Source organism: Hymenobacter sp., assembly GCF_031398885.1.
Taxonomy (GTDB): domain Bacteria; phylum Bacteroidota; class Bacteroidia; order Cytophagales; family Hymenobacteraceae; genus Hymenobacter.
In genome coordinates, this window is record NZ_JANNOD010000005.1 from 1 (window position 1) to 97,825 (window position 97,825).

At 61.1% G+C, this 97,825-nt stretch carries 81 protein-coding genes and 1 tRNA gene; 21 read left to right on the forward strand and 61 right to left on the reverse strand.

What is annotated here, in order from left to right:
- Positions 1-140 precede the first annotated feature (140 nt).
- Both tilS and mdh read left to right on the forward strand, forming a co-directional pair.
- Positions 141-1,472: a tRNA lysidine(34) synthetase TilS gene (tilS, locus tag RMO51_RS00395; protein WP_310391005.1), complete on the forward strand. Its 1,332-nt coding sequence runs from the start codon at positions 141-143 to the stop codon at positions 1,470-1,472.
- 175 nt (positions 1,473-1,647) lie between these two features.
- Positions 1,648-2,586 (forward strand): malate dehydrogenase, encoded by a 939-nt coding sequence (gene mdh, locus RMO51_RS00400; protein ID WP_310391006.1) that lies wholly within the window; start codon positions 1,648-1,650, stop codon positions 2,584-2,586.
- 86 nt (positions 2,587-2,672) lie between these two features.
- Here mdh and RMO51_RS00405 read toward each other — a convergent pair whose 3' ends face one another.
- The 4 genes from RMO51_RS00405 to mutL all read right to left on the reverse strand — a co-directional run bounded on the left by RMO51_RS00405 (position 2,673) and on the right by mutL (position 7,549).
- Positions 2,673-3,593 carry a hypothetical protein gene (locus RMO51_RS00405; RefSeq protein WP_310391007.1) on the reverse strand — a complete coding sequence of 307 codons (921 nt, stop codon included), beginning with the start codon at positions 3,591-3,593 and terminating at the stop codon, positions 2,673-2,675.
- Positions 3,594-3,662: 69 nt separating this feature from the next.
- Complete coding sequence (locus tag RMO51_RS00410; RefSeq protein ID WP_310391010.1) at positions 3,663-4,571, reverse strand: rhomboid family intramembrane serine protease; 909 nt, start codon at positions 4,569-4,571, stop codon at positions 3,663-3,665.
- Between the two features lie 83 nt (positions 4,572-4,654).
- Complete coding sequence (locus RMO51_RS00415; protein ID WP_310391011.1) at positions 4,655-5,449, reverse strand: rhomboid family intramembrane serine protease; 795 nt, start codon at positions 5,447-5,449, stop codon at positions 4,655-4,657.
- 45 nt (positions 5,450-5,494) lie between these two features.
- Positions 5,495-7,549, reverse strand: a complete 2,055-nt coding sequence (gene mutL / locus RMO51_RS00420) for a DNA mismatch repair endonuclease MutL (RefSeq protein WP_310391012.1) — start codon at positions 7,547-7,549, stop codon at positions 5,495-5,497.
- 320 nt (positions 7,550-7,869) lie between these two features.
- Between mutL and RMO51_RS00425 the strand changes: the two genes are divergently transcribed.
- The 3 genes from RMO51_RS00425 (at position 7,870) to bshA (ending at position 13,067) form a co-directional block, all read left to right on the forward strand.
- Positions 7,870-10,839, forward strand: a complete 2,970-nt coding sequence (locus tag RMO51_RS00425; protein ID WP_310391014.1) for a glycoside hydrolase family 3 N-terminal domain-containing protein — start codon at positions 7,870-7,872, stop codon at positions 10,837-10,839.
- A gap of 66 nt (positions 10,840-10,905) precedes the next feature.
- Positions 10,906-11,640 carry a hypothetical protein gene (locus RMO51_RS00430; protein ID WP_310391015.1) on the forward strand — a complete coding sequence of 245 codons (735 nt, stop codon included), beginning with the start codon at positions 10,906-10,908 and terminating at the stop codon, positions 11,638-11,640.
- 290 nt (positions 11,641-11,930) lie between these two features.
- The gene (gene bshA, locus RMO51_RS00435) at positions 11,931-13,067 is read left to right on the forward strand and encodes an N-acetyl-alpha-D-glucosaminyl L-malate synthase BshA (RefSeq protein WP_310391017.1); all 1,137 of its coding nucleotides are present in this window, start codon (positions 11,931-11,933) and stop codon (positions 13,065-13,067) included.
- Between the two features lie 94 nt (positions 13,068-13,161).
- Here the strand turns inward: bshA and RMO51_RS00440 are convergent, their stop codons facing one another.
- Positions 13,162-13,698, reverse strand: a complete 537-nt coding sequence (locus RMO51_RS00440; RefSeq protein WP_310391019.1) for a hypothetical protein — start codon at positions 13,696-13,698, stop codon at positions 13,162-13,164.
- 268 nt (positions 13,699-13,966) lie between these two features.
- Between RMO51_RS00440 and RMO51_RS00445 the strand changes: the two genes are divergently transcribed.
- The 3 genes from RMO51_RS00445 (at position 13,967) to RMO51_RS00455 (ending at position 16,995) form a co-directional block, all read left to right on the forward strand.
- Complete coding sequence (locus tag RMO51_RS00445) at positions 13,967-14,314, forward strand: iron-sulfur cluster assembly accessory protein (protein ID WP_310391021.1); 348 nt, start codon at positions 13,967-13,969, stop codon at positions 14,312-14,314.
- Positions 14,315-14,534: 220 nt separating this feature from the next.
- A complete protein-coding gene (locus tag RMO51_RS00450) occupies positions 14,535-16,730 on the forward strand; it encodes a penicillin acylase family protein (protein ID WP_310391023.1) in 2,196 nt (731 codons plus the stop codon).
- 61 nt (positions 16,731-16,791) lie between these two features.
- Positions 16,792-16,995: a hypothetical protein gene (locus tag RMO51_RS00455; RefSeq protein ID WP_310391025.1), complete on the forward strand. Its 204-nt coding sequence runs from the start codon at positions 16,792-16,794 to the stop codon at positions 16,993-16,995.
- A gap of 100 nt (positions 16,996-17,095) precedes the next feature.
- Here RMO51_RS00455 and RMO51_RS00460 read toward each other — a convergent pair whose 3' ends face one another.
- From RMO51_RS00460 to RMO51_RS00495, 8 genes are all read right to left on the reverse strand, one after another.
- Entirely contained in the window at positions 17,096-17,602 is a 507-nt protein-coding gene (locus tag RMO51_RS00460; protein ID WP_310391027.1) for a phosphoheptose isomerase, read from the reverse strand.
- Between the two features lie 100 nt (positions 17,603-17,702).
- Positions 17,703-18,065, reverse strand: coding sequence for a GIY-YIG nuclease family protein (locus RMO51_RS00465; RefSeq protein ID WP_409025022.1), 363 nt, complete (start codon positions 18,063-18,065; stop codon positions 17,703-17,705).
- Between the two features lie 128 nt (positions 18,066-18,193).
- On the reverse strand, positions 18,194-20,332 hold the full coding sequence (locus RMO51_RS00470; RefSeq protein ID WP_310391031.1) for a glycoside hydrolase family 97 protein: 2,139 nt from the start codon (positions 20,330-20,332) through the stop codon (positions 18,194-18,196).
- Positions 20,333-20,437: 105 nt separating this feature from the next.
- Complete coding sequence (locus tag RMO51_RS00475) at positions 20,438-21,325, reverse strand: ChaN family lipoprotein (protein ID WP_310391032.1); 888 nt, start codon at positions 21,323-21,325, stop codon at positions 20,438-20,440.
- A 153-nt stretch (positions 21,326-21,478) separates the two neighbouring features.
- Entirely contained in the window at positions 21,479-22,876 is a 1,398-nt protein-coding gene (locus RMO51_RS00480) for an ABC transporter permease (protein WP_310391035.1), read from the reverse strand.
- A gap of 166 nt (positions 22,877-23,042) precedes the next feature.
- On the reverse strand, positions 23,043-23,981 hold the full coding sequence (locus tag RMO51_RS00485) for an ATP-binding cassette domain-containing protein (protein WP_310391036.1): 939 nt from the start codon (positions 23,979-23,981) through the stop codon (positions 23,043-23,045).
- A gap of 151 nt (positions 23,982-24,132) precedes the next feature.
- The gene (locus tag RMO51_RS00490) at positions 24,133-24,771 is read right to left on the reverse strand and encodes a hypothetical protein (RefSeq protein ID WP_310391038.1); all 639 of its coding nucleotides are present in this window, start codon (positions 24,769-24,771) and stop codon (positions 24,133-24,135) included.
- Positions 24,771-25,268, reverse strand: a complete 498-nt coding sequence (locus tag RMO51_RS00495) for a sigma-70 family RNA polymerase sigma factor (protein ID WP_310391039.1) — start codon at positions 25,266-25,268, stop codon at positions 24,771-24,773. Before RMO51_RS00495 ends, RMO51_RS00490 begins: the two co-directional genes overlap by 1 nt.
- Positions 25,269-25,442: 174 nt before the next feature.
- Here RMO51_RS00495 and RMO51_RS00500 point away from each other — a divergent pair, with 174 nt between their 5' ends.
- Positions 25,443-25,739 carry a hypothetical protein gene (locus RMO51_RS00500; protein WP_310391041.1) on the forward strand — a complete coding sequence of 99 codons (297 nt, stop codon included), beginning with the start codon at positions 25,443-25,445 and terminating at the stop codon, positions 25,737-25,739.
- 43 nt (positions 25,740-25,782) lie between these two features.
- Positions 25,783-26,679 carry a TraB/GumN family protein gene (locus RMO51_RS00505; protein ID WP_310391043.1) on the forward strand — a complete coding sequence of 299 codons (897 nt, stop codon included), beginning with the start codon at positions 25,783-25,785 and terminating at the stop codon, positions 26,677-26,679.
- Between the two features lie 281 nt (positions 26,680-26,960).
- On the opposite strand, the gene dnaJ is transcribed toward RMO51_RS00505, so the two are convergent.
- Positions 26,961-28,100: a molecular chaperone DnaJ gene (gene dnaJ, locus RMO51_RS00510; protein ID WP_310391045.1), complete on the reverse strand. Its 1,140-nt coding sequence runs from the start codon at positions 28,098-28,100 to the stop codon at positions 26,961-26,963.
- 136 nt (positions 28,101-28,236) lie between these two features.
- Positions 28,237-28,848, reverse strand: a complete 612-nt coding sequence (locus RMO51_RS00515; protein WP_310391047.1) for a nucleotide exchange factor GrpE — start codon at positions 28,846-28,848, stop codon at positions 28,237-28,239.
- 132 nt (positions 28,849-28,980) lie between these two features.
- Here RMO51_RS00515 and RMO51_RS00520 point away from each other — a divergent pair, with 132 nt between their 5' ends.
- The gene (locus RMO51_RS00520) at positions 28,981-29,340 is read left to right on the forward strand and encodes a hypothetical protein (RefSeq protein ID WP_310391049.1); all 360 of its coding nucleotides are present in this window, start codon (positions 28,981-28,983) and stop codon (positions 29,338-29,340) included.
- A 14-nt stretch (positions 29,341-29,354) separates the two neighbouring features.
- Here RMO51_RS00520 and obgE read toward each other — a convergent pair whose 3' ends face one another.
- The 6 genes from obgE to RMO51_RS00550 form a co-directional block, all read right to left on the reverse strand.
- Entirely contained in the window at positions 29,355-30,344 is a 990-nt protein-coding gene (gene obgE / locus RMO51_RS00525; RefSeq protein WP_310391051.1) for a GTPase ObgE, read from the reverse strand.
- 135 nt (positions 30,345-30,479) lie between these two features.
- On the reverse strand, positions 30,480-31,103 hold the full coding sequence (locus RMO51_RS00530; RefSeq protein WP_310391053.1) for an adenylate kinase: 624 nt from the start codon (positions 31,101-31,103) through the stop codon (positions 30,480-30,482).
- Positions 31,104-31,189: 86 nt separating this feature from the next.
- Positions 31,190-31,729: a phosphoribosyltransferase family protein gene (locus RMO51_RS00535; protein ID WP_310391055.1), complete on the reverse strand. Its 540-nt coding sequence runs from the start codon at positions 31,727-31,729 to the stop codon at positions 31,190-31,192.
- A gap of 255 nt (positions 31,730-31,984) precedes the next feature.
- Positions 31,985-34,225 carry a sodium-translocating pyrophosphatase gene (locus RMO51_RS00540; protein WP_310391056.1) on the reverse strand — a complete coding sequence of 747 codons (2,241 nt, stop codon included), beginning with the start codon at positions 34,223-34,225 and terminating at the stop codon, positions 31,985-31,987.
- 87 nt (positions 34,226-34,312) lie between these two features.
- Positions 34,313-35,512, reverse strand: a complete 1,200-nt coding sequence (locus RMO51_RS00545) for an acyltransferase (RefSeq protein WP_310391058.1) — start codon at positions 35,510-35,512, stop codon at positions 34,313-34,315.
- A 25-nt stretch (positions 35,513-35,537) separates the two neighbouring features.
- Positions 35,538-36,452, reverse strand: a complete 915-nt coding sequence (locus RMO51_RS00550; protein WP_310391059.1) for a M20/M25/M40 family metallo-hydrolase — start codon at positions 36,450-36,452, stop codon at positions 35,538-35,540.
- 210 nt (positions 36,453-36,662) lie between these two features.
- Between RMO51_RS00550 and RMO51_RS00555 the strand changes: the two genes are divergently transcribed.
- Both RMO51_RS00555 and RMO51_RS00560 read left to right on the forward strand, forming a co-directional pair.
- On the forward strand, positions 36,663-37,814 hold the full coding sequence (locus RMO51_RS00555; RefSeq protein WP_310391061.1) for a tol-pal system protein YbgF: 1,152 nt from the start codon (positions 36,663-36,665) through the stop codon (positions 37,812-37,814).
- Positions 37,815-37,825: 11 nt separating this feature from the next.
- The gene (locus RMO51_RS00560) at positions 37,826-39,190 is read left to right on the forward strand and encodes a hypothetical protein (RefSeq protein WP_310391063.1); all 1,365 of its coding nucleotides are present in this window, start codon (positions 37,826-37,828) and stop codon (positions 39,188-39,190) included.
- Here the strand turns inward: RMO51_RS00560 and RMO51_RS00565 are convergent.
- From RMO51_RS00565 to asnB, 32 genes are all read right to left on the reverse strand, one after another.
- Positions 39,187-40,257, reverse strand: coding sequence for a glycosyltransferase family 4 protein (locus RMO51_RS00565; protein ID WP_310391065.1), 1,071 nt, complete (start codon positions 40,255-40,257; stop codon positions 39,187-39,189). The two genes, RMO51_RS00560 and RMO51_RS00565, sit on opposite strands and share 4 nt — an antisense overlap.
- 9 nt (positions 40,258-40,266) lie before the next feature.
- Positions 40,267-41,403 (reverse strand): dTDP-4-amino-4,6-dideoxygalactose transaminase, encoded by a 1,137-nt coding sequence (gene rffA / locus RMO51_RS00570; protein ID WP_310391067.1) that lies wholly within the window; start codon positions 41,401-41,403, stop codon positions 40,267-40,269.
- Positions 41,404-41,525: 122 nt separating this feature from the next.
- Positions 41,526-42,467 (reverse strand): glycosyltransferase family 2 protein, encoded by a 942-nt coding sequence (locus RMO51_RS00575; RefSeq protein WP_310391069.1) that lies wholly within the window; start codon positions 42,465-42,467, stop codon positions 41,526-41,528.
- A gap of 68 nt (positions 42,468-42,535) precedes the next feature.
- Positions 42,536-43,687 (reverse strand): glycosyltransferase family 4 protein, encoded by a 1,152-nt coding sequence (locus RMO51_RS00580; protein ID WP_310391070.1) that lies wholly within the window; start codon positions 43,685-43,687, stop codon positions 42,536-42,538.
- Between the two features lie 71 nt (positions 43,688-43,758).
- Positions 43,759-44,685, reverse strand: a complete 927-nt coding sequence (locus RMO51_RS00585) for a glycosyltransferase (protein WP_310391071.1) — start codon at positions 44,683-44,685, stop codon at positions 43,759-43,761.
- 100 nt (positions 44,686-44,785) lie between these two features.
- The gene (locus tag RMO51_RS00590; protein WP_310391072.1) at positions 44,786-46,042 is read right to left on the reverse strand and encodes a glycosyltransferase; all 1,257 of its coding nucleotides are present in this window, start codon (positions 46,040-46,042) and stop codon (positions 44,786-44,788) included.
- The gene (locus tag RMO51_RS00595) at positions 46,039-47,277 is read right to left on the reverse strand and encodes a glycosyltransferase (protein ID WP_310391073.1); all 1,239 of its coding nucleotides are present in this window, start codon (positions 47,275-47,277) and stop codon (positions 46,039-46,041) included. Before RMO51_RS00595 ends, RMO51_RS00590 begins: the two co-directional genes overlap by 4 nt.
- A 4-nt stretch (positions 47,278-47,281) precedes the next feature.
- The gene (locus tag RMO51_RS00600) at positions 47,282-48,451 is read right to left on the reverse strand and encodes a glycosyltransferase family 61 protein (RefSeq protein ID WP_310391075.1); all 1,170 of its coding nucleotides are present in this window, start codon (positions 48,449-48,451) and stop codon (positions 47,282-47,284) included.
- 35 nt (positions 48,452-48,486) lie between these two features.
- Positions 48,487-50,034, reverse strand: coding sequence for an oligosaccharide flippase family protein (locus tag RMO51_RS00605; RefSeq protein ID WP_310391077.1), 1,548 nt, complete (start codon positions 50,032-50,034; stop codon positions 48,487-48,489).
- Between the two features lie 39 nt (positions 50,035-50,073).
- Positions 50,074-51,000 carry a glycosyltransferase gene (locus RMO51_RS00610; protein WP_310391079.1) on the reverse strand — a complete coding sequence of 309 codons (927 nt, stop codon included), beginning with the start codon at positions 50,998-51,000 and terminating at the stop codon, positions 50,074-50,076.
- Positions 50,997-51,587, reverse strand: a complete 591-nt coding sequence (locus RMO51_RS00615; protein ID WP_310391081.1) for a DapH/DapD/GlmU-related protein — start codon at positions 51,585-51,587, stop codon at positions 50,997-50,999. Before RMO51_RS00615 ends, RMO51_RS00610 begins: the two co-directional genes overlap by 4 nt.
- A gap of 23 nt (positions 51,588-51,610) precedes the next feature.
- Positions 51,611-52,018 carry an FdtA/QdtA family cupin domain-containing protein gene (locus tag RMO51_RS00620; RefSeq protein WP_310391082.1) on the reverse strand — a complete coding sequence of 136 codons (408 nt, stop codon included), beginning with the start codon at positions 52,016-52,018 and terminating at the stop codon, positions 51,611-51,613.
- A 3-nt stretch (positions 52,019-52,021) separates the two neighbouring features.
- A complete protein-coding gene (locus RMO51_RS00625; protein ID WP_310391084.1) occupies positions 52,022-53,125 on the reverse strand; it encodes a DegT/DnrJ/EryC1/StrS family aminotransferase in 1,104 nt (367 codons plus the stop codon).
- 64 nt (positions 53,126-53,189) lie between these two features.
- Positions 53,190-54,251, reverse strand: a complete 1,062-nt coding sequence (locus tag RMO51_RS00630; protein ID WP_310391086.1) for a glycosyltransferase family 4 protein — start codon at positions 54,249-54,251, stop codon at positions 53,190-53,192.
- 143 nt (positions 54,252-54,394) lie between these two features.
- Positions 54,395-55,384, reverse strand: coding sequence for an NAD-dependent epimerase/dehydratase family protein (locus RMO51_RS00635; RefSeq protein WP_310391087.1), 990 nt, complete (start codon positions 55,382-55,384; stop codon positions 54,395-54,397).
- A 92-nt stretch (positions 55,385-55,476) separates the two neighbouring features.
- The gene (locus RMO51_RS00640) at positions 55,477-56,466 is read right to left on the reverse strand and encodes a glycosyltransferase (RefSeq protein WP_310391089.1); all 990 of its coding nucleotides are present in this window, start codon (positions 56,464-56,466) and stop codon (positions 55,477-55,479) included.
- A 38-nt stretch (positions 56,467-56,504) separates the two neighbouring features.
- Positions 56,505-57,323, reverse strand: a complete 819-nt coding sequence (locus RMO51_RS00645; protein WP_310391090.1) for a glycosyltransferase — start codon at positions 57,321-57,323, stop codon at positions 56,505-56,507.
- A gap of 83 nt (positions 57,324-57,406) precedes the next feature.
- Positions 57,407-58,453 carry a glycosyltransferase gene (locus RMO51_RS00650; protein WP_310391092.1) on the reverse strand — a complete coding sequence of 349 codons (1,047 nt, stop codon included), beginning with the start codon at positions 58,451-58,453 and terminating at the stop codon, positions 57,407-57,409.
- 22 nt (positions 58,454-58,475) lie between these two features.
- On the reverse strand, positions 58,476-59,471 hold the full coding sequence (locus RMO51_RS00655) for a glycosyl transferase (protein ID WP_310391094.1): 996 nt from the start codon (positions 59,469-59,471) through the stop codon (positions 58,476-58,478).
- Positions 59,472-59,512: 41 nt separating this feature from the next.
- Positions 59,513-60,601, reverse strand: coding sequence for a glycoside hydrolase family 99-like domain-containing protein (locus RMO51_RS00660; RefSeq protein WP_310391096.1), 1,089 nt, complete (start codon positions 60,599-60,601; stop codon positions 59,513-59,515).
- A gap of 117 nt (positions 60,602-60,718) precedes the next feature.
- Positions 60,719-61,564: an FkbM family methyltransferase gene (locus RMO51_RS00665; RefSeq protein WP_310391097.1), complete on the reverse strand. Its 846-nt coding sequence runs from the start codon at positions 61,562-61,564 to the stop codon at positions 60,719-60,721.
- 15 nt (positions 61,565-61,579) lie between these two features.
- Positions 61,580-62,200, reverse strand: coding sequence for a DapH/DapD/GlmU-related protein (locus RMO51_RS00670; protein WP_310391098.1), 621 nt, complete (start codon positions 62,198-62,200; stop codon positions 61,580-61,582).
- A complete protein-coding gene (locus tag RMO51_RS00675) occupies positions 62,193-63,458 on the reverse strand; it encodes an ABC transporter ATP-binding protein (RefSeq protein WP_310391140.1) in 1,266 nt (421 codons plus the stop codon). The genes RMO51_RS00670 and RMO51_RS00675 overlap by 8 nt, the downstream gene beginning before the upstream one ends.
- Positions 63,459-63,515: 57 nt before the next feature.
- Positions 63,516-64,412: an ABC transporter permease gene (locus RMO51_RS00680; RefSeq protein WP_310391099.1), complete on the reverse strand. Its 897-nt coding sequence runs from the start codon at positions 64,410-64,412 to the stop codon at positions 63,516-63,518.
- A 612-nt stretch (positions 64,413-65,024) separates the two neighbouring features.
- On the reverse strand, positions 65,025-65,951 hold the full coding sequence (locus RMO51_RS00685; protein ID WP_310391101.1) for a GDP-L-fucose synthase: 927 nt from the start codon (positions 65,949-65,951) through the stop codon (positions 65,025-65,027).
- 38 nt (positions 65,952-65,989) lie between these two features.
- Positions 65,990-67,102, reverse strand: a complete 1,113-nt coding sequence (gmd, locus tag RMO51_RS00690) for a GDP-mannose 4,6-dehydratase (RefSeq protein WP_310391102.1) — start codon at positions 67,100-67,102, stop codon at positions 65,990-65,992.
- Between the two features lie 415 nt (positions 67,103-67,517).
- Positions 67,518-68,450 (reverse strand): glycosyltransferase family 2 protein, encoded by a 933-nt coding sequence (locus tag RMO51_RS00695; protein ID WP_310391104.1) that lies wholly within the window; start codon positions 68,448-68,450, stop codon positions 67,518-67,520.
- Positions 68,451-68,884: 434 nt separating this feature from the next.
- Positions 68,885-69,307 carry an FdtA/QdtA family cupin domain-containing protein gene (locus tag RMO51_RS00700; RefSeq protein ID WP_310391105.1) on the reverse strand — a complete coding sequence of 141 codons (423 nt, stop codon included), beginning with the start codon at positions 69,305-69,307 and terminating at the stop codon, positions 68,885-68,887.
- A gap of 59 nt (positions 69,308-69,366) precedes the next feature.
- Entirely contained in the window at positions 69,367-70,314 is a 948-nt protein-coding gene (locus tag RMO51_RS00705; RefSeq protein WP_310391108.1) for an SDR family oxidoreductase, read from the reverse strand.
- 124 nt (positions 70,315-70,438) lie between these two features.
- Positions 70,439-71,785 (reverse strand): UDP-glucose/GDP-mannose dehydrogenase family protein, encoded by a 1,347-nt coding sequence (locus RMO51_RS00710; RefSeq protein ID WP_310391109.1) that lies wholly within the window; start codon positions 71,783-71,785, stop codon positions 70,439-70,441.
- A 158-nt stretch (positions 71,786-71,943) separates the two neighbouring features.
- Positions 71,944-73,578: a glycosyltransferase family 39 protein gene (locus RMO51_RS00715; RefSeq protein ID WP_310391111.1), complete on the reverse strand. Its 1,635-nt coding sequence runs from the start codon at positions 73,576-73,578 to the stop codon at positions 71,944-71,946.
- Positions 73,579-73,580: 2 nt separating this feature from the next.
- A complete protein-coding gene (gene asnB, locus RMO51_RS00720; protein WP_310391114.1) occupies positions 73,581-75,485 on the reverse strand; it encodes an asparagine synthase (glutamine-hydrolyzing) in 1,905 nt (634 codons plus the stop codon).
- 202 nt (positions 75,486-75,687) lie between these two features.
- Between asnB and RMO51_RS00725 the strand changes: the two genes are divergently transcribed.
- Positions 75,688-76,128: an acyl-CoA-binding protein gene (locus tag RMO51_RS00725; protein WP_310391115.1), complete on the forward strand. Its 441-nt coding sequence runs from the start codon at positions 75,688-75,690 to the stop codon at positions 76,126-76,128.
- 203 nt (positions 76,129-76,331) lie between these two features.
- Positions 76,332-77,978: an amidase gene (locus RMO51_RS00730; protein ID WP_310391117.1), complete on the forward strand. Its 1,647-nt coding sequence runs from the start codon at positions 76,332-76,334 to the stop codon at positions 77,976-77,978.
- 105 nt (positions 77,979-78,083) lie between these two features.
- Here the strand turns inward: RMO51_RS00730 and RMO51_RS00735 are convergent, their stop codons facing one another.
- Positions 78,084-79,502, reverse strand: coding sequence for an FAD-linked oxidase C-terminal domain-containing protein (locus RMO51_RS00735; protein WP_310391119.1), 1,419 nt, complete (start codon positions 79,500-79,502; stop codon positions 78,084-78,086).
- Positions 79,503-79,546: 44 nt separating this feature from the next.
- Here RMO51_RS00735 and RMO51_RS00740 point away from each other — a divergent pair, with 44 nt between their 5' ends.
- Both RMO51_RS00740 and RMO51_RS00745 read left to right on the forward strand, forming a co-directional pair.
- Positions 79,547-80,176, forward strand: coding sequence for a C40 family peptidase (locus RMO51_RS00740; RefSeq protein WP_310391121.1), 630 nt, complete (start codon positions 79,547-79,549; stop codon positions 80,174-80,176).
- Between the two features lie 130 nt (positions 80,177-80,306).
- Positions 80,307-83,747 (forward strand): TonB-dependent receptor, encoded by a 3,441-nt coding sequence (locus tag RMO51_RS00745; protein ID WP_310391122.1) that lies wholly within the window; start codon positions 80,307-80,309, stop codon positions 83,745-83,747.
- Positions 83,748-84,149: 402 nt separating this feature from the next.
- Here RMO51_RS00745 and RMO51_RS00750 read toward each other — a convergent pair whose 3' ends face one another.
- Complete coding sequence (locus tag RMO51_RS00750) at positions 84,150-84,680, reverse strand: hypothetical protein (RefSeq protein WP_310391124.1); 531 nt, start codon at positions 84,678-84,680, stop codon at positions 84,150-84,152.
- Between the two features lie 236 nt (positions 84,681-84,916).
- Between RMO51_RS00750 and RMO51_RS00755 the strand changes: the two genes are divergently transcribed.
- A tRNA-Ala gene (locus tag RMO51_RS00755) sits at positions 84,917-84,990 on the forward strand.
- A 75-nt stretch (positions 84,991-85,065) separates the two neighbouring features.
- Here the strand turns inward: RMO51_RS00755 and cysK are convergent.
- Positions 85,066-85,989, reverse strand: coding sequence for a cysteine synthase A (cysK, locus tag RMO51_RS00760; protein ID WP_310391125.1), 924 nt, complete (start codon positions 85,987-85,989; stop codon positions 85,066-85,068).
- A 193-nt stretch (positions 85,990-86,182) separates the two neighbouring features.
- Positions 86,183-87,016 (reverse strand): serine O-acetyltransferase, encoded by an 834-nt coding sequence (locus tag RMO51_RS00765; RefSeq protein ID WP_310391127.1) that lies wholly within the window; start codon positions 87,014-87,016, stop codon positions 86,183-86,185.
- Positions 87,017-87,201: 185 nt separating this feature from the next.
- Here RMO51_RS00765 and RMO51_RS00770 point away from each other — a divergent pair, with 185 nt between their 5' ends.
- Positions 87,202-87,543 (forward strand): cupin domain-containing protein, encoded by a 342-nt coding sequence (locus tag RMO51_RS00770; protein WP_310391129.1) that lies wholly within the window; start codon positions 87,202-87,204, stop codon positions 87,541-87,543.
- Positions 87,544-87,757: 214 nt separating this feature from the next.
- Complete coding sequence (locus RMO51_RS00775; protein WP_310391131.1) at positions 87,758-88,738, forward strand: aldo/keto reductase; 981 nt, start codon at positions 87,758-87,760, stop codon at positions 88,736-88,738.
- 41 nt (positions 88,739-88,779) lie between these two features.
- Here RMO51_RS00775 and RMO51_RS00780 read toward each other — a convergent pair whose 3' ends face one another.
- The 4 genes from RMO51_RS00780 to RMO51_RS00795 form a co-directional block, all read right to left on the reverse strand.
- Positions 88,780-92,049: a PAS domain S-box protein gene (locus tag RMO51_RS00780; protein WP_310391132.1), complete on the reverse strand. Its 3,270-nt coding sequence runs from the start codon at positions 92,047-92,049 to the stop codon at positions 88,780-88,782.
- A 261-nt stretch (positions 92,050-92,310) separates the two neighbouring features.
- Complete coding sequence (locus RMO51_RS00785) at positions 92,311-94,347, reverse strand: peptidylprolyl isomerase (protein ID WP_310391134.1); 2,037 nt, start codon at positions 94,345-94,347, stop codon at positions 92,311-92,313.
- 160 nt (positions 94,348-94,507) lie between these two features.
- Entirely contained in the window at positions 94,508-96,076 is a 1,569-nt protein-coding gene (locus RMO51_RS00790) for a T9SS type A sorting domain-containing protein (RefSeq protein ID WP_310391136.1), read from the reverse strand.
- Between the two features lie 116 nt (positions 96,077-96,192).
- On the reverse strand, positions 96,193-96,699 hold the full coding sequence (locus RMO51_RS00795) for a redoxin domain-containing protein (protein WP_310391138.1): 507 nt from the start codon (positions 96,697-96,699) through the stop codon (positions 96,193-96,195).
- A 123-nt stretch (positions 96,700-96,822) separates the two neighbouring features.
- On the opposite strand from RMO51_RS00795, the gene RMO51_RS00800 reads away from it, so the two are divergent.
- A complete protein-coding gene (locus RMO51_RS00800; protein ID WP_310391139.1) occupies positions 96,823-97,752 on the forward strand; it encodes a hypothetical protein in 930 nt (309 codons plus the stop codon).
- The last annotated feature ends 73 nt before the right edge of the window (positions 97,753-97,825 follow it).

Here is a 97,825-nt window from a genome sequence, read left to right on the forward strand (position 1 = left end):
TTTGCGCCGGCTACAGCTCGTCTTGCGGCGCGCAGCCACGCATCTCGCTTGTGCAATTAATTATTTACTACCCCAGGCTCGTGGCTTCGCTGCGCTCCGCATGACGTTCTGTTTGTTTGCTCCTTGTCACTTCCGTAATCATGCTCGACACCGTTCGCCGCTTCATTAAAGAGCACGCGCTTTTCTCCATCGAAAACGACCCGCTGCTGGTGGCCGTGAGCGGGGGCCTCGACTCGGTGGTGCTGCTCGACGTGCTGCACCGCCTCGGGGCGCAGGTGGCCGTGGCGCACTGCCACTTCGGCCTGCGCGGCGAAGACGCCGATGCCGACGAGCAGTTTGTGCGCAAGCTGGCCAAGCAGCACGGCCTGCCCTACTTCGCCGAGTTTTTCCAGACCAAGGAGTTTGCCGCGCAGGAGGGCATTTCGACCCAGATGGCGGCCCGGTTCCTGCGCTACCGCTGGTTCGAGCAGGTGCGCCAGACGCAGCAATTGGCCTACGTCGCCACGGCCCACCACCAGCGCGACCAGGCCGAAACCATGCTCCTCAACCTGACCCACGGCACCGGGCTGGCCGGCCTGCACGGCATTCAGGTGAAAAACGGCCGCGTGGTGCGCCCGCTGCTGGGCCTGGGCCGCGACGACCTGCACGACTACCTTGTGGACCGCGGCCTGCGCTGGCGCGAGGACGCCAGCAACGACAGCCCCGTGTACCAGCGCAACCGGCTGCGCCACGAGGTGCTGCCCGTGCTGCGCGAAATCAACCCCAACCTCGACCAGACCCTGCACGGCACGGCCGAGCGCGTGGGCGGGGCCGAGGAAATCGTGCGCCGCTACGTGGCCGACACCGCCGCCCAGGCCCGCCGCGACGAGGCCGAGGTCACCTACCTCAACATCGCCACCCTGCAAAAAACCGCCGCCACCACGCTGGTGCTGCACGAAATCCTGCGCCCCTTCGGCTTCTCGTGGCTGGTGGTGAAGGACATCGTAGCCGCCTTCCCCGGCGAGTCTGGCCGGCGCTTCGACTCGCCCACGCACCGGCTGGTAAAGGACCGCGACAGCCTGGTCATCACCCCGCGGCGGCTCACACAGTTCGGCACCTTCCAACTGGCCGCCGGCCAAACCGACCTGCGGGCCGATGGCCTGCGCCTGCGGGCTGAACTGCACGACGACACCCAGGGCTTCGTCATCCCGCGCTCCAAAAGCACTGCCGCGCTCGACGCCGACAAGCTCCGGTTTCCGCTCACCCTGCGCCGCTGGCAAGAAGGCGACTGGTTCATGCCTCTGGGCCTGAAGGGCAAGAAGCTGCTCAGCGACTTCCTCATCGACCAGAAAGTGCCGCTCAACCTCAAAGACGACGTGCGCGTGCTAACCTCTGCCGACGGCAAAATCTGCTGGGTGGTGGGCTGGCGCGTCGACGACCGGTTCAAAGTGGAAGAAGCCACCGAGCGGGTGCTAACCGTGCAGCGGCTGTAGCGACGCAACATATTGCGTCTCGGCGTTGAACGGCTCGCGGCCGAAGCATTTCCTAACGGCGCGGATGCCGGGACGCAATACGTTGCGTCTCTACTTTCTCCTCTTTGCCCCGGTTTGCGCCTTGCTTCGCCTGGAGGTACTTTTACCCGCGAAACCCCAACCCAACCCTACTCTTATGAAAGTTACCGTAGTCGGAGCCGGCAACGTGGGCGCCACGTGCGCCGACGTGCTCGCCACCCGTGAGATTGCCAACGAAATTGTGCTGGTGGACATCAAGGAAGGCATTGCCGAAGGCAAGGCGCTTGACATCTGGCAGAAAGCTCCGATTATCGGCTACGACGCGCGCACCGTGGGCGTCACCAACGACTATGCCCGCACGGCCGGCTCGGAGGTGGTGGTGATTACCTCGGGCCTGCCCCGCAAGCCCGGCATGAGCCGCGACGACCTGATTTCGGTGAACGCCGGCATCGTGAAGTCAGTGACCGAGCAGGTGGTGGCCCACTCCCCCCACGCCATCATCATCGTGGTGAGCAACCCGCTCGACGTGATGACCTACCAAGCCCACCTCACCGCCAGGCTGCCCCGCGAAAAGGTGTTCGGCATGGCCGGCATTCTGGACACGGCCCGCTACCGCGCCTTTCTGGCCGAGGCCCTGAACGTGAGCCCGAAAGACATTCAGGCCGTGCTCATGGGCGGCCACGGCGACACCATGGTGCCCCTGCCCCGCTACACCACCGTGGGCGGCATCCCGGTTACCGAGCTCATCGGCAAGGCCGAGCTCGACGCCATCGTGCAACGCACCGCCGTGGGCGGCGGCGAGCTGGTGAAGCTCATGGGCACCTCGGCCTGGTACGCGCCCGGCGCGGCCGCGGCTCAGATGGTCGAAGCCATCGTGCGCGACCAGCGCCGCGTGTTCCCCGTGTGCCTGGAGCTGCAGGGCGAGTACGGCATCAACGGCGTGTACCTGGGCACCCCGGTCATTCTCGGTAAAAACGGCGTGGAGCGCGTGATTGAGCTACAGCTCAACGACGAGGAGCAGGCGTTACTGGAAACCTCGCGCGGCCACGTGAAAGAAGTAATGGACGCCCTGGACAAGCTGGGCCAGCCGGCATAATTGGCGTAGCATAATTGGCGTAGTTAAAAGATAAAAAAGCCCTTCTGGAGTTCCGGCGGGGCTTTTTTGTGATTGGCGAATTGACGTCAGTAAGCCCACAGTTCGCTGTGTGGCCGGTAATGCGTCAGCAGTATCTGCGGTAAAGCAGTTGTTTCGAACGCTACGCGGTTGAAGTCGGAATCGGCTACTTCGCTGGCGGCCAGAAACAAGTGAGCTGGAAATAACATCTTGCCCAAGCCGTGGCGCCGAGCCATTGTGGTCAGTTGCAGGGCCCGCTCAAATTCCGTAGTGAGGGGCAGAGAGCCCGCGCCGGGGTTAGCGGGTCCGGTTCTATGCTGCTCATAGAATGCTTCTTGTGCTTCGGCGTTGGCGAAGAACACAGTGGCCAGCGAGTACGGGTAGGGCATGGCACAGTCGGCCAGGAACAGGTGCAGTGTCGAGACATAGTCATACCCCAGGTCAATGGCCACTTCTCTTGACCGGGCAATCAATGCTTGCAGTTCCGGCGAGAAAGCGGTTACCAGCTTATCGCCGGTTAGTAATTGTTTCAGCAAAAGGCCATCGCTGGCCCCTCCTCCGTGTTCTCGGGGCACTAAATTAGTTATCAAGGTAACCGTTGCAAATACGGCCAGCAGGGACATGTATAACTTCACGGAGCCGTGCAGGTCGAACCGTAGTGCTCCGTAAAAACCGACCACCGCTACTGCCAATGTTACCAGCACCCCACCCAGAAGCATCACCACGCGTTGGGCCTTGGACATGTCGGAGCTGCTCGATACACAAAGTCCTCCCGTCCAGAACAGGCTCCACTTTTTCACGTATATTTCCAGCCGGCCTACCTGCATCCGCCATGAATTGGCGCCGTCGCCGTAGGAACCCAGATATACGGCTACCCTGGCGGGCGTAAACATCAATGCAGGCACAGCGTGTCCCAATTCATGCAGCAAGACGAGCAGGGGCCACACCAGCAGCGTGAACGCCAACAGAAGCCCAAAAAATAAAAGCATAGTACGCGGGCCTCCTCACGGCTTTATGTCGAGCATAAAGCTAAGCCGTACCTAGTAAGCGGCGCTGCGCTACTGCTGGCTGGCGCGGAAGAGCTTCTGCTTTTCGTCCTTGGACAGGCTCTCGTAGCCGGAGCGCGAAATCTTGTCCAGAATCAAGTCGATTTCGTCCTGCAGGGGCTGGCCGGCCACGGCGGGCTTCTTGGCGCCGCTGGCCGAAGCCGCCGCCACGGGCTCGGCCCGGCGCGGCAGGCTCACGCGCATGCTGGGCCGCCGGCTGAACAGGTTGGTGAAGAAGTTGCCCACGGCCTGCACCGGCCGGCCCAGGTCGCGGCCCGCCTGCAGTTGCTTGATGAACACAAAGCCCAGCAGGGCCCCGCCGAGGTGGGCAATCTGGCCGCCGGGGTTGTCGCCGCTGATGCCCGCCAGGGAGATGAGCACCACCACGGCCGCAATCCACTTGATTTTGACCGGCCCAATAAGAATCAGCATGAACGTGAAGTCGGGCAGCAGCGTGGCGCCGGCCACAATCATGGCCGTGGCGGCGGCCGAGGCCCCCACCATGGGCGCGCCCACCGCCGGCTGGAACGCGGGCAGCAGGTTGTAGCTGAGCAGGAAGATGGTGGCCCCGGCCAGCGCCCCCAGCACGTAGATGCTCACCAGGCGACGGTCGCCCAGGTACTCGCGGATGAGCTGCCCGAACCAGTACAGATTCAGCATGTTGAACAAGATGTGGAAGAAGCCTTCGTGGGTGAAGGCGTAGGTGAGCAGCGTCCAGGGGTGGCGCAGCAGCACGGGCAGGGCCGAGGACAGTTCGAACTGCCGCAGCACGGGCGGGTAGTAGCCGCTGGCGCTGCTCACAGTGAGAATGGCGCGCAGCACAATCAGACCCGCGAACACCAGCACGTTCAGCAGGATGAGCTGCATGAGGGCATTGTCGCGGCGGCTGAACGCGGTGCGAATATCTTGAACGATGCTCATGGCACGTAATGCGGGTTAAACGAATGTAACGGATTTCACGGGGTAGCCGCGGGCAGGGCGCGGTTACCTCAACAACCAACGAATTAATAAAACCGCTCCCGGCCGCTTTCCCAGAACTTGAGCACGATGAAGCCAATGAGCAGGCCGCCGAGGTGGGCAAAGTGGGCCACGTTGTCGCCGGGCGTGCGGTGCACGCCCTGGTAAAGCTCAAACAGGGCGTAGCCGAACACGAGGTACTTGGCCGCAATGGGCACGGGCAGCGGGAAAATAAACAGCTTGGTGTTGGGAAACAGGTAGGCAAAGGCGAACAGCACCCCGAACAACGCACCCGACGCGCCCAGCATGCCGGCGTTGCGCGAGTCCCGGCTTTCGGTCACCACGGCGTCCACGGCGTCGGTGGCGGCTTTGCGGTACTCGGTGTTGTCGGGGTTGCGGGTGAGGGCGCCGGCCAGGGTTTCATAGCCGGTGGCCTCGGGGTAGTAGGCGCGGAAAAACTCGGCAAAGTCGCCGCCGCTGGGCGCCCGCCGAAACTCCTGCCGCGCCTGCTCCATCTTATTGCCTTCGTAGAACCGCACGCCCTCGTAGAGCACGCCGGCGCCCACGCCGCAGATGAGCCAGAACACGAGGAACCGCTGCCCGCCCCAGCGCTGCTCTAGCAGGGGCCCGAAGGAAATCAGCCCGAACATATTGAACAGAATGTGAAAGAAGCTGCCGTGCAAAAACATGTACGTCAGAAACTGCCAGGGGAAAAAGTAGGGCGAGCCGATGGGGTACAGGCTGCCCACCTGGGTGATGAGCGGCAGCAAACTAATCTGAGCCAGGTAAAAAATGATGTTCGCCAGCAAAAGGGTGCGAACCGTGGGGGTGAGGTTGAACATGCAGGAAGGATGGGGAGCCGCGGCGGCCGCGCGGCCTGGAAAGGCTTACTTACGGAAAAAATCGGCTAGCTGCTGCCCGTCCAGCAACACCAGGGTTTTGCGCCCGTCGGGGGTGTAGCCGGGCACCTGACAGGCAAACAGGCGGTCGGCCAGGTTGTTGAGCTCGGCCTCGGGCAGGCGGGTGGCGGCGGTGCCCACGGCCACCCGGCGGGCCAGCGCCCGGGCCAGCCCCTCGCCCTGGTCGAGCTGCAACGGCCCGGCGGTGGTGCGAAACTGCTCAATCAGGCTTTCGAGCAGCTCCTTTTCGTCCTGGGCGGGCATACCGGCCGGAATGGCTTCCACGGCAATGGTGTGGGGCCCAAACTCCGCGAATATGAATCCCAACGCGTGCAGGGGCTCGGTGAGTTCGCGCAGCACGGCAAAGTCGGCCGGCGAGAAGGTGACGGTGCGCGGAAACAGCAGCGTCTGGGAAGTGCCCACGGCGCGGGCCAGCTCCTGGCGGTACTGCTCGTAGAGAATCCGCTCGCGGGCCGCCTCCTGGTCGATGAGCAGCACGCCCGATTTCACCGGCACCAGCACGTAGCGCTGCTGCACCTGCACGGCCCGGCTGCCCGCGCCGCCTTCGCGGGCCGGGGCCGGGCGGGCGGGGGGCGCATCCGGCACCGCCAGGCCCAGCGCACCGCCGGTTGTGGCGGAGCTGGCCGCCAAAGCATCGCCCGGGGCCGCGGCTTCGAAGCTGCGGGCGGTGGCGTTGTCGGTGAAGTCGTCGGGGCGCACGGGCTGGCCCAGCTCGCGGTAGAAGGCTTCCAGCTCGCGGCGGGCCTGCTCGGTGGGGCGCGTGGGGAGGCCCCGCTCGTAGCCGTCGCGGCGCGTATCGGCCGAGAAGCTGGAGAAGCCCGCGGCGTTGCCGGGGGCCCGGGTAGCGGCCGCCGCCGCGGCGGCCAGCGCGTCGGGCCGGTAGCCGTCGGCGCTGGCGGCGCGGGCCGCGGCGGTGGCGGGCGGCAGGTGGTCGTCGGCTGCGGGAGGGGCCAGGCCAGTGCCCTTGCCGGCCCGCAGCGGGCGAATGGGCGCGAAATTCACGTCCCCGTCGAAGTCGAGCGAGGGCGCGATGTTGTGAAGACCCAGGCTTTGCTTGACGGCGGCGCGCACCACGGCATAAACGGTTTTCTCGTCCTCAAACTTGATTTCCGTCTTGGTGGGGTGCACGTTGATGTCGATGGATTTAGGGTCCAGCTCCAGAAACAGCACGTAGAACGGGTGGGTGTCGCGGGCCAGCAGGCCTTCGTAGGCCGCCAGCACGGCGTGGTTGAGGTAGGCCGAGCGGATGAAGCGGTTGTTGACAAAAAAGAACTGGTCACCCCGGCTTTTCTTCGACGACTCCGGCTTGCCCACGAAGCCGCGCACCGCAATGGCGTGCGTCACCTCCTCGCAGGCCGCCAGCTGCTCCTTGTAGCCGTTGCCCAGCAGCGCCACCACGCGCTGGCTGAGCTTGCCCGCCGGCAAACCGAACACCTCCAGCTCGTTCTGATACAGCGAAAAGGCAATCTGCGGATTGGCCAGGGCCACGTGCTGAAACTCGTCGAGGATGTGCCGCATTTCCACGGCGTTGCTCTTGAGAAAGTTGCGCCGGGCGGGCACGTTAAAAAACAGGTTCTTCACGGCGATGCTGGTACCGTCGGGGCAAGCCGTGGGCAGTTGGCTGGTCACCTGCGAGCCTTCCACGAGCAGCAAGGTGCCGGTGTCGTGCTCCCGCTGCTTGGTGCGGATTTCGACCTGGGCCACCGCCGCGATGCTGGCCAGCGCCTCGCCCCGGAAGCCCAGCGTGCGGATGCGGAACAGGTCCTCGGTGCTGCGGATTTTGCTGGTGGCATGGCGCTCCAGGCTCATGCGGGCGTCGGTGGGCGACATGCCGGCGCCGTTGTCCACCACCTGCACGAGCTGCTTGCCGGCTTCTTTCACGATGAGCTGCACCTGGGTGGCGCCGGCGTCGACGGCGTTTTCCAGCAGCTCCTTCACCACCGAGGCGGGGCGCTGCACCACTTCGCCGGCCGCAATCTGGTTGGCGAGGTATTCGGGGAGCAGGTGAATGATGTCGGGCATAAAACGTGGCGCATGCTTCAGCTTGCGCCGAGGAAATTAAGAAGAGCTAACTGGCACGAAAGCAAGTGAGAACGGGCCCGGCAATAACCGGAAACCGGCCGTGTTTCAAACCCACGGCGGGGTTTTCTGCGTACCTTCGCGGCCAAATAGCGGAGTTGCGGCGCGAAGTTTGTGGCACCTGCCACGGCTGTTTCACCCCTCGGCCGGCCACGGTTGGAACCTCCAAACGGGGCCGGCAGGTTCCGCCGCTATCCACGACAAAAGTACGGCCCCCGCGGCCCGTTTGCCTCTTGAACCACCCCACCAACCCCCCGGGGCTGATGCGCCTTTCTTTTCAGCTGAGCCTGGCCGCTTTGTTGCTGGCCGCGGGCTTGCTGCTCTCGTTTGCCAAAAACCCCAAGCTGCCCGCCGACCCGTTCACCGCGTCGCCGGCCGAGGCCGCGTGGGTCGACAGCGTCTACAACTCCCTCACGCCCGAGCAGCGCCTGGGCCAGCTGTTCATGGTGGCCGCGTACTCGAACAAGGAAAAGGCCCACGCCGACCGCATCGAGCGGCTGGTGCGCAACCAGACCATCGGCGGGGTGATGTTTCTGCAGGGCGGCCCCAAGCGCCAGGCCCTGATGACCAACCGCCTGCAGGCCGCCGCCAAGGTGCCGCTGCTCATCGCCATGGATGCCGAGTGGGGCCTCGACATGCGGCTCGACTCCTCGGCCCACTTCGCCAAGCAAATGACGCTCGGCGCCATGGACGACCCCAAATACGTGTACCAGATGGGCCGCGACATTGCCCGCAAAATGCGGGCGCTGGGCGTGCACATCAGCTTCGCCCCGGTGATTGACGTGAACTCCAACCCCGGCAACCCGGTGATTGGCAACCGCTCGTTCGGCGAGGACCAGGAGCACGTGGCCAAGCTGGGCATTCAGTACATCCGGGGCTTGCAGGAAAACGGGGTGATGGCCGTGGCCAAGCACTTCCCCGGCCACGGCGACACCGACACCGACTCGCACGTGGCCCTGCCGGTCATCAGCACCGACATGGCCAAGCTCACCAAGGTGGACCTGGTGCCGTTTCAGCAGTCCTTCGAGGCCGGGGTGATGGGCGTGATGGTGGCCCACCTCTACATGCCGCTCTTCGACACCACCGACGCCAAAACCACCACCTTGTCGCGCGCCCTGGTCACGGACCTGCTCAAGGACAAGATGGGCTTCAAAGGCCTGGTATTCACGGATGCGCTCAACATGCGCAGCGTGAGCAAGCTCTACAACGACGGCGAGCTGGACGCCATGGCCCTGGCGGCCGGCAACGACGTGCTGCTCTTCTCGGAAGATGTGCCGGCCGCGCTGCGCCGCATCCAAGAGGCCGTGGTGGCGGGCAGGCTCCGGCAGGAAGACCTGGACCTGCGCATCCGCAAGATTCTGCGGGCCAAGTACTGGGCAGGGCTGGCAAAGTACCAGCCGGTCACCGTGGCCACCATGCGCGACAGCCTGAACCTGCCCGCGTCGAAGGTGCTGGCCCAGGAGATTTTTGAGCACGCCGTGACCGTGGTGAAGAACGACGACCAGCTCCTCCCCTTCCAGCGGCTCGACACGCTGCGGATTGCGGCCATCACCATCGGCACCCCGGCCGAGGGGCCCTACGCCACCATCTTCAACAAGTACCAGCCCGGCCCGGTGTACGCCGTGCCCAACCGCTACGCCGACGACAGCACCTTCGTGCGCATTGCCGGCCGCCTGCAGGGCTACAACGTGGTGGTGGTGAGCCTGCACGCCATGAATAACACGCCCAGCCACAGCTACGGCCTGGGCGACGGCGCGCTGAAATTCCTCAAACAGCTGCAGGCCAACCGCGGCTTCAAAACCGTGGTGGTGGCCATGGGTAATGCCTACGGCCTGAAGTTTCTGGAAGATGCCCGCACGCTGGTCTGCGGCTACGAGGACCACTACGCCGCGCAATTAGTGGTGCCGCAGGTGCTGTTTGGGGCGCTGCCGGCGCGGGGCAAGCTGCCCGTCACGGTATCGCCCACCATGAAGGTGACCGCCGGCATCGCCACCCCCGCCCTGGGCCGCCTGCGCTACGCCGTGCCCGAAAGCCAGGGCCTGAGCTCGCGCGTGCTGGCCCAGATTGACAACATCGCCCTGGAGAGCCAGACCTATGCCGCCGCCCCCGGCTGCCAGGTGCTGGTGGCCAAAAACGGCACCGTGGTGTTCGACCAGAGCTACGGCTACTGCACCTACGACCAGAGCCAGCCCGTGACCAGCAGCACGCTCTACGACCTGGCCTCGGTGACCAAGGTGGCCGGCACGCTGCAGGCCGTGATGTATCTCAAGGACCAGGGAAAACTGGTCTTGGAGAACAAAGTGGCCGCCTACCTGCCCGAGCTGGCCCGCACCAACAAGCGCGAGATGACCATCCGCGACGTGCTGCTGCACCAGGCCGGCCTCAAGCCGGGCATTCCCACCTGGGAGCGCACCATCAACAGCAACGGCCTGAAGCCGACCTTTTACGCCAGCATCCGATCCGACGACTTTCCCAACGAGGTGGCGCCCGGGGAGTACAGCACCAAAGCCGCCGACGACTCGGTGTGGGCCTGGACCATGCGTTCGGGCCTGCTGCCCAAAACCCGGGGCAAGTACCCCACCGAATACTCCGACCTGAGCTTTATTGTGATGAAGCGGGTGTGCGAGAAGATTCTCAAGCGGCCCATTGAGGATTTTTTGCAGGACAACTTTTACCGGCCGCTGGGGCTGGGCAGCATGACCTACAACCCGCTGCAGCGCTTCCCCAAAAGCTGCATTGCGCCCACCGAGAAGGATACCTACTACCGCCGCGAGCAGTTGCAGGGCACCGTGCACGACCAGACTGCGGCCCTGGTGGGCGGCGTGGGCGGCCACGCCGGCCTTTTCGCCACGGCCAACGACCTGGCCGTGCTCATGCAGATGAACCTGCAAAACGGCCGCTACGGCGGCTCCCGCTTTTTTCAATCGCCGGTGGTGACGGAATTTGCCCGGCCGCAGGGCGCCGGCAGCCGGCGCGGCCTGGGCTGGGACCACAGCGACCCCAGCAAACCCACCGGCCCCACCAGCAACCTCTCGCCGGCCAGCACCTTTGGCCACACCGGCTTCACGGGCACCTGCGTGTGGATGGACCCGGACAACCAGATTCTCTACATCTTCCTCTCCAACCGCGTGTACCCCGACGCCGGCAACAACAAGCTGCGCCAGTACAACATCCGCACGCGCATTCACGAGGTGATTTACAAGTCGTTGGCGGCCAATAAAACCAAAGGCTAAGTCCCACGCAACCTTTTCGAATCCGGGAAAGTCATGGCAGCAATTGTCCCTCAATTGCATTGCACCATGAAACTGCGCACTACTCTTCTGCTGGCCGCCCTGCTGGGCGCGGCCACGGCTTCGGCCCAAACCACCTACAAGCTGGGACTGCGCGGCGGGCTCAACCGGGCCACCACCACGCTGAGCGCCGCCAGCACGGGTTATGGTTTCTCTAGCTTCAGCTACTCGGCCGATAAGTCGGCCATTTATGCCTGGCAAGCGGGTGCGGTGCTGGAAGTAGATTTTGGCAAATTCGCTTTGCAGTCAGCCCTGCTGTTTTCGCAAAAGGGCGAGCGATTCAATACAGCCACCTCGTTCGGCGGTATTGCGGGCAACAGCGGCTCCGACACGCGCAGCACCAACCGCTATAATTGGCTGGAGCTACCGGTGAACGTGGTGTACACGGTGCACGGCTTCCAGCTATTTACCGGCCCTTACGCGGCGCTGGGCGTGGGGGGCCGGCGGCAAGGCACTACGCTTAATTATTCCCCTTTCGCCAAGTTTGCTCCTTACAACTTCAACGAGAAGATTCGTTACGGGTCCGACGCTTACAACCCGCGCCTGGATGCGGGCGTGAACTTCGGTATTGGCTACCGGCAGGGCCCAGTGCAGGTGCAACTCGGTTACCAACTGGGGCTGCGCACGCTGCATCGGGAGTACATCGACGACATAATTGCCGAATTCCCCTACCATGATTCCAGCGCCGATCCCGCCTACAACCGCGTGGTACAGCTGACAGGCACCTATTTTCTTAGCCTATAGCCAATGCCTATTGTGATTTTGAAATGGAGTGTGATGCTGAGCTTGTCGAAGCATCTCTGCCGATTCATTGCAACGGCTTGAACTAAGCGGTGTAGATGCTTCGACTGCGCTCAGCGTGACAAAAACAGTCCGCTATTAAAATTTGAAGTGCGCTTTACACAAGTCGCGCATCACCAGCGGCTCGTCTTATCCAAACGTTAAGATTGTGGGAAACGCTGGCCGTGTATTCAACATCCCAGCTCAATCCCGGTTAGGCAGAACGCGCGGCGGATTTTCGCGTTACCTAGCTTATGAACATCGGCATTGTCTGTTACCCCACCTTTGGCGGCTCCGGCGTGGTGGCCACCGAGCTGGGCAAGGCCCTGGCCCAACGCGGCCACCGGGTGCACTTTATTACCTACAGCCAGCCGGTGCGGCTCGACTTCTTTAACGAGAATGTGTTCTACCACGAGGTGTACGTGCCGGCGTACCCGCTCTTCCAGTTTCCGCCCTACGAACTGGCGCTGACCAGCAAGATGGTCGACATCGTGCAGAATGAGAAGCTCGACGTGCTGCACGTGCACTACGCCATTCCGCACGCCTCGGCGGCCTACATGGCCAAGCAGATTCTGCGCGCCCGCGGCATCCAGATTCCGGTGGTAACGACCCTGCACGGCACCGACATCACCCTGGTGGGCAAAGACGCCAGCTACGAGCCGGTGGTCACCTTCAGCATCAACCAGAGCGACGGCGTGACGTCCGTATCGGCCGACCTGCGGCGCGAAACCTACGAGTACTTTGCCGTCGAGAAGGACATCACCGTCATCCCCAACTTCATCGACCTACACCGCTTCAAAAAACAGGATAAGAGCCACTTCCGCGCCGCCATCGCGCCCGAGGGCGAAAAGCTGCTGGTGCACACCAGCAACTTCCGCACCGTGAAGCGGGTGGAGGACGTGCTCCGCATCTTCGTGGGCGTGCGCGAACACATGCCGGCCAAGCTCTTGCTCGTGGGCGACGGCCCCGACCGCACGCGCATGGAAAAGCTGGCCCGCGACCTCAACTGCCAGCACGACCTGCGCTTCCTGGGCAAGCTCGAAGCCGTGGAGGAAGTGCTGAGCGTGGCCGACCTGTTCCTGATGCCGTCCGAAAACGAGAGCTTCGGCCTCGCCGCCCTCGAAGCCATGGCCTGCGAAGTGCCCGTGGTGAGCACCAACGTCGGCGGCATTCCCGAGCTGAACGTGCACGGCGTGACCGGCATGCTGAGCGAAGTCGGCGACGTGGCCGACATGGTCAAAAACGCCCTCTACGTGCTGCATGGCGACAACCTGCCGCGCTTCAAAGCCGCCGCCCGCGCCCGCGCCGAGGAGTTTGCCGTCGACAAAATTGTGCCCAAGTACGAGGAATGCTACCAGCGCGCCATCGAGGCAGTGGGCGTGGTGGCGTAGATGCTGCGCTTAATGAAGAATGAAGAATGAGGAATGAAGAATTAAGGACCAGTAATTCTTCATTCCTCATTCTTCATTAAGCAGGCCGCAGGCGTCAAAACAGTCCGGCGGCTTCGTTTTTTACTACGGCCAGAGCTTGCGCGGTGGGCTCGGCGCCGTCCAGCATCAGACCTTCGAGGATGCGCTTGGCCAGCTCAGTGCCGCGCGATTGGGCGGGGTTCTGCAGGCCGTGGAAGGCGCGGTTGACCATCGTGAGCACGTTTTCTTTGGCTTCCTTCACCACCGTCCAGGCATCGGCCGAGATGTAGAGCTGCTGGGAGAGGTTGTGCTCGTACTCGGCCCGGATTTCCTGCTGGAGCAGGCGGTGAAAGTCGGGCGCGGACTGGCCCGCGCTGCTCAGGCGCACGAGGATGTTGTTGGGCGAGATGCGCTCCAGAAACAGCACGATGCGCTCGTAGGCCTGCAGGCGCAGGGGCAGCGTGGCCTTGCCGCTTTCCAGCCGCATTTCGATGAGCCGGCGCTGCTGCTCTTTTTCCAGAAACTGCTGGAAAAGCAGGTAGATAATGCCGGCCACGATGAGGGCGGGCAGAATGATTTTGAGTAGGTCGAAGATGTAGGCGGGAGTATCCATTGCCGGGTAATCGGTGTAGAGACGCATATTTGCGTCTTGTCGTTGAACGGTAAGGTGGCGTGGTACGAACAACGACGAGACGCAAATATGCGTCTCTACGCCACCATCCTATCCCTGAACGGCCAGCGAAAACATAGCGCCTGCCGCGCAAACTTACGCCGTGAACCGCCGGCCCCCAACTGCTGTTTCTCCCCCAACGCCGCGCCGCGAGCCACTCCGGTAGCTGCCGTACCTTTGTTGCCCACCTCCCGCTAATCCGTCTATACTTATGGCCACCGTTGCCACCCTCGCCCCCATTAGCCTCACCGACCGCGCCGTGGTCGAGGTCAAAAATATCATCCAGGAAAAGAACGTCCCGGCCGATTACGGCCTGCGCATTGGCGTGCAGGGCGGCGGCTGCTCGGGCATGAGCTACCTGCTCGGCTTCGACAAAGCCAAGGACCAGGACGAAACCTACGACCTCGACGGCCTCAAGCTCATCATGGATAAAAAGCACGCCATGTACGTGCTGGGCATGGAAGTCGACTTCCAGGACGGCCTCAACGCGCGCGGCTTCGTCTTCAACAACCCCCAGGCCAAGAGCACCTGCGGCTGTGGCTCGTCGTTTTCGGCGTAAGCCGGCGCGTTCTTAACAGCGGTCCTGCTCATCCGGCGTCCGCTTGTCGAAGCACCTTGTCCGCTTCGTCGGATGGAAGCAGATGAAGCAGCGGAGATGCTTCGACTGCGCGGACGACGGATGAGCAGGACTCGAATGAAAGGATAAGAAAGCCCTGGCCCTTCCGGCCGGGGCTTTTTCATTTACTTTCGCCTCACCCGCCTCACCTACTCCTTGGCCCATGCGCATCTTGTTTACCCTGCTGATAGTGTTAATCTCCTTCGCGGCCCAGGCGCAAAAATTCAGCGCGCCGGAGCTGGCGCGCTGGAAGCTGCAGGCTCAGCGGGTCAGCATCGTGCGCGACACCTACGGCGTGCCGCACGTCTACGGCAAGACCGACGCCGATGCGGTGTTTGGCCTGCTCTATACGCAGTGCGAGGACGACTTCGACCGCGTCGAAACCAACTACCTCGACGCCATTGGCCGCCTGGCGGAGGTAGAAGGCGAAGCCGCGCTGTACCACGACCTGCGCGCCCGGCTGTTCATGGACACCACCCGGGCCCTGGCCATCTACCGCAAAACGCCACCGGAGATGAAGAAGCTGCTCGACGCCTTCGCCGACGGCACCAACTACTACTTGGCCACCCACCCCACGGTGCGCCCCCGGCTGCTGCGCCGCTTCCAGCCCTGGATGCCGCTCATGTTTAGCGAGGGCAGCATTGGTGGCAACATCAGCGTGGTTTCGACGGAGCGCCTGAAGGCCTTTTACAGCCAGAAAAAGTCCAGCTCGTGGATAGACACCGATTTTGAGCGCCGGGAGCGGGAGCCGGTCGGGTCCAACGGCTTCGCCATTGCGCCGGCCAAAAGCGCCAGCGGCCACGCCCTGCTGCTCATCAACCCGCACACCTCGTTCTACTTCCGCTCGGAGGTGCAGATGGTGAGCGAAACCGGCCTGAACGCCTACGGCGCCGTCACCTGGGGCCAGTTTTTCATTTACCAGGGCTTCAACCAGCACTGCGGCTGGATGCACACCTCCAGCGGCGCCGACTCGATGGACGAATACCTCGAAACCATCGAGAAAAAAGGCGGCGCCTTTTTCTACAAGTACGGCGGGAAACTGCGCCCCGTGGTGGCCACCAAAGTATCGTTGCCCTACAAGGACGGCCCCAAAATGCTGCGCAAAGAGTTCACCGTGTACCGCACCCACCACGGCCCGGTGGTGGGCCAGCTGGCCAATAACAAGTGGGTGGCCGTGCGCATGATGAACGAGCCGCTGGCCGCCTTGCAGCAGTCGTACCTGCGCACCAAGGCCACCGGCTACGCAGGTTTTCAGGAGGTGATGAAGCTCAACGCCAACGCCTCAAACAACACTGTATTTGCCGACAGCAAGGGCAGCATTGCTTACTGGCACGGCAATTTTATGCCCCGGCGCGACCCCAAATTCGACTGGAGCCAGCCGGTGGACGGCAGCAATCCGGCCACCGAGTGGAAGGGCTTCCACGGCGTGACCGAGCTGGTGCAGGCCCGCGACCCGGCCAGCGGCTACTTGCAGAACTGCAACGCCACGCCCTTCACGGTGGCCGGTCCTGGTAGCCTGGCCCAGGCCAAATACCCCGCCTACATGGCCCCCGACGCCGAAAACTACCGCGGCCTCAACGCCGTGCGCGTGCTGAGCCGCAAGGCCGTTTTCACCCTCGACACGCTGATTGCCGCCGCCAACGACCCGCACCTCACCGCCTTCGACGACCTGCTGCCGCCGCTGTTGGCCGCCTACCAGCCCACCTCGGTAGAAAAAGCCGCCACGCCCGCCCTGGAAGAGGCCGTAGCCCTGCTCCGCGCCTGGAACCGCGGCTACAGCACCACCTCCGTGGCCCAGACCGTGGCCATCTACTGGGCCGAGCGCCTGCTGGCCAAGGCCCGCGCCCGCGTACCGTCGGCCCAGCCGCAGCTCGACTACATCAGCTTCACCAAGTTCGCCGTGGCCAACACCACGCCGACGGAAAAAGTAGCTACCCTGGTGGAGACGCTCGAAGACCTGACCCGGGACTTTGGCACCTGGAAAACTACCTGGGGCGAGGTCAACCGCTTTCAGCGCCTCACCGGCAAGGTGCAGGAAACTTACAACGACCAGCAGCCCAGCACGCCGGTGGCCTACACGTCCTCGGCTTGGGGCTCCTTGGCCGCCTTCGGCGCCCGCGCCTACCCCGGCACCAAGAAGCGCTACGGGGCGGTGGGCAACAGCTTCGTGGCCGTGGTCGAGTTTGGCCCGCGCATCGTGGCCCGGTCGGTGGTCACGGGCGGGCAGAGCAGCCGGCCCGGCACCCCGCACTTCGCCGACCAAGCCGATTTATTCTGCGCCGGACGCTTCAAAGCCGTGCGCTTTTATCCCGAAGACGTGAAGGCGCACGCCGAAAAAACCTACCACCCGGGGCAGTAGCGGCGGGCTGCTTCGACAAGCCACCAGTAGTGGCCACCGCCCCTCATCAACTTAGCAAGCCATGGACATCAAATACCTTTCCGACGACAAGGGCAAAATCACCGGCGTGTTCATCCCCATTGCAGAATGGGAACGCCTTCAAAAGGAATACCGCATAACAGAAGAAGCCCCCGCCGATTCCGGGGCTAAGCTGCAGCAGTCGCTCGCGGAGGCCATGAAAAAGGTGAAGCCTGATAATTCTGCGAAGGAATCAACCCAGAAATAAGTAACGCATTTTCTTCGCGGATTTTCCTGCCCACAAAGAAGCCCGGCAGTGCCGGGCTTTTTATTTTTAATCTGCAGTTGCTGCTCGGAACGAAAGGTTTCTAGCGTCCAAAATCGTCCTGCACCCGCACGATATCGTCTTCATCCGAAGGGTGGTTGGCGTCGGTGTGCTGCCATATTTCGGCCAGTACGCCCCAGTCCTTCAGGCCCACTAGCCGGTGGCGCTCGCCTTGCTGCAACACGATGCGCTCGCCGACCTGGTGACTTTTCACCTCGCCTTGCTCGTCGGTGGGGCTGGTGGCCACACCCACGGGACCTTGCACCACCTGCCAGATTTCGGCCCGCCGGTGGTGGTACTGCCAACTCAGCCGTTGGTGCGGGGCCACCAGCAGCATCTTGGGGCTCAGCTTGCCGGCAATGCGCAGCTGGTCTACCGGCAGGCCGTTGAAATAAGTGTCGGCGAACGGCTGGGCCTGGTCCTCGTCGATGACAAAAAAACCACCCCAGGGGCGCGTCTGGTCTTCCTGGGCTACGGTAAACCCCTGCTGCTGCAGCCGCGCGGCTACTCGCTGAAATAGGGCTTGTTTGTGGGAGTCGGGAGTGAGCATATTTGAAACGTTATGTCGAGCTTGCCGAGACAGCTCGCGTGGGAAAATATCGAACTGCAAACCTCCCCATTTAGCGGGAGACTTGCCAGCAGTGATGTCGTTAATTACTTTCCTGCTTGCCACTTTCTGCCACTTTGATGCGGATGCGTACTTCCTCCTCGCTGACTTTTGGTCCACCATCCCATGTTTCCAAGTCAATTTCCAGCCACTGCGGATTGAGGCTGGAAATCAACGCGCTTTTCTTAGCCCTACCCCAGTTTTTTAACTGCTTCTCGCGCGCAATTGCCGGCGCCGCACCATTATGAAATTCAAAGTATACCAGTAGATTAGCCTGATATAGCCCGGTAAATTTGCCAGCATCGCCTAATCCATTGCTGTGTTCGCTGAGGCGGCGCTCAAGGTCGTTGGTTACCCCGATGTACAATACCGTCCGGGCTGGATTAGTCAAAATGTACACGTACATGTGAAGCGTAATTCTATGAGAACGTCATGTCGAGCTTGCCGAGACAACTCGCGCGAAAAAAATCACTCAACCGTTCGACGACACACGCGAGATGTCTCGGCAAGCTCGACATGACGTTCTTGATTCTTTTAGTTCTTACCCTTCTCCCTCGTCGCCGGCTTGAAGCTCACCGCGGCCCCGCCGCCCGGTGCTAGCTTCAAATCCAGCTTGGACTTGCTGGTCACCGGCACCTGTCGAATCTGGTAGGCCATGGGGTTTTTCTGCCAGTCGGCGCCTTTGCCGTCGGCGTAAACGGTGGCCACGTAGCGCACGCCCGGGGTGAGGAAATCCAGCCGCACGGACTGCTGGCGGGGCTGCTCGTCGGTGATGCTGCCCAGGTACCACTCGTCTTTGCCCTTGGCTTTGCGGACGGTGGTGAGGTGGTCGCCCGGTTCAGCGGCCAGGATGCGGGTGTCGTCCCAGTCCACGGCCACGTCGCGGATGAACTGGAAGGCGTCGGAAAGTTTCTCGTAGGTTTCGGGCAGGTCGGCGGCCATTTGCAGGGGCGAGTACAGGGTCACGTACAGGGCCAGCTGCTTGGCCAGGGTGGTGTGCACCTGCTTGCCCTTGTTCTGGGGCGCGTAGGCGTCGAGCTTGATTTGGAAGATGCCGGGCGTGTAGTCCATCGGGCCGCCCATGAGGCGGGTGAAGGGCAGGATGGTTTCGTGCTCGGGCGGGTTGCCCTGGCTCCAGGCGTTGAACTCGTTGCCGCGGGCGGCCTCGTTGGCCAGCCAGTTGGGGTAGGTGCGGTGCAGGCCGGTGGGGCGCACCGACTCGTGCATGTCCACCATGATGCGGTTGGCGGCCGTTTGCTGGGCGGCGTGCACGTAGTGGTTCACCATCCACTGGCCGTCGTGGTGCTCGCCGCGCGGGATGATGCGGCCCACGTAGCCGGTTTTCACGGCGTCGTAATTATGCGCTTTCATGAAGCGGTAGGCCGCGTCCATGCGCCGCTCGTAGTTCGTGACCGAGCCCGAGGTTTCGTGGTGCATGATGAGCTTCACATTGCGGGCGGCGGCGTAGGCCTGCAGCTCGTCCACGGCAAAGTCGGGGTAGGGCGTCACGAAGTCGAACACCTCCTCCTTCCAGTTGCCGAACCAGTCCTCCCAGCCCACGTTCCAGCCCTCCACCAGCACGCTCTGCAGGCCGTTTTTGGCCGCGAAGTCGATGTAGCGCTTCACGTTGGCGGTATTCGCCGAGTGGCGGCCGGTGGGCTTGAACTGGGTAAAGTCGGCGCCGGCCAGCTGGATGTTGGTGACGTCGGAGTAGAACCAATTGCCCTTGTTCACGTGCATCTCCCACCACACGCCCACAAATTTCTGGGGCGTAATCCAGCCCGTGTCCTGGATTTTGCTGGGCTCGTTCAGGTTCAGAATCAGCTTCGAGGCCAGGATGGCCGGCGCGTTGTCGGCCACCACCACCGTGCGCCAGGGCGTGCGCGCGGGCGCCTGCAAAAAGGCCTTGCTGTCGGGCCCCGCCGCACTGGGCGTCAGCTGGCTTACCAGGCCGTGGGTGGCGCCGTTCACGAGCAGGGCCATGGCCGGGTAGTTCACCAGCGCCGCCTCGTGGAGGTTGACGTACAGCCCGTCCGCGCTCTTGAGCATGAGCGGCGTTTGCACGGCGTTCGGCGCGATGGGCACCTGGGTGCTGATTTCGGGCGTGACTTTGTACGTCGTCGGCCCCACCTCGCTCAGCTTGGTGGTCGAGTAGATGTACTCGTTGGTGTCGTAGTCGCCCCGAATCCAGAAGGCCTGGTGGTCGGCGGCCAGGTTGAATTCCGTGCGCTCGTCCGACACGGTAAAATACTTCAGGTTGGCCTGCTCCGGGAATTCGTAGCGGAAACCCAGCCCGTCGTCGAACAAGCGGAAGCGCAGCACAAGCTGCCGGTTTTGGGCGGCGGCTTGCTGCACGGTCACGGCCAGCTCCTGGTAATGGTTGCGAATCTGCTTCACCTCGCCCCACACCGGCGTCCAGGTGTCGTCGTGCCGGCTGGAGTCTACTTTGGCAATCGTGAAACCCCGGTCGAACCCCGGCGCGTCCTTCAGCAGCACCACCAACCGGCTCGGCAGCACCACGGGCCGGGCGCCGTAGCGCAACTGGTACGTCGGCTCCCCGGCCGGGCTGAGCTGAAACTGCAGCGTCAGCTTGCGGCCGGGGGAATGGATGGTTTGGGCCTGCGTAGGTAACCCCAGCAGCGCAAGAACGAACAAACAAACGGCGGTTTTCATGGGCGGCAAGATAAGGCGGATATCCACCGTCCCCTTGCGGGCCCATTCGTGCACCCTAACGCGCGGCGGTTTGCCACGGGCGGCCAGGCCCCGCTTGAGGGGCGCTCAGTACGTCTTACTGCCGTCTTCGGGCACCACCACCACAAAGTCGGCCACGTCCACCTGTTCTTTATCGAGGGCTTGCAGCTGCGCCTGGGTCACCACGCTCAGCGTGCGCACGCGCAGCTTGGGCGCGTACTGGCGCAGGTAGGCCACGATGCCGTCGTGCCGGTCGGAGTGGTAGCTGCCGTTGAGGTGGAGCAGGGTGTGGCCGTCGGGGCGGCTGAGGCGGATGAAGTGGGCCATGGTGGCGTCCTTCAGGGCCTGGGCCTGGATGATGTTCTGGGCCCCGCCCCCGCCGTGGGCCTTGCTGTCGCCGAACATGGCGGCCATGTTTTTGTAGCCGGGCAGCTCGTAGTCGACTTTCAGCGGCAGCGGCGCGAGCAGGGCCCGGTCGGCGGCGGGCAGCTTGTCGAGGGCCTTGAGGCTGCCGCGGGCCACGGCCTGGGCGAAAGGCCGCGGGGCGTTGGTGCCGATGACCGGCACCTTGTTCTCGCGGGCAAACTGCAACAGCGGGCGGTAGTCGGTGTCGTAGTTCGGCCAGGGGCGGGCCTGGCGCGTCAGGGCCGTATCGGCCAGGGTGCCGGCGGCGTACTGGGCCACCAGCGGCTGCACGTCGCGCTCGAACATTTCCAGGCCCAGCACCAACTTACCGGGCTTGAGCCGGGCCAGGTCCTTGGCCACTTGCAGCTCCAGCCAGTGGGCCAGGGCGTCGTTGTGCTGCTCGCCAAACAGCACTACGTCGGCCTGGGCCAGCTCGGTGAGCATCTGGTCGTAGTCGGCCACCGCGCCGGCGGCCGTGAAGAGCCGGTAGGCGGGCCGGTCGCCAGTGAAGGCAAAGCCGGTAATGGCTAGGGTGAGAATGAGCAGGAAACGGGACATCGAGGGAGTCATGAGCGGAAAAACGTCGGGCGGAGCGAGGCCGAGGCGCCTCTCCCGCAACCCTAACCCGTTTGCTAGGGGTTGGTTGCGCCGAAGCAACGCTTCGACAAGCCCGGCAGGACGTTCAAAGTTTGAGCCGCCGCTACCGGGGGCGCGTCGCGGCCCCTAGCCCTTGTAGAACATCCACTTGCCCAGCTCCTTGTACGTCACCTTCTTGCCGTACATGAGCACGCCCACGCGGTAGATGCGGGCGGCCACCCACACCGTGCCGATGAAACCCAGCACGAGCAGAAATAGCGACAGCGCCAACTGCCACGCGGGCACCCCAAACGGCAGCCGGATGACCATGGCAATGGGCGAGGTGAAGGGTATCATCGACATCCAGAAAGCCACCTGTCCGTCGGGGTTGCGCAGGATGACCGACAGGCCCACGATGTAACTCAGGATGAGCGGCATGGTAATCGGAAACATGAACTGCTGGGTGTCGGTCTGGTCGTCGACGGCCGCCCCCACGGCCCCGAACAAGGCCCCGTAGAGCAGGTAGCCGCCCAGAAAATAGGCCACGAAGCCGAACAAGATGGTGCCCAGCGGCAGGTTGCCCAGCGTTTCGAACAGCTTGACACGGCCGGCGGCGGGGTCCAGCTGCGCGCCCTGCGCGCTCATGCCGCGGTCGAACCGGCCGGCGGCACTCTGGGGCTCGCCGTCGGCGGCCGCGGCGCCGGGCGCGGGAGTATCGGTGGCGGCTACTTCAGTTTTGGGCCGGTCCTTGCCCGCGCCCATCACCAGGGGCATCAGCACCGACGAGGCGCAGAACGAGAGCAGCCCCCACAGCAGAAACTGGGTGAGGCCCACGCCGGCAATGCCCACAATCTTGCCCATCATCAGGTCGAACGGCTTCACCGACGAGAGCATCACCTCCATGATGCGGCTCGACTTCTCCTCCCCCACCCCGCGCATAATCTGCACGCCGTACACGAAAATGAACAGGTAGATGAGGATGGCCAGCACGTAGGCGGTGCCCGAAGTGGCCAGGGCGTTGTTGTCGGCCTCCTTGCCCGTGTCGTCGAGGCTGATGGTTTGCAGGTCCACTTTCGAGCGCAGGCGGTCGAGCTGGTCCTGCGAGAGGCCGGACTTCTGCATTTTCATCTCCGAAAACGCTTTGTTCAGAGCCGTTTCCACGGCCAGCTGCTTTTTCAGGCTGATGTTGCCCTTGCCGAAGAACTGCACGCCGACGGGCTTTTCCACGTCGAGGCCGGCCGGCAGGTAGAGCAGGCCGTCGTGCTTGGCGCGCTGGAAGCCTTTCTTGGCTTCGGCCAGCGTGCCCGCCGCGGGCTCGAAGCGCACGCGGGGCGTGCTCGCCAGGCGGCCGGCGAGGTTGAGGCCGCTGTCGTCGCGCACCTCCACCACGTCGGTGCTATCCAGGTCCGACATGGCGATTTTGGTTACCACCACCCCGAACCCCGCCAGCAGCAGCGGCACGGCCAGGGTAAGGAGGATAAACGCTCTTTTGCTGACCCGGGTCAGGTATTCGCGTTGGGCAACGAGTAAAAATTTGGAAGCCATAAGGGTAAATGATTTTGAAGTCCAGAACGTCCCACTTGAACGTCATGCTGAGCGCAGCCGAAGCATCTTGCGTGCAGCACTAATTCTTTTTTTCGGATTGATTTACTTCCCCACGCGAGATGCTTCGGCTACGCTCAGCATGACGTTCAGGACGAAGGGACGCCGTTTAAACGGTTTCTTCCAGCAGGGTTTCGGGCATGGTTTCGCGCACGCGCCGGATGAAGATTTCGTTGATGCTCGGAATCTGCTCCCGAAATGCTTCGACTTCTACATTGCCGATGAGGTAGCGGAGCAAGTCGTTGGGCCGCACGCCGGCGTGCAGCTGCACGCGGGCGTAGAAGTGGCCGTTTTCGCGCTCGGCTTGCTCCACCACCTCAAAGTCGGGGTGCACCACCATCAGCTTGCCCCGGCCTTCCACCTCGTAGGTATTGGTCTTGAACTGGTTGCGAATCAGGCGCACGGGCCCGTCGAGCACCTTGCGCGAGCGGTTAATCAGGGCGATGTTGTCGCAGAGCTCCTCCACCGATTCCATGCGGTGGGTCGAGAAAATGATGGTGGCGCCCTGCTTGCGCAGCTCCAGGATTTCGTCCTTAATCAGGTTGGCGTTGATGGGGTCGAAGCCCGAGAACGGCTCGTCCAAGATGATGAGCTTGGGGCCGTGCAGCACCGTGGCGATGAACTGCACCTTCTGCTGCATGCCCTTGCTCAGGTCCTCCACGTTCTTGCCCACCCAGTCCTTGAGGTCGAGCCGGGCCACCCACTGCTTGATGCGGGCCGTGGCGTCACTCCGGCTCAGGCCGCGCAGCCGGGCCAGGTAGAGCAGCTGCTCGCCCATTTTCATCTTTTTGTACAGGCCGCGCTCCTCGGGCAGGTAGCCGATTTGGGCAATGTGCGAGGGGTTGAGCCGCTCCCCGCGGAAGCGCACCTCACCCTCGTCGGCCCCCGTAATCTGGGTGATGATACGGATGAGCGAGGTCTTACCGGCGCCGTTGGGCCCGAGCAGGCCGAAGATGCTACCTTCCGGCACGGTCAGGCTCACGCCGGCCAGGGCCACGTGCGCGGCGTAGGCCTTGCGCACGTCGATGATTTCGAGGATGGGGTTCACAGAAAAGAAGGATTGGTTGGCGGGTTAAATGTAGAAGAACGCAGCGAAGTAAAGGTATTGAACCGCCCCGGCGCTTGCCAGGCACCGGGCGCCGAGTGGCAGCAATGCGCCCCCGAGCGGCGAATAACCAGGCTGAGCGGGGCCGTACAACTCAGTGGGCCGCAGTTGGCGCGGGCTCGGCCAACTCGGCTAGGCTGGCTTCGAGACGGTCGAGGTGCTGGCCGTAAAGGTATTGCAGGTATCGACGCGTCGCGCTGGCCACCGGCAGGTACAGCAGCGCCGGCAAGACCACAACCAAGACCACTACCCACGCGAAGCCCGAGAGCAGGGTTGGATGGATGCCACGCTCAGATTCGGCAGCAAACATCAACACCTCAACTACGCCCACTACCGGCAGCATGGCCAGCGTGAAGAGGTAATAGAAGCGGATGAGCGCGCGCAAACCGCTGACCAGACGCCGCAAATGAGCGTGCAGGTCGCCGGCGGGGTCGTTCATCCGGCGCAGCAGGTGCAGCTTGCGGTACAGATAACCAATGCAGACGCCGCAAATGACTACCAGTACCCAGCCAAAAATTCGCAGCCGAAATTGCGACCCCAGCCCGGCCAATGCCAGCGACCCAAGCAGCAGGCCAAAGTTGATGTACAGCTCCAGGCGGGCACTGCGCCGCAGGCGCTCCACGATGCCGTCGGAACGCCGGGCCAGCAGTTGGGTAAGCGCCCCCGCATCAAGCGGGGGGGGCGGGTCGGCCAGCGGCTGCTGCCAGCTTTGGCGGAGTTCATCGAGTTCCATTAGTAGGCCGGGACGAGTAAAGAGCGGAGTTTTTCCTGCACGCGGTGCATTTTCACGCGCACGTTGTTCTGGGTAATGCCTAGAATGTCGGCCATTTCATCGTAGGGCCGGTCTTCGAGGTAGAGCAGCACAAAGGCCTTGTCGACTTCCGAGAGGCGGTCGATGGCCCGGTAGAGGGCGGCGCGGTCGTCGGCGTCAGGGCCGGTTTCCGGGGCCTGGGCCACGGCCAGGGCTTCGGCGGTCAGCTCGGTGGGCGCGGGCCGGCGGGTGCGCTGGCGCAGGTTCGAGATGGCCACGTTCAGCCCGATGCGGTAGAGCCAGGTGCTGAGCTTGGCGTCGGGCCGGGCCTCGTAGCGGGGGTAGGCCCGCCAGAGCTGGAGCACGATTTCCTGAAACAGGTCCTGCCGGTCGTCGGCGTCGGCGCAGTACAGGCGGCACACGCGCCGAATCAGGGCTTGGTGCGCCTGGAGGAGGGCAACAAAATCGGCGGACTGCACGGCGCGTCGGGGAAGAGTTACGGGGATTATATCGCGGCCTGCCAGCGGGGCATTACACCCGCGGCCGAAAAATATTTGCTCAAAATAATACTTGCCGGGCGGTGTAATGCCCCGCCGCCGCGCGGCGATTCAGTCCGCAAAACACGGGGTTCCCAACATAACCCCTGGCGCGCCATGAAAAAGCTCAACGTTCCCACCGCCATCCTCTTCGGCCTGCTCAGCCTCGTCCATTTAGTGACCGGCGATTGGCTGGCCGCCGCCGCCAGCGGGCTGCTGGCCGCCGGCTTTCTACTCTCGGATTTGGCGTACGCCCCCGCCCTGGCCCCCGGCACCGTGGCGCCCCCGCTGCCGACCTGGCGCCGCTACGGCTCCATGGCGCTGGTGGGGGCCGCGCTGCTCGTGTTCGGCTACCAAATCGGCCACGACATCAAGGCCAAACTGAACAGGCCCAACGCCACCGAAACCAAATGAGCCCCGGGCTCGATTATTCAATCCTCACCTTTTTTCTGCAAAAATGCGCCTCCTTTCGCTGGCCGCCGCTCTGTTGCTGGCCTCGCCCCTGGCCCACGCTCAGAAACCGGCCAAAGCCGCCAAGCCAACGACAACGGCGCCGGCCGCCGCCAAGTCGCTGCTCTGGGAGATTTCGGGCAACCAACTCGCCCGGCCCTCCTACGTATTCGGCACCATTCACCTGCTCTGCGCTGACGACTTGAAGGTGAGCGAGGCCGTGCAGAAGGCCATCGGCAACTCGCAGCAGGTGGCCCTGGAGCTGGACATGGACAGCCCCACCATGGCCGAAGAAATGCGCGGCCTGATGATGATGCCCGCCGGCCAGACCGTGCAAAACTGCATGAGCAAGGAGGAGTACGCCGCCGTGAGCGACTACTACACCACTCAGCTCCAGATGCCCTTCGCCCAAATGGGCACCATGAAGCCCTTCATCCTGGCCACGTTACTTTTCCCCAAAATGCTGGGCTGCCCGATGGGCAGCTACGAGATGACGCTGGTGGAGCTGGCCAAAACCAAGAAAATGGAAGTCATCGGCCTGGAAACCGTGGCCGACCAGATGGGCCTGTTCGACAAAATTCCGTGCGAAAAGCAAGCCCGGATGCTGTCCGACATGGTGAGCAAACGGGCCGAAGCCCAGCAGGAATTCCGCGAATTGGTCAAGCTCTACCAGGCCCAGGACCTGAACGGCCTGCTGCAAGTGGCAATGGACAGCAAGTTTGGGTTGAAGGAGTACGAAGTCCAATTGCTCAGCGACCGCAACAAGCGCTGGATTCCCCTCATGGCGCAGCACGCCGCCGCCAAGCCCACCTTCTTTGCCGTGGGCGCCGCCCACCTCGGCGGCCCGGCCGGCGTACTGGCCCTGCTCCGCCAGCAAGGCTACCAAGTGAAGCCGCTGCTGTAGTAGGCAAGCACTCTGGTAGACGTGCAATCAGCTCGGTTCCGGTAAACCTCACCCCTGGCCCCTCTCCCAAAGAGAGGGGAGCCTGACGACGTTAGGAGCAAGACCGGTGCCCCCTCTCCACGGGCTTCGCGCTTGTAGCGAACTGGGGGTCAGGGGGTGAGGTTCCCGGGACCGGCAATACGCTCTACTCAGGCGCGGTTAGCATCGTGAGCATATGAAAGCCCAAGGCCCGCCTTCCAAATCTGGAAAGCGGGCCTTTTCACGTTCTATTGTCAGCAGGCTTACGCGAAGTACTCCTTCACCTTCTCGAAGAAGCCCTTCTCGTTCTTGCCGGGGTGGGGCGTGAAGTTGTCCGAGTCGCGCAGCTTCTCCAGCAGCTCGCGCTCCTGGTTGCTCACGTGCTTGGGCGTCCACACGTTGAGGTGAATGAGCTGGTCGCCGCGCCCGTAGCCGTTCAGGTCCTTGATGCCCTTGCCGCGCAGGCGCAGGATTTTGCCGGGCTGGGTGCCGGGGTCCACCTTGATTTTCACCTTGCCCTCGATGGTGGGCACCTCCAGGCTGGCACCCAGGGCGGCGTCCACGAAGGAGATGTACTGCTCGAACATGATGTTGTTGCCGTCGCGCTTCAGGAATTCGTGCGGCTCCTCCTCAATCTGGATGAGCAGGTCGCCGGGCACGCCGCCGCGCTCGGGGTAGTTGCCCTTGCCGCTCATGCTCAGCTGCATGTCGTTGGCCACGCCCGCCGGGATGTTGATGGGAATGACCTCCTCGTTGAGTTGGCGGCCGTCGCCCTTGCACACGTCGCAGGTGGCGGTCACGGTTTTGCCCTCGCCGTTGCAGGTGGGGCAGGTGCTGCTGCTCACCATCTGGCCGAGCATGGTGTTCACCACGCGCTTGGTCTGGCCCTGGCCCTGGCAGGTGGGACAGGTTTTAAGCTCGGTGCCGTTTTTGGCGCCGGTGCCGCCGCAGGGCGGGCAGGCCACGTAGCGCTTCACCTTGATTTTCTTCTCGACGCCGTTGGCAATTTCCTCCAGGTCGAGCTTGAGCTTGATGCGCAGGTTGGAGCCCTTGCGCTGCCGCCGCCCGCCGCCCTGGCGCCCACCAAAGAAACCGTCGAAGCCCCCACCGCCGCCGAAAATATCGCCGAACTGCGAGAAGATGTCCTCCATGTTCTGCGGGCCGCCGCCGTTGCCGCCCATGCCCTGGTGGCCGTAGCGGTCGTAGCGCGCGCGCTTGTCGGCGTTGCTCAGCACCTCGTAGGCCTCGGCCGCCTCCTTGAACTTGTCCTCGGCCGTGGGGTCGTCGGGGTTCTTATCGGGGTGGTACTTGATGGCCATCTTGCGGTAGGCCGACTTGATTTCGTCCGCCGCCGCATTCTTGGCAATACCTAATATTTCGTAATAATCGCGCTTCGTAGCCATCGTCGGGTTTTCAATTAAACGTCATGCTGAGCGCAGCCGAAGCATCTCGCCCGCTTCGTTGAGTTAGCAACCCAAGCGAGATGCTTCGGCTGCGCTCAGCATGACGTTCATTTAAATTATTGCATTCTATTTCAACTCACTGCCCCAGCACCACTTTGGCGTGGCGAATCACCTTGTCGCCCAAGTAGTAGCCCTTCTCCACCTCGTCGACCACCTTGCCGCGCAAGTCGTCGCTGGGCGCCGGAATCTGGGTGATGGCCTCGTGCAGCTCGGCATCGAAGTCGCCGCCCTTGGCTTCCATGGCGGTCAGACCCTTTTGTTGCAGCGTTTTGTTCAGCTTGCCCTGAATAATCTCAATGGCGTCGCGCACGGCGTTGGCATCGGTCGTATCCTGGGTGGCGTGGCGGGCGCGCTCAAAGTCGTCCAGCACCGGCAGCAAGGCCACCATCAGCTCCTGACTAGCGGTTTTGAACAGCTCCAGCCGCTCCTTGGTGGTGCGGCGCTTGTAGTTCTCAAACTCGGCGGCCAGGCGCAGGTACTTGTCCTTGAGGTCGGCCAGCTCGGCGTCAGTGCGGGTGGCTTCGGCGTGGGGCGCGCCGGTGGCCGTCATGTCCGGGTCGGTAATTTCGACCTCCGCATCGGCCATTTCGCCAGCGGCGTGGGCGGGGTCAGCGGTCAGGTTGTCGTCGTGGGGCAAGGTGTGTTCGTCAGCCATCTTGGGGAATATTCGTCGGAAGGGGTTTTTCACGGGGTTAGCCGGTTAGTCAAGCGGCGGGCGCAATTCACTTGCCAAAGGGCGGCGGGCTGCCATAGTGGCACGGGCAACAATGAGGAATATGTTACTTTCACTTTCCAACTTCCTAGTTTCCGTAAGTACCAAATGGAAATAACTCCTAATCCCACAGTATCCAACCTAATTGCTTTTGGCAAGATTCTTCCAGGGCTTCTGATAATCCTTCTGTTAGCTTTGATAAACGTTCACGAGTGGTATGTAGTTGGCATTGTAGCCAACCCGAAGGATATAACCCAATACCCTTTTGGAAGCGAAGGGCCAGTTGCAGGCGTAGCTCATTACCAATCGGCAGAGCTTTATGCCCGTTATTGTCTGATATCTAGCCTGTTCACCATTCCTGCACTGATTGGGTTTGCCTTTGCTGTCTACCGCCGCACTGCTACGGCTACCGTCGCAGCCTATGGAATACTTGTGTTAACCATCGTTGGCTTCTGGATAACAGGATAAGTATCCAGTCAACACTACTCGTGCAGCGCCTTCCAAATCAGGTCCTTCAACTGCACAATGTTCTTGTTCGCCAGGCTAGAGATGAAAATAGCCGGCACGCCTTCCGGTAGCGCCAGGCGCATCTCCGTCTCCAGCTCCTCGTCAATCATGTCGGTTTTGGTGATGGCCAGCAGGCGGCGCTTCTCCAGCAGCTCGGGATTGAACTGCTCCAGCTCGCCGAGCAGCACCTGGTACTCGGCCGCGATGTCGGGCGAGTCGCAGGCAATCATGAAGAGCAGCATGGAGTTGCGCTCGATGTGGCGCAGGAAGCGGGTGCCCAAGCCCTTGCCCTCGGCCGCGCCCTCGATGATGCCGGGAATGTCGGCCATCACGAAGGATTTATAGTCGCGGTAGGCCACCACGCCCAGGTTGGGCACCAGCGTGGTGAAGGCATAGTCGGCAATCTTGGGCTTGGCCGCCGACACCACCGAGAGCAGCGTGCTCTTGCCCGCGTTGGGGAAGCCCACCAGGCCCACGTCGGCCAGCAGCTTCAGCTCCAGGATGATGATGGCCTCGATGGCCGGCTCGCCGGGCTGGGCGTAGGTGGGCGCCTGGTTGATGGAGTTCTTGAAATGGTCGTTGCCCCAGCCGCCGCGCCCGCCGGGCACCAGCACCAGCCGCTGGCCGTGCTCCGTGATTTCGAGCAGTTGGCCACCTTCCGGGTCGCGGGCCACGGTGCCCAGCGGCACTTGCAGCACAATGTCCTCCCCCTGCGCGCCGCTGCGTAGGTTTTCGCCCCCGCCCTCGCCGTCCTTGGCAAAGACGTGCTTCTGGTATTGCAGGTGCAGCAGGGTCCAGAGCTGGGAATTGCCTTCGAGGATGATGTGGCCGCCGCGGCCGCCGTCGCCGCCGTCGGGGCCGCCGTTGGGCAGGCCCTTGGCCCGGAAAAAGTGGTGCGAGCCCGCCCCGCCCTTGCCCGAGCGGCAGATGAGCTTGACGTAATCGATGAAGTTATTGCTGGCCACGGGAGGGAATTAATAATTAAAAATTAAGAATTAAAAATTGGAGGACTGAAAAAAATTGCGGGGCAGAAGCTGAGCGTTGCGCTTAGCTTCTGCCCCGCAATTCATCATTTCTCATTCCTAATTCTTCATTCGGAGTCAGGCCTGCACTTCGCGCGTGGCGGCGGCCGGACTTTCGGGGGCGGCGGCCTTGTGCTGGTCGACGAGGCCGCAGATTTGGCCGAAGATGGTGTCAATCGGGCCGATGCCGTTCAGGGCGTGGAATTTTTGTTGAGCGGCATAGTATCCGGCCACCTGGGCGGTTTCGGTGTTGTAGACCGTCACCCGGCGGCGGATTTTGCTCTCGTCCTGGTCGTCGGGGCGACCGCTGGTTTTGCCGCGCTCCAGCAGGCGGGTCACCAGCTCTTCCTCGGCCACTTCCAGCGCAATCATGCAGCCGATGGTGGTGTGGTGGGCGGCCATGAGGCGGTCAAGGCTCTCGGCTTGGGCCACCGTGCGCGGGAAACCGTCGAAGATGAAGCCTGCGGCCTGCGGGTTGGTTTGCAGGGCGTGGCCTATCATGCCAATCACCACCTCGTCGGGCACCAGCAGGCCTTCGTCCATGAGTTTTTTGGCGGTCAGGCCGAGCTCGGTGCCCTGGGCAATCTGGGCGCGCAGCAGGTCGCCGGTGCTCAGGTGCACAAGGTGGTAGTGGGCAATGAGCTTCTGGCTCTGGGTTCCTTTGCCGGCACCGGGCGGGCCGAACAGCACGATATTCAACATGAACAAAGAAGGTTGCGCGAGGGAGAATGGATGGGTGGGTTTGGGCAAGTTAATCAATCGGTAACAAAAGAACCGCCCGCTCGGCCTCACACGGCCACGTATACGTCGGGCAGGTTGCGGCCCAGGCCGTCGTAGTCAAGCCCGTAGCCCACCACGAAGTCGTTGGGGATTTCCAGGGCCACGTAGCGCAGGGCGATGTCGTGCCGCAGGCTGGCGGGCTTGGAAAACAGCGTGGCAATTTCGACCGAAGCCGGCCCTTTGGCCAGCAGCGTGGGCAATAACTGGTGCATGGTGGTGCCCGTGTCCACGATGTCCTCCACTACGACCAGGTGGCGGCCCTGCACGTCCTCGCGCAATCCCAGAATTTCCTGCACCACCCCGCTGCTCGCCGTGCCCTCGTAGGAGGCCACCCGGATGAAGACGATTTCGCAGGGCTCGGTCATCCGCTTGAGCAGGTCCGACGCGAACATGAACGCGCCCGTGAGCACCACCACGAACAAGGGCTCGCGCCCGGCGTAATCGGCGCTGAGGCGGGCGGCCAGCGCCGTCACGGCCTCGTCCAGCGCCGCCGCGGACAAGTACGGCCGAAATGCTTTTTGGTGGATGGTGATGTGGGGAGAACCCATGCAAGGCGCGAGGAAACTGAGCCGCAAAGCTACTCACGGATTTAGTCGGATTTTGCGACTTTCACGCAGGGCCAGCGGTGCGGCAGCCGCGGCGGAATTTGCCCACCCGTCGACTAAAAAAGCCTGGCTCGTTTCAACCATTGCCAGCAAAAAGGCCTCCCCCGAGACGGTAGCGGCCTTCATTGACATTTTTTAGCAGAGTAAAGCACCGGCCAGCATCCGCGAAATCAGCCGAACCCGGCCAAACCGATGATATTACTTCACCTCGCGCAGCACCGTGTAAACTACGCGGGCCGCGGCCGGGGCCACGGTTTCGGCGCAGCGCAGGCGGGGCTGGGTGGCAACCTCGACGCGCCGGTCTTCCGGCTTTGCCGGGGCCATGCCGCGCTCGCCGCCCTTCTCGGCGATGTGGGGCGCGATGACCAGCGACACGATGCTCATCAGCTTGATGAGGATGTTCATGCTCGGGCCCGAAGTATCCTTGAACGGGTCGCCCACGGTGTCGCCCGTCACGGAAGCCTTGTGGGCGTCGGAGCCCTTGTACTCCATTTTGCCATTCACCAGCACGCCTTTTTCAAAGGACTTCTTGGCGTTGTCCCAGGCCCCACCGGCGTTGCTCTGGAAAATAGCCATCAGCACGCCGCTCACGGTCACGCCGGCCAGCAGGCCGCCCAGCACCTTGGGCCCAAACAGGAAACCCACGATGATGGGCGTGAGCAAGGCGATGGCGCCGGGCAAAATCATTTCGCGAATGGCCGCCTGGGTCGAGATGGCCACGCATTTCTCGTATTCCGGCCGGGCCGTGCCTTCCATGATGCCCGGAATCTCGCGGAACTGCCGGCGCACTTCCTGCACCATGGCCATGGCCGCGCGGCCCACGGCCGCAATGGCCAGGCCCGAAAAGATGAACGGAATCATGGCGCCCACGAACAGGCCGGCCAGCACGTCGGCGTTGCTGATGTCAATGGTGTCGATGTTGGCCGTGCCCATGAACGCCGCGAACAGCGCCAGCGAAGTGAGGGCCGCCGAGGCAATGGCGAAACCTTTGCCAGTGGCGGCGGTGGTGTTACCCACGGCGTCGAGGATGTCGGTCCGCTCGCGCACTTCCTTCGGCAAGTCGCTCATTTCGGCGATGCCGCCAGCGTTGTCGGCAATGGGGCCGAAGGCGTCGATGGCCAGCTGCATGGCGGTGGTGGCCATCATGCCGGCGGCGGCAATGGCCACCCCGTACAAGCCCGCGGCCTTAAAGCTGAGCACGATGCCGGCGGCCAGCACCAGAATGGGCAGCACCGTGGATTCCATGCCCACGGCGATGCCGCCGATGACGGTGGTGGCGTGGCCGGTGCTGCTTTGCTGCACGATGCTGTTCACCGGGCGCTTGCCCATGGCGGTGTAGTACTCGGTGATGATGCTGATGAGCGTGCCCACCACCAAGCCCACCACCACGGCGTAAAACACGTGCAGGGCATCAAACGACACGTTGCGAATGGTGAAACGGCCCGCCGGCAAAATCCAAGTAATCAAAAAGTAAGAGGCAATGCCCGACACGACCACCGCCACGTAGTTGCCCAGGTTGAGCGCCGCCTGCACGTTGCCGCCTTCCTTTACCCGCACGCACAAAATGCCAATGAGCGAAGCCAGGATGCCCATGCCGGCAATGGCCAGGGGCAGAAAAATCGGAGACAGCCCGCCGAACTGGTCGTTGGTCACGGTCACCTCCCGGCCTAGCACCATGGTGGCCAGGATGGTGGCCACGTAGGAGCCGAACAAGTCGGCGCCCATGCCGGCCACGTCGCCCACGTTGTCGCCCACGTTGTCGGCGATGGTGGCGGGGTTGCGGGGGTCGTCTTCCGGGATGCCGGCTTCGACTTTGCCCACGAGGTCGGCGCCCACGTCGGCCGCTTTGGTGTAGATGCCGCCGCCCACGCGGGCAAACAGGGCAATGCTTTCGGCCCCCAGCGAAAAGCCGGTGAGGACTTCCAGGGCTTTTTCCATCTCCAGCCCGTTGGCCAGGCCGCTGGGCACGAACATCTGGTAGAAGATGATGAACAACGAGCCCAGGCCGAGCACGGCCAGGCCGGCCACGCCCATGCCCATCACCGAGCCGCCCGAAAAGGACACGTTCAGTGCGGTGCTGAGGCTGGTTTTGGCGGCCTGGGCGGTGCGTACGTTGGCCTTGGTGGCAATTTTCATCCCGATGAAGCCGGCCAGGGCCGAGAACACCGCGCCAATCAGGAAAGCAATGACGATGACGGGACTGGAGTTGCCGCTGGTGCTGCCCAGATAGAACAAGAAGGCCCCGGCAATGAGCCCAAACAGGGCCAGTACTTTGTATTCGGCTTTGAGGAAGGCAATGGCGCCGTCGGCAATGTAGCCGGCAATGGTGGTCATGCGCTCATCACCGGCGTCTTGTTTGGTCACCCAGCCGGCCCGCAGCCAGGTGTAGAACAACGCGAAAATGCCCAGTGCGGGCACTGCGTACAGATATGGAGTCATAGAAAGGGGGAAAGAGCGAAGAATTAAGAGAGTAAGCAGTTTCGGGTTCGCAAAATAGCGGAAATTGGCGCGGAAACCACCTCGCCGTCAAGTCCCTCGAAAGTAGCGCACCGCCGGCCGCTCCGTGACGTAGTAGAGCGCGAAGCAGCCGGCCGTTACCAGCGGAACAGCCAGCCAGTAGTACCGGGTGTAGTTGACCAGCTCGCCGGTGAAAGCGACCAAACCAGCGTAGCTGAGCAGCAATAAGGGAAAGTGGTAGAGATATAAGGAAAAACTGAATATACCAACTTCGTGAAACAACCGAATTAAAAGATTTTGTCGGCGCACGCGCCCGGCCAGCAACACCGAAACATTCAGCACCGCCAACAGCGACGCCAGTGCCCCCGACAGCACCCGCAGATGCAGCGCGGCCGCAATGATGAGCAGGCCCAGGAGAGCAGTAATGCCCAGGGCCAGACCGTAGCCATTGGCCCGCCGGAACAGGTCCAACCACCTGGGACGGGAGGTGACGATGTCGTACAGACCGACGCCTAGGGCGAAATAGCCGTTGTATACAAACAAAAAATCACCCCAGGCACCGCCTTCAATGTGTAGGTTGGCCGCCACCATGCCGAACGCATAACAGGCCGCCGAAATGGCGTAGTAGTAGCGAACGCGCCAGAAAGCCAGCGGCACCGATAAATAAAAAAGCGCCTCGGGCAGTAGCGACCAATACACGCCGTTGTAGCCAAAAAACTGTTCCTGTGGCTTTAGAAACCACAGCGCCCGGCCCAGTGCAGTGACTGTGAACGGATGAATTTCGTGCCAGGCCACCAGCAAACTGGCGTTGAGTTCGCGGCGAGCGCCAGTGGTGAGCAACTCTGGGTGGGCCAGTGCCAGGTAGGCAAGTATCATTGCGCCCAGCACCAACGACACTAAATAGGGTGGATAAATCCGCACCACTCGGTTTAAATAGAACCGCAACGCGGAGCGGTGCTTCTTCAATTGTGCGTAGCGAATGAAGAAGCCCGACAGCACGAAGAAAAAAATTACCATTTCGTACCCCGCAGAACTAAGCATGTCGGCCGCAAAGCTTACGTACTGAACGGGCGTCCAATTGGCACGGGGAAAAACCCGGAGGTACTCCGTCCCCCCCGACCAAAGGATAAATTTAGCGTGAAATATAACGACGTAAAAGGCACAAAAACCGCGTAAAGCGTGTAAAATATCCAGTTCTTGGTAGCTAAGCAGTCGAGGAGCTGGGTTTTGTTTAGGCACTGGTACTGCGGTGGATAAACTTGTAGCCATAGCCCTCAAAGGTACTGGCGGCGGATTACAGTTCGCGCATCAAAGCCTGGTACAGCGCCAACATGCTGGCGATGTCGCGCTTGTCCACCAGCTCATCGGGCGTGTGCACGTGGGCCTCGGGGGCGCCCACGAAGCACCAGTCCCAGGGCGCGGCAGCCCGCTGCAGCTCCGCGGCGTCGGAGCCGCCGCCACCCTCCACTTCCAGTTGGTGCGCGATGCCCGACGCCGCCGCAATGGCCCGGACGCGGTCGACGTAGGCGCGGCGCGGGATGAGCGAATCGCGCAGCGAGATGGCGCAGCCCTGGCCGGCGCGCACGCCCTCCGAAACCCAGGTGATGTCGGAAATCAGCGCCTGGCGCACGCCGTAGGTTTCGTGAATAAACTTCGCCAGGTAAGCCACTGAGCCGCCGCCGTGCTCTTCCCAGCACGAAAAGGCCACGACGCCGTGCTCCAGCGTCTCGCACAGGCGCAGGGCGTTCCAGACGCCGAGGCGGTTGTCGAGGTAGCAGCTCTGCACCGTGGTGGCGGTTTCGCGGAAGTCGCAGTAGAAGGTGAGCTCGGTGCCGCGGTCAATGTCGCGGTGGAACGCGTAGCCCGGTTCACCGGTTTGGTCGTCAATGGTTAGCGTACAATCTACTTCTCCTTGCGAATCGTTTCCTACCAAACGGCACCCGGCCTCGGCCTGGGGCCCCCCAATGCGCACCAACTGCCGGCCGTAGCGCACGGTAAACCCAATACTGTCGAGGTGAGCAAACACGGCCGTGCGCGGCCGCCCAAACACCAGCAATACGCAGTCTTGAAACCGGTCATCGGCGATGATTTGGGGTCGGTGCTGCCAGCGCGCTTGCTCCCGCCGCGCGTAGTCGAGCACGAAGCGGGCCAGGGTGCCCTCGTTGCCGGCGGGGGCCGGCACGCGGCAAAGGGAACGAAGCAGCTGCATGGGCGAAGAGAAGTCCGCTCAAAGCTAGGCCAAAGTCCGTACTTTAGCGGGCCCGCTTACGCTGCCCCCATTATGGCCGATAAGCGGCCGGGGCCCGCCTTCGACTTTTTCTTTATGCTGCGTTTGCTGTTTTGTATCTGCTGGGGGCTCCTTTTCTTGCCCCTGCTCGGCAGGGCCCAGGGTTCAGATACAATCCGCGTTCCGCCCCCGATGCAGACGGTGGCGCTCGACACCGTGGGTGTGCTGCCCTCGGCCATCGACACCAAGGGGTGGCTGCTGCTGGACAAGGACATTCAGCTGGAGCTGGACGGGGCGGTGCACAACATTTACAACTTCAAGTACGACCGGGCGGAAAAGCAGTTTCGCTCGCTGCGGCGGCGCTACCCCAACCACCCCATGCCGTACTTCCTGCTGGGGCTGAGTTCGTGGTGGAAAATCATGCCCACCAATTTTCAGACCTTGCAGTACGACAAGATTTTCTTCGCTTACATGGACACGGCCATCACCAAGGCCCAGCGGATGTACGACGTCGACAACAACAACTACGAAGCCAGCTTTTTCCTTTCCGCCGCCTACGGGTTCGACGCGCGGCTGCACGCCGAGCGCCACGACTGGCGCAAGGCCACGGTGAGTTCCCGGCGTTCCCTCAATTTTTTAAAGAAGAGTCAGGAAGCCAACGGCCTGAGCCCCGAATTTCAATTCGGGCAGGCGCTGTTTAATTACTACGCCGTCTGGATTCCGGAAAATTACCCGCTGCTGAAACCGGTGCTGCTGTTCTTTCCCAAGGGCGATAAAAAGCTGGGCATGCAGCAGCTGCGCAGCGTGGCCGCCAATGGTTTTTACACCGCCACCGAGGCGCGGGTTTTCCTCATGCGCATCCTCAAAAACGAGGAAAACAACGCCGAAGAGGCCATGCCCGTGGCCCGGCTTTTGGCCAATACGTTTCCCGACAACGGCTATTTCCAGCGCTTCTACGCCCTGCTCGCGTACGACCAGGGCGAATTTGCCGATTGCGAACGGGTGAGCCGCGACATTCTGGATAAAATCAACCGGGGCCTGCCGGGGTACGAAGGCATCAGCGGCCGCTACGCCAGCTATTTCCTGGGCTACCTGATGCAAAACCGCTACCGCGACGTAGCCAAAGCCCGCGACTATTACCAGCGGTGCATTGTCTTTTCGGAGAGCACCGGCGATACCGCCGGCGGATTTTACTTATTCGCCAACGCGAACCTGGCGCGCTTGGCCGTGAAGGAAAAAGACTCCGCTGCCGCGAAGCGTTATTACACGGTTGTGGCCGAGAAAGCAGACCATAAATCCGAACAGTATAAGGAGGCCAAAGTGTATTTGCGGAAAAGTAGATAAATTTGGTAATTATGGAATTAAAAGACCTGTATATTACCCCAATATACTTGGCAATTATTTACTTGGTTGCATTTAACATTCGTGCATCCGTAACTAATAGATACACCAAGAAATACTTCATCCCCGCCCTCACCGTAAAACTAATTGGAGCAATTGCGCTCGGAATTTTATACCATACGCTGTACGGTGGCGATACCAATAATTACTACCGGCACGCGGGCATTGTGTACCACGCCTTCGGCGACTCGTTCGCAGCGGGTTGGGAACTGGTCACCACGCCGGGTGACGTGACCCCGGCCATCAGTAAGTACACCGACCAGTTAACGTGGTTCGGACGCGGCAGCAACGAGTATTTTGTAGTGCGGGTGGCGGCGGTGTTTGCGCTGTTGAGCTTCAACACTTACACGGTAATTGCCGTGCTATTTGCGGTCACTACTTTCACCGGCATGTGGGTTATGTACATAACTTTTGCCAAGATTCGGCCGCAAGCCTACAAGGAACTAGCCATTGCCGTGTTTTTTTTGCCTTCGGTGTTTTTTTGGGGGTCCGGCTTGCTCAAAGACTCTTTGTGCATGGGGGCGCTCGGCTGGTTGTTTTACGCCTTTTACCGGGGCGCCATCGAGCGGCGAAACATTCCGCGCTGTTTGTTACTGGGGCTCGCCGCAGCCGGAGTTATTTTCTCGATGAAAACATACATCCTATTAGCCTTTATGCCGCCGGCATTGCTGTGGATGTTCAACGAATACAACAGCCAGATTCGCAGCGTGGCGGTGCGCTGGCTGGCCAAGCCGTTGTTTCTGGGCGTGGGCGGATTGGTGGCGCTATACGCCCTCGCCCAGCTTTCTGCCGCGGATGCCCGGTTCAACATTGACAACATCGGTGCCCAGAGCAAATTGACGCAAGAATACCTGTTGCAGGTCAGCCAAAACGAAAAGGGCTCTGGCTACAGTATTGGCGAGCAGGACGGTACTATTGGGGGCATGATGAAGCTGGCGCCTCAAGCCGTGGTGGTGTCTTTGTTTAGGCCTTTTCTGTGGGAGGCCCGCAACCCCACCATGGCCCTCTCGGCGCTGGAGGCCACGTACTTTCTGCTACTCACGCTGCGCATCCTGTGGCGAGTGGGGCTTCGCAAAACACTTCGTGCCATCAGCGGGGTGCCCATACTCACGCTTTGCTTTGTGTTCAGCCTGATATTTGCCATCTCTGTGGGCATTTCCAGCGGCAACTTTGGCACGCTGGTTCGGTATAAAATTCCCCTAATGCCTTTTTACTTGAGCGGGCTCTATATTCTGCAGAGCATTACTTTGCCCCTGACCAAAGCACGAACCGGGAAGCTCCAAGCGGCGGGGGCTTCTGCGCAACTGGCGCGGGCTTAGGAAAATAAACCCAGGAAGTTTGGGGTGTTGGCCCGCACCGAGTAGCGCTGCTCGATGGTGGCCCGGGCGGCCACGCCGAGACGCTGCCGCAGGCCGGCGTCGGCCAGCAACTGCCGCAGGCTGGCCTCCCACTCGGCCGGGGTGGCGCACACGAAACCGTTCTGGCCGTGCTGCACCACTTCGGTGTTCATGCCCACGGGCGACACCAGCGCGGGAATGCCCAGGGCCATGTACTGCAGCGCTTTAAAGGCACATTTGCCCTTGGCCCAAAGGTCATTTTCCAGCGGCATCAGCCCCACGTGAAAACCCAGCAAGTCAGCAATTTCTGTGTCTTTGCGCCACGGAAGAAACACCAGTGAGCGTAGCGGCAGTGCCGGCGGCTGGTTGGAAATAACCCTGAATTCAAAGTCTAGCCCTTCCTCCTCTAACTTGGCCAGCACGGGCACCACTTGCTCCAGATACTTGAGCGTGGAATGCGTACCTGTCCAGCCAATAACGAGCCGACCGGGCGCGGCCTGGTCGCGCACTCGGTTGTGCAGATGCACCGTGTCGATGGTCGTGGGGTTGATTAGGGCACGGGGGTTGAACTGCCGGGCGTAATCCGCCAGATAGGCGTTGCCACAGCTGTTTTTATAGGCCCAGCGGCAGATGTCGGCCACCTTGTGGTGCCATTTTACCCCCGCCGCAATCTTATTGGCCTCTGATGTATTGGCCAGCCAGATGGCGTCGTCGAAGTCGTAGATAATTTTCTTGCCCAGCACCTTGGCGATGAACCACTCGAACAGCGGGGGGCCAACGGGCGCGGCTTCGCGGTGGATGAAAATAAAATCGTAGCCGGGCACCGTGAACAACAGCCCCAACCGGCGCCCGAACCCACCCAAAATGCCCATGGCCTTGGTTATGGCGTGGCCGGGTTGGTAGAGGATGGTCCAGGTGGCCACCGAAATAAAGGGCGCCAACCGGTAGTAATGGCCCTGGGCCGTGAGCGCGGGAAGGTATTGCTCGAAGCGGAAGCGCTGCGACGGAGCCCGGCCGGGCGGATAGGGAACGAGAAATAAGATGCGCACGAATGAAAATTAATGCGGCCGGTAAAAGCCCAGCACCGCCGCGATGACGCGGTCCTGCGCCGTCTCGCTCAATTCGTAGAACAAGGGCAGGCGTACCAGGCAATCGGCATAGTGGTCGGCCCAGGGCAGGGCCCGGCCGTCGTGCTGGGCAGCATAATAGGCGCTCTTATGCAATGGGAGGTAGTGGAAAACAGCCAGGATGTCGCGTTGCCGGAGATGGATAATAAGGGCTGTGCGCTCGGTCAGGCTGCGGCATACGAGGTAGAACAGGTGCCCGTTATTGGTGGCATAATTCGGCAGTGCGGGCAGGCCGATGCCGCGCGCGCGCAGCGGTTCAAGGGCCGCGTAGTAGCGCTGCCAGATAGCCCGGCGCTGGCGCTGAATATCGGTGAGGTTCTCAATCTGAGCCCATAGAAAGGCGGCAATGATGTCGGAAGGCAAAAACGACGAGCCCACGTCCACCCAGCCGTACTTGTCCACCTCGCCCCGAAAAAACGCCGAGCGGGTGGTTCCCTTCTCGCGAATCACCTCGGCCCGGGCGTTCAGGTCCGCATCGTTGACGACCAGCAGGCCGCCTTCGCCGGAAATGATGTTCTTGGTTTCGTGAAACGAAAAGGCGGCCAGCGTACCCAGGCTGCCCAGCGGCTGCCCGCGGTAGCAGCTGTCGATGGCGTGGGCGGCGTCTTCCACCACCGCCAGCCCGTGCCGCTGCGCCACCGCCTGCACGGCGGCCATGTCGCAGGCAATGCCGGCGTAGTGCACCGGCACAATGACGCGCGTGCGCGGCGTGACCAGGCCTTCGAGGGCGGCCGCATCCAGGTTGGGGTTGAGCGCGGTGCTGTCGGCGAACACCACTTTGGCGCCGCGCAGCACGAAGGCATTGGCCGTGCTCACGAAGGTGAAGGCCGGCATAATTACCTCGTCGCCGGGCTTGATGTTGAGTAGCAGGGCCGCCATTTCCAAGGCGTCGGTGCACGAGGTGGTGAGCAGTGCCTTGCGAAATCCTAACTGGTGCTCAAAAAAGGCGTGCACCCGCTGCGTGAACATCCCGTCGCCGGAGATTTTACCGGAGCGCACCGCTTGCTCGATGTAGCGGGTTTCGTTGCCGGAAAAATACGGTTTGTTAAAGGGGATGGCGGGAAGCATGCGCAGCGGGAAGGCCGGCAAAGGTACGGCCGGCCCCGGCCTCACCCGCAACCGTCGCAACCGGCAGCATCGCCCCGAACGGCCACCAGCCGGGTCGCCGGGCAGCGCGGCACAGCGGGCGACTACTCGTCGCTGACCTCCTCGTCGACGATGTACAAGGGCCGGTTTTTGACTTGCTCAAACGTTTTGCCGATGTACAGCCCTACCATGCCCAGCACCGAAAGCAGCAGCCCCGAAAAGAACCAGATGGAAATAATCAAACTAGTGTAACCAGGTTGGTCGATTCGACCGGTCCAATAGCGCAGCAGCGTGATGGGCACAAACAAAAATGCGCCGCTTGATAGCAACAGGCCCAGCTTCACAGCTAGGCGCAACGGTTTGTCCGAATACGCCAGCAAAATATCAAGCCCCTGGTGCAGGCGCTGGCTCAGCCCGTAGCTGCTGCGGCCAGCGGGGCGCTCGGCGTGCGTCACGGCCAGGTAGCCGGGGCGGAAGCCCACCCAGCGCACCATGGTGGGGAAGTAGCGAATGCTCTCGCGCATGGTGAGCACGGCCGTAATCACCCGGCGGTGGTAGATGCCAAAATTGGCTACTGCCGGGTCCTGCGGGGTTTCGGTGAGGTACGACAGCACGCGGTAGAACAGCCGCGAGAGCAGCTTTTTGCTCCATTGGTCCTGCCGATTGAAGCGCCGGGCCAGCACGAGGTCGTAGCCGCGCTGGGCTTCGGCAAACAAGGCCGGAATTTCCTCCGGTCGGTCCTGTAGGTCGCAATCGAGCACCACCACCCACTCGCCCCGGCACCGGTCGAGCCCCGCCGTGATGGCGCGGTGCTGGCCAAAATTACGGCTCAGGCGCAGGCCGTGCACCCGCGGGTCGCGGGCCATTGCCTCCCGAATACAACCCCAGGAATTGTCGGGGCTCCGGTCGTCGACTAAAATGATTTCAAACCGGGGCGAAATGGTTTCCAGCGCAGCCACTAGGCGTTGCACCAACTCGACCACCATGGCTTCGCCGCAATACACCGGGCTCACCACGGAAAGCAAAACAGGGGCCGTGGAGGTCATTGGAAGTGCGGGTTACCGCTCAGGCAGAATACAGATAAAACGAGCAGCTAAAGTCGGCATTAGATACCTCATCCGCGGGCAAGTACCCGGTTGTAGCAATCTCTCAATTGCTCGTACGTGCGGGCCGGTGCAAACTTTTGGCGCACAAAAATGCGACTGGCCACCGAAAACTGCCGGCGCAAAGCACAGTCACTCGCTAGTTCGTTAATGGCCGCGGCCATGGCCGACACGTCGCGGTTGGGTACGAGCAAGCCCGACCTACCGGCCTCAAAAAGCTCGGCGGGGCCGCCGCAATCAGTGGCAATCAACGGCACGCCGTAGTACAGCGCGTCGAGGCAGGTGAGGGAAAACGACTCGGCCTCCGAGAAATTAAGCACGACGTCGTGCGCCTTCATCGCCGCTTCGGTGTCGGTAGCAAAGCCATCAAAATGAACTGCTTCGGTCAACCCCGCTGCCTGCGCGGCGGCTTCCAACTCGCGGCGGAATCCCTGGTTTTTGCTCATGCCCATGTCGCCCCCCACGAAATGAAGGCGCAGGTTTGAATTCCGGGCGTAGGCAATGCGAAACGCCTCCAACGCAAAGTTTTGGCCCTTGCCCCGGATGTAGTTGCTGAGGTAAAGCAGCCGTACGGGGCGGTCCAAGCCATCCAACACCGCGTGCGGCGGCCATTGCTCCCCGTGCGCGGGCAAGGGGTCGTACACGGTGTGCACCCGGGCGTGGCCCGGCGCGAAGTAGGTCCGCACCGCGTCCGACACGCACAGCACCTGCTGGGCCGCGTGCTCGGCCAGCCAGCGCCAGGTGCGCGCCAGTGGTTGGGGCAGCGTGTGGGGCAAGAAGCGCACGTGCGTGAGCACCCGGAGCCGGCCCAGGCTGAGCCACCGCGCCACGTAGCCGGTCAGGTTGTAGAAATCGTTGAGGTGGACCACCGCGGCCCGCTCGCGCCGCGCCAACTGGCGCAGGCGCCAGCCGTTGAGCAGCAGCATGGGCAGGTAGCGCAGCAAATCGGCCGGGCGGCGGCTGATTTCCACAAAGGGCAGCTCGTACACGCGGTAGCCGTCGGCCTCCAAAATGGCCCGACCGGTGCTTCCGGTGGGCAGCACGTAGGCAAAAGCAAACTGCTCGCGCAACGGGCTCGTGGCGTGGCGCAAGGCGTTGAGGGCCCCAGTAACAGCCCGGGAATTGTCGACTACCAACACCGTTAGACCGGAATTCAGGCGCATCAGAACAAGATTAGTTAAGGTAGTGCACGAGCCATGAGCCAGCCCGCATTGAAATGGATTCAATATTAATACTAGTCAATATTTTGACTACCGTATTTACCTATAATTCCCGCCATGTAATTGGCAACTGCCGACTCCGACATCACCTCCTGCCACCACTGCAAAGATGCCAGGTGTAACTTCTGCATTTTCGCCGGATTTTCGAGTAAATTTTTTATGATTTTATCAGCATCATTCCAGGTATCAACTTGAATAATGGGTGAACCGACAAAGAAATGATTTTCCGGGAGTCGCTCTGATACCACTATGCAGCCGCATTTCATTGCTTCGTAATGCCGAAAGCATTCTTCGGCAATCGAGCCACGCGGCGTAAGCACTATTTTAGAATTCTTAATATAGTCGGCGTATTCTACTAAGCTCAATCCCCGTGCAAACCCGCTAGTAAACCGTATGTATGAGCTCGGATACTTGTTGTCGTAGACAGACTTGATTCTCTCCTGCAAGCGGTGTTGCGCGAAAAAAGGCAAATATCGAAGATAACTGTAAAAATTGAACATTTCCCGGCGTCCTTTATGAAGGTTCCCCGAAAAGAAAACATTTATTTTTCGTTCGGAGAAAGGTACGGGGCTGTCTAAGTCCAGGTGCCCATTATATCCCAACGGAAAAGCAAAAAGGTTCGAATATACTTTGCCAAATACTAGTTCTGAATAATAAGACTGAAATATGATGTTGTTACCATCATAAAGATTTGGTCGCGGTGTCTGGCGCTCGTCAGTTATGAGAAACACATTAAGAACAGCATCAGCGTCTTCTATTACCACCGGCTGGTTCCCAAAAATCAGATAGAAATGTATCCGCTGCAAATCATTAACATCCAGTTTAGCAACAAGTTCTTCTACGATACGCTTCCAATATTTTAACTCTAGCAAATTATCTCTGGACAGTTGCCTGTCCATGATTACCGTTACGTTATCGAGTATAGAAAATGAATCATTCATGATTTAGTGAGTTTAGCAGCAAATGTTTTGTGAAGCACTCTACAGCGCACGCCTCTGGAAAGCACGAGAGTACTGAGTGCACCGTTTTCTGTTCTGCTTATTAGGTCAGCACGTCTTCAAGCACGGCCATCCACTGCCGAAATATTATTTCACGGGTAAAGTCCTGCATGCGCTGGCTGGCCAAACTGCCCAGCCGTTCGCGCTCGGCCGCATCGTTTAGCAGTCCTTCCAACGTGTCTGTCCAAACGCTTTGGTCGGCGGCCAGGGTGGCGGCCTGATTGAGCATGGGCATCAGCATACCGAATTCGGCGCTTTCGGCTCTGCGAATGGGCGTCGGCGGCGTGCCAGTGCCAGGGGCCAGCATTTCGCGGGGACCGGTGGGGCAGTCAGCCGTCACAACGGGAACACCGCAAATCATGGCTTCGCCCAGGGCCATCGGAAACCCTTCCCAGGCTGAAGGGAACACAAACAGGGCGGCCGGCCGGATGTACTTGAAGGGGTTTTGCTGAAGTCCCACAAAATACACGTCGTAGTCGGGGGTCAGGGCCTCTCGGTTCCAGGCCTCGTACACCCGCAGGCCCAGGCGGCGGGCGCGGCGGGTCAGGTCGTCGCGCAACTCGCCGTCCCCCACAAACACCAGCTTGGCGGGCCGGCGCGAAAGGAGCGCGGCAAAGGTGTCGAGCAGCGGCGCTTGGTTCTTCTGCGCGGTCAGCCGGCCGGAGGTGACCAGCACGGGCGCCGCCGCGTACACGGCCTGCTCGGCGGCCGTTAGCGGCTCCCGTGATTTGGCCTCAATCTGGGCCACCTCGAAAAAATTGTTGATGGTGACCAACTTCTCGGGCTTCACCCCGAAGCCGTTTATCAGCTCGGGGTTGATGTCGCGGCTCACGGTCACGATTTTGTCGGCGCGGTTGTAGAGGCCGGGCATGAGGACTTTCTTACGCAGCCAACCGATTAACCCGGTAATGTTGCCGTCGTGCAGCTTGGACCCGTGGATGCAGAGCACCACTTTCTCAGGGCCTTTGCTGAGCAGGTTCACGTAGTCGGCCCCTTCTAGGTGGCTCACGCACACGTCGGTTCGCAGGCGGCGCTTGAGGCCCCGCAGCCGCCCGACGCGGCGGCCAAAGTTGCGGATTTTTTCAAGCGGGCCGCCGCCCCCGCTTACCTCCAGGCTCACCACCTCGTTGCCGCTGGGGTACAGGTCGCCGACTTCGGTGTTGAAAACGGCCTCCGTCACGGCGTAGTGCTTGGCCAGTTCCACGCTATGGTCGTGAAAGACGCGCTGCGCCCCACCCAGGCCGAGGTTGGGAATGAGCAGCAACAAGCTGCGACGAGGTTGATTGGCCGGAACACTCATGCAGAAAGACTTTTAGCGCAATCCTCGTACAGTTGCGTGTACGCATGCACGCAACGGCTCATCTCGAATTTGGCAAAAGCCTGGGCGGCCAGCGCTTGGTGGCTACGCAGCAGGTGTTCCTCCTCGGCATACCGTTTCATGGCCTGGTAAAGTGGTTCGACCTCCGCTAGGCCCTGGGCAGGGAAATCAATAAGCAAACCCGCTTCCTGCCCATCATCGGTGCGAATCATCTGCCGGATTTCGCCCACGTCGGTCGAAATGACTCCTTTGCCGCAAAACAAATATTCAGCAATTGAATTGGGTAAGCTTTCCTTTAGCGAGGAAGCCAAGATTCCCACGTCAAACGATGCGATGCAGTCTACTGGATTGTCCACAAACCCCAGAAAACGCAACGCTTCGTCTGCCCGGTACGCCTCGCGGAGCTGGTTCAGAAACGGACTGGCTCCGACCAGCACCAGGTTCATCGGCCGCGCCGACAACCGCCGAAGCCGTTGAAAAGCTTGAATAACCGGCTCCCACCCTTTTTCCGGAACCCCGCGGGCTACCATGCCAAACACCAGCGCATCTGGCTCAATATTGAGCTGCGACCGGGTGTATTTGTCCGCATCGGCCGAGAAACGACCTTCGAGGCCGTTATAAATGCGCCGCACCCGCACGTGGCCGGCGGAAACAGCCACTACTCCCGGCCTGATTACTTCCAAATTTTGCTCTGACAAATACGCAATGCCATTGATTCGGGCGATGGCATCGGCCAGCTTGTGAAGGTAGTTGGGTATTACGTAATGCTGACCTTGTCGATAAAAAGCCAGAAACTGCTCGTAGTCACCATGCATGGTAACTACGAGGGGAACGAGGGGTAACTTTTGCAAGACCTGCGCGAGTAAGTGGTCGCATTTAAAGGTGTTGCTGCTTACTACTTCTATTTTTTTATGCTCAATGAGGTGTGCCAAGTGACGTTGCAACTGCTGCGCGCGCAGGCTGATGCTCCATCCCTGACGCTGCAACCAATCGTCTGCGCGCAGCACGAGGGTGTCTATCTTTCGGTAACTCGGTTGATATTCCAGCAACTCTACGTCCGGTGCCAACCGTTTGACCAAGTCGTGTTCCGTGTATTGCCAATACATACTGTACAGGTACACGCGATGCCCGGCTTCGTGCAGTGCCTGGGCTAATCGTAAGGCAAATGTCTGGGCGCCGCCGATACGAAATTCCTCAACCGCAACTAAAATCGTCATGCTCCTATTCCTTTGATGTCCGCAGCGGAAGTTCCGTGAGGCCGTACACCCGCCCGGGATGCTGATTGGTCAGCATCCGCAGCACGGCGGCCTCCAGGATGGTTACGTCCACCGGATACTCTTTACCGCTGCGCATGTCGCCGCCCACCACTACGTCGTAGTACTTGATACCCATGGCATAAGCCTGCCAATAATAGAGGGGCTGTAGGTAGTTGCGAGGCATAATTTCGACGACGTGGCTGCGTTCGTAATCCATGAAAAATTGTTGAATCATGCCGGCGCCGTGCAGGGCCACGAGGTATTCTGTTTCCTGAAACAGTTGGGCCTGCTGGTCAATGCTCAGGTTTTCGGCCAACACCTCCTCGAAGCCGTGCCGCTTGAGCATCGCCACCGTTTCTTCCTCGTTGGCGAGGTAACGACCGTAGCGCGCTTTGTCGCGGTTCAGGAAAACTTTCCGCCACGGCTTCACCTCGGGCATGGCGTATAACTCCCGCATCGCCCGCCACGCGCCCGGGTTGAACGGAGCCGTTTGAAACTTGTAGAGCTTCTGCACGCGCACCCATTCTTTATCGCCCACTACGTGCCAGTTCAGCCGCTGCAACGGGGGGCTTCGCTGGTACAAGTATTGAAAATACACCGTCTCGTACATGCTTCGGGTAATGAGCAGGGGCGTGCTCAGCGGCAACCCGCTAATCTCCAGCTGCTGCAGGCTGATGAGCGCATCCACCAAGTGGTGAAAGTAGTTGCGGGTGGCCAGGCCATCGTACCAAATGGCCGTCTCCAGCTCCGTGGTTTTCGCCGGCCGCAGCAAATACGGCAGGATGAATGGGTAGGACCGATCAAACTTATAAACCACCGTTTGCTCCACTAACTGCCGGCCGGCTCGGATGCCCAGCAGGCGCTCCGGCTCCAGCAGCACATCTGTCACTTCCAGCACAAAGCTTTCCTGCATGGTCCAGCGCTTGTTGTCTTCGACCAGAAAATCGCTGAATACGGTATCCACAAAGCGCGTCGGCATCCCGGCGAAGACGTCCTCGGTGCGCCGGTGCAGGAAACGAAACCCCTCTCCTTCCTGACGATTCTTCCAGTAGTTAGCCGCCACCCGCCGGCCCAGACCGGTATGCCAAAGGAGGGTGCGGGTGGCTTTGGTGAGGAAGTGGGAAACGGAAGCCATGGCACGTAGAAGAAAGCAGAAGAAGGGGTCTTTGATTAGGCTTGTACGAGTAGGTAGCGGCGGAAGCGCACGGGCACGTACTCTCCCAACGGCCCGCGCAGGTACACCAGCCAGACGAACACGCCCATCAGCCCCGCGGCGAGGGCTCCGATGGGCAAGAACCAGAGCCAGTGATTAAAGAAGGCTATCTTGTTGAAGGCCTGCACCAGTAAGCACACGCCCGCCCCGGCCGCGCTCACCCCCAGCGCCGGCCCCACCACGGGCCGCACCAACGAATCGGCCAGCGAAATGCCGAGGTGCTTGCGCAACAGAAAAGGCACGTACCACACCGACGTCAGCAGCGCGGCCAGAATGGTGCCGAGCAAAATGCCGGGCATGCCCATCCGGTAGCCCAGCGCGATGGATAGCGTGAGGTTCAGGGCCGCTTCAATCATGGCCGCAAAGCTAAGCGGCCGGGCTATGCCTTTGGCATTAAGAAAGAAAACGCCCGTGCGCGTGATGGTTTGCTGCACCATGATGACGAGGGCCAGCACGAGCACCTGTTGCCCGGCGAAGAAGTCGGTCCCCACCCACAAGCGAATAAACCACTCGTCCAGCGCCAGCATCAGCCAGAACGCCGCCATGCTCATCACCACGATGAGCAGCATGATGCGGTGAAAGTAGAAGCGGGCGCGGGCACTGCCTTCGTGCACCACAATTTCGGCCACGGCCGGCAAGGCGTTTTCCGTCACGCGGCCGAGCAGGTTCATGCCCACCTCCGGAATGCGCACGGTGAGGGAAAACACCGCAACTAAGGCTAACGACAGCACCTTGCCAATCACCAGGCGGTCGGTATAAAGAATGACCTGGGTGGCCAGCCCCTGCAGAAACAAAAAGAAGCCGTAACCCAGCATGGAACGCGTCAGTTCTTTGTCGTAATGCCGGAAGCCGATGCTGATATCGGGGTAGTAGCGGCGAAGCAGCAAAACCTGCACCAGCCCGTTGCCAAAAAGCTGAAACAGATTGACGTACACGAACGTCCACAGCCCCACCCCGCGCGACAGCAGCAGCAACGTGAGCCCGGTGCTGAGCAGACTCACGACGAAAACAGGCGTTGAAATGAGGGTCTGGCGGTGGTGGGCGAAGAAGATACCGCCCAGCCCGCGCTGAATGAACTGCCCGCCGACCAGCAGGCTCAGCGTGACAATGATGGGTACGGCTGGAGCCGCCAGCTCGGGGCGCAGGTTGTAGGCCTGGGGCAGCAGCGGCGCCAGACCGATGCCCAGCGTGGCCACCAGCAACCCAAATGCCGCGGCCACCAACACGCCAGTCGACATGATGCGGTTGACCATCCGGCGGTTGTGCTCGTCGTCGCCGCGGTGCAGGGCCAAGTTTCGGATTACGGCCGCCGAAAGGCCAAAATCGAAGAGAGCCAGGTAATTGACTATCTGGAAGAAAATAATAGATAAGCCATACGCGTCCTTATCAAGGTACCTCACCATCAAGGGCGTGCTGACGATGGAAATCACCATGGACACAATGGTGAACACCTGCGTCGAAACAGTGCCCCAGAAAGCGGATTTGGTACGGGAAACTTCCGACATGAAATGGAGGAAACTATGCGAAGGGCAGCACCCCGAAAGCTAACGGCTCATCAAACGCCGTAGGGTGGAGTATTTCACTCCCAACCGAGCCATCAACCAGAACAAGGCCACCTTGGGCCGTCGGGTTTCGTGGAGCGCAAACCATAACCGAGCCGGGGCTTCGGGGCCCTGGCTGGCGTAGTAATGCTCAGCGTGTTCGGCCAGGTTGTGGCGGGCCGCCTTCCACTCCGCGTCCCCTTCAAAATATCCTTTCCGATAAATTCGAAAGTAGGTCTCGTTCAAAGCCAGCTTGTTGGTGTGAACGGCAGAACGGTCGTGCACCCGATAAGAGCCAAGCACCGCCGGCAGGTACGCGAACTGAAACTTACGGGAAATGCGGAGCCACATGTCCAGGTCTTCCGAAAACAACGTTTCGTCGTGGGGACCCACGGCTGCTAACGCCTCCCGACGCACGGTGGTGGTGAGCGTGGGCAAATAAAAGCCCCGCAACAGCGGGAGGATGATGTTGCCTTCGGGTGGAGATTTTGCGGCCCCTGAATTGAAGTAGCACAAGAAGCTGGGCGCTATCTCCTTACCTTGCGAATCAATCAGCCGGCAATCGGCATACACCGCTCCGCAACTTGGACCCCGACGATTGAACTCCGCCACGGTGCGGGCAATCAGTTCCGGATCCAGCACGTCGTCGGAGCCCACCAACGACACGAAGCTGCCGGTTGCTAGGCGGGTGCAGTCGCTGAAAGTGCGCACCAAGCCTTGGTTGCGTTCGTGCTGTAGGAACGTAACCGGGTAGTTCGTGCGCTCCATCCAACGCTGCACCAATAAAGCTGAATGGTCGGTGGAACAATCGTCCACCACAATCAACTCAATGGCTGGATAGGTTTGGGCCTGAACGCTGTCGAGCAAGGTTTCCAGATAGGCAGCATTGTTGTAGGAGCCAATGCCGATGCTAACGACGGGGTAGCTCATGCTAACGACGTTTCCGGCACTAAGCCGTGCGGTGCTTCACGGTAGCGCTGGCCCGTAGCCAACGAATACCACTGGCCGGCTTCGGCCGCCGCGTGCAGCTTTTCGCCTTGCTCGTCCACCCAGCCATGTTGGCGGGCCGGATTGCCGTAAACAAGTGCGTAATCCTTTACATCGCGGGTCACTACCGAAGCAATGCCCGTCAGAGCATGGCGCCCCACCGTCACGCCCGCCAAAATGGTGGAGTTGGCTCCCAGCGAGCAGCCGAATTTCAACAGCGTACCGGCCAAGGCAAAGTCCTTGTTTTTACTTCGGGGCCGTACGTCGTTAGTAAACACCACGTTGGGGCCGATAAATACGTTGTCTTCGGCTGTCACGCCCGTCCACAGGTAGACCCCGCACTTAAGCGTCACGTTGGAGCCAATCACCACCCCGTCTTCAATGAAGCAATGGTCGCAAATGTTGCAGTTGGCCCCAATGCTGACGCCGTTAAGGACGTGCACAAAAGCCCAGATGGTGGTTCCCGCCCCAATATCCGCGGTGTCGACAATGGCGGCCGGGTGTACGTAATAGGGTAGTTTATTGGTCATGGACAGGACCCAATACATGCTTGTTAAACGAGAGGCGGTAACGCCCGGAATACTTCATAATCACGGATATAATCGGCTTCCTGATATTCTTCAGAAGCCAAGCTCAGTAATATTGCTCCTTCAGTAAAGGTCATGGTGTGCCAGCACTGGCGCGACACCAGCAACCCCTGACTGGGGTCGCGGAGTTCTACCGTGGCCCGGTGGCCACCCGGCCACTCCAGCTCAAACCGGATGCTGCCGCTGACGGCAAAAATCAATTGGTCCAATTCGTAATGGGCATGATGGCCCCGCACAACTGTAGTAGGGGTCAAATAGGTCCAGTACACCCGCTTGACGGGAAAAGGCAGTGATTTGTTCTCCGCCACGCTCAGGAAGCCAATAGCATCGTCACCAAGTTTAGCAAGTGGAAAAAGCTGGGCGTGGGGCAACATAAATCAGTTAAAGTACATACGGATAGCCTCGGCCACGCGCCGCACTTCGACCTCCCCCATGCCCGGCCACATAGGCAGACTCAGGCAGGTGGCTGCCAACTCCTCAGCAATGGGAAACTGCCCGGCGCGCATCGCCAAATGAGCGTATGCTTCCTGCAGGTGCGGAGGCACCGGGTAGTGAATGAGGGTGCCAATACCCTGCGCAGCTAGGTACTGCTGCAGCGCCGCCCGGTGGGCTGTGCGGACCACGTAGAGATGGTAAACGTGCGTGCTACCGGCCGCCACCACCGGCAGAGTCAGGTCGCCAATACCCGCTAGGTACTGGTCGTACAGAGCCGCCGCTTGCTGGCGCTGTTTCGTCCACTCCGGCAGGTAGTTCAGCTTCACCGACAGCACGGCGGCCTGCATCTCGTCGAGGCGGGAGTTATAGCCGATAATTTCGTTATAATACTTCTTCTGCGACCCGTAATTACGCAGTGTGCGCAGGCGTCGGTCCACTTCGGCGTCATTGGTGGTTACGGCACCGGCGTCGCCGAGGGCGCCTAAGTTTTTGCCGGGGTAAAAACTCGTGCCGTTGGCGTGGCCGAAACTGCCCGTCGCGCCCCCGTCTGCGGTAGCACCCTGGGCCTGGGCGTTGTCCTCCACCACCAGCAGGTTGTGCCGCCGGGCAATGTCCATAATGGCCGTCATCTCGCAGGCCTGTCCGTAAAGATGAACGGGCATGATGGCCTTGGTGCGGGGGGTGATAGCCGCCTCAAGCTGGGCCGGGTCCAAATTGAAGGTCGCCGGATTGGGCTCTACGGGCACGGGCGTGGCGCCCACGTACGACACTGCCAGCCAAGTGGCGATATACGTATTAGATGGCACAATCACCTCGTCGCCCGGCCCAACCCGCAGCGCCATGAGGGCCAGGTGCAGGGCATCCAGCCCGTTGGCGACGCCCACGCAATGGCCCGTCTGGTTGAACGTCGCGTAAGCAGCCTCGAACTCCGCCACCGCCTGCCCTAATACGTACCACTGGCTGTCGTAGACCCGGGCCAGGGCCGCCAGCACTTCTTCCCGAATGGGCTGGTGCTGGGGCGAAAAGGAAAGAAACGGTAGCTGCATGAACGGTTAAAAATCGGAGTGCAAAGATACGGAAATGTGCGGCTAAACCCGGCGAATGCCGACATTAGCGGCCATCCCCGGCGCCAACGGCGGCGGGCCAGAGGCCCCGGGCCGCTAATTCCTGCTTCAGATGCAGAGCCCACCGGTCCCAGTTTAACACGGCTTCGTAGTGCCGACGGGCGGCAACCCGCATCTGCTGATACGCATGCTCGTCCCGGTACAATCCCGCGATGGCGGCGGCGAAATCGTCTCCGTTCGCGCTCAGAGGCAGCATCAGGCCGGTCTTGCCTTGCTCCACGAAACTGGCGATGCCACCCACATCGGTCGTAACGACGGGCAGGCCGAAGGCATTGGCGTCGGCAAAGGCAATGGCCGCGCACTCGGCGCGCGAGGGCAGAATGAAGAAGTCGGCCGTGCGGAACAGCTCGTCGAGGCGGACCAGGTCGGCGGGCTCGCCCATGTTCAGGTACGGAATGGTGGTGAAGCCGGGGTGCTGGTAGTGCGCCGCTTCGTCGGGCGGTGGCGCGCAGCCCACCACCGTGAGCGTGGTAGTTAGGCCCAACTCGTTCAGGCTCAGCATAGTGTCGTAGGCAATAGCCCCACCTTTGCGCCCCCACTCGCCCCCCAGCAGAAAGAGCCGGCACTCGCTGGTGCGGGGTTTGCTGGCCATCTCGGCGAAGGCAGGGGGCGATGGGTAATTGGCACCGAAGGGAATGACGACTACCTTGTCGGGGTCGGCACCGTAATCTTCGATGGCCGAGCGGGCGGCCCAGTCCGAAGAGTAGCACACCAGCGCCGCTTTGTCAAGCGCGCGTTTCTCGATGTGGTTCAACTCCTGCTTAGAAACCTCGAGCAGCCCCGTCAGGCCCGGGTAAAAGTCCATGAGCTGACGCAGGGTCGAATCCTCACAATAAATAATGGGAACCTGCGTGTCGAGGTAAGCCATTTCAGTGAACGACGCCGGGGCCAGCAACAAATCAAACGGCTGCTGACGCAGCAGCGGGGCAAAGCGGCGGGCATACAGCCAAGCCATGGGTACGCTCCACGAATACTGATAGCGCTTGCCGGTGAGGGGCACGATGACCCGCCGGTTCAGGTTATCGCCAATGCGCAAGGGCCACACCATGGGCACCGGGCCCAGCGCCGTAACGGTTCCAACGTTGCGCTCAAGCGCCTGAAAGATAGAAAAATGCACTCCCGACCATGAGCGCCGGTCCAATGGGTCGGTACTGGTTAAGAAACCGATACGGGGCCGGGAATTACTCGACATTAGACAACAACGGGGGAAAACGGCTCGGCCAGGGACTGGGCAGCGTACCACTCCCAGGTTTTGGCTAAGCCCTGTTCAATGGACAAGTACGGTTGCCAGCCGGAGGCTTTCTGAAGCTTACCACAGTCCAAGATATTGGCGGGCACGTCGAAGGGACGCGCGGGCTGGACCCGCGTCCACAGGGAGCGGCCCATGGCTTCGGCACGGGGGGCGAGCAGTTCCAGCACCTGCCGGTTGGTCAGGCCTTGTCCGCTGCCCAGGTTATACACCTCGCCGGGCTCGCCGGCCTCCAGCGCGGCCACAATGCCGGTGGCCATATCCATCACGTGGAGGTAGTCGCGCACGGTACCGTGCTCTCCATATAACGTAAGCTCGCGCTGGTCTAAAATTGAGGCGATGGCCGTGGCCACAAAGCCCTGCGAGCCGTAAGGCCGTTGCCCTTCGCCGTACGCATTGGCCGGACGCACGCACACAACGGGCAACTGACGGGTTTCGAAGTACATGTGGGCGTATTTTTCCAACGCCAGCTTGGTGATGCCGTAGGGCGAAATGGGAAACGTAGGGTGGGTTTCGCTGATTGGTATTGCCGGTGTGCGCCCGTAGACGGTACCGCCCGACGACACCCATACGAACTTGCGCAGGTGCGGCATCCCGGCTGCTAACTCGAACAGTCGCACCGTTTCGGGAACGTTGACCAACAGGTCGTTCACCGGGTCATCAAAGCTGGTACCGGGGCTAGTTGAATAAGCGAGGTCAATGACTTCGGTCGACGCTTCCAATGCTTCCCGCACTGTCTCCAGCCCGTTTTCAATAAAATTTTCCAGGTAGCGCACCCCAGCGGGCAGACCGATGGGCGAATCGTTGCGGCCCACTACAACCACTTGCCGGCCCCGGGCTAGCAACTCAGTCACTACGGCCCGGCCAATGAATCCGGCTCCCCCTATTACGCAAGTTGTCACGCCTTCGGCTGCAATTGAACTACGGTCCATATCTCCCTAATTCAATAAGAGCTTCCAGGTTAAAAGGAACGAGCTCCAACAGTTAAAGTGATTTTCTATCCCGCCGGTCCTTAACGCGCGGCTCACCGCCCATGGCGGCCGAGCAGCTTGTCACCCACCAGCATCTTAAATCCACTCAGTCGACTCCTGAATAGCCGGGCTACCAGCACCTGGGCAAAGATACGCCCAAACCCGGGTTCGAATTTTCTCATCTCTGCCATGAACCGCTGATGAACTTCACGGGTGAGCGGGGAATAAATGAACGTTTGAAACCATCGTTCCGTCAGCATTACCAAGGCGTGACGATAGGTAACGACGTCAATGGCCACGGTCCGGCGTAAATAGCCCAGCACCCGCGCCATCTCCACCAGCCCCACGCCTTGGGCCTGTGACCTTACGTTTTGACCGTGGGTCCGAAACAGGTTCAGCGGCTCAGCTACGTAGCATACCTGCCCCTCCAGCATCAGCCGTATCCAGAACAACCAGTCGCCCGCCAAGCGCATGTCCTCGGGGGCGGGGCCCACGGCGGCCAGCGCCGAGCGGCGCACCAGCACGGCACTGGCGTTGGCCACGATGTTGGTAATGGGCATGTACTGCTCCACCAGCTCGCGGCCCGGCCGGCAATAGTCCGTGTGGCCCAGGCCGTCAGCCAGCAGCAGCGCCAAGCCCTCCGGCTGCCCCTGGGCATCAATCAGGCGCGACTGGCAGTAGGCCATCACGGCCGCTGGGTTGGCCTCCAGGCACGCAACCAGCCGCGCCAGCAGCGTGGGCTCGGCTGCGTCGTCGCTCTCCGCAATCCAAACGTAAGTGCCAGTAGCCCGGGCCAGTCCCTTGTTCCACTGCCGAAACGTGCTGCCGCTGTTTCGTTCGTTCAGCATCAACTCAATGCGGGGGCTTTTCTGCGCGTACCGGGCCAGCACCGTCCGGCTATCATCCGTCGAGCAGTCATCCAGCAGCAGCACGTTTAAGTTCTGATACGTCTGCTGTAACACACTCTCAATCCGCTGCGGCAAAAACCGGGCGTGGTTGTAGTTTGGGATGATGACGGAAACCAGTGGGGACCTTGGCTGCATAGATTGAATGCGTAGATGAGCACACGAAGAGCCTGTTGTTATCTTTTTAAGTATTTTAAGTATAAATACTTAAAGAAAGAACGAACTGGTTTTTCCTTGTCGTGCTCGTATGCCCGATGCTGCCAGTACAGGTAATCAAATACACTGACGTACTGCTGGCTATGCTTCCCGTGAATGTAGGCAAGCATGTTGCGGTAAGCGACTGGCTGGACTGCTTCCGTTATTAGCGAATTGGTTCTGATTCGGTAATCAAACAAAATTTCGTCCACGTAGTGAAATTGCCAGCCCGCCGCCGCCGCCCTAATCCAGAACTCCCAGTCTTCGTGGCCCATCAGCAGGCGCACTTCATCCAGCCCCCCCAGCTGCTCCCACATGCTCCGCCGGATGACGCTGCACATATCAATGTAATTTTCTTTCAGCAACTGGTACGGGTCAAACGGCTGACCTGCAAAACGGGGGGCCGCGACCTCCCCAAAAAAACTGGCCTTGCCATACACCACCCCCACTTCCGGACGATGGTTAAGCACGGCGATGCCCTGTCGGATGTAGTCGGGCCGGATTTTATTGTCGCTGTCCAGAAACAGGATGTACTCGCCCCTGGCATGAGCAATGCCCTTGTTGCGCGCCGCCGCCGGGCCCTTATTTTCCTGGTAAATTACCTGGCAGCCCTGCGCCGCTGCTTTTTGAAGCACCTCCTGAGTGTGCGTATCGGTGGAGCCGTCGTCGACCACCACTACTTCATACGGCGCAGGGCCAGGGTAGCGGAAAACACTTTCCAAAGCCGCTGGCAGAAAATCGCCCGAGTTGTAACAGGGAATGACGATGGAGATTATCGGAGCGGTTGGGACCTGATTCATCAATACGTTATCGTTAACCCAGGACGTGCTTAACAGCGCGGATAAGCTGGCGATTGATTTCGCCGGTGTCGAACCCCGCAGGCTTAACAGAACCAACTAAAAGTCGGATTGCTGCGCAGCAGCGGCAGCAGCCACCCTTGGATGAATGTTATATCGGCCTTCGCTTGTTTACGCAGCTTCCAAAACCACTTTAGCATGGCGTAATACTGTTGCAAGCGTAACTGATATACGTCTTCTCTGGGCCGCAGCAGGTAGCTTACGTGGTGTTTGACCGTGAATCCCCGGAGATACTTTACGCAAAACAGTCCAAACTCTTTCAGGATGTATGCATCTGTTACGGCCGACTGATTTTTAAAGCTGTTCACCACGACGCCATACAGGAAGAAGTAGTAGCTGACGTAGGCAAACGTGTCGAAATTCTGTTGCAGCTTTTTCCAGTTTATTCGCTCTTTGGGCATGTAGTGCTTATAGCACAGCTGGTCAGAATAATATATTTTTCGCCCCAGTAGTATTAGCCCAATCGCCACCTCGTTGTCTTCTCCCGCAGCTTTACCAGGTAGCTTGCTGGTGAGAGCTGAAAACCCTAAGCCCCGTAGCCGCAACCAGTCGGCTCGCATGATGACCATGCCTGCACCCCACACGTAAAAATCGTTGCTGGCAAAATAACCGATTTCAGGCTTGGGACCGCCAATGATAAAATACCATTTCACTTGGTCGAACCAAGCAGGTGGTGGCAATTCCATCACTGCTGAGCTATGGCCTTGCAATACCCCAATGGCTGGGTCCTGCCGTAGCAGTGCAACCGCCGTGGTGAGGTAGTCGGCTTGCAACCAGTTGTCATCATCCACCGTCAGAATACAGGAGTACTGGGCCGCATCGTAGCCCGTTTCCACCGCGTATCCCTTGCCCGGGCGGGGCTCACGCAGCAGGTGCAGCGTGAAGGGTGCGTCCAGCTTCTGCCACAAAGCCCGCACGAAGGTCCCCGTATCGTCGGTAGAGGCATTATCGACCACAATCAACTCGGCCGCGTAACCGGCCGGCAAAGCAAGTGCCGCCACATGCGTAAGCGTCGGCGCGAGGCGGCTCGTGCCGTTAAACGTACAAATAACAATGGTGAAGCCCTGGGTCATGCAGTTGTGCTATTGGAAATACTCACCCCGGCAGCCCCCGCTCCAACAGGCCCACCACCTTGTTAATAAGCTTGCGCTTGAAGGTGTAGTGCTCTCGCTCCCGCTGGGCCTTCACCAGGTTGTTCACCTCTTTGTAATAAGGCACCAGGGCCCTAAGCCGCACTCCGTCGTTGCTGAGCACCCGGTTGCGGTAGGCCGCGAACAAAGGCGCCAAATCGGGCCGGTTCGCAAACGAAAACCGGCGATTATAGGAAGAAATAGTATCTGGCTTGTGGATGTCATAGTGGCTGAAATGAAAAAACGCCAGCTCAGTGTCCGCGTTTACCCACCAAGTACCGCCGCCGTCGCGCGACAACATTCGTTCGTGCAGATTCCAGTTGGCTACATTGTAGCCCAGGTCGCGGATGATGTAGTAAGACTCGAAAAAAACCGGGACGTAATTTATCCAAATCTGGTCGTAAAAGAGGCCCTCCTGGTCGCGCCGGTAGCCATACTTCACGCAGCGGTCGGCCCACCAGTCAAGAAAAAAAGCCAGTTGCGGGTGCCGGGCCAGCCCCACGAACCCTAAATTAAAAATGCCGGTGGGCAGGATGTGCCGGTCGTTGGGCGAAAACTCATCGTCGACCGGCGACAGCATGTGAGGCGTGAGCGTAATCATGGCCTGACTCAGACCACGAAGCACCTCACTTAATGAGGCAAAAATCTGAATATCAGGGTCGAGGTAAATGACCTGCTCGGCCTTCAGCGTGAAGAAAAAATACTTGAAAAAGAAGGGCTTAACCGTCGTATTCAATTCAACAATGTTGAATCTTTTGCTCATGTCATCAATATTCGGCATCGGAATATCCTCCGCCAGCAAAATGGGAGCGCCAAAGATGGAGTAGTCGACTGAATCGTTTTTTTTGTCGACCAATCCGATAAACACCTCAAATTCCGGGTGAAATTGCTTAAAAGTTTCTACCAGTACCTGAGCAGCAGCCAAATAATTAGTCGAGCACAAAGTGAAGGCTACTTTCATAAGCAAGAAATATTAAATTTTTATTCGCAGACCAAGCATATTTACAGATAATCTTTTAGCACCCGGTGAGTTGCTTCTAGGTATTGGCGCCCCCAACGTTGGCATGGTTCCAGGTGATTTCCCTCCGCCCATTCGTTCCAGGCATTAATAAAGATAAAGTTTTCGTCTGGCGAGTAGGCAGTGAACGATTGCGCTACATGACGAAGCCACCCTTCGTATTTATCAGGAGTGGAATTAGTCATAATAATGGCATTTTTCTTACGTCTTGCGCTATTGTCCCAATCTGGCGTCACTCCCGGAAATAATTTATAATCTGGCTTCGCTCGGCTTATCATGGCCGCCACAACATCGCCGTAATCTCGTATTTCATCCTGGAGATACGGAGAAGGTTTCATTCCCAACCTATTCAGTCCCCGGGTTTTTAAACTCCCGAATTCCCGGCCGGGCAACTTACACCAATCAGGTTGGAAATCCACTGCGGCATCAAATCCCAACTCGTGGGGGTTAGGGTGCGGTCCCCATCCGTTTACTCGCATCAGGTAAAGCTCGCCAATTCCCAGCCGAATGGCTTCTTCACGCCATGTTGCTACTGTGCGCTGCGCATCGGGCAACACATTGGTGCGGTACACAATAAATACCGGCTTACCATCAACCCGGATGTAGCGTGGGTCGGAGAAAGCCGGGGCTAGCGAACGAATATGGATACGGTCATCTTCATCGCTGTATTCCTGTTTCAGCAGCACTTGTTGTTCCGAACCATCCCAACGGCGCGTCCAATTCTCATTGGCCCAGCACAAACAGAACGGAAAATTCGGTGCACCCGATTTCAGTACTTCCTCAAAAGGGCGCTCAAGAATACGGCGGCCATTGAACCAGTAGTGATAGTACATAAACCCATGGATGCCATATTGCTTTGCCATTTCGGCCTGCAACTCCCGGGTTTCAGGCACCCGCAAATCATAGAAACCCAAGTCGGCCGGCAAATGCGGTTGATTGTGGCCAGGAAACCGAGAGCGAGCCTTGGCAACATTGGTCCATTCCGTAAATCCCATCCCCCACCATTCATCGTTTTCAGGCGTTGGATGAAATTGGGGCAAGTACATTGCAAGCGCACGCAAAGAATTAGCCATATGTAATTTACTACAATATTCGTTCTAATTTGTGACTACAAAGCCAAATTGTATTGCAGTCTAGTCGGAAATATCTCTGTGTTTTAAATTATTATTTATTATTCTTCACTTATCGCACTAATGACGATAAGCAAAAATATTTAACTGCAAGTCGTATCCTGGGCCTGAGCGAGATATATGCTCCACGAAAGGGTGTGACATATTATTCCAAGCTGATTCAATATAATACCTAAATCCTGCTTCACGCATAATCGTCAGCAACTCTGCCAATTCCTGCGGTTTCTCCCATGGACTGTGGTATTCAACAAATAAATTCTCTACATGATGCAAATTATTTTTGCAATCGCGCATTACTTCCAACTCAGAACCCTCAATATCAATTTTTAAAAAATCTATTTTTTGATTGAGGTATGTGTTAAGACGCACAGCGTCGATTTTATTGACACGTCTTGTTACGCCAGCATCAGCACTATCCACTATCTTACCGCCAAGACTGTTATCCGGCAAAAAGTTAATGGCGCCATCCTCCTTCCAAACTGCCGCATTTTCGACTTCGATATCTTCAAAACCGAATGATTTTAAATTATTGAGGCAAGTGTTATACACATTAGCATCTGGCTCAAATCCCAATATCTTGGCTTTGGGATGGTTTTTTTTAAAATAAATCAGGCTCAGCCCAATATTTACCCCGCAGTCGATTATGTATGGCGCATCTGAATTGCTTACAAACTTATAAACCTCATCGACGAATATCTCTTCGACATTCTGCACAAACCAAAATGTATTGTTGCGCTTGATTAACTTGTCATAAAGCAGTGATTCTGTAACATCATTACCAGTATTCTTATTTGAATAGAAGTAATCACAGTACTCTGAAAAAGTAATACCTGTACTTTTGAGGTACTTGATATACTTGTATCTTGCAACTGTCTGCTTGTGCAGTGCTGTCTTCATCTTGCTCATATGACAAATGTGATGCTAAACTGAAACCCAGTCGTTTTTTGTAAAATCGTATTTTTTGATGAGTTTAGCAGGTGCGCCTGCAATCATGCTGAAATCAGGAAATGATTTAGTAACTACAGAATGGCTTCCTACAACACAATTTTTTCCGATGCTAACGCCAGGAAGTACGGTCACCATGTAACCAATGAAAGTATTTTTTCCTATATACACACCATTTTCTTTTATTTTCAAAGGTTGCAGAGCCGGACGAACGTCCGTATTTACATCACAACCGTGTGAGTGGTCAGACACATAAAAATATTCGCTTATCAAAACATTATCATCTATTTTAATTGATTTGACACTAACAATACAGGCATAATTTCCTATTTTAACATTGTCTCCTACTATAATTTTGGGGTTAAATTCAACATGCAAATATTCCGTATATGCTCCCAACCAAGCGTACTTTCCTATCGATGAAAAATTGCCAATTGATATGTTGTTGCCCCCTGAAATATCAAGTGGCAATCCAAACGATGAATTATCAGGAATTTTTACGCCCCATTTATTTTTTTGCGAGAATCTTTGATTTGAGTACGCTTCTATTCTATTGAAAAAAAATTGATTAATCTTTTGTTTTAAGTAGTTAATCATTGGCTTCCAGGCTAAAGTTAATATTGACTAAGCCTGTCCATTTTTCATCAAGAACAGAGTCATAAGGACTGAGCACGCGAATTTTAGTATCGCTAACCCAATGATCTACTAATGAACCGTTAACGGCAATTGCAAGGTCCAACTCGTACAAATTTGGTTTTAATGGCAGATTCATCCCTATCAAAACAGAATGTGTACCTTCAGTAAATGACAAATAATCTCTGCCGCTGTCTCTGCTGTTAACTCCGACAATTATACTGCCGTCGAGGTCACGCAAGATAAAACCAAGCTCAATCTTATCGATTGCGTGTTCACAATATAAAGTCAGTTGAAATACTGTATCTTCTTTGGAGTACACCGAATAATCATTCAGATTTGAATCCGCAGCCTTCTGCAAAGACCATTTCGTGAAATATGCAGGCGAAGAGGTTGGTAACTCAACTCTATTACCGTCGGGATTAGATTCATTCGAATGTTGATACTTCTCGAGCACAATCCCTACGGCATTAAATGCTTTAACACCGCCACTTTCTAGCAGCAGCCCCGTCCGACACAAGTTTCTGATTGAGGGCAAGTGATGGCTCACGAAAAGCACCGTGCGCCCATCATTCACACTCACGTCCTTCATACGGCCCAAGCACTTTTTCTGAAACTCGGCGTCGCCCACCGCCAACACTTCATCCACAATTAGAATCTCGGGCTCTAGAAAGGCCGCTACGGCAAAGGCAAGGCGCACGTACATGCCGCTGCTGTAACGTTTTACCGGAGTGTCAATGTAGCGCTCTACACCGGAGAAATCGACAATTTCATCAAATTTGCTACGGATTTCAGTCTTGGTCATGCCCAGGATGGCGCCGTTGAGAAAGATGTTCTCGCGGCCCGTCAATTCCGGGTGGAAGCCGGTGCCCACTTCGAGCAGGGAGGCAATGCGGCCGCGGACCTTCACGCTACCGGTAGTCGGGGCCGTCACCTTCGACAGGATTTTGAGCAGCGTGGACTTACCGGCACCGTTGCGGCCAATGATGCCGAGCACCTCGCCCTGCTTTACCTCAAAACTCACGTCCTTCAACGACCACACGAAGTCACTGGTGCCTTTGGTGGTGCGGTCGTTGGTTTCGCCAATCTTGGCAAATGGGTCTTCCTTGCCGCGCAGGCGGGCCCAGGCGCGGTTGAGGTCGTGGCTGAGGGTACCGGTACCGATTTCGCCCAAGCGATACTGCTTGCCCAGGTTCTCAACTTTTATTGCAACGTTACTCATGCTTTTGCGCTCAAGTCTCAGGGCGGGCATCCGGGGCATCAGTCGCCGGGGCCGCAGCTACACGGTATCGGTGAAACTCTTTTCTACTTTGTTAAAGACCACCGTGCCCACCAGCAGCGCGGCCAGCGTGAACGCCGCGCTGTAGCCCAGGGCCAGCCAGCTAAACGTGCCGGAGCCGAGAAAAGCGTACCGGAAGGTTTCGACCACGGAGCTAAGTGGGTTGGCCAGCACGAACACCTTGTATTTCAGGGGCAGCTGCGACAACGGGTAGATGACCGGCGTGGCGTACATCAGCAGTTGTACGCCGAAAGTGAGCAGCATGGCCAGGTCGCGGTACTTGGTGGTCATGGCGCTGAAGAACATGCCCAGGCCCAGGCCCAGCAACCCCATCAGTACCAATAGCACGGGCGTGAGCAGGATGAACAGATTGGGATGCAACCGGTTGTCCGTCGCCAGGTAATATGCCCACACGGCCAAAAACAGCGCGAACTGAATACCGAAGCGAATAAGGTTGGACACCACGATAGACAACGGCATGGTGAGGCGCGGAAAGTACACCTTTCCAAAAATGGCAGCGTTGGCCGTGAACACCGTGGAAACCGTGGTCAGAGTCTGGGCGAAGTAGTTCCAGATGGTGACGCCGGCCAGGTAGAAGGGCAACTGGGGCAGCCCGTCGGTGGAGAGGTTGGCGATGCCGCCGAACACCACCATGTAGGTGATGGTGGTGAGCAGCGGCTGGATGAAAAACCAGATGGGTCCCAGCACCGTCTGCTTGTAGGTCGAGACGAAATCGCGCCGCACGAACAGCAGCACCAGGTCGCGGTAGCGCCACACGTCGCGCAGGCCCAGGTCGAGCAATCGGGTGCGCGGCTCGATTATTTCCGACCACTCCTCGTTGGGTGGCGCACTCGGCGAAACCGACGGGGCAGCGGGTAATGCTTCAGCAGTTTGCACAGACAACAAGGGAACAGCAGGGTAAAAAAGCGGCCGGCAAGCCGCAGCATCTGGCCACTGGCCAACCAGCTGGCACCGCAAAGGTAACCAAAACGAAGGGGCAGCGCAGCTACGGCACAGAGTCAGGCGTTACCATTCGGGCAGATTTGCGCCAACGTTCAGCTTAGAGCGGTTTCACAGACCGTGCACTGGACCGGCCGGCGCAACCTCACCCCCGGCCCCTCTCCCGAGGAGAGGGGAGCCGAGAAACTTGTGTCTTGACCCTAGAACAGCCGTAGTTAGAGCGGTTTCACGAACGGCGTCCCCGTTCGTCCGGCTACCCTCTCCTCGGGAGAGGGGCCGGGGGTGAGGTTAGCCCGGCCGGTCCAGTACACGGTTGGTGAAACCGCTCTAGCGGGCGTACTATTCACTGCTGCTACGCACTTGGCGCGGGGCTCCGCCAAGTGCGTAACAGCACCTATTCATTCACCCTGCTCACCCGAGCACGGAATGGCCCGTAAGTCACAGCGGTTCCCGGATTCCCGTGGGGGTTCCTTGGCCGTGCCGTGTGCGCGGTCCTGAAAACGGCGCAACCTGTTCAAAGAATGCCTGTTGTCCCCAGCAGCACGACCCTTACGCCGCTACAAATACGTCGTTGTACACGGCCGTGATGCCCTCGCGCAGGCCAATGGAAGCCTGCCAGCCCAGGTCGCGCAGGCGGCTCACATCAAGCAGCTTGCGGGGGGTGCCGTCGGGCTTGGTGGGGTCGAAGACGATATTGCCGGCATAGCCCGTGATGTCGCGCACCAGATTGGCCAGCTCGCGGATGGACAGGTCCACGCCCGTCCCGATGTTGACGGGGGCGGCCCCGTCGTAGTGCAGCAGCAGGTGCAGGCAGGCATCGGCCAGGTCGTCGACGTGCAGGAACTCGCGGTAGGGCGCACCGGTGCCCCATATTTCGACCTCGGGCCGCCCCTGCTCCCGCGCCTCGTGGAACTTGCGCAGCAGCGCCGGAAGCACGTGCGAATTTTGCAGGTCGTAGTTGTCGCCGGGCCCGTAGAGGTTGGTGGGCATGGCGCTGATGTAGTGGCGGCCGTACTGGGCCCGGAAGGCCTCACACAGTTTCAGGCCCGCGATTTTGGCAATGGCGTAGGGCTCGTTGGTGGTTTCGAGCGGGCCCGTGAGCAGGTAGTCTTCCTTAATTGGCTGCGGGGCCAGCTTGGGGTAGATGCACGAGGAGCCCAGAAACAACAGCTTCTGCACATCGTGCAGGTGGCTCTGCCCGATGACGTTGTTCTGAATCAACAGGTTGTCGTACAAAAAGTCGGCCCGGTAGGTGTTGTTGGCCACGATACCGCCCACCTTGGCGGCGGCCAGCAGCACATAGTCGGGGCGCTCCTGGGCGAAGAAGCGGGCCACGGCGGCCTGGTCGCGCAGGTCCAATTCCTGCGAGGTGCGCACCACGAGGTTGTGATAGCCGGCTCGCCCGAGGCGGCGAACCAGAGCCCCGCCCACCATGCCCCGGTGGCCGGCCACGTATATCTTAGCGTCTGGCTGCATTGGTAAAGAAAATATAATGCGCGGCCGGGCCCGGAGCCCTACTCGTACGCGTGCAGAATGGGGTGACCGCCGGCCTGCAGGTAGGCGTCGCGGCGGAAAAGTTGGAGGTCGGCCCGCACCATTTCCTGCACCAGGGCCCGCAGGTCGTAGCTGGGCTCCCAGCCGAGCTGGCGCTTGGCCTTGGCCGGGTCGCCGATGAGCAGCTCCACCTCAGTGGGACGGAAGTAGCGCTCGTCGATTTGAACCAGCGTGCTGCCCACCGGCAGTTGCATCTCGGGGTGGTGGCAGGCTGCTACCTGACCGATTTCGGCCGCGCCCGCGCCGCTGAACGCCACTTCAATGCCCAGCTCGGCAAACGCCAGGCGCACGAACTCGCGCACGGTGGTGGTCACGCCGGTGGCAATAACGTAGTCTTCGGGCGTGTCCTGCTGCAGCATCAGCCACATGGCCTGCACGTAGTCCTTGGCGTGACCCCAGTCGCGCTTGGCGTCCAGGTTGCCCAGATAGAGCTTCTCCTGCAGCCCCAGCGCAATGCGGGCCGCCGCCCGGGTGATTTTGCGCGTCACGAAGGTTTCGCCGCGCAGGGGACTTTCGTGGTTGAAAAGAATGCCGTTGCAGGCGTACATGCCGTAGGCTTCGCGGTAGTTCACCGTAATCCAGTAGCCGTAGAGCTTAGCCACGGCGTAAGGCGAGCGGGGATAAAACGGCGTGGCTTCGGACTGCGGCACCTGCTGCACCAGGCCGTACAGTTCGGAGGTACTGGCCTGGTAGATGCGGGTTTTGTGCGCCAGGCCCAGAATGCGCACGGCTTCCAGCAGCCGCAGCGTGCCCAGACCGTCTACGTCGGCCGTGTACTCGGGCGTATCAAACGACACCTTGACGTGCGACATGGCTCCGAGGTTGTAAATCTCGTCGGGCTGCACCTGCTGCACGATGCGGATGAGGTTGGTGGAATCGGTGAGGTCGCCGTAGTGCAGCGTGAGGCGCACGTGCTCCTCGTGCGGGTCCTGGTACAACGCGTCGATGCGCTCGGTGTTGATGAGCGACGAGCGGCGCTTGATGCCGTGTACTTCGTAGCCTTTGCTGAGCAGCAGCTCAACGAGGTAGGCTCCGTCCTGGCCGGTGACTCCGGTAACAAGGGCACGTTTCATAGAATACAACTAAGCGTAGTGAAGCGGGAAAAACAGCGTATTGAGTGCCTATCCGAAAAAATTAAGCACGATAAAAAAAGCACATCAGGCTCATCTGGCGTCCGCTTGTCGAAGCATCTTTCCCGTTGCGGCAAGCTCAGCATGACGTTCAATTTATTTTTCGGATAGGTTCTAAGGCATTGGCAAAATAACTGGGGGTATCAAGCTAATCGTGACGCGACCACCGGCTGAGGCAAGCGAGCGACGTTGACAGGCGGAGGACAGGATACGGGGCCGCTCAATTTACCGGGATAGATTTTAATCGGCCCGCAAAGGTGGCCAACTTTCTACGATTTTGAGGAGCTTGAGCATGCTAACCACATCAAAAATATGTTATATTTATTATTTTACAAATATAAATTTTTCGACTGGCGGCTTACGCCTCGTAAACGTTATTCACTACGTACAAGGGCCGCTGGCGGGCGGCGTCGAGCCCGCGCCACACGTATTCGCCGATTACACCCAGCGCTATCATCTGGAAGGCGGAAACGAACAGGAGCACCACCATCAGGGTGGTCCACCCCGCGGGCTCGTCGGGGCGGGCTATTTTGAGGGCAATGACGTACAGGCCGTAGAGCAGAGCCGCGGCCCCCAGGCCAAGGCCGAGCACCGAGATGGCGCGGATGGGCACGAAGGAAAAAGACAGCAGGGAGTCGGCCAGCAGCTTGACTTTCTTGCCCAGCGTCCAGCGCGACTTCCCAATCCGACGCTTGCGGCGGGTGTACGGAATGTTGACGTAGGCGAAGCCCAGCCACACCATGAGGTAAAAAACGTTGGAGTTGCGCTCGTGCAGCTTCAGCACCTCGGTGGCTACCTGGCGGTCAAAGAACACGAAGTCGAAGCCGCCGTCGGGAATGTTGCGCAGGGCCAGGTGCTTCATCAGCCAATGAAACACTTTAGCCATCGATTCCGAAAGCCCCGTTTCCTCCCGGTCGTGGCGGTTGCCGATGACCAGCTTGAAGCCCTGCTGCCAGTGGCCGTACATCTGGGCCATCAACTCCGGGGGGTCCTGCAGGTCGGCCGTGATGACGGCCAGGCAGTCGCCGGTAGCATGGGCAATGCCGGCCACGATGGCGTTGTAGGAGCCCACGTTACCGGCCAAATCAACGATGCGGATGCGGCCGGGGTGTTGGGTCTGCGCCCGCTGCAGGGCGCCCAGCGTGTCATCGCCCGAGCCGTCGTTCACGAACACGTACTCAAAGGTGACTTCGGCGGGAAAGTTTGCTTCGTTCGCGACCAGTTCGTTGGTCGTCACCGGAATATTGTCCTCATTAAAATAGCAGGGAATAATAACGGAAAGCTTGGGCATAGCGAAATATTGCTAGTTTCTTGTGGCTCACCTGACAGCAGGTTGTTCTATGTTATTCGCATCTGCCGGCAAACGAGCAACAAGAAACGAACAACTGGCTACTAAAGAATACGCGGCACAACTGCCGCACGTGCTCGCGTCATGCCCGGCCACGGTGGGCAAGCCCAGGCAAATAGCCGTCAGCTCTTCGGCGACGGAGAATCTGCTGGCCAGTGGGGGACGCCACCATGTAAACCTGCTTTAGGTGGGGCAGCACTGACCGTCGCACGCCGTCCTGGGCAGCACCCGGGCGTGGGGCCTGCTGCCGAAACGGCAGGCCGCGCCCGTCCCAAATCGTTCTTGCTGCGGCGCGGTTAAAAATCCGGGCAGAAAGTGATACGGCAAAGCCGCCCGGCTTTTCAGCGAGTCGGGGTTCGATTCGTCGTTGGCGGGTATCAGCTCCGAGCCAGCCATAGTTGCCGGAATTGGTTGTGGTCGCGAATGTAATCCGCTTCGTCGTACGGCTGCGAAGCCAGCACCAATTGCACCGCCGTGTGTGAATACTGCATGGTGTGCCAGGCACAGGGCGGCACGTAAAGCCCCACGTACGGGTCTTCGAGCCGGAAGAGCTGAATGTCACCGTTGGCTAGCTCCGTGGTAACGGTAATGCGACCAGCAGCGGCGATGAGCACCTGCTCGGTTCGCTGGTGGGCGTGGCGGCCGCGCACAATACTTTCCGGAGTGTAATACGTCCAGAAAACCCGCTGCACAACAAAAGGCAGCGGGTCCTGGCCATTTTCACCGACCGATATGTAACCAATTTCCGGCGCGCCCAGCCGTGGGAATTCAACCAGATACGGCGCAGGGTAATCGGCCATTCGGATTGCTGGTGAGCAGTTAAAATTGCTATAAATCGAATTATTAACTGCTCACCGAATTATTTCACGTGCTCCTTGAAATACTCCAGCGTGCGGCGCAGGCCTTCGGCGCGGTCCACTTTGGGTTCCCAGCCCAGTATTTCCTGGGCTTTGGTGATGTCAGGGCGGCGCTTCATGGGGTCGTTTTCCGGCAAGGCCTGGTAGGTGGGCTTGAACTCGACCCCGGTGAGGCGGGCAATTTCTTCGCCGAACTCCTTGATGGTGATTTCCGAAGGGTTGCCGATGTTAACGGGCAGGTGGTAATCGGAAAGGAGCAAGCGGTAGATGCCCTCCACCAGGTCGTCGACGTAGCAGAACGAGCGGGTCTGGGAGCCGTCGCCAAACACGGTCAGGTTTTCGCCCCGCAGGGCCTGCGAGAGGAAAGCGGGCAGCACGCGGCCGTCATCGAGGCGCATGCGGGGACCGTAGGTGTTGAAGATGCGAATGATGCGCGTCTCCAGGCCGTGGTGGTTGTGGTAGGCCATGGTGATGGCTTCCTGGAAGCGCTTGGCCTCGTCGTAGCAGCCGCGGGGGCCCACGGGGTTCACGTTGCCGTAGTATTCCTCTACTTGCGGGTGAATTTCGGGGTCGCCGTACACTTCCGAGGTGCTGGCAATCAGCATCCGGGCGCCTTTCACCCGGGCCAGGCCCAGCAGGTTGTGGGTGCCCAGCGAACCTACTTTCAGGGTTTGAATCGGAATTTTGAGGTAGTCAATCGGCGAAGCGGGCGAGGCGAAGTGCAGGATGTAATCGAGCTTGCCCGGCACGAACACGAACTTGCTCACGTCGGCGTGGTGAAACTCAAAATCCTGCTGGCCGAACAAGTGCTCAATGTTCTGGAGCGACCCGGTAATCAGGTTGTCCATGGCGATGACGTGGTAGCCTTCGGCCAGGAACCGGTCGCAGAGGTGGGAACCCAAAAATCCGGCCCCGCCGGTAATGAGGACGCGTTTCTTTTCTTCGGACATAAGTCGCTATTGAACGTCATGCTGAGCTTGCCGAAGCATCTCGCGTGGGGTACTTGATTAGTTAGTGCACTTCACCATGCGAGATGCTTCGGCAAGCTCAGCATGACGTCCTATTTAAAAAGACTTAGGCCTTCAAGGCCGGCTCCTTGTGCTCGGTTTTCACGCCAATGCAATGGTAAGCAAAGCCCAGTTCTTTCAATTCGGCAGCTTCGTAGATGTTGCGGCCGTCAAAAATCACCTTCTGCTTCATCAGGCGCGCCACCACGTCGAAGTTGGGCGCCCGAAACTCGGGCCATTCCGTCACCACCAGCAGGGCATCGGCGTCAATGAGGGCGGCAAATTCGTCCTTGGCGTAGGTCACGCTCTCGCCGAGCGAATGACGGGCTTCCGGCATGGCCACGGGGTCGTAGGCCGTCACGGTGCAGCCGGCGGCCAATAGCTTTTCAATGATGACCAGCGACGGCGCTTCGCGCATGTCGTCGGTTTTCGGCTTGAAGGACAGGCCCCACACGGCCATTTTCAGGCCGCGCAACTCGCCGCCGAAGTGCCGGTTCACCTTGTCGAAGAGCACCGATTTCTGCTGCTCGTTCACGCCTTCCACGGCCCGGAGCACCTGCATGTCGTAGCCGTTTTCCTGGGCGGTTTTAATCAGCGCCTTCACGTCCTTGGGAAAGCAGGAGCCGCCGTAGCCGATGCCGGGGTAAATGAACTTGGTGCCGATGCGGGCGTCGGAGCCGATGCCGCGGCGCACCATGTTCACGTCGGCGCCCATGATTTCGCACAGGTTGGCCACGTCGTTCATGAAGCTGATTTTGGTAGCCAGCATGGAATTGGCCGCATACTTGGTCATCTCGGCCGACGGAATATCCATGAAGATAATCGGGTGGCCGTTGAGCAGAAACGGCTTGTAGAGCCGGCTCATCACGTCCTCGGCCCGCGCCGAAGCCACGCCCACCACGATGCGGTCGGGTTTGAGAAAGTCGTCAATGGCGGCGCCTTCCTTCAAAAACTCGGGGTTGGAAGCCACGTCGAATTCGATGTCGGCCCCGCGCCGGGCAAGGGCCTGCTCGATTTCGGCGCGCACCTTGGCCGCCGTGCCCACGGGCACGGTGCTCTTCGTCACAATGACGCCGTAGCTGCTCATGTGCTCGCCGATGCCGCGGGCCACCGCCAGCACGTACTTCAGGTCGGCCGAGCCGTCTTCGCCGGGCGGCGTGCCCACGGCAATGAACGCCACGTCGCAGTCCTTGATGGCATCGGCCAGGTTGGTGGAAAAATGCAAGCGCCCTTTTTCCGCGTTGCGGCCCACCATTTCCTCCAGGCCGGGCTCGTAAATGGGCAAGATGCCTTGGTGCAGGTTGTCAATCTTTTTCTGGTCGATGTCGACGCACGTCACATCAATGCCTACTTCGGCGAAGCACGTCCCCGTAACTAAACCGACATAGCCGGTACCCACTACTGCTACTTTCATAAGGCGCGCTAACCACAGAGATTATTGTTTCGGGGACAAAATTAGTCTTTTCAGCCGCACTTGACCGATACTCGACCGGTGCGGCTCCCGAATACGGCCTCCCTGTTTGTATCGCCGCCTTCGGGTGAGCTGCCCGACCCGGCCGGCAACCCGCTGGTTTACTTGGCGCGGAGAATTTGAAACTCGTATGGATTATCCCGCAGCCGCATACGCTGCACCGCGTCGTGGCCTTCGAATTGATACGGCGCGTACTTCATGAAATACGGAACGGAGGCTACGACCTCGCTACCCTTCGTTCCGGCTGCCCGGTAGCAGCTCAGGGGGTAGAGGTAAGCGAAATTCACCAGCCGATACCTGGGCTCGGCGGTGGTGCGCTGCCCACGAATACGCGGCCCGAACACCCTGTAAGTCACAAGCTGGTTATCACAGCCCGTTGTTTGGTTGCTGATTATCTGGCGGGCGTCGTGAATGCCCCGGGCGTAGACCACGTCGCAGGGGTAGGCCACGGCCCGGTATGCGGTGACGAACGTTCCGAAATGCCACAGGGCCACCGCTCCGCCCCCGGCCAGCAGCCAGGGCTTGCCGGGCGGCCAGCGGCGGGCTATGTTCTGCAGGGCTGCAACGGCGCCCAGGACGATGAACGGAGCGAAGAAATGCAGGATGCGGCCGTAAAACACGAACTGGTGCGCTCCCTGCACCAGCCCGGCGTAGCCCAGCCAGGCGACGAACCCCAGAACCAAAAGCCCGGTCAGCACCACGGGCTTGGTTGGGCCGGAACTGCTTGGTGCGGGCCCGCGCAAAAATTCACGAATGCTTAACCCCAGGCCCGCCCCACCCAGCACCAGCAGGCTCCCTCCTGCCCAGCCTTCGACCTGCCAGAAGTAGGTACTGACAAAGCTGAATCCTTCCGTGAAGCTGCCCTGGGTGACCGTGGTGGCAATGTAGCGGCTGCTGGCCAGGTAGGAGGTGTCCGAGAAGCGGGCCAGTAACTCAAGCGACACCAATACGGTGACACTCCCTGCCAGCTGGGCCACTACGGGGCCAATACGGACCTGCTTAAGTCGGTGGCCGGCCCCAAGCTTTGGTGCCACGGCCAGCAGCACCCCCAGCGCCAAAAGCACCGCCGGGCCCATGAAATAGCCCGGGTACACGGCGTAGCTGAACCCGGAGAGCCCCCCAACGACCCACTGCCGGCGCGTGGCCGTCGCCTCAGGCGCTGTCAGCAGCAGCCACAGCGCCAGCAGAAAGAAAAACAGGGCGTGGTCGTAGGGCAGCAGGTGCCGCAAATATACGTTGGTGTTCACCAGGCTGGAATACAGCGCCACGCCCACCAACGCGAAACCGAGGCTGAAGAACTGGCGGTAAATCTTGTACAGCAGCACCGCGCTCAGGCTCAGGATGAGCACGTTGAACACCTGCGGTACTTGCAGCGAAGGCGGCGCGTTGGGATTGAGCCGGAAAGCCAGCAGCAGCACCGCCTGGCCCAGGCCGGGGATAACCCGCCAGAGCCCGTCGCCGGGCCGGGCGCCCATGGAGTTAATGGCTTGCAGAAACTCCCGCCCGTGGCCCTCGCCCAGCGCCCGCAAGCCCAGCATGGCCGTAACGTAGCGCTGCTCATCCACGAAAGCCAGGGCGCCCTTGCCCACCAGGCTCAGCCTCAGTCCCGTCAGGCCAACCACTGCCAGCCACATTATCGATGAAGAATGAGGAATGAGGAATGAGGAATGGGTAAGCTTTGCCGAGGCCGGAGCAGCCGCGAACTCCTCATTCTTCATTCTTAATTCTTCATTCATTTTCAAGCCATGTATTGCTTCCACCAGGTCTGGAACACGATGAGAGCCCAGATGCGGGCGTGCACGTCGCCGGGGCTGCGCGAGAAGAGCTGAGCCTTGAGCGCCCGGACGGCCGCGACGTCGAAAATGCCCTGGCTTTCGATGAAGTCGTCGCGCAGCAGGTCGTCCTCAATCAGCGGGCGCAACTCGCCGCGCATCCACTTGAGCAAGGGTACTTCGAAGCCGTGCTTGGGCCGGTCGTAGAGCTCGGCCGGCAGCTCGGCGCGGAAGGCGTCCTGCACGATGCGCTTTTTCATGGTGGCGTCGACCTTGCTGCTCACGGGAATGGAAAAGGCGAAGTCCACGACTTTGTAGTCCAGAAACGGGGTGCGCACTTCCAGCGAGTTGGCCATGCTCATCAGGTCCACCTTGGCGAGCATGTCGTAGGGCAACACCAGGTTCATGTCGGTGAGCAGCACTTCGTTGAGGTCGCCGTTGGCGTGCAGGTGCTCCAGGATGTCCTTGCGGCGCTTGGCGGCGAGCTTCTTGCCCACCTGGCGGCGGCTGGCGGCGCTGAGCAGGGCGCGGGCGTCCGCGGCCGAGGCGAAGCTGGCCCAGTCCCAGTACCGGTCCTTGACGCCGGCCAACATGCCGCGCGAGAAGCGCTGGAGCTGCCGCACGCGGTTGCCAAAAGCGCTGTTGCGCGACTTGGGCAGGATGTCCCACAAAAAGCCCAGGCCCGTCACGGCTTCGGCCTTGAAGCCGCCGGCCCGCACCTGGAACTCGCCCATGTGCTTGTTGTAGCCGCCGAACATCTCGTCGGCCCCGTCGCCGCTCAGGGCCACAGTTACTTTCTGGCGGGTGCGCTGGCTGAGGATGTACACGGCCAGGGCCGAGGAGTCGGCAAACGGCTCGTCGAGGTAGGCCAGCATGTCGTGGATGTGCTCGTAGAGGTCGTCGTTGGTCAGCGAGAACACCGTGTGGTTGGTCTGGTGGCGGGCCGCCACCAGGTTGGCGTACTTCGTTTCGTCGAAGTAGGGCTCGTCGCGGAAGCCGATGCTGAACGTGCTCAGGTGGGGGGTGTGGCGGGCGGCCAGCGCGGCAATCACGCTGGAATCGATACCGCCGCTCAGGAAGCAGCCCAGCGGCACGTCGGCCACGAGGCGGCGCTGCACGGCGCCGTCCAGCAGCCCCACCAGCTTGCGCTGCTGCTGCTCGTAGCTGAGCTTGTTCTTGGCTACTTTCTTGGGGTCGTAGGGAATTTTGTACCAGGCCTTGCCCACCACCTTGCCGTCCTTGAGGTAGAGGTAGTGGCCGGGCAGCACCTTTTTCACGCCCCTGAAAATGCTGGCCGGGCCGGGAATGTAGTTCAACTGCAAGTACTGGCTCAGGGCCACGAAGTCAATCTTGCGCGGCACGCCCAGGGCCATCATCGACTTCATCTCCGAGGCGAAAAGCATCCGGTCTTCGTCGCGGTACACGAGCAGCGGCTTCACCCCGAACCGGTCGCGGGCAATGAAGAGGGAATTCTCTTCCTTGTCGTAGATGGCCAGGCCAAAAAAGCCGTTCAGCTTCTTGAGAAAGCCCCGGCCTTCGGTGATGTAGAGCTGCAGAATAACCTCCGTGTCGGTCTGCGAACGGAACTGGCAGCCGCGCTGCGTGAGCTTTTCGCGCAGCTCGCGGAAGTTGAAGATTTCGCCGTTGAAGACGATGGTGTAGCGGCCGGCCGCGTCGGTCATCGGCTGGTTGCCGTCGGCCGACAGGTCGAGGATGGCCAGCCGCCGGAAGCCCAGCCCGCACTGGTCGTACACGAAGTGCCCCTGCGAGTCGGGGCCGCGGCGTACGATGGCGTCGGTGGACGCCTGCAGGTTGGCCAGCGACTGCCGGCCCGTTTCGGTAAAAGCAAATACTCCGGTAATTCCGCACATAATAGCCCGCAAAAGTAAGACCCCGCAACCCAAACGCCCGTCCTGAGGTATTGCAAGTGGCTTTCGCAGCAATGAACCCGGCGGAAGCTGCCGCCTTTACGGATTTCCGGCCGGTCCGGTCAATTGATTCTTGAGCCGTTGCCTCACCGGCCCGGGCCTCGGCGGCGCTTCGCCTTTTTCCCCTCCTTTTTCCCTTCCGCCCATGAACATCAACGAACAATTTCAAGCCGCCGCCCAGCAAGTCAACAACCTGCCCGCCGACGTGGCCGGCGCGCACATGACCGAGCTTTACGGCCTCTACAAGCAAGCCACCGAGGGCGACGTGAACATGAAGCCCAACGAGGTGGACCCCGACGCCGCCGACCAGGCCAGCGGCCCCGCCGGCCTTTCGCAGGCCCAGTGGGACTCCTGGAACCAGTTTAAGGGCGTGCCCGCGGAGGAAGCCAAGCGGCGCTACGTGGCCCGCACCGCCGAAATTACCGGCAGCGCGGGCACGGGCGGTGAGGCTGGCGAAGTGCCGACCGATGCCCAAACGGGCGCCCCCACCACCCACGGCCACGGCGGGCTGCGCGGCGACATCACGGCCGGCACGCCCTACGGGGGCGAAGACAAGCTGAAAGGCCAGCAGTCATCGCCGAGTTGAAGCCTGGCCCGGCTTCGTTTTCCAGGCTTTTTACTTACGACGCCGGCTCCCACGGGCTGGCGTTGTTTTTTGGGCCAATCATCAACCCGTAAAAGCTCAGAACCACAAGTTGCCCAAGCAAATTGTGCAACAGCTGTTTGGGGTGTATCATTGCCCTGCGGAGCACTTGCTTCGCTCTTGTTGGCTCTGTTTCTGCACCTATTATGAACCGTCGTCTTTTCCTGAATCGCGGCACGCTGGCCGCGGTTACCACCGTCCTGCTGCCCGCCGTGGCCTGCCAGTCAACCACCGACAAGCCCGCGACCGCCGCCGGTGGCGCGGCCGCAACGGAAGGCGCCACCGGGACCGAGCCCTTCGCCCTGCACGAAGCCACCGTGGCCGACCTGCAGGCGCGCATGGCCAAAGGCACCGAAACGGCCCGCAGCCTGAGCGAAAAATACCTGGCCCGCATCCAGGCCCTGAACGAGCAGGGCCCGATGCTGCGCGCCGTCATCGAAACCAACCCCGACGCGCTGACCATTGCCGACGGCCTGGACAAGGAGCGCAAGGCCGGCAAGCTGCGCGGCCCGCTGCACGGCATTCCGGTCCTGATTAAGGACAACATCGACAGCGGCGACCAGATGATGACCACCGCCGGGGCGCTGGCCCTGGCCGGGCACAAGGCCAAGCAGGACGCCTTCATCGTGCAGAAGCTGCGGGCCGCGGGGGCCGTGCTGCTCGGCAAAACCAACTTGAGCGAGTGGGCCAATTTCCGCTCCTCTCACTCGGTGAGCGGCTGGAGCAGCCGCGGCCGCCAGAGCCGCAACCCCTACGCGCTCGACCGCAGCACCAGCGGCTCCAGCTCCGGCTCGGGCGCGGCGGCGGCGGCGGCCAACCTGTGCGCCGTGGCCGTTGGCACCGAAACCGACGGCTCGGTGGTCTCGCCGGCCTCGTGCAACGGGCTGGTCGGGCTCAAGCCCACGGTGGGCCTGCTCAGCCGGGCGGGCATCATTCCCATTTCCAGCACCCAGGACACGGCTGGCCCCATGGCCCGCACCGTGCGCGACGCGGCCCTGCTGCTAGGCGTCCTGGCCGGCCCCGACCCGGCCGACCCCGCCAAGCTGCCCATCCCGGCCGCCACGCCCACCGACTACACCACCTTTCTCAAGGCTACCGCGCTGGCGGGCCAGCGCCTGGGCGTGGAAAAAGCTCACCTGAACGGGCCCCCGGCCGTGGCCAAGCTGCTGCGAGAAGCGGTAGCCGTGCTTAAGGCCCAGGGTGCGACCGTGGTGGAAGTGGAGCTGGTGAAGGATATAAACCCATTGGGCGAGGCCGAATTCGACGTGCTGCTCTACGAATTCAAGGACGGCGTGAACAAGTACCTCGCCGGCGCGGGTGCGGCCGTGCGAAACCTGGCCGAGGTTATTGCCTTCAACAACGCCCACGCCGCCGAGGCCATGCCTTTCTTCCAGCAGGAAACGCTGATTCGGGCCCAAGCCACCGACGGCCTAGCCAATGCCAAGTACCGGGCCGCCGCGCTGAAAACGGTGACCGGGTCGCGCAAAATTTTGGACGGCCTGCTGCGCGACAACCAACTCACGGCCATTGTGGGCATCACCACGGGCCCGGCCTGGTGCATCGACTGGGTGAACGGCGACTACTCGACCGGCGTCGACTTTTCGTCGCCCGCCGCCATGGCCGGCTACCCGCACCTCACCGTGCCCATGGGCCAGGTGCGCGGGCTGCCGGTGGGCCTGTCCTTCGTGGGCCCCGCCTATCAGGAAGGCCCGCTGCTGGCGCTGGGCTACGCTTACGAGCAAGCTACGCACAAGCGGGAAGCCCCCAAGTTTTTGGCTACGGTGGTAGAGTAACCTCACCCCCGGCCCCTCTCCCGCGGCGAGGGGCGCCCGGATTGGTCAACGTCAGGCTCCCCTCTCCGCGGGAGAGGGGCCGGGGGTGAGGTTACGCGGGCCAGCCTAAAATATCTTCCCCGGGTTCAGGATGCCGTGCGGGTCGAATACTTTTTTGATGCCGCGCATCAGCTCCAGGTTCACCTCGCCCACGGCAATGCCAATGTAGCCTTTCTGCACCAGGCCGATGCCGTGCTCGCCCGAGATGGTGCCGCCCAGCTTCACGCACAGCCGGAATATCTCGCTGATGGGCTCGCGCAGGCCCACGTTCCACATTTCGTCGCTCAGCTCCCCGCGGATGATGTTGACGTGCAGGTTGCCGTCGCCCACGTGGCCGTAGCACACGCTTTGGAAGCCGTAGCGCGCGCCAATTTCCTTCACGCCGGCCAGCAGCGTGCCCAGCTCGGCGCGCGGCACCACGGTGTCTTCCTCCTTGTAAACGGCCGCTTTCACGGCGTTGCCAATGTTGCGGCGGATGCGCCACAGCTCGTCTTTCTGGGCGGCGGTGTCGGCCAGCAGGATGTCGCCCACGTCGTAGCTTTCCAGCACGGCGTACACCTGCTCGGCTTCCTTGTAAAGCTGGTCCAAGTCCTGGCCGTCGAGTTCGATGAGCAGGTGGGCCCTAATGTCATCCGGCACGGTGAGCGGGATGCCGAGGTAGCGGGCCGACCATTCCATGGCGATGCGCTCCATAAACTCCATGCCGGAGGGAATAATGCCCGCCCGAAACACGGCCGACACGGCTTCGGCGGCCTGCGCTTCTTGCCGGAAAGGCACCAGCATCAGCACGTTGTGCTGCGGGTAGGGCAAGAGCCGGAATACCACTTGCGTGATGATGCCCAGCGTGCCCTCCGAGCCCACCATGAGCTGCGTGAGGTTGTAGCCGGTGGAGTTTTTGAGGGTGTTAGCGGCCGTCCAAATAATGTCGCCGGTGGGCAGCACCACTTGCAGGTTCAGCACGTAGTCGCGGGTGGTGCCGTACTTCACGGCCTTGGGGCCGCCGCTGCTGTGGGCCAGGTTGCCGCCCAAAAAGCAACTGCCCTTGCTGGCCGGGTCGGGCGGGTAAAATAGGCCCACCGCCTTCACCGCGTTCTGGAAGGCCTCGTTCACCACGCCCGGCTCCACGGTGGCCTGCAGGTTGCGCTCGTCAATCTGCACGATTTTGTTGAGCCGCTCGGTGAGCAGCACCACGCCGTGGTGAATGGGCAGGGCCCCGCCGCTCAGGCCCGTGCCGGCGCCGCGGGGCGTGATGGGGATGCGGTGCGCGTGGCACAAGCGCATGATTTGGCTAATTTCGTCGGCGTCGGCCGGGCGCAGCACCACGTCGGGTGCGAAGTGCAAATCTTCGGTGTGGTCGCGGCCGTAGTCGGCGTAGGCCTCGGCGGTGGCGGCCACTTCGGCGCGCTGGGCCGTGAGCACGTGCGCGGGGCCCACAATGGCCTCGAAGGCGACAATTAATTCGGGGGTCAGGGCGTTGAAATGCATCTGCGGAGAAATTGGGAAAGCCGCACAAACTATATTTGCGGCCAATGCCGAGGGTGACGACGAAGATACTACCGGGCCTGCTGCTGGCCTTGCTGGTGCTGGCCGGCTGCAGCCGCAAGCTCAATTACCGCGACGGCCGGTACCGCTCGGCCCGCGAAATGGTGCGCCTGAAAAAAGGCGGCCGCTACGCCCGCCCCGCCGGCAAAACCAAAACCATTGGCGCCACGCCCCGCGGGGGCAAAACCAAAGTGGTGACCCGACGCCCTGCCCGCGCGGGCAGCGCCACCGGCACCCTGGCTTCGGTCATTGAGACGGCCCGCTCCTACCAGGGCACCCCCTACCTCTACGGCGGCACCACCCGCCTGGGGCTCGACTGCTCGGGGCTGCTGCAGCTCTCGTTCGGCGAGGCCGGCGTCACCATCCCGCGCTCGTCCAACGAGCAGGCCGTGTGGGGCGAGCCCGTGAAAACCGTCAACCTGCAGCCCGGCGACCTGGTCTTTTTTGGCGCCGCACCCGGCAGCCGCACCATCACCCACGTGGGCCTGGTGACGGTGGCCGACGCCGAGGGCATCGACTTCATCCACGCCTCCACTTCGCTGGGCGTGGTCGAAAACAGCCTGGAGTCGGACTACTACCTCAGCCGCTTCATCCGCGCCGTCCGGCCCCGGCTGTGAGGCTGGCCCGGTCTGTGGCGGAAGGCGGGCTTTGCTGCGAATGGTAAAGTTGCCGTAATGCCATCCCTGGTTGTCAGCAGTACCTTTGTCGTGCCTAACATAGTTTTCTGTTTTCACCAACTTTTTTTATATGCATAATCCACGTTTACGCCACTTTTTGCTGCTGGCGCTAATGCTCTGCACGGCTCAGCTGGGCTGGGGCCAGGGCGCCACCACGGCCGCAATGAGCGGCGTTATTTCCGACAGCAAAGGCGGGGGCTTGCCAGGCGCCACGGTGATTGCCATCCACACCCCCACCAACACGCAGTACGTGGCCCCCACCAATACGGAAGGCCGCTTCAACATCCAGAACATGCGGGTGGGCGGCCCCTACACGGTGAAAGTCACCTTTGTAGGGTTTAAGGATATTTCGCGCGAAGGCATCAATCTGACTCTTGGCCAGAATCTGCGTTTCGACCAAAAAATGGACGATAGCAGCACCGAGTTGAGCGAAGTGACCGTAAGTGGCCGCCGCGACCCGGTAATTAACGCGGGGCGCACTGGTGCTAGCACCACCGTGCAGCGTGAGCAAATTGAGCGTCTGCCTTCGCTGAGCCGCTCGTTCAACGACTTCACCCGCCTCACCCCGCAAAGCAACGGCGGCCAGAGCTTTGGCGGCCGTAACGGCAACTTCAACAACATAACCATCGACGGCGCAATATTTAACAACTCGTTTGGTTTGGAGTCAACAATTGGAGGCCAAACAAGGTCTCAGCCGATTTCAGTTGACGCCATCCAAGAAATTCAGATAAACTTGGCTCCGTACGACGTGCGCCAAGGCGCTTTTACGGGTGCCGGCATCAACGCCATCACCCGCTCGGGCACCAACAAGTTTTCGGGTTCGGCATACGCTTTTCGCCGCAACGACAATCTGGTGGGCACCAAGGTGCGCGACACTGACCAAGCGTTTCCAGATTTTAGCTTGTGGCAGATAGGCGCTCGCGTGGGTGGCCCCATCATCAAAGACAAGCTGTTTTTCTTCGTGAGTGTGGAAGGTGAACGGCGCGACGACCCGCCGGCCGGCACAGGCGGTACGGTATTCGTGGCCAACCGACCCGGCGAGACGCCCGCGCCGGGCACGGGCTCTAGCACTTCGGCCGCCGCCGCTGCGCAGCTTGAGCAACTCTCGGGCTTTCTGCAGGATAAATACGGCTATGCCGCCGGTCCGTTCGAAGGCTACCAATTAAAAACTTTCAGCGATAAAATTTCAGGGAAGTTGGATTGGAATATCAATCAGAAGAACACTTTCAATTTCAAGTACTCGTACCTGCGCTCCTACCGCGATGTGCCGCCGAGCACGTCTGGTGCCCCCGCCAACGGCCGTGGACCCACAAACACCAATCTGCCGTTTTTGGCCGCTTACTATCGCATCAATAACAACCTCGATTCTTACATCGCCGAGTTGAATTCAACCCTCAGCAGCAGTTTGTCGAACAGCCTGCAAGTGGGCTACACTAAGGGCCGGGACTTCCGCGAAAGCAGCGGCGGCATTTTCCCGCTGGTCGACATCGAGAACGGCGCTGGTCAGGCGTTCACTTCCTTCGGCTACGAGCCGTTCTCGGCCAATAACGTGCTGGACACCGACACTTGGCAGTTTTCGGATAACCTGACTTACGGCATCGGCAAGCACGTACTCACCCTTGGTACTTACAACGAAGTATACAAGTTCCGCAACGGCTTCGCACCGAATTATTACGGCCGCTACCGCTACGCCTCACTGGCTGATTTCTACCGTGGCGCCGGCGCCGCGTACGACGCCAACACCGGTACTCTCACGCCCGATGCCTTCACCCCCGACGGCCGGGCCGCTACCACGTATCAAGTGCAATACTCGTTGAGCAGCGACAAGCCAACCACCAGTTTCAACTTCGCGGAAATCAACGCCTACCAGTTGGGCTTCTACGCCCAGGATGAATTTAACGTGCTGCCCAGCCTCCGCCTGACGGGCGGCGTACGCGTGGACATTCCGGTGGTGAACACTGACGTTGCCCGCAACGAAACCGTGGCCGGACAAACGTTTCGCGGCGGCGAGAACATTTTCACCGACCAACTGCAGAAAAGCCAGTTGCTGTGGTCGCCGCGCATTGGCTTCAACTGGGACGTCAACGACGACCAGAAAACGCAGTTGCGTGGCGGTACGGGTATTTTCACTGGCCGGGTTCCCTACGTATGGATTTCCAATCAGGCTTCCAACAACGGCGTGCTGTTCGGCGGCTACACCGTGCAGCCGTCCACGGATCCTGATTCCCGCAACCCCGCCCTGGGCGTGTCCATTCCGTTCACCTCCGACGTGAATGCGTACCGTAGCGTGCCGGCCGGCCTGCCCGTGGGTGGCAGCTACGACATCGCCGTGACCGAGCGGGACTTTAAATTTCCCCAGGTGTGGCGCACCAACTTGGCCGTGGACCAGCGCCTGCCCGGCGACGTGGTGCTGACGCTGGAAGGCATTTTCACCAAGGACGTGAATGCCGTTTACCACGTCAATGCCAACTTACCTGAGTCAGAGTTGCGCTTGACTGGCCCCGACAACCGCATTATCTACCGCAGCCCCACCGCCCTGGCTACTCGTGTGGCGCAAATCAACCAGAACGTAAGCACAGGTGGTGCCATCGTGATGAAGAACACCAATAAAGGCTATTCGTACACCCTAACCGGCCAATTGCAGAAAAGCTTCTCTAACGGCATTTCGGCTAGTCTGGCTTACAACTACGCCGATTCCCGGTCGGTGAACGACGGCGGCTCGATTGCCAACTCCATTTGGCGCGACCGGCAAGTGAGCGGTGACCCCAACGAGAACGTGCTTAGCTACTCCAACTTTCTGCAGCAGCACCGCATCATCGGCTCGTTCTCGTACCGCAAAGAATACCTAAACCATTTGGGCACTACCCTGTCGGCTTTCTTCGAAGCAGGCCCGGGCTTCCGTTATTCCTACAACTACAACAACGACCTGAACGGCGACTTCAACAACACCAACGACCTGATTTACGTCCCCCGCACCCAGGCCGACATCGTGCTCCGCGACCGGACGTTCTTTACTGGCACGCCACAGCAGCTGACGTACACCGCGGCGCAGCAGTGGATTGATTTGGACGCGTACATTGGACAGGACGAGTACCTGAATAAGCGCCGCGGCGATTACGCCGAGCGCAACGGGGCCGTGGCGCCCTGGGCCGCTTTTGTAGATACCCGCTTGCTACAGGACGTCTTCACCAATATCGGCGAAAATCGCAACTCTTTGCAGTTCAGCGTTGACATATTTAACATTGGCAATCTGCTTAACAAGAACTGGGGCGTGACCAAAGCCCCCAACCGCCCCGCACTGCTGTCGGCTACGGGCCAAAACTTCACTTTCGGCACTGATAACCGCCCGGAATTTCAGTACAACTATCTCACCGACCCGCAGCGCGTGACTAATGCTGACGGCACTATCTCCGTGACGCCAGGTGTTCCGCTGACGGTAACTGACCGCTACAACACGGGCGAGGGTTCGCGCTGGCGCATTCAATTAGGCCTGCGTTACTTATTCAACTAAACCAGTTGCGCGAGTTCTTTGAGAAAGGGTGCGGGGGTCTTCTCCCGCACCCTTTTTTGTTAGGCCGCAATTTTCCGGTTTGTATGCTCAGGCAGCAGCAAATATGATGTTTTGCGAACCCACCATTGGAAGTGCGGAAGAAACTAAGGGGCGGCAACCCACCAAATAGCCTTGGGCGGTTAGATGGATTACCGCCCTTTGATTTATCAAGGCCACAATGTTGTTGAGGCATTTTGACTGCTTAACAAGTCTAAAAGACCTAGACCGGTAGCACTAAAACGGTTGGTCAAGTCGTAGAACGGCGAGCGCACAATGCCTGATTGCTCTTGCGCACGCAGCAAAAACGCCGGCTTCCCACACATGGGAAGCCGGCGTTGCGCGATTGGAAGAAGCGAAAAAAGCCTACCCTCCAATATTGGAACTGTTGGTGGCCGTAAACACGCCACTGGCTGGTACGGGGGCCGTGCGGGAAAAGCTAGTGCCCTGCAGCGTGGCTGTAGCGCGTGGGGCTCCGTCCACGAGGAACGAAGCGTTCAGGCGCTGTGCCGCAGTACGACGGCCCGGACGGTTAGCGCTGGTCAGCACGAAGCGCACGCCTAATGGGCCGGTAACACCGTCCGTTATCGTTACGGGCATAGGACTTAAAACAATGGGCTGGGGGGCTGAAAAATCTGTGATGGTAGTGAGCAACGTGCCAGTGGCATTGGGCGTGGTTGCCTTGCCATCCGCATCGAGCGTAACCGGGTACGTGAACACCTGCAGTCTGGGGTTTACCAACACCGTATCGCCGGCCAGCGTCGAGCGGGAGAGGCTATACGTTAGCGTGGCCGTCTGCACAGTGCGCGTGAGCCGGGCGGGCGCTGGGTCCGTATTGATTTCAGAACAGGAAACCAAGGCGAAACCGGCGAAGAGAGTAAAAAAAACGTGTTTCATAAATTGGAGTTGGTTACTGCCTCAAAGATAATAGCCGAAACGGCTCTGGATGCCGGTCTCAACCATCGTAGCGGATACATAACGGCAATTTAACATATCTTCAGTTTTTGTATCTGACTTTGTGAGCCTTGCAGTCTCCAAAGTAAAAAAAGATGGTCCTGCCCTTGCCAAACCGCCGACAAACCGTACTTTTGTCGAACCAACGCGCAAATGGCTCGGTGGTAACCCACGAAATTGGGGGATTAGCTCAGTTGGCTAGAGCGCTTGCATGGCATGCAAGAGGTCATCGGTTCGACTCCGATATTCTCCACTTGAAAGCGAGTAACAGCAAAAAGCCCGACCACTTACATGGTCGGGCTTTTTGCTGTTACTCACAAGAATTTGCTCACACGAACAGGCCCTCCACCGACAGGTACCGCTCGCCGGTGTCGTAGCAGAAGGTGAGGATGCGGCCGCCTTCCGGTACTTCGGGCAGCTTCTTGGCGATGGCGGCCAGCGAGGCGCCCGACGACACGCCGATGAACAGGCCCTCCTCCCGGGCGGCGCGGCGGGTCATGTCGTAGGCTTCCTGCTGCGATACCTGGATGGTGCCGTCGAGGATGGCGGTGTGCAGGTTGTCGGGGATGAAGCCGGCGCCAATGCCCTGGAGGGGGTGCGGGCCGGGGGCGCCGCCGCTGATGACCGGCGAGGCTTCGGGCTCCACGGCGAAGGTTTTCATGTTTGGGAACAGGGGCTTGAGCACCTCGGTCACGGCCGTGATGTGGCCGCCGGTGCCCACCCCGGTGATGTGGAAGTCGAAGCCTTCGGGCGCATCGGCGAGGATTTCCCGAGCGGTGGTTTCGGCGTGAATCTGCGGGTTGGCGGGGTTGGAGAACTGCATGGGCATCCAGGCGCCGGGCGTATTGGCCACGATTTCCTGGGCTTTCTCAATGGCGCCTTTCATGCCCTTTTCGCGGGGCGTCAGTTCCAGGTTGGCGCCGTAAGCGGCCATGAGGCGGCGGCGCTCGATGCTCATGCTCTCGGGCATCACCAGGGTAAGCTTGTAGCCTTTGACGGCGGCCACCAGGGCCAGGCCCACCCCGGTATTGCCGGAAGTGGGTTCCACAATGAGGCTGTCTTTGGTGAGGAGGCCGTCCTTCTCGGCTTGCGCTATCATGGACAGGGCAATGCGGTCCTTGATGGAGCCGCCCGGGTTGGCGCGCTCCAGCTTCACCCACACTTCCACGTCGGGGCGGGTGGCGGCAAAAAGCTTGTTGATGCGCACGAGCGGCGTGTTGCCAATGGTGTCGAGAATGGAGTGGGCTTTCATGGCTATGGGGGGCTTGGGAACCTGGGGGCTTAGGGACTTGAAGATTTGAAAGAATTAGTGAATGAGACAGTTAATTGACTGAATTGGTTGGTCAGGCCTAGTTGATGTGGACCCGAAACTTGGCACCTGTTGTACGCCTGCGCGGTCAGCATGTCAACCAAGTTCCTAAGCCCCGAAGTCCCCAAGCCCCCATTTAAATCGAGAAGACCAGCTCCGCGGCGGGGTCGACGCTGCGGGAGATGTTGATGTGGGCGCGGTGGTACACCCGCGAGTGCGAGGGTACGCTTTCGGTGAGCCACACGTTGCCCCCGATGATGCTGTGCGCCCCGACCACCGTGCTGCCGCCGAGGATGGTGGCCCCGGCGTAAATCACCACGAAGTCCTCGATGGTGGGGTGGCGCTTGGTGCCCTGCAGGCCCTTGGTGACGCTGAGCGCCCCCAGCGTGACGCCCTGGTACACCTGCACGTTGGCCCCGATGACGACGGTTTCGCCGATGACGAGGCCCGTGCCGTGGTCGATGCAAAAAGCGGGGCCAATGCTGGCACCGGGGTGAATGTCGATGCCGGTGCGCTGGTGGGCGTACTCGCTCAGCAGGCGCGGCAGGCGCGGCAGGCCGCGCTGGTGCAGGGCGTGGGCCAGCCGGTGCAGGGCCGTGGCGTAGAAGCCGGGGTAGGAACCGATGATTTCGGTGAGCCCCTGGGCGGCGGGGTCGCTGGCCAGGATGGCGCTCGCGTCGCGCAGCAGTGTCGCGCGCAGGGCCGGCAACTGGTCCGTGAACTCGTCGGCCAGGGCGGGCGCGGGCGCGGGCAGGCGCGGTACCACGGCCAGCAAGGCGGCCAGCTCGGCCCGGAAATGATGGAGCTCGGCGGCTACGGCGTCGGCGGTGGGCAGGGGTTGCTCGGCCCGCTGGGGAAAAAGCAGCGCCAGCAGGCCGTCGGCCAGGGCGCAGAAGGCGGCGCCGGGCAGGGCGTCGGGCACGGCGGCGTGGGCGTGGGCCAGCTCGGCGGCAAAAGAAGGGGGCAGCACGGCAGCAGAAAAAAGGTGGCGAAAATTACCGGGGGACTTAACCGGATGAGCAAATGAAGGTTTCGGCGCTCCGGGGCAACGGCAGCGGCGGTTCGGCCGTTTAGCCAAGGCGCCCGTGCCCGCCCCCAAGCAGCGGCGGCGGCGGGCAAAAGATACTCCATTCCTCCTTTCCCCAGCCCAGCTCCATGTCCGACACCACCATCACCAAAGTTGATTCGCGCCACTCGCCCAAAGGCGCCGAGGGCGAAAAGTACCTGGCCTCGGGCAAGCGCGTGGCCATGCGCCTGTGGGAGAACGAGCAGCCCGGCGAGCCCAAGCCTTCGGCCGCCCGGCCCTACGAAACCGTGGGCTACGTGCTCAGCGGCCGGGCCGAACTGCACCTGGCCGGCCAGGTGGTAATTCTGGAGGCAGGCAACTCCTGGGTGGTGCCCCAGGGCGCCGAGCACACCTACAAGATTCTCGAGAATTTCTCCGCCGTAGAGGCGACTTCGCCGCCGGCGCAAGTGCATGGGCGCGAGGAGGCGTAGAGATTTCCAGTTACGCGGCTAGCTGAAAACCCAGTCTGCTTGAGGACAGCTAGAGTTTCCCTACCGCGCCGTTCTGTCGTTCTAGTGCGGTTTCGGAATCGGGGTACCTGCTCCGGCCAGGCTCACCTCACCCCCAGCCCCTCTCCCAAAGAGAGGGGAGCCAGACGACTGGTACACTAACCCCGAAACCGCTTTAAGCTTATTCTTAAGTCTTATGCAAACCCGTGAACTGGGCCGCACCGGCCAGCAGGTTTCGGCGCTGGGCCTGGGCTGCATGTCCATGGCTTCGGATTACGCCTACGGGCCCAGCGACGAGCGGGAGGCCGTGGCCACCCTGCACCGCGCGCTGGACCTGGACGTGACGTTTTGGGACACGGCCGACGTCTACGGCTTCGGGGCCAACGAGGCGCTGCTGCGGCAGGTGCTGGTGCCCAACCGAGCCCGGGTGTTTCTGGCCACCAAGTTCGGCTTCGTGGCCGATGGCGCCGGCGGAGCCCGGGTGGACGTGCGCCCCGAGCGCATCGCGGCGGCCTGCGACGCCAGCCTGCGGCGCCTGGGCGTCGACACCATCGACTTGTACTATGCCCACCGCATCGACCCGGCCGTGCCCGTGGAGGAAATGGTGGGCGCCATGGCGGCGCTGGTGCAGGCCGGCAAAGTGCGTTTTCTGGGGGTATCCGAGGCCTCGGCCGCCTCGCTGCGGCGGGCGGCGGCCACGCACCCCGTGGCGGCGCTGCAATCGGAATACTCCCTCTTCACCCGCGACGTGGAAGCGGAGGTGTTGCCGACCTGCCGCGAACTGGGCGTGAGCCTGGTGCCGTTTTCGCCGCTGGGCCGCGGGCTGCTCACCGACCCGGGCCCGCAACTGGCGGTGCAGGACTTGCGCCGCAGTATGCCCCGTTTCGGCGAGGAAGTGGGTGACGCCAACGCGCCCCTGGTGGCCGGCCTGCACCAGCTGGCCCACGAGAAGGGCATCAGCACGGCGCAGCTGGCGCTGGCCTGGCTGCTGGCCCAGGACCCGCACCTGGTTCCCATTCCGGGCACCAAGCGCCGGCAATACCTGGAAGAAAACGCCGCCGCGGCCGCCGTCGCGCTTTCCCCCTCCGACTTGCAGCAGCTGCAAAATCTGCTGGCCGCGCGCCCCGTGGCCGGGGCCCGCTACGGCGAGGACGCCCTGAAGCTGGTGAACCGGTAGCGGCGCGCCGGGCAGCCCCGGCCCCAAAAGCGGCGAGTGGCTCAGGAAGACCCGGCCGCGCGCGGCGCGCTTTCCGTGGCCAGCGGCTGGCGGCTGCGCTGCTGCTGAAGCGGGCCCACGGCCCAGTCGTGCACCATTTGCACCAGCGCGGCTTCCCGAAACGGCTTGGTCAGGTAGTCGTTCATGCCCGCGGCCAGGCATTTGTCGCGCTCGCCTTTGATGGCGTTGGCGGTGAGGGCAATGATGGGCACGGCCAAGCCCAGCTCCCCGCGCAGCAGCGCCGTGGCTTCGTAGCCGTTCATCACGGGCATTTGCACGTCCATCAGCACCACGTCGAAGGCCTGGTGCCGGGCCAGCTCCACGGCCACCAGGCCGTTTTCGGCTTCGGTCACGCTCAGCTGCGCGTTGGCGAGGAAGACCCCGGCCAGCATGCGGTTGAATACGTTGTCCTCGACCAGCAGCACCCGTTTGCCGCGCAGGGCGTTTTGCAAGTCGCGCAGGTCGGCCACGGCTTCTTTTTGCGGCAGGTCCTCGTCCGCGCCTTCGGGCAGGCGCAGGCAAAACCAGCTGGTGGTGCCGCGGCCTTTTTGGCTTTCCATCAGCAGCTCGCCGCCGAGCAGGGCCACCAGCTTTTTGCTGATGCCCAGGCCCAGGCCAGTACCGCCGAATTTGCGGGTCACGGAAGAATCTTCCTGGCTGAATTCGTCGAACACCCGGCTCAGGTAGGCCGGCTCGATGCCCACGCCAGTGTCCTGCACCGTAAACTCCACGTCCACCCCGTCGTCGGTCCGGCCCACGAAAGAGCAGCAGACGGTAATGGTGCCTTTTTCGGTGAATTTGACCGAATTTCCGGCCAGGTTCATCAGGATTTGGGTGATGCGGTAAGGGTCGCCGAGGAGCACGGCGGGCACGGCGGCACCCACCTGCGTGACAAAATTCAGCCCCTTCTCTTCGGCTTTAAACCGCAGCGTTTCTTCTACTTGGGCGCAGAGCTCCCGCGGCTCAAACCCGATTCGCTCAACGGCCATGCGCCCGGCCTCAATTTTGGAGAGGTCGAGGATGTCGTTGATGATGACCAGCAGGTTTTCGGCCGAAGCCGTGATGGCCTGCAGGTAGTTGGCCTGCGGGCCGTCGAGCATCGTTTTGGCCAGCAGTTGGCTCATGCCCAAAATGGCGTTCATGGGCGTTCGGATTTCGTGGCTCATGTTGGTCAGGAACTCCTGCTTGACGCGGGTGCTGCTTTCGGCCAGGCCCTTGGCTTCGCGCAGGTTGGCCTCCAGGCGCTTTTGCGGCGTCACGTCGAGGTAGATGCCAATGGAGCCGACGAGGCGCTGCTCGTCGTCGTAGAGCGGGGCGCCGCTCACCAACAGCCATTTTATTTCGCCGCTCTTGGTGGTGACGGAAATTTCGTACGAGTCGGCGATGCCCTGCTGCCGGACGGCCTTCTTGCTTTCCACCAGCGCCCGGTCGGCGCCGGTGAGGAGCAGCGGCGAAAGCTCGCGGCCCCGCAGCTCGTCGTTGCGGAAGCCCGTCATGTCGCAGAAGCTCTGGTTGGCGTAGAGCAGGTAGTCTTCCAGGTTGGCCTCGACGAGGCCGAGCGACATGTTTTCGATGATGCCGCGGTATTTTTCTTCGCGCCGCCGCAGGTCTTCCTCGGCGTTGGTGCGGACGGTGATGTCCTCGTATTTCCACAAATGCCCGATGTAGCGGTCCTGGTCGTAAATCGGGGCAAAATCCCGTTGCAGGGTGCGGCCGTCGCGCAGGGCCAGCACGTCGCCCACCGCGGGCTTTTTGCGGCGGAGCAGGGCCGTGATGCGCGCCACGTACTGGTTGGGGCTTTTGAGGAAGCTTTTGGAGCCTTCGGCCAGCCAGGCCCCGTTCCTGCCGATGAGCTGGCCCGGGGTGACGGCCGCACTCGGCAGCAACTGGCAGAAGGCCTCGTTGGTGAGCACAATCTGCCGGTTTTCATCTTCCAGCACGATGCCTTCCTGAAAATTGGCGATGACCGTGGACAGCCGCCGGGTGGAAGCATCGAGGTCCTCCTTGGCCTTTTTGAGCTCCGAAATGTCGGTGTGCGAGCCGGTGACGATGAGCGGGTTGCCGGCCGCGTCGCGCTCCGTCACCTTGGCCCGGCTCAGCACCCACTTGTAGGTGCCGTCCTTGCAGCGGAGCCGGTACTCGTCGGCGACAATGGGCGCATCGCCGCTCAGGTAGGCATCCATGATGCGCAGCCGCCCCGCCACGTCCTCGGGGTGCACGTGGGCCAGCCACGTGGCGTACTCGTTCGGAAATTCGGCGTCGCCGTACCCGAGCATCCCTTTGTAGCTGACCGAAAAAAAGGCGCGGTGGGTGCTCAGGTTAACTTCCCACGTGCCGTCGCCGAAGCCTTCCACGGCCAGGCGCCAGCGCAGGTCGCTTTCGCGCAGGGCGTTTTCGGCCTGCTTCAGGGGCGTAATGTCGAGCAGGATGCCGCTGTATTTCACCCCGGCGGGGTCGTGGCCCGTGACGACGGAGCTGCCCCGCAGCCAGCGCAGCGGCTGGCCGGGCACCAGCACCCGGCCCTCGTAGAACCACGGCGCCTGCGTGCCCACGGCGTGCCTGATGGACTCCCGCAGGGCCGGCGCATCGTCGGGGTGCGAGAAGTCCAACACGCGGCCCATGTCGGCGAGGGGAATGCCAAATATTTCGAACAGCTTGGGGCTGACGTAGCTCAGGTGAAAGGTGTTGTCGGCATTGTGGCGCCATTCGTAGAGCACGCCGGGCACGCTTTCGGCCAAGGCCCGGAAGCGGTGCTCGCTCTCGGCCAGGTTGGACTGGGTTTTTTTCCACTCCGTGATGTCTTCCAGAAAGCCGGCCAGGATGACCTCCCGGCGCTGCTCGCTGTAGATGGGCTGCACCCGCACCCGAATCCAGGCGGAGTCGTTGCCGGACCGGGGGTTGCGCACCTCATACTGAAAAGGCACCTTGGCCTGCAAGCAGCTGCGCAGGTAGTCGAGGGTTTGGGGTTCGGTCAGGGCCGGCCGCAGGAACGAATCGGGCCGACGGCCCAGCACCTGCGCCAGCTCAAGTCCGCAAAGCGTGGTGAACCCCCGGTTGACCCACGTCACGCGCCCCTCGCCGTCGGTGAGCACCACGGCGCTAAAGAGCTCCTGCGTTCGGAACAAGAGCTGCTCATGGTCCGGCAGCGGGCCGCGGGCGGCCGGGGCGGCGGGCGGGGCCAGGGCCAGCGCGGCCCGCAGCGCCGCATTCTCGGCTTGCTGCTGCTGCAGCGCCAGTTCCAGCTCGGCGCGGGTCATGTCGGTCGGGTTCACGGCGGAGCAGCAGGAAATGGTCAGCGAAGATAACCTGGGCTTGCCCCACAAGCTACGGACTTTGCTGAATTCGGCTCGCAGTCCCCCCCTCCAAACCCACCCACGGGGAGCAGGCAACGCCCCGCTGCCCGCCTCGGGGCCCGGGGTCCGGGGCCATTGCCACCGCCGGGCCCGCGTGAGTTCTTTTGGGTTATCGGCGCAATCCGCCCGGACCCCGTCATTGGCCCGGCAGACTCATCCGCGCTGTTCCGGCACCGGTGCTCAGCGGGCTGTCACCAATTCCAGGCCCAGAATCTGGTCGCCGATTTCGAGCTTGTGCACCACATCCAGGCCGCCCACCACCTGGGCAAAGATGGGGTAACGCCCGTCCAGGTGGGGCGTGGGCGTGTGGTTGATGAAGAACTGGCAGCTCTCGGTGTCTTTGCCCGCCGAGGCCAGGCCCACGCTGCCTTCCTCGTAGCGCAGGTCGCCGAATTCCGAGCGCAGGTTGTAGGGGGCGCTGCCGTTGCCGTCGCCGCGCGGGTCGCCGCCCTGGGCCACAAAGTTGGGCACCACGCGGTGGAAATACAGGTTGTCGTAGAATTTCTGGCCGATGAGCGTCACGAAGCTGGCCACCGCGCCGGGCGCTTCGTTGGGCTTCAGCTCCAGCAGAACAATGCCCTTGGACGTGCGCAGCCGCACTTGCTGCCCCAGCGGCACGCCCTGCACCACCGCCCAGTCGATGGGGTGCTGTTGGGCCGTGGCCACCGGCGTCGGCGTGGGGGCCGCTTTTTCGAGCTTGTCGAGGGCCTGCTGCAAGCCCTGCCACGCTTCAATCTCGCGGGGCAGCTGCAGCCGGGCCTGCGCCTGGCGCAGGGCGGCCAGGTCGGCGGGCTGCGGGGCGGGGTAGAGCTTCGCATCGGTAAGGGCTTCGGCGGCGGTCCCGAGCTGGGCCACGTCGCCCCCGGCCAGGGCCCGGCGCACGGCGGCGGCAAAATCGGCGTGGCGGGCGGCGGGGAAATCGGCGTGGCGGCGCAGGGCCAGCAGCGCCGCCAGCGCGTAGCCGGCCACCACCGGGGCCTGGCCCGCCGCAAACGCCTCGGCCTGCACAAAATCAAACGCCGCCGGGTCTTCGGCCAATGCTTGCAGCAGGAAACCCTTTTCGTACGCGGTGGGGGCCACCGGATAGCGCTTCTGAATGGTTCCGATGAGGCTGGCCCGGGCCGCTGGGCTGGCGTGGCGCACGGCGGCCTGCAGCAGTGCCGCCCGCACCCGCGGCGAAGCCTGCTTGTTGCCATCGGCCAAGGCCGCCAGGGCGGCGCCGGATTCCCCCTGGGCGTGGGCCAGCAGCCACTCCGCCGCCGTGAGCGCCACCGGTGCCTGGTCGTGGCGCAGCACGTAGAACACGGCTGCGCGGCTGGCAGCATAGTTTTGGGGGCTGAATGGCAGGGCCCGCAAGGCACTCAGCCGCACCCGGTAATCGGGGTCTTTGGTGGCCAGTTGCACCAGCACCGCAGCCGTGGTGCCCGCTTCAGCGGCCGAAGCTGATCGGGTAGCCGAGTCGGCGGGGGACTGGCTAACGGACACGATTTTGCCCAGCGTGGCCACGGCTGCCGCCCGCACGGCGTACGAACGGTCCTTTTGCGCCACCCGCACCAAAGTCGTTTCCGCCAGCCGGGCCAGGTCGGCGTCGTGGCCCCGGGTGCGCGACAGCCCCACCGCGGCCAGCAACCGGCCGCGCGGCGGCAGCTTCGGCGAATTCAGGGCCAGCACCGTGCGGCGGATGCTCTCGGGGGAGCTGATGCCGCGCAGGGCGGCGCGGCTCAGGCCCGCGGCCAGCGCGGCGACGCGGGCGGTATCGGTCAGGGTTTCCACGCGCCACAGCTCGGGCAGGGTGCGGCGCGTGACGGTGCGGCCCAGGGCTTCGTGCACGTAGCGGCGCACCCCGTCGTCGGCTTCCTTCAGCACGCGCACGCGCAGGCTGTCCACGGCGGTGCTGTCGCCGGTCTGGCCCAGGGCGTAGGCGGCGGCGCGGCGCACGCCGGGGTCGGCATCGCGCAGCAGCGGCAGCAGGCCCGGCACGGCCGCCGGGGCTTGCACCGAAGCCAGCGCCAGAGCGGCTTCGCGGCGGTACGCGGGATTGGTATTGCTCAGGAATGGCAGCAGCGCGACGGTGTTGCGCTCGTCCTGCGCCGTGCCGATTTGGCGGATAGTAGCATCGTGGTACTTGTTGTTCAGGCCAGCGCTGGGGCGTGGGGTGCGGGCACAGGCGGCCAGGAGCAGCAGCGGCCAAAGGCGCAGCAGGGAGCGAAGGGGCATGGGCGGAAACAGCTCGCGGAAAACGCGAATGTAGCGCGCAGCGCAGTCCCCGCCGCCCGGGCCGGCCCCCGCCGGCTCCCCGGGACGGCGTACCTACCCGCGCAAACAAACAAGCCCTGACTCAGCCAAGTCAGGGCTCATTTCACCAGCAGCGCCGCGGCTACTTCACCACCAGCTTCTCGCTGCGGCTGAAGCCGTCGGTTTCCAGGCGCACGAAGTAGAGGCCGGCGCGGAGGCCGGTCAGGGGCAGCGGCACCTGCTGCGGGCCCGTGGGGTAAGCTTTCTCGCGCACCAGGGCGCGCACGAGGCGCCCGGTTTCGTCGAGCAGCGACACGGTGACGGGGCCGGGGCGCTCCAGTTGGAAGTTGAGGGCGGCGCTGCCGGTGGCGGGGTTGGGGTACACGGCCATCGGCACGGTGCCGGGGGCGGTGGCGCGGCCGGGCGCGGTGCTCAGCACGATGCCCTCGTCGCCGGCCTGGTAGGGCAGCACGTCGAAGTAGGCCAGCAGCATTTCTTCCAGCGTGCTCTCGCCCCAGCGCATCTCCTGCGGTGGGCTGTTGGGGTTGCGCGGGTTGGCGGCGGTGTTGTCGTAGGTGATGTCGGCCATGAGGCGGGAGCCGGCCGGAATCTTCTGCGGGTTGGTGAAGCGGTAGGAGCCCTGCCAGCGGAAGTCCCAGTCGTCAATTTTCACGCCCCGGATGGTGTCGCCGCCGGGCGTCACGGCCCAGATTTTCCAGCTCTTGTTGAGGTAGTGCGCGTGGGGCAGCACGCTCAGCAGCGTCAAGTCGATGGGGATGGTGACCTGGGAATGAAAGGTGGTGACCTGCCCGGCCGGAATCACGAACGGCCCGTTGGTGAGCGTGGGGGGCGCGATGGCGGGCACCGTGCGCACGTAGCGGCGCACCGGCTGGCGGGCGAAGAAGATGTTGATGACCGACGAGTCGGTCTGGGTGCTGGCGCTGGGGCCGTAGTGCAGCTGGAGCAGCAGCGAGGCCCGGCGGTAGAGCTTTTTGCCCATGCCGGCCGGGTAGAACCGCGCCTGCGTGCCCGATACCCAGCCGGCCCAGTTCACTTCCACGGGGTTGAAGCCGAAGCCGCCGAACTGGGTGTAGCCGTCGCCGGGGTCGGCCGCGTCCAGGGCCTGGGCCTGCTGGGTGGTGTCGAGGCCAATGATGGCGTGGTGCACGATGCGCTTGTTGCCGGCCCGGAACTCCACGGCGGCAACGTCGCGGTCGGTGGGCAGGTCCACGGGCAGCACGAACACGCGGTACAGGTCCTGGCCGTTGCCCTGGTGGGTGAAGGCCCGGGGCATGGACACCACCAGGTCGGGCGTGCCCAGCTGCGAGCCGGCCGGGTAGGTGGGCACGGGGGGCGCGAGGGCGGGGTTGCCCTGGGGCATCCCGTTATCCACCCAGTCCTTGATTTGCTGGATTTCGGTGGTGCTGAGCGTGTTTTCGTCCAGGTAGTGGCGGTAGCTGGGGTCGGGCTTCCACGGCGGCATGTAGCGGGTGCCGGTCACGTACTTGATGGTCTGGCCGTGGCTGGCCACCTCGGCGTAGCTGGTGAGTGGGAAGGGGCCCACCTCCCCCACCCGGTGGCAACTGGTGCAGTGCTGGTACACCAGCGGCGCAATGTGCTGGCTGAAGGTGACTTGCTGGCCGGTTTGAGCGCGGGCGCGGGGTTCCGCCAGGGCCAGCAGCAGGAACAGTAAAGAGAAATGGTTTTTCATGCACGTGGGTTGTGAATTTTTCTATTTTGAAAGTAGGGCCCGGCGCGGCTGCTCTCGGCCGACGGCCGCAAGGTGAGCGGGGCAGCGCGGTCGAGCGGCATTCATTCAACGAACCGTCAGATTTCCTCAATGAAACACCCCACCGGCTCGGTGCGGGGCACGGCCACGGGGCGGCCGGCGGCCACGGCGGCCAGCGCATCGGCCAGCTCGTGGCGGTGCGTCACGGGGCGGTGCTGGCCCAGGCCGGCGTAGGCGTCGTTCAGGCGGCCCTGGTAGAGGACGGTGCGGCCGTCGGCCGCCAGCACCACCGCCTCGGGCGTGACGCGGGCGTGGAGCTGGCGCGTGAGCCGGTGGCCCGGGTCGGCTTGCAGGGGGAAGGGCACCTGGTAGGTTTTGGCGAAGGCGGCCCGGGCGGCCGGTGTCGTTTCCCGAGCCGGAAACACGCCCACGAACCGGACGCCCTGGGCGGCATAGCGGCCGTGCAGCTCGCGCAGCGGCAGGGTGGCCGCCTGGCTGATGGGGCAGGTATCGGCCAGAAACACGTAAACCGTGGCCCGCGGCGGCACCGGGCGGCCAGCGGCGAACGCGCCCAAACAGCTCAGCAGAATAAGAAATAAGTGCATACGCGAAGGTAAAGCGGCGGGCGGGGGTCAGTACGCTTGTCTCAGACCGTGGCCGCTGGCTCGGGTTTAAAGCGGTTTCGGCCCGATTTTCGTTTCCGCGGCGCCGTAGTAATCTTTGCCTCCATGAAAATTTCTTTCCGTTTGCGCCCGTTCCGGCAGCCTGCCGGCCTGCTGGCGGCCGCCGCGCTCTCGCTCACCGCCTCCTGCACCGCCCCGCGCGCCATCGTGGCCACCGGCAAGGTCACCCCGCAGGGCGAGTTTCGGGTGGGCTACAACCAGGGCTTCAACCTGGCCTCGGCGCCCCTGGGCAAGGTTGGCGGCGCTCTTAAAGATGCCGCCAGCACGGCCGCCAGCAAGGACACCGTGGGCTACGGCGGCGCCGTGACCAACCTGCAGGCCGCCGCCCTGGCCTACATCCTCGACCCGGTGCAGCCCACCGCCGACCTGAGCGTCCGCTACGGCATCGTGCCCCGGCTCGACGCGGGCTTCAAGTACGCCTTCGGCTCTTACGTATTCGATGCGCAGTACCAGTTGCTGGGCCCCGCCGGCTCACCCGAAAGCCCGGGCGCGGGCGCCGGCAGCGGCGTCACCTACGCCAGCGTGGGCCTGCAGTTTGCCACCCAGCGGGCCAAGCTGCCCAGCCTGCCGTTCCTGACGGACATCAACGAGGTGCTGAACTTCCGGGCCACCCGCAACGACCTGCTGGTGCCGCTCATCTTCAGCCAGTCGTTTGGGCCGGAGGAGGAAATCGGGGCCATCAGCTACGGGGTGGTGTACGCCCACAGCTGGGTGAGCTACGGCTTCGCGCCGGACAACATCTTCATCAACACGCAGAAATTACCGGCCCTGCCTACCCAAAGCCGGGACTTTTCCTCGTTTGGCGGCTTCGTCAACCTCAAGTTCGGCTACCGCTATTTCTACGTCATCCCGGCCCTGTCCGTCTTCTACCAGAACTACGGCCAGTACGCCCTGCTGAACGGCGCCAGCACCTCGCTCAGCGGCGTTACGTTCGTGCCCTCGCTGGCTTTTCAGCTGCGGATTCCGACCAAGTAATTTATTGATGTTAGGACTTACGCAATTGGCTTACGGGTGCCCTTTCTCGCAGAGGTCGCGGAGGAAAACCGCG

Excerpts from the sequence above, each read along its gene's own strand:
- tilS (WP_310391005.1), top strand. The coding sequence starts at position 141 with ATGCTCGACACCGTTCGCCGCTTCATTAAAGAGCACGCGCTTTTCTCC.
- mdh (WP_310391006.1), top strand. The coding sequence starts at position 1,648 with ATGAAAGTTACCGTAGTCGGAGCCGGCAACGTGGGCGCCACGTGCGCC.
- RMO51_RS00405 (WP_310391007.1), bottom strand. The coding sequence starts at position 3,593 with ATGCTTTTATTTTTTGGGCTTCTGTTGGCGTTCACGCTGCTGGTGTGG.
- RMO51_RS00410 (WP_310391010.1), bottom strand. The coding sequence starts at position 4,571 with ATGAGCATCGTTCAAGATATTCGCACCGCGTTCAGCCGCCGCGACAAT.
- RMO51_RS00415 (WP_310391011.1), bottom strand. The coding sequence starts at position 5,449 with ATGTTCAACCTCACCCCCACGGTTCGCACCCTTTTGCTGGCGAACATC.
- mutL (WP_310391012.1), bottom strand. The coding sequence starts at position 7,549 with ATGCCCGACATCATTCACCTGCTCCCCGAATACCTCGCCAACCAGATT.
- RMO51_RS00425 (WP_310391014.1), top strand. The coding sequence starts at position 7,870 with ATGCGCCTTTCTTTTCAGCTGAGCCTGGCCGCTTTGTTGCTGGCCGCG.
- RMO51_RS00430 (WP_310391015.1), top strand. The coding sequence starts at position 10,906 with ATGAAACTGCGCACTACTCTTCTGCTGGCCGCCCTGCTGGGCGCGGCC.
- bshA (WP_310391017.1), top strand. The coding sequence starts at position 11,931 with ATGAACATCGGCATTGTCTGTTACCCCACCTTTGGCGGCTCCGGCGTG.
- RMO51_RS00440 (WP_310391019.1), bottom strand. The coding sequence starts at position 13,698 with ATGGATACTCCCGCCTACATCTTCGACCTACTCAAAATCATTCTGCCC.
- RMO51_RS00445 (WP_310391021.1), top strand. The coding sequence starts at position 13,967 with ATGGCCACCGTTGCCACCCTCGCCCCCATTAGCCTCACCGACCGCGCC.
- RMO51_RS00450 (WP_310391023.1), top strand. The coding sequence starts at position 14,535 with ATGCGCATCTTGTTTACCCTGCTGATAGTGTTAATCTCCTTCGCGGCC.
- RMO51_RS00455 (WP_310391025.1), top strand. The coding sequence starts at position 16,792 with ATGGACATCAAATACCTTTCCGACGACAAGGGCAAAATCACCGGCGTG.
- RMO51_RS00460 (WP_310391027.1), bottom strand. The coding sequence starts at position 17,602 with ATGCTCACTCCCGACTCCCACAAACAAGCCCTATTTCAGCGAGTAGCC.
- RMO51_RS00465 (WP_409025022.1), bottom strand. The coding sequence starts at position 18,065 with ATGTACGTGTACATTTTGACTAATCCAGCCCGGACGGTATTGTACATC.
- RMO51_RS00470 (WP_310391031.1), bottom strand. The coding sequence starts at position 20,332 with ATGAAAACCGCCGTTTGTTTGTTCGTTCTTGCGCTGCTGGGGTTACCT.
- RMO51_RS00475 (WP_310391032.1), bottom strand. The coding sequence starts at position 21,325 with ATGACTCCCTCGATGTCCCGTTTCCTGCTCATTCTCACCCTAGCCATT.
- RMO51_RS00480 (WP_310391035.1), bottom strand. The coding sequence starts at position 22,876 with ATGGCTTCCAAATTTTTACTCGTTGCCCAACGCGAATACCTGACCCGG.
- RMO51_RS00490 (WP_310391038.1), bottom strand. The coding sequence starts at position 24,771 with ATGGAACTCGATGAACTCCGCCAAAGCTGGCAGCAGCCGCTGGCCGAC.
- RMO51_RS00500 (WP_310391041.1), top strand. The coding sequence starts at position 25,443 with ATGAAAAAGCTCAACGTTCCCACCGCCATCCTCTTCGGCCTGCTCAGC.
- RMO51_RS00505 (WP_310391043.1), top strand. The coding sequence starts at position 25,783 with ATGCGCCTCCTTTCGCTGGCCGCCGCTCTGTTGCTGGCCTCGCCCCTG.
- dnaJ (WP_310391045.1), bottom strand. The coding sequence starts at position 28,100 with ATGGCTACGAAGCGCGATTATTACGAAATATTAGGTATTGCCAAGAAT.
- RMO51_RS00520 (WP_310391049.1), top strand. The coding sequence starts at position 28,981 with ATGGAAATAACTCCTAATCCCACAGTATCCAACCTAATTGCTTTTGGC.
- RMO51_RS00530 (WP_310391053.1), bottom strand. The coding sequence starts at position 31,103 with ATGTTGAATATCGTGCTGTTCGGCCCGCCCGGTGCCGGCAAAGGAACC.
- RMO51_RS00535 (WP_310391055.1), bottom strand. The coding sequence starts at position 31,729 with ATGGGTTCTCCCCACATCACCATCCACCAAAAAGCATTTCGGCCGTAC.
- RMO51_RS00540 (WP_310391056.1), bottom strand. The coding sequence starts at position 34,225 with ATGACTCCATATCTGTACGCAGTGCCCGCACTGGGCATTTTCGCGTTG.
- RMO51_RS00545 (WP_310391058.1), bottom strand. The coding sequence starts at position 35,512 with ATGGCTACAAGTTTATCCACCGCAGTACCAGTGCCTAAACAAAACCCA.
- RMO51_RS00550 (WP_310391059.1), bottom strand. The coding sequence starts at position 36,452 with ATGCAGCTGCTTCGTTCCCTTTGCCGCGTGCCGGCCCCCGCCGGCAAC.
- RMO51_RS00555 (WP_310391061.1), top strand. The coding sequence starts at position 36,663 with ATGCAGACGGTGGCGCTCGACACCGTGGGTGTGCTGCCCTCGGCCATC.
- RMO51_RS00560 (WP_310391063.1), top strand. The coding sequence starts at position 37,826 with ATGGAATTAAAAGACCTGTATATTACCCCAATATACTTGGCAATTATT.
- rffA (WP_310391067.1), bottom strand. The coding sequence starts at position 41,403 with ATGCTTCCCGCCATCCCCTTTAACAAACCGTATTTTTCCGGCAACGAA.
- RMO51_RS00575 (WP_310391069.1), bottom strand. The coding sequence starts at position 42,467 with ATGACCTCCACGGCCCCTGTTTTGCTTTCCGTGGTGAGCCCGGTGTAT.
- RMO51_RS00580 (WP_310391070.1), bottom strand. The coding sequence starts at position 43,687 with ATGCGCCTGAATTCCGGTCTAACGGTGTTGGTAGTCGACAATTCCCGG.
- RMO51_RS00585 (WP_310391071.1), bottom strand. The coding sequence starts at position 44,685 with ATGAATGATTCATTTTCTATACTCGATAACGTAACGGTAATCATGGAC.
- RMO51_RS00590 (WP_310391072.1), bottom strand. The coding sequence starts at position 46,042 with ATGAGTGTTCCGGCCAATCAACCTCGTCGCAGCTTGTTGCTGCTCATT.
- RMO51_RS00595 (WP_310391073.1), bottom strand. The coding sequence starts at position 47,277 with ATGACGATTTTAGTTGCGGTTGAGGAATTTCGTATCGGCGGCGCCCAG.
- RMO51_RS00600 (WP_310391075.1), bottom strand. The coding sequence starts at position 48,451 with ATGGCTTCCGTTTCCCACTTCCTCACCAAAGCCACCCGCACCCTCCTT.
- RMO51_RS00605 (WP_310391077.1), bottom strand. The coding sequence starts at position 50,034 with ATGTCGGAAGTTTCCCGTACCAAATCCGCTTTCTGGGGCACTGTTTCG.
- RMO51_RS00610 (WP_310391079.1), bottom strand. The coding sequence starts at position 51,000 with ATGAGCTACCCCGTCGTTAGCATCGGCATTGGCTCCTACAACAATGCT.
- RMO51_RS00615 (WP_310391081.1), bottom strand. The coding sequence starts at position 51,587 with ATGACCAATAAACTACCCTATTACGTACACCCGGCCGCCATTGTCGAC.
- RMO51_RS00620 (WP_310391082.1), bottom strand. The coding sequence starts at position 52,018 with ATGTTGCCCCACGCCCAGCTTTTTCCACTTGCTAAACTTGGTGACGAT.
- RMO51_RS00625 (WP_310391084.1), bottom strand. The coding sequence starts at position 53,125 with ATGCAGCTACCGTTTCTTTCCTTTTCGCCCCAGCACCAGCCCATTCGG.
- RMO51_RS00630 (WP_310391086.1), bottom strand. The coding sequence starts at position 54,251 with ATGGTGTGGCCCTTGCGCATTGGCGATAACCTGAACCGGCGGGTCATC.
- RMO51_RS00635 (WP_310391087.1), bottom strand. The coding sequence starts at position 55,384 with ATGGACCGTAGTTCAATTGCAGCCGAAGGCGTGACAACTTGCGTAATA.
- RMO51_RS00640 (WP_310391089.1), bottom strand. The coding sequence starts at position 56,466 with ATGCAGCCAAGGTCCCCACTGGTTTCCGTCATCATCCCAAACTACAAC.
- RMO51_RS00645 (WP_310391090.1), bottom strand. The coding sequence starts at position 57,323 with ATGAATCAGGTCCCAACCGCTCCGATAATCTCCATCGTCATTCCCTGT.
- RMO51_RS00650 (WP_310391092.1), bottom strand. The coding sequence starts at position 58,453 with ATGACCCAGGGCTTCACCATTGTTATTTGTACGTTTAACGGCACGAGC.
- RMO51_RS00655 (WP_310391094.1), bottom strand. The coding sequence starts at position 59,471 with ATGAAAGTAGCCTTCACTTTGTGCTCGACTAATTATTTGGCTGCTGCT.
- RMO51_RS00660 (WP_310391096.1), bottom strand. The coding sequence starts at position 60,601 with ATGGCTAATTCTTTGCGTGCGCTTGCAATGTACTTGCCCCAATTTCAT.
- RMO51_RS00665 (WP_310391097.1), bottom strand. The coding sequence starts at position 61,564 with ATGAGCAAGATGAAGACAGCACTGCACAAGCAGACAGTTGCAAGATAC.
- RMO51_RS00670 (WP_310391098.1), bottom strand. The coding sequence starts at position 62,200 with ATGATTAACTACTTAAAACAAAAGATTAATCAATTTTTTTTCAATAGA.
- RMO51_RS00675 (WP_310391140.1), bottom strand. The coding sequence starts at position 63,458 with ATGAGTAACGTTGCAATAAAAGTTGAGAACCTGGGCAAGCAGTATCGC.
- RMO51_RS00685 (WP_310391101.1), bottom strand. The coding sequence starts at position 65,951 with ATGCAGCCAGACGCTAAGATATACGTGGCCGGCCACCGGGGCATGGTG.
- gmd (WP_310391102.1), bottom strand. The coding sequence starts at position 67,102 with ATGAAACGTGCCCTTGTTACCGGAGTCACCGGCCAGGACGGAGCCTAC.
- RMO51_RS00695 (WP_310391104.1), bottom strand. The coding sequence starts at position 68,450 with ATGCCCAAGCTTTCCGTTATTATTCCCTGCTATTTTAATGAGGACAAT.
- RMO51_RS00700 (WP_310391105.1), bottom strand. The coding sequence starts at position 69,307 with ATGGCCGATTACCCTGCGCCGTATCTGGTTGAATTCCCACGGCTGGGC.
- RMO51_RS00705 (WP_310391108.1), bottom strand. The coding sequence starts at position 70,314 with ATGTCCGAAGAAAAGAAACGCGTCCTCATTACCGGCGGGGCCGGATTT.
- RMO51_RS00710 (WP_310391109.1), bottom strand. The coding sequence starts at position 71,785 with ATGAAAGTAGCAGTAGTGGGTACCGGCTATGTCGGTTTAGTTACGGGG.
- RMO51_RS00715 (WP_310391111.1), bottom strand. The coding sequence starts at position 73,578 with ATGAATGAAGAATTAAGAATGAAGAATGAGGAGTTCGCGGCTGCTCCG.
- asnB (WP_310391114.1), bottom strand. The coding sequence starts at position 75,485 with ATGTGCGGAATTACCGGAGTATTTGCTTTTACCGAAACGGGCCGGCAG.
- RMO51_RS00725 (WP_310391115.1), top strand. The coding sequence starts at position 75,688 with ATGAACATCAACGAACAATTTCAAGCCGCCGCCCAGCAAGTCAACAAC.
- RMO51_RS00730 (WP_310391117.1), top strand. The coding sequence starts at position 76,332 with ATGAACCGTCGTCTTTTCCTGAATCGCGGCACGCTGGCCGCGGTTACC.
- RMO51_RS00735 (WP_310391119.1), bottom strand. The coding sequence starts at position 79,502 with ATGCATTTCAACGCCCTGACCCCCGAATTAATTGTCGCCTTCGAGGCC.
- RMO51_RS00740 (WP_310391121.1), top strand. The coding sequence starts at position 79,547 with ATGCCGAGGGTGACGACGAAGATACTACCGGGCCTGCTGCTGGCCTTG.
- RMO51_RS00745 (WP_310391122.1), top strand. The coding sequence starts at position 80,307 with ATGCATAATCCACGTTTACGCCACTTTTTGCTGCTGGCGCTAATGCTC.
- RMO51_RS00750 (WP_310391124.1), bottom strand. The coding sequence starts at position 84,680 with ATGAAACACGTTTTTTTTACTCTCTTCGCCGGTTTCGCCTTGGTTTCC.
- cysK (WP_310391125.1), bottom strand. The coding sequence starts at position 85,989 with ATGAAAGCCCACTCCATTCTCGACACCATTGGCAACACGCCGCTCGTG.
- RMO51_RS00770 (WP_310391129.1), top strand. The coding sequence starts at position 87,202 with ATGTCCGACACCACCATCACCAAAGTTGATTCGCGCCACTCGCCCAAA.
- RMO51_RS00775 (WP_310391131.1), top strand. The coding sequence starts at position 87,758 with ATGCAAACCCGTGAACTGGGCCGCACCGGCCAGCAGGTTTCGGCGCTG.
- RMO51_RS00785 (WP_310391134.1), bottom strand. The coding sequence starts at position 94,347 with ATGCCCCTTCGCTCCCTGCTGCGCCTTTGGCCGCTGCTGCTCCTGGCC.
- RMO51_RS00790 (WP_310391136.1), bottom strand. The coding sequence starts at position 96,076 with ATGAAAAACCATTTCTCTTTACTGTTCCTGCTGCTGGCCCTGGCGGAA.
- RMO51_RS00795 (WP_310391138.1), bottom strand. The coding sequence starts at position 96,699 with ATGCACTTATTTCTTATTCTGCTGAGCTGTTTGGGCGCGTTCGCCGCT.
- RMO51_RS00800 (WP_310391139.1), top strand. The coding sequence starts at position 96,823 with ATGAAAATTTCTTTCCGTTTGCGCCCGTTCCGGCAGCCTGCCGGCCTG.